Origin of the sequence: Streptomyces chrestomyceticus JCM 4735, assembly GCF_003865135.1 — a bacterium.
Lineage (GTDB): Bacteria > Actinomycetota > Actinomycetes > Streptomycetales > Streptomycetaceae > Streptomyces > Streptomyces chrestomyceticus.
The window spans coordinates 5,495,366-5,610,708 of the sequence record NZ_BHZC01000001.1 but is presented as its reverse complement, the minus strand read 5'-3'; the positions used below and the strand labels follow the sequence as shown (position 1 = coordinate 5,610,708).

Below are 115,343 nucleotides of genomic sequence, written 5' to 3'. Positions count from 1 at the left end.
TGCCAGTACGGGGTCCGCTTCCTCGCCCCGCTCCGCGGCGGCCCGCTGGCGGTGCAGCAGGGTGACCTGGAGGTAGGAGATCGGGTCCAGGTAGGCGTCGCGGATGTGGAACGTCTGCTTGAGCACCGGGTTGGATTCGAGCAGTTCGCTCTCGCCCGTGACGCGCAGGACTTCCTGCACGGTCAGTTCGTGCTCGGCCTTGATCGTGTCGAAGACGTGCTTGAGCTCGTCGGGGACGAGGGTGTCGACGTAGTGCCGGGCGATCCGCAGGTCGGTCTTGGCCAGGGTCATTTCGACGTTGGACAGGAAGTTGCGGAAGAAGTGCCAGTGCTCGTGCATCTCGTCGAGGACGACGTCGAGTCCGGCTTCGCGGGCGGCCTTGAGGCCCGTACCCACGCCGAACCAGCCGGGGACGATCTGCCGGGACTGGGTCCAGCCGAAGACCCACGGGATGGCGCGCAGGCCGTCCAGTCCGGCGCCCGAGTCGGGGCGGCGGGAGGGCCGGGAGCCGAGGTGGAGTTCGGCGAGCTGGTCGACGGGGGTGGACGCGAAGAAGTACGCGGGCAGGTCGGGGTCCTCGACCAGCTTGCGGTACGCGCCGTGGGCGGCGTCGGAGACGGTCTCCATGGCGGCGTCCCAGCGGGCCAGTGCCTCGTCGGACTGGCGGGGCGCGGTGTGCAGCGCGGACGCCTGGAGGGTGGCGGCGACGGTCAGTTCCAGGTTCTCCCGGGCGAGGGAGGGGACCAGGTACTTGTCGGAGATGACCTCGCCCTGTTCGGTGACCTTGATCTCGCCTTCGAGGGTGCCGTAGGGCTGGGCGAGGATCGCGTCGTGGGAGGGGCCGCCGCCGCGGCCGACGGTGCCGCCGCGGCCGTGGAAGAGGCGCAGCCGTACGCCGTGCCGGTGGGCGACGTCGCGCAGCAGGCGCTGGGCGCGGTGGATCTCCCACTGGCTGGTGGTGATGCCGCCGAACTTGGAGGAGTCGGAGTAGCCGAGCATGACCTCCTGGACGTCGCCGCGCAGGGCGACCAGGCGCCGGTAGGAGGGGTCGGCGAGCATCTCGTCCAGGAGCTGGTCGGCGATCTTCAGCTCGTCGGTGGTCTCCAGGAGCGGCACGATGCCGATCTTGGCCCAGCCGGCGTGCAGGTCGATCAGGCCGGCCTCGCGGGCCAGGACGGTGGCGGCGAAGACGTCGTCGGAGCCCTGGCACATGGAGATGATGTAGGACTCCACGACCTCGGGGCCGAAGGTCTCCTTGGCCTTGAGGATGGTGCGGAAGACGCCGAGGGTCTTGGCGCCGGCCTCGTCCAGGGGGGCGGGGCTGGGGGCGAGGGGGCGGCGCGAGCGCAGTTCCTTGGCGAGGAGCTTGCGGCGGTAGTCGCGCGGCATGTCGGTGTAGCGCCAGGATTCCTCGCCGAGGCGGTCGAAGAGCTGGCCGAGGGCGTGGTGGTGGGCGTCGGCGTGTTCGCGGACGTCCATGGTGGCGAGCTGGAGGCCGAAGGCGGAGATGGTGCGGATCGTGCGCTCCAGGCGGCCGTCGGCGACGAGGCCGCCGCGGTGCTCGCGCAGCGAGGTCTGGATGAGGGTGAGGTCCTCGATGAGCCCTTCGGTGCCGAGGTAGTCGCGGCCCGGGACGTGGGGGGTGTCGTTGGCCAGGCGTTCGCGGGTGTTGACGAGCTTCTGGCGGATGCAGGTGGCCTTGAGGCGGTAGGGCTCCTCGGCGTTCAGCCGCTTGTAGCGGGGGCTGATCTCGGGGAGGGCGTCGAGGTCCTGCTGGAGGGAGGCGAGCAGTTCGTCGGTGGCGCCGCAGTTGCGGATGGAGTTGGAGAGGGCGCCGCGCAGCTCGTCGATGTGTTCGAGGGCGTCGGTGATGCCGTGTTCGTGCTGGAGGATCAGGACGTCCCAGGTGACCTGGGGGGTGACGTTGGGGTTGCCGTCGCGGTCGCCGCCGATCCAGGTGCCGAAGGTGAGGGGGCGGGTGCCGGGCGGGAGCTGGGCGCCCGCCCGTTCCAGTTCGGCGGCGAGGTCTTCGAGGATGTCGCCGACGGCGCCGCGGCCCAGCTCGTCGAGGTAGTAGATGGCGTTGCGGGCCTCGTCGGTGGGCTCCGGGCGGGCGACGCGCAGTTCGTCGGTCTGCCAGATGAGGTCGATGTTCTCGGCGAGGCGCAGGTCGGCGCGGCGGCGTTCGCCGGTGTCCGTACGGTCCAGCAGCTCGGCGACCTTGCGGAGCTTGGTGAGGACGGAGCGGCGGGCGGCTTCGGTGGGGTGGGCGGTGAAGACGGGCCGGACGCCGAGGTTGGCGGCGGTGGCGCGCAGGTGCTCGGGGTCGGCGTCCTTGAGCATGTCGGCGGTGCGGGCGAGGATGCCGCCTTCGGCGGCGCGCCGGGCGCGCAGTTCGCGGCCGCGGTGCACCTGCTCGGTGACGTTGGCGAGGTGGAAGTAGGTGGAGAAGGCGCGGACCAGCTTGGCGGCGGTGGCGAGGTCGGTGTCGCCGAGGAGCCGGGCGGCGGCCTCGCCGTCGGTGCGGGTCAGGGCGCGCACCTGTTCGACGAGGTCCAGCAGCTCCTGGCCTTCCTGGCGGACGAGGGTCTCGCCGAGGAGGTCGCCGAGGCGGCGGATGTCGGCGCGCAGGGGCCCGTTGTCGCGTGCGGCGCCGGCGGGGGCCGGGGTGTCGGTGGCGCCGGTGCGCTCGTCGTTCGCGGCGGGGGTGGGGTCGGCACTGCTCACAGGTGCGGCTCCTTGCAGTGATCTTCGTGATCTGAGCACGTCCGGGCGCTGGCAGGGGTGCTCCGCAGCGGGTGCCGGGGGTGTGCCCGGCGGTGCTGGAAGCGGGTCGCGGACCGCGCTGTCCGACGTTCCCCAGGATAGGTCTCCGCGGCGTCGGCGGATCACCCTGTCCGTTTGCTGGGCACCTACCTGTCCGGGGCGGCGCTCACACCTCTCCGCTGTCCGGATGTGACGGAACTTGCACGCTTCACCCATCTTGTTTTGCCGCAATTCGGCCACCCGTTACCGACCTGTCGGACCCTTGCCCGTCCTGGCGGCGCTGCCATACTTACGTGACCGTAGGTTACGGTCCCGTAGCCGTAACCGTGCCCCGAGCCCCCGACGAGGGACACCACATGACCGCTAGCCCCGAAGTCATCGAAGAAACGCCGAAAACCGCCGAAACCCCCCTGCCGTCCGCGACACTCGGCACCGACAGCAAACGCTCGGTCGAACAGATCACCCTGCTGCTGTTCATCACCCTGCCCTTCGTGGCGCTGGTGGCCGCGGTGCCGCTGGCCTGGGGCTGGGGCGTGAGCTGGCTCGATCTGGCACTGATGGCGGCGATGTACTTCATCGGCTGCCACGGCATCACCATCGGCTTCCACCGCTACTTCACGCACGGCGCCTTCAAGGCCAGGCGCCCGCTGCGGATCGCCCTGGCGGTCATGGGGTCGCTCGCGGTCGAGGGGCCGCTGGTGCGCTGGGTGGCCGACCACCGCAAGCACCACAAGTTCTCCGACGCCGAGGGCGACCCGCACTCCCCCTGGCGGTTCGGCGAGACGGTGCCGGCGCTCATGAAGGGCCTGTGGTGGGCCCACATCGGCTGGATGTTCGACGAGGAGCAGACGCCGCAGCACAAGTACGCGCCGGACCTGATCAAGGACCCCGCGATCCGCCGGATCTCCCGCCAGTTCGTCCTGTGGACCGTCGTCTCCCTCCTCGTCCCGCCCCTGGTCGGCGGCCTGGTCACGCTGTCCTGGCAGGGCGCGGCCACCGCCTTCTTCTGGGGCTCCCTGGTCCGCGTCGGCCTGCTCCACCACGTCACGTGGTCGATCAACTCCATCTGCCACGCGGTCGGCAAGCGCCCGTTCAAGTCCCGCGACCGCTCCGGCAACGTCTGGTGGCTCGCGGTGCTCTCCTGCGGCGAGTCCTGGCACAACCTGCACCACGCCGACCCGACGTGCGCCCGGCACGGCGTCATGAAGGGACAGCTCGACTCCAGCGCCCGCCTGATCCGCTGGTTCGAGAAGGCCGGCTGGGCGTACGACGTGCGCTGGCCGAACGCCTCCCGCCTCGACGCGAAGCGTCAGGACGCGGCCGCGCCCGGGGGTACCGGCCGGTGACAGCCGGGGAAGGCATCATTGACGGGTGGCGATCGACGGCAGCAGCGTGAACGACAACCAGGGCAAGGCCCCCTCCGGCGCGGGGACCCGGCGCACCCGCAGGGTGCGGATGACGGGCGCCCAGCGCCGTGAGCAGCTGCTCGACATCGGCCGCGCCCTCTTCGCGGAACGCGGCTTCGAGGGCACCTCGGTCGAGGAGATCGCCGCGAAGGCCGGCGTCTCCAAACCGGTCGTCTACGAGCACTTCGGCGGCAAGGAGGGCCTGTACGCGGTCGTGGTGGACCGCGAGATGCGCCAGTTGCTGGACATGGTCACCGGCGCCCTGACCGCCGGCCACCCCCGCGAACTCCTCGAACAGGCCGCGTTCGCCCTCCTCGACTACATCGAGACCTACACCGACGGCTTCCGCATCCTGGTCCGCGACTCCCCCGTGGCCCAGTCCACCGGCACCTTCGCCTCCCTGATCAGCGACATCGCCACCCAGGTCGAAGACATCCTCGGCCTGGAATTCAAGGCCCGCGGCTTCGACCCCAAACTGGCCCCCCTGTACGCCCAGGCCCTGGTCGGCATGGTCGCCCTGACCGGCCAGTGGTGGCTCGACGTCCGCAAACCGAAGAAGTCCGAGGTGGCCGCCCACCTGGTGAACCTCGCCTGGCACGGCCTGGACGGCCTGGAACCGAAGCCCCGGCTGATAGGCCATCGGCGGGCCTGACCACAGCAGCCCCGCCCCAACCCCCGGTCGCTTCCAGCCACCCCTGGAACTCCCTTCGCCGCGCGAACACATCCCGATAGCATCGGCTTCCGTTCCCGGCTGAAGTGGAGTTCCGCAACCGTGCGCCCCGAACTGGAACAGCGGTTCGCCGCTGCACTCCCCGAGGGGGAGAGATATGTCGGCATTCTCCCCGTCGGCCGATCGATGAACAGTCCGTCCGGCAAGGAAGGGTGCGACGCGCCGCAGGCGAAACGGCCCGTGGTGCTGTCGGACGCGGCACCCGTCCGAGGAGACCGGCGGGGCAGACTCGGGACACTCCTGCTGCGCCTCGGCCTCAACGACCTGCCGTCGTCGTCCACCGCCCGCACCGAGAACGACCCCGCCCTGCGCCGGAAGCGGCAGCAGCGGAAGAAGCCGTTCTTCGGCGGCTGGGACAGCCTGGCGGGCCAGTGGCTGGCGGCGGCGCAGCCCCGTTCCGAGGTCGGCGTGCTGACGTACGCGGTCCTCACGGAGCGGACGTTCCAGTTCGTGTACGCGCAGGTCCCCCGCTCGGGCGGAGAGATCACCGGCGTGATGGAGCTGGGCGCGTCCTTCGACCGCTCCGCCATCGCCTGGACCCGTCTGCACGACAAGCAGTTCTTCGACTACATGTACGGATTCACGGACGGGTCGTGGGGCGTGGCATCGGGGCCGGACGAAGAATACTTCCGCCGTTTCTTTCCCGGCGCGCTCACCGAGAAGGATCCCATTCCTTGATGGTCGCCCCATCGCCCCATCGGCGGGGCTTTGCCCACCACTGTGGTCCGCACCGACAAGCAACTGCGCTTCGTGTGTGTGCCCAGCTGGCGTCTGACCGGCCGCCTCGGTGACACCGTCGAGCTGGGGGCCTCCTTCGCCCGTGTCTCCCGACGGGTCCTGGGGCACGGTCGTGGTCGCGCCGGAAGAGGACTTCCTCAAGGCTTTTCCCGGAACGTTGAGCCATACAGTGCCCGTTCCGTGACCAGTCGATGGTCGACCGCATCGTGAAGGAGTCGAGACACCCGTCATGACACCCGAGCTGGAACAGAAGGTCCTTTCCGCGCTGCCGCCGGACGAGAAGCTCGTAGCGGCCTTCGAGGTCTCGCGCTCGCTGGCGTCCAGCCGCAGTCGGGACGGGAGCAGCAGTGCGCCGGATTCGCGACGGCCCAAGGTGCTGGTGGGGCAGGAGAAGGAGGGGGACCGCTGGGCGCGTTTCGTCGCTCGGGTCTTCCGGGTGTTCACCAACGATGTGCCTTCCCAGCAGCGGGGTAACTCCGTCGAGGATCCTTCGCTGCGGGGCAGGCGTCAGAAGGACAAGGAACCGTTCTTCGGCGGGTGGGACAGTCTGGCCGGGCAGTTCCTGATTGCCGGGCAGCCTAAGTCGAAGACCGGGGCGGCCGCTGTCGTGGCCGTCACCGATGTCTGTATGCGTTTCGTCTATGTGCAGTACCGACGGGTCCTCGGCGGGCTGGGGGAAGCCGTCGAGCTGGGTGCTTCCTTTCCGCACGACGCTGTGGTGTGGACCCGCCGCCACGCGCCGAAGAACGAGATGCAGTTCGGGTTCTCCGACGGGTCGTGGGGAACGCTGTTCGTCTCCGGTGAGGACGATTTCGTCAGGCATTTTCCGGGGACGCTCGGCCACAAGGAGCCCATTCCGTAAGGGCTTGGCTCATTCCAGGGGTTCCTGGAGTTCCAGGAATTCCAGTCGATTGCCTACCGGGTCGTGTGCGTAGAAGCGGTGATGGCCCGGGAGGTTGTCGTCCCAGGTGACGGGAGCGCCGTGGTCAGTGAGACGGGTCGCGTACGTGTGGATGCCGGTGACGCGGAAGGCCGGGTGGGACTTGGGGGACGGGTGGAAGTCGGGGTCGATGCCCAGGTGGAGTTGGGTGGCCGGGCCGGCCTCGTACCACAGGCCGCCCCGGGTGGCGAGCGACGGCGGCTTCGGGATTTCCCGTAGGCCGAGGACGTCGCCGTAGAACGCGCGCAGGATGGTTTCGCTGCCGGGGGGCGCGGCGAGCTGGACGTGGTCGAGGCCGGTGATCATGGCGTCACCTCATCGGGGGTCAGTGTTCCTTGTGGGCCACGACGAAGATGCGGCGGAACGGGAAGACCGTGCCGTGCGGGCCGGGTGGGTAGGACTTGCGGAGCAGGTCGCGGTACTGGGACAGGAATTCGTCGCGGGCGGCCGGGTCGTCCTCCAGGGCGGTCAGTACGGGGCGCAGGGCCGTGCCCTTGACCCAGTCGAGGACCGGGTCCTCGCCCTGGAGGAGCTGGACGTAGGTCGTCTCCCAGGCGTCCACGGCGCAGCCGAGCGCGGTGAGGCGTTCCAGGTAGGCGGTGGGGTCGAGGATGTGGACGAAGCGGCGGCCGTGGAGGGCGAGGCGGTCGCGCCACTGGGGTTCGTCACAGAGTTCGCCGAGCAGGGCGTGGCTGGGCGAGGTGAAGTTGCCGGGGACCTGGAAGGCGAGGGTGCCGCCGGGGGTGAGGCCGTCGATCCAGGCCGGGAGGGATTCGGGGTGGTTGGGGACCCATTGCAGCGCCGCGTTGGAGACGATCAGGTCGAACGGTTCGGCGGGGCGCCAGTCGGCGGCGTCGGCGTGGGCGAAGTCGAGGTGGCCGCCGCCGGGGGTGGGGCCGGCGTACACGTCGGCCTCCTTGAGCATGTCGGCGGAGTTGTCCAGGCCGGTGATGTGCGCGTCGGGCCAGCGGTCGGCGAGCTGGACGGTGACGTTGCCGGGGCCGCAGCCCAGGTCGGCGATGCGGGCGGGGCGGCTGCGGTGGGGCAGCTCGGGTATGCGGGCGAGCAGGTCGTGGAACGGGCGTGTGCGGTGTCCGGCGTGGCGCAGGTACTGCTGCGGATCCCAGGTTGGTGCGACGTGCATGTTCGAACCCCTTCGGCTGACGCAGGGTTGGTCCAGGCCACGCGAGCACAGCGTGAGCCCACCGCCGACGATGCCCAATAGTCCACGGAAATATATCTCGATGTCAAGGGATATGAGATCGAGAGGCTTGACGCCAAGAGACTTCATGTCGACAGACCAACTACACTGATCAGCATGGAGGACGAGGTCGACCGACTGGTCGCAGCATGGCGCCGGGAGCGCCCGGACCTCGACGTGGAACCGCTTGAGGTCCTCAGCCGCATCAGCAGGCTGGCCAGACACCTCGACCGCGCGCGCCGCCTCGCCTTCTCCGAGGTCGGCCTGGAGCCCTGGGAGTTCGACGTGCTCACCGCGCTGCGCCGCGCAGGGGCCCCGTACCAACTCTCCCCGGGCGCGCTGCTGACGCAGACCCTGGTCACCTCCGGCACGATGACCAACCGCATCGACCGCCTGGCGAAGAAGGGCCTGGTCGAACGGCTGCCCGACCCCAGCGACCGGCGCGGTGTCCTGGTCCGGCTCACCCCGGAGGGACGCGAGGCGGCCGACGAGTCGCTGGCCGGGCTGCTCACCCAGGAGCGTGCGATCCTGGCCGAGCTGTCCCCTCAGCAGCGCGGCGAACTGGCCGGGCTGCTGCGGCAGTTGACGGCGCCGTTCGACAACACGCCGGGCTGACGGCCGGGCCGGGCCCGTCGCGTCCCCTTGCCGCGCCCCCGCCCGTTGGGCTTGGATCGCGACCATGAGCCAGCACGGCCCGCGGGGCCAGCAGGGGCATGACGGCGGGCCAGGGCACGAGGACCGGCGCGGGCAGCACGAGATCACATACGGGCAGCAGGACCCGTACGGACACCAGGACCCGTACGGACACCAGGGCCGCTCCCGGCGGCAAGGGCACCGGCGGCCCGCGGGAGCGCCGGACGGTTCCCGCTTCACCGGGCGTACGGTCCTGGTGACCGGTGCCGCCGCCGGGATCGGCGCGGCCACCGCCGACCGGCTGGCGGCCGAGGGCGCGCGGGTGCTGCTCCTGGACATCGACGACGAGCGCGGCGAGCGCACCGCCCGCCGGATCCGCGCCCTCGGCGGCCGGGCCTCCTACGAGCACTGCGACGTGGCCCGCGAGGACCACTGGCAACGTGCCGCGCACGCCGCCCGGCAGCGGTACGGGCCGGTGGACGGGCTGGTCAGCAACGCGGCGCTGCAAGGGCCGCACGCGCCCGCCGACGTGACCGCGCCGGCGGACTGGGACCGGCAGCTTGCGGTGAACCTGACCGGGGCCTTCCTGGGCGTGCGGGCCGTCCTGACGGACCTGCGGGAGCGGCGCGGCGCGGTCGTGCTCACCTCGTCGGTGCAGGCGCACTTCGGGCTGCCGGGCCGTCCCGCGTACGCGGCGACGAAGGCGGGGCTGACCGGTCTGGCGCGCCAGCTCGCGGTCGAGTACGGGCCGCAGGTGCGGGTGAACAGTGTGCTGCCGGGCCCGGTGCTGACGGCGGCCTGGGAGGCGGTCGGCGAGGCGGACCGGCGGGCCAGCGCCGAGGCGACCGCGGCCGGGCGGCTCGGGCGTCCGGAGGAGGTGGCGACCGCCATCGCGTTCCTGCTCTCCGACGACGCGTCGTTCGTGACCGGCGCCGATCTGGTGGTGGACGGGGGCTGGAGCGTGCGGAAGGAGTCGTCCTGAGGGACGGCCGCCGAGGCGCTGGCGTCCCCGTAATGCCGGAGGTGCGCACTGTGCCGCCCCGCCGCGGGAATCATGACGGTACGGGCGGCCCGCAACCGCGTCGCCCGCAGCTCGTGCCGCCACACCTCGCGACCAAGGGAACCCGATGGGCATCCATTTCGGTGCGGACTACAACCCCGAGCAGTGGCCCGAGGAGGTCTGGGAAGAGGACATCGGCCTGATGAAGCAGGCCCACGTCACCATGGTCACGGCCGGGATCTTCTCCTGGGCGAAGGCCGAGCCCCGGCCCGGGGCGTACGACTTCGACTGGTTCGACCGGGTCTTGGACGGCCTCGGCGGCGCGGGCATCCGCGTGTGCCTGGCCACCATGACCGCCTCCCCGCCGCCCTGGCTCACCCGCGCGCACCCGGAGGTGCTGCCGCAGGGCCCGGACGGGCAGCGCCGCTGGCCGGGCGGGCGGCAGCACTACTGTCCGTCCAGCCCGGTCTACCGCAAGCACGCGGTCCGGCTCGTCGAGCGGCTCGCCGCCCGTTACGCCGGGCATCCGGCGCTGGCCCTGTGGCACGTCGGCAACGAGTACGGCTGCCACACCCGCCAGTGCTTCTGCGACGTGTCCGCCGCGGACTTCCGGCGGTGGCTGCGCGGGCGGTACGGGAGTGTGGCGCGCCTCAACGACGCCTGGTCCACGGCCTTCTGGTCACAGGCGTACACGGACTTCGAGGAGGTGCTGCCGCCGCGTACCGCGCCCACCTTCCCCAACCCGGCGCATCAGCTCGACTATCTGCGCTTCAGCGACGACGCGCTGCGCGACTGCTACCTGGCGGAGCGGGAGGTGCTGGCGCGCCTGAGTCCCGGGATGCCGGTGACCACGAACCTGATGCCGTTCCACAAGCCGGTGGACGCCTTCGCGTGGTCGCGTGACATGGACGCGATGGCGCTGGACTTCTACCAGGACCCGTTCGACGCGGAGACGCACCTCAAGGCCGCGTACACCTTCGACCTGATGCGTTCGGCGCGCGGCGGGCAGCCCTGGCTGCTGCTGGAGCAGGCGCCCGGCGCGGTCAACTGGCGGTCCCGCAACGGCCCGAAGCCGCCGGGCGCGATGCGTCTGTGGAGCTGGCAGGCCGTCGCGCAGGGCGCGGACGCGGTCCTGTTCTTCCAGTGGCGGCAGTCGCGCGGCGGCGCGGAGAAGTTCCACTCGGCGATGGTGCCGCACGCCGGTACGGACACCCGGATCTTCCGCGAGGTGTGCGACCTGGGGCGGGAGCTGGCGTCCGTACCGGAGCTCGCGGGGACGCGGGTGGTGCGGCCGACGGTGGCGCTGGTGACGGACTGGGACAACTGGCGGGCCCTGGAGCTGGACTCGCACCCGTCGACGGCGCTGCGCCTGCCGGAGCTGGCGCTGGGGCACTACCGGCCGCTGTTCGAGGCGGGGGTGGCGTGCGACGTCGTGCCGCCGGACCGTGACCTGTCCGGCTACCGGCTGGTCGTCGTGCCGAACCTGTACCTGGTGACGGAGGCCGTCGCGCAGCGTCTGGCGTCGTACGTGCGGGGTGGCGGCCATCTGCTGGTGTCGTTCTTCTCGGGGGTCGTGGACGACTGCGACCGGGTGCATCCCGGCGGCTGTCCGGGGCCGCTGCGGTCGTTGCTGGGCCTGCGGGTGGAGGAGTTCTGGCCGCTGGACGAGGGCGCGACGGTGGGGGTGCGGGGCCTGGCGGCGGTACGGGGCCGGGGCGGCGGCCGGGCGCGTACGGGGGCGGCGGGCGGCTGGGAACTGCCCGCCGGGACGGCGGACCTGTGGTCGGAGGCCGTCCGTCTGGAAGGCGCCGAGCCCGTCGCGGAGTTCGCCGACGGTGACCTGGCGGGCGGCCCGGCCGTCACCCGGCACGGCTACGGCGCGGGCACGGTGACGTACGTCGGCACCCGCCTCGCACCGCCGCTGATGCGCGCCCTGACGGACCGCGTACGGGAGGCGGCGGGCGTGCGGCCGGTGCTGGCCGGGCTGCCCGAGGGCGTGCAGGCCACCGTCCGGGAAGGCCCCGGCGGCCGCTTCCTCTTCCTGCTCAACCACGGCACGCGGGCAGCCGACATCGCCCTGCCGTGCCCGATGGCCGACGCGCTCGCCGGGACGCGCGGGGAGCGGGCGGAGCACACGTACCGGATAGGGCTGCCGGCCCGTGGTGCGGTCGTGCTGAAGGACCTGCGCGGGGCGGTGCCCGCAGGCGGCTGACCGGGGACCCTGGGGCGCGGCGCGGGCGGGCCCGCGCCGCGTCTCAGGTCAGCGCGGACGCCGCGGCGGTGGCCGGTTCGAGCTCCACCGGGCCCACGCCGGCCCGCCGCGCCAGCGCCACGGCGGCGAGCGTCGAGTGGACACCGAGCTTGCCGAGCACGTTCTGCATGTGCGTACGGACCGTGTGCGGGGACAGGAACAGCCGCTCGGCGACCGCCTTGCGGCCCAGGCCCGCCACCATGCAGCGCAGCACCTCGCGCTCGCGCGGTGTCAGCGACTCCACCAGCCGCTCGCTCTCCGTACGGTGCTTGCGTGCGGCCGTCAGCTCGCGCAGGACGCCGGTCAGCAGCGCGGGCGGCAGGTGCGTCTCGTCGCGCAGCACGCCGCGGATGACGGCGAGCAGGCGGGAGAGCGAGCAGTCCTTGGCGACCCAGCCGCCGGCGCCCGCCTGCAGCGCGAAGGCGGCCCGGCGCGGGTCGTCCTTCTCGGCGAGCACGACGGTACGGACGTACGGGTAGGCCGTACGGACGCCGGCGACCAGCGAGATGCCGTCCAGCGGGCCGCCGTCGGCGGTGCTGTCGCGGCCCGGCGCGGGCCGGTCCGGTACGGACGCCAGCGGCGCCGCGACGGTGCCGAGGTCGGCGTCGATGAGCATCACGTCGAAGCGCCGGCCGTCCGTGGCCGCCCGCTCCAGGCTGCGCAGAGCCGCCGGTCCGCTGCCGGCCGCGGCCACGTCCACGTCCTGCTCGGCCGCGAGCGCGGCCGCCAGGGACTCGGCGAAGATGCGGTGGTCGTCGACCACCAGAACCCGGATGCGTTGCACTGAGACCCCCTGTCTCGGGGAACGGACCAAGTGGGCACGGCGCCCGGGACCAAGGCCGACGCAGCCGCACGGCCGCCGCCGTGCCGCCTGGCTACCCCACCCCGGGCGTCGTACCCGACTGTCTCGCCCCCTGATCAGCACCGGCCCCCACCGGTGCTGGGACTCAGAGTACGGACGGGGTGCGGCAACGGAAGGCTATTGGCAAAACTGCCCGGCCCAAGTGTTCACAGTGGGGCCCAGCGGCCGTCGAGGGGCACAAGTCGACAAGGTTCGTCCGAATCCGATCGGCCGGAGCGGCCGGCCGGAGGCGCCCGGAGCGGGGTGAGCACCGGGCGCCGGACCTCAGCGCAGCCGCCGCGCCCCCGCGCCCGGAACGGCCGGAAAGATCCGTGGCGCCGGGTGCCCGGCCGCCGCGAACGCCCCGGTGACCCGCGCGGTGACGGTGTCCGTGTCCGCCTCCTCGACCAGGACGACGGCCGAGCCGCCGAATCCGCCGCCGGTCATCCGGGCGCCCAGCGCGCCCGCCGCGACCGCCGCGTCGACGGCGAGGTCCAGTTCGGCGCAGGAGACCCGGAAGTCGTCGCGCAGCGAGGCGTGTCCGGCGGTCAGCAGCGGGCCGATGGCGCGGGGGTCGCCGGCGTCCAGACGGGCGATGACGTCCTCGACGCGCCGGTTCTCGGTGACGACGTGCCGTACGACGGCGCGGACACCGGGTCCGCCGTCGCCCGTCCCGTCGCCCGGTTCGTCATGCTCCGCCGGGAGTCCGTCCAGTACGGCGGGCAGGTGTGCGTACGGCACATCGCGCAGCGCGTGTACGCCGAGCGCCCGCGCACCGCGCTCGCACATGGCGCGGCGCTGGGCGTACGCGCCGTCCCCCAGCTCGTGTTTCACCCGGGTGTCCACGACCAGAAGACGCAGCCCCTCCCCCGCCAAATCGAACGGAACCTGCCGCTGGGAGAGGTCGCGGGTGTCCAGGAACAGCGCGTGGCCGTCCGTGCAGCAGGCCGCGGCGGTCTGGTCCATGATGCCGCAGGGCACGCCCACGAAGGCGTTCTCGGCGCGCTGCGCGAGCTGCGCCAGGCGCTGCCGGGCGAGGCCGAGTCCGTACAGGTCGTCCAGGGCGAGGGCGGTGACGACCTCCAGGGCGGCCGACGAGGACAGTCCGGCGCCGACCGGGACGGTGCTGTCGTAGTGGAGGTCGGCGCCGCCGACGGGCAGTCCGGCCTCGCGCATCGCCCAGACGACGCCCGCGGGGTAGGCCGCCCAGCCGCCGTCGGGGGCCGGGCGCAGGGCGTCCAGCCGCAGTTCGACGGTCTGGCCGTCACCGCTGCCGCCGCCGTCGCCGGAGTGCACCCGCAGGACGCCGTCGGCGCGGGGCGCGGCGGCGGCGAGGGTGGTGTGCGGCAGGCCGAGCGGCATCACGAAGCCGTCGTTGTAGTCGGTGTGTTCGCCGATCAGGTTGACGCGGCCGGGCGCCGCCCACACTCCGGTGGGGGCGGCGCCGTACACCGCGCGGAAGCGCTCGGCGGTGTCCCGGGCGCGCTGCTCCTGGTCCGTGGTCCGGCCGGTGGTGTCGGTCATGGGGTGCCGGTCTCCCTCTGCCGGGCGAACCGCCAGGCGTCGGCGACGATGCCGGCCAGGTCGGTGCGGCTGGGGCGCCAGCCGAGCCGGTCGATCGCGGTCCGTGCGGAGGCGACCAGGACGGCGGGGTCGCCGCCGCGGCGGTCCGCGGTGATCTCGGGGACGGGGTGGCCGGTGACCTTGCGGACGGTCTCGACGACCTCGCGTACGGAGAAGCCGTTGCCGTTGCCGAGGTTGCAGATCAGGTGCTCGCCGGGGGCCGCCGCGGTCAGGGCGAGGAGGTGGGCCTCCGCCAGGTCGGCGACGTGGATGTAGTCGCGTACGCAGGTGCCGTCGGGCGTCGGGTAGTCGTCGCCGTAGACGGAGACGGCCGCGCGCTTGCCCTGGGCGACCTGGAGGACGAGCGGGATGAGGTGCGACTCGGGGTCGTGGCGTTCGCCGTACGCGCCGTACGCGCCCGCGACGTTGAAGTAGCGCAGCGAGACGGCGGCCAGGCCGTGCGCCGCGCACTCGCCCGCGATCATGTGGTCGACGGCGAGCTTGGAGGCGCCGTACGGGCTGGTGGGCGCGGTGGGCGCGGACTCGGTGATCGGGGTCGACTCCGGTTCGCCGTAGGTGGCGGCGGTGGAGGAGAAGACCAGGGTGCGCACGCCCGCGACGCGCATCGCGGCAAGCAGGTCCATGGTGCCGCCGACGTTGTTGCGCCAGTACTTCTCGGGGTCCGTGACGGACTCGCCGACCTGGGAGAACGCGGCGAAGTGCAGTACCGCGTCGTAGGAGGCGTCCAGGTGGCGGGCGGCGTCCTGGACGCGGCCCTCGATGAACTCGGCACCCGCCGGGACGCCCTCGCGGTGGCCGGTGGACAGGTCGTCGAGGACCGTGACGGTGTGCCCGGCCTCGACCAGGTGGGCCGCGACGACGCTGCCCACGTATCCCGCGCCGCCGGTGACCAGGTACTTGTTGCTCACTCGCTCGCTACCTCTCGCAGTCGCTCGGCCGCAGCCTCCGGCGGCACGTCGTTGATGAACACGTTCATGCCGGATTCGGAACCCGCGAGGAACTTCAGCTTGCCGGAAGTACGGCGGACGGTGAAAAGCTCGAGGTGGAGCGCGAACTCGCCGCGGTCGGCGGCGTACAGCGGCGCCTGGTGCCAGGCGGAGATGTACGGGGTCGGCGGCTCACCGGGGCCGAAGATCCGGTCGAAGCGCCGCAAGACTTCCAGATAGACCTGTGGGAACTCTGTGCGCGCGTCCTCGCCGAGGGCCAGCAGGTCGGGGACGCGGCGCTTGGGGTAGAGGTGGACCTCGTACGGCCAGTGCGCGGCGTACGGGACGAAGGCGGTCCAGTGCCCGGTGTCCAGGACGACGCGGCGGCCGTCGGCGCGTTCGTCGGCGAGGACGTCGTCGAAGAGGTTGCGGCCGCCGGTCGCCGTGCGGTGGGCGGCGAGCTGGGCGAGCATCCGTTCGGTGCGCGGGGTGGTGAAGGGGTAGGCGTAGATCTGGCCGTGCGGGTGGCCGAGGGTGACGCCGATCTCCGCGCCGCGGTTCTCGAAGCAGAAGACCTGCTGGACGCCGGGGAGTTGGGAGAGTTCGGCGGTGCGGTCGGTCCACGCCTCCAGGACGAGCGCGGCCTGTTCCTCGGTGAGGGCGGCGAAGGAGGCGTCGTGGTCGGGGGTGAAGCAGACGACCTCGCAGCGGCCGGTGTCGCCGGCCAGGGAGGGGAAACGGTTCTCGAAGACGGCGACGTCGTAGTCGGCGGCGGGGATCTCGGTGCCGTGGCCGTCCCGGGAGGGGCACAGCGGGCAGGCGTCGGCCGGCGGGTGGTACGTACGGCCCTGGCGGTGCGAGGCGACCGCGACCGCGTCCCCGAGCAGGCGGTCGTGGCGGATCTCGGAGGCGGTGGAGACCGGGTCGAGCGGGCGGCGGTCGGTGTCGTCGCGCACCACGTCGTCACGCAGGTCGTAGTAGATGAGCTCCCGGCCGTCGGCGAGCCGGGTCATCGTCTTCTTCACTGGAGCACTCCTCGGGCACACCGTCACACCCATCAAACACAAACACACACAATGAAGCACAACTAAACAACCCAGTCAACGCCTGACCTCGGCCGGATCGGCACCGGGACAATCCGCTACAAAGCACCCGCCCCGATCACGATGGGGCCACGAGAACGAACAAAAGTCTTCAGTTTCTGAAGGACCGCGCGTAGTTTCCTGTGCGTTCATCACGCACAGAGAAGTGAGTGCCCCCATGATCACCTTGGCCGCAGGGCTACGGCTGCCCACCAACGGACTCGACTACGCGATTCTGGCCGTCTACTTCGCCGTCGTCCTCGGCATCGGCTTCGCCGCCCGGCGCAGCGTGAAGACCAGCCTGGACTTCTTCCTGTCCGGGCGGTCGCTGCCCGCCTGGGTCACCGGCCTGGCCTTCGTCGCCGCCAACCTCGGCGCCACCGAGATCCTCGGCATGGCCGCCACCGGCGCGCAGTACGGCGTCGCCGTCGTGCACTGGTACTGGATCGGCGCCATCCCCGCCATGGTGTTCCTGGGCCTGGTGATGATGCCCTTCTACTACGGCTCGCGGGTGCGCTCCGTACCGGAGTTCCTGCTCCAGCGCTTCGACAAGTCGGCACACCTGCTCAGCTCGGTGCTGTTCGCCTTCGCCGCCATCCTGATCGCGGGCGTGAACCTCTACGCCCTGTCGATCGTCGTGGAGGCGCTGCTGGGCTGGCCGCAGTGGGTGGCCATCGTGGTGGCCGGGGTGTTCGTCCTCGCGTACATCACCGTCGGCGGCCTGTCCTCGGCGATCTACAACGAGGTGCTCCAGTTCTTCGTCATCCTGGCCGCGCTGATCCCGATCTGCGTCATCGGTCTGAAGCGGGTCGGCGGCTGGGACGGGCTGACCTCGTCGCTGGACAAGAGCCACGGGCACAGCTTTTTGACGGCGTGGGACGGCACCGGTATCGGCGAGCCCAACGCGCTCGGCGCCAACTGGCTGACGATCATCCTGGGCCTGGGCTTCGTGCTCTCCTTCGGCTACTGGACCACCAACTTCGCCGAGGTGCAGCGCGCGCTGTCCGCCAAGAACCTCTCCGCCGCGCAGCGCACCCCGCTGATCGCCGCCTACCCGAAGATGTTCATCGCCTTCCTGGTGATGATTCCCGGCCTGGTCGCCGCGGTGGTCGTGCCGCAGATCGGCCACGAGGGTGCGGAGTTCACGTACAACGACGCCATTCCGCTGCTGATGCGGGACCTGCTGCCCAACGGTGTCCTGGGCATCGCGGTGACCGGTCTGCTGGCCGCGTTCATGGCGGGCATGGCCGCCAACGTCTCGTCGTTCAACACCGTCTTCACCTCCGACATCTGGGCGAAGTACGTACGGCCCGGCCGCGAGGACCGCTACTACCTGCGGTTCGGCCGCCTGGTGACCGCCGTCGGCGTGCTGTGCAGCATCGGTACGGCCTTCCTGGCCGCCAGCTTCAACAACATCATGGGCTACCTCCAGACGCTGTTCTCCTTCTTCAACGTGCCGATGTTCGTGGTCTTCATCATCGGCATGTTCTGGAAGCGGGCCTCCATGAAGTCCGGTGTGTGGGGCCTGGTCGCGGGCACCACCGCGGCGATGGTCAACTACTTCTGGATCTACAAGCAGGGCATCATCGCCATCCCCACCGACCAGGGCGCCAACTTCGTCTCCGCGATCGTCGCCTTCGTCGTCGGCGCCGTGGTGATGGTCGGTGTCACCCTGTTCACGCGGCCCAAGCCCGAGGCGGAGCTGGCCGGCCTGGTCTACGGCACCCGGTCCCCCGGCCTGGACGAGCCGCCCGCCGAGGGCGACGACGCGTGGTACCGCAAGCCGGCCCTGCTCGGCTGGGGCGCGATCGTCCTCGCCGCCCTCTGCTACGTCCCGTACTCCTTCTGACGCCCGCACCCCAGCCGAAGGAACGCACGCACCATGAGTGACTACCAGCACGAGGTCGAACTGGAGCGCAGGTCGGCCACGGCCGCCCGGCTCTTCGACATCCGGCTCATCATCGGCGGCCTGTTCACGGTCTACGGCGTCATCGTCACGATCGCCGGGTTCGCCGTCTCCGACGCGGACCTGAAGAAGGCCGAGGACATCAACATCAACCTCTGGACCGGCCTGGGCATGCTGCTGCTCGGCCTGTTCTTCCTGGCCTGGATCAAGCTGCGCCCGGTGGTCCCGCCGACCGCCGAGGAACTGGCGGCCCTCCAGGAGGACACCGACTGACCGCACGCGTCACGGCGGCGGGACGGCCTCGGCCCCCGCCGCCTCGCGCGCGGCCGCGCCCCGGGTCGCCGCCCGGTCCAGCAGCCCCGTACGGGCCGCCAGCGCCGCCGCCTCCAGCCGCGAGCCCACGCCCAGCTTCATCAGGACCCGCTGCACATGCGTACGGGCGGTGCTCGGCGCGATGCCCATCCCTGCCGCGATCAGCCGGGTGTCCTCACCCTCGGCGACCCGTACCAGCACCTCGACCTCGCGCGGCGTGAGCATCTGGAGCAGCCGGGCGCCCTCGTCGTCGGGCTGCGCCGCCGGATGCAGCAGTTCCTCGAAGGCTTGCTGGAGCAACTGCGGCGCGATCGCCGCCTCCCCGGCCCGCGCCTTCATCATGGCGCGTTCCACGCCCTCGATGCGCTCGTCGTGCCGTACGTAGCCGGAGGCGCCCGCGGCGAAGGCGGCCGCGATACCGCGCGGGTTGGGCACCGGGCCGAGCACCACGACGGCGACCTGCGGCCGCTCCTTCTTGATCCGTACGACCGGGTCGAAGGCGCCCGGCTCGGCCGGGGACGCGGTGCCCAGCAGGCACACTTCGGGCGCCCGGCTCACCACCAGATCCGCCGCCCCGGCACTCGGGGCGGCCGCCGCGAGCACGCGGTGGCCGCGCAGTTTCAAGGCCGAGGCGAGTGCCTCGGCGAGCAGTCGGTGATCGTCGACCACCATCAGCCGCACGCCCATTGCAGCAACCCCCCAAATTCCCCGGCGAGCCCAGCCCCCCGGCCCTCGCCAGGCCCCTTGCCCCCGGAAGCTACACGCTTGTTCGACGTTGCGCGCCCCTAAGGGGAAGAAGCCTGCCGTAATGCTGAAATCCCGGCCAGTCATGGTTGGTTACGCACAGTTTCTTGGCCGAATGTGACAGGAGAGGCGCCGGAGCCGATCGATCGCGGCCGGCTCCGGCGGTAGCGGCTCTTCCGCTACGCGTCCTCCGCCAGTTCCAGCCACCGCATCTCCAGCTCCTCCCGCTCGCCCACCAGCTCCCGCAACTGCGCGTCCAGCCCCGCGACCTTCTCGAAGTCCGTCGCGTGCTCGGCGATCTGCGCGTGCAGCTTCGCCTCCTTCTCGCCGATGCGGTCGAGCTGCCGCTCGATCTTCTGCAGCTCCTTCTGCGCCGCCCGCGTCACGGCCGCCGGCTTCTGCTTCGGCGCCTCCTGCGCCGGAGCGGGCGCGGGCGCCGCCGCGTCGATCACCTTCTGGCGCCGCTCCAGGTACTCGTCCAGACCGCGCGGCAGCATCCGCAGCGTCGCGTCGCCCAGCAGCGCGAACACCCGGTCGGTGGTCCGCTCGACGAAGTACCGGTCGTGGCTGATGACCACCAGCGAACCCGCCCAGCCGTCGAGCAGGTCCTCAAGCTGCGTCAGCGTCTCGATGTCCAGGTCGTTGGTCGGCTCGTCCAGGAACAGCACGTTCGGCTCGTCCATCAGCAGCCGCAGGATCTGCAGCCGCCGCCGCTCACCGCCCGACAGGTCGCCGACCGGCGTCCACTGCTTCTCCTTGGTGAAGCCGAACTTCTCGCAGAGCTGGCCCGCGGTCATCTCCCGGCCCTTGCCGAGGTCCACCCGCTCCCGCACCCGCTGCACGGCCTCCAGCACCCGCAGCGCCGGGTCCAGCTCCGCGACCTCCTGCGACAGGTAGGCCAGCTTCACGGTCCGGCCGACCACGATCTTCCCGGCCGCCGGCTGCGCCTCGCCCTCCGTACGCGCCGCCTCGGCCAGCGCCCGCAGCAGCGAGGTCTTGCCCGCGCCGTTCACCCCGACCAGGCCGATCCGGTCGCCCGGCCCGAGCTGCCAGGTCAGATGCTTGAGCAGCACCTTGGGCCCGGCCTGCACGGTCACGTCCTCCAGCTCGAAGACGGTCTTGCCCAGCCGGGAGTTGGCGAACTTCATCAGCTCGGCGGTGTCCCGCGGCGGCGGCACGTCCGCGATCAGCTCGTTGGCCGCCTCGATACGGAACCGCGGCTTGCTGGTGCGCGCCGGAGCGCCCCGGCGCAGCCAGGCCAGCTCCTTGCGCATCAGGTTCTGCCGCTTGGCCTCTTCGCTGGCGGCGATCCGCTCGCGCTCGGCACGGGCGAAGACGTAGTCGCTGTAGCCGCCCTCGTACTCGTGGACGTCGCCGCGCTGGACGTCCCACATCCGGGTGCACACCTGGTCCAGGAACCAGCGGTCGTGGGTGACGCACACCAGCGCCGACCGGCGTTCGCGCAGATGGCGGGCGAGCCAGGAGATGCCCTCGACGTCCAGGTGGTTGGTCGGCTCGTCCAGCACGATCAGGTCCTGCTCGGCGATCAGCAGCTTCGCCAGCGCGATCCGGCGGCGCTCACCACCGGACAGCGGACCGATCACGGTGTCCAGGCCCTGCCCCAGCCCCGGCAGGTCCAGCCCGCCGAACAGCCCGGTCAGCACGTCCCGGATCTTGGCGTTGCCCCGCCATTCGTGGTCCGCGAGGTCGCCGATGACCTCGTGCCGCACGGTCGCGGCCGGGTCCAGCGAGTCGTGCTGGGTCAGCACGCCGAGCCGCAGTCCGCTGTTGTGCGTCACCCGGCCGTCGTCGGCGTCCTCCAGCTTCGCGAGGATCCGGATCAAGGTCGTCTTGCCGTCGCCGTTACGCCCCACGACGCCGATCCGGTCCCCCTCATTGACACCCAGGGAAACACCGTCGAGCAGTGCACGGGTCCCGTACACCTTGCCCACGGCTTCCAGATTGACGAGGTTGACGGCCACACTTCACTCCATCGGTCGGGGTCCTCCCGACAGCCTAGTCCGGCCCCGGAGGCTTTTCCCCGCGTGCTTCCCGCGCGGGGAGTGCGGACCGGGGCGCCGCGCGCCGCGGGGGTGGCCGGGGCGCCGCACACGCCCCCTCCCCTCGGACGGCCGTCTCAGACGACCGTCGCGCCCGGCACCGGTCCCGCCGCCACCCGGGCGGCCCGGCAGGTGCCGGAGGTCAGCAGGGCGTCGGCCACCGAGGCGGCCGTGTCGGCGTCCTTGGTGAGGAAGGCCGTGGTGGGGCCCGAGCCGGAGACCAGGGCCGCCAGGGCTCCGGCGGTGGTGCCCGCCGTGAGGGTGGCGGCCAGCGACGGGCGCAGGGAGAGCGCGGCGGGCTGGAGGTCGTTGGCGAGGGCGGGGGCCAGGGCGGTCGGGTCGCCGGTGCGCAGCGCGTCGAGCAGGGCCGGGGACGCTTCCGGGGCGGGGACGCTCACGTTTTCGGTGAGGCGGTCGAACTCGGCGTAGACGGCCGGGGTGGACAGTCCGCCGTCGGCCACCGCGAAGACCCAGTGGAACGTGCCGCCCACCTCCAGCGGCGTCAGCAGCTCGCCGCGCCCACGGCCCAGCGCCGCCCCGCCCACCAGCGAGAACGGCACGTCGCTGCCCAGCTCGGCACAGATCGCGAGCAGCTCTTCGCGGGTGGCGCCGGTGCCCCACAGCGCGTCGCACGCCACCAGGGCGCCCGCCGCGTCCGCGCTGCCGCCGGCCATGCCGCCCGCGACGGGGATGTCCTTGGCGAGGTGCAGGTGCACGTCGGGCGCGATGCCGTGCCGGGCGGCGAGGAGTTCCGCGGCGCGGGCGGCCAGGTTCGTACGGTCGAGGGGGACGCGGTCGGTGTCCGGGCCGGTCGCGGTGACGCGCAGGGCGTCGGCCGGGGTGGCGGTGACCTCGTCGTACAGGCCGACGGCCAGGAAGACGTTGGCCAGGTCGTGGAAGCCGTCCGGGCGGGCGCCGCCGACGGCGAGCTGGACGTTGACCTTGGCGGGTACGCGGACGGTGACGGCGGGCCGGTCGGTCACGCGGCGCTCTCCTCGTGGACGGGCTTGTGCTCGGCGATGCGGGCGAACTCCTCGACGGTCAGCGCCTCACCGCGGGCCTGCGGCGAGACACCGGCGGCGACCAGCGCGGTCTCTGCGGCGGCAGCCGACCCGGCCCACCCGGCCAGGGCGGCGCGCAGCGTCTTGCGGCGCTGGGCGAACGCCGCGTCGACCACCGCGAAGACCTGGGCACGGCTGGCGGTCGTCTCGACCGGCTTCTCCCGGCGGACGAGCGAGACCAGTCCGGAGTCGACGTTGGGCGCGGGCCAGAACACGTTGCGCCCGATCGCGCCGGCCCGCTTGACCTCGGCGTACCAGTTGGCCTTGACCGACGGCACGCCGTACACCTTGTTGCCGGGCCGGGCCGCGAGCCGGTCGGCGACCTCGGACTGGACCATGACCAGGGTGCGGTCGATGGTGGGGAACGTCGCGAGCATGTGCAGCAGGACAGGAACGGCGATGTTGTACGGGAGGTTGGCGACCAGCGCGGTGGGCGCGGGTCCCGGCAGGTCCCGCACGAGCATGGCGTCACTGTGCACGAGCGCGAAGCGGTCGGCGCGGCCGGGCAGCCGGGTCTCGACGGTGGCGGGCAGCGCGGCGGCCAGCACGTCGTCGATCTCGACGGCGGTGACCCGGTCGGCGGCCTCCAGCAGGGCCAGGGTCAGCGAGCCGAGCCCGGGTCCGACCTCGACGACGACGTCGTCCGGCCGCACCTCGGCGGTACGCACGATGCGCCGGACGGTGTTGGCGTCGATGACGAAGTTCTGGCCGCGCTGCTTGGTGGGGCGGACGCCCAGGGCGGTGGCCAGTTCGCGGATGTCGGCGGCGCCCAGGAGGGGGCCGGGCTCGTCGGTGGGGCTGCTGTTGCTCACCCGTGCAGCTTACGGCGCCCCGGGCGGGGCGCGGCGACAGCGGCCGCCACGCCCCCGGGCCGGAGGGCCGCTCAGTCGTGCAGCTTGCGCCCGCACACCGGCCACGGGCTCGCGCCCCGGCTGATGTAGAGCTTCTTGGCGCGGTAGGTCTGCTCCCTGGCCGGGGCGTCCTGGGGGCGTCCGTTGCCGCCGAGTCCGCGCCAGGTGCCGGTGTCGAACTGGTAGAGGCCGCCGTAGGTGCCGGACGCGTCGACCGCGTCGGGGCGGCCGCCCGCCTCGCACTCGGCGAGCGCGCCCCAGTTCAGGTGGTCGGCCCCGTCCACGCTCATCGGCATCGGCTTGGTGCCGACGTGCACGATCCGGTCGCGCGGCTCGCGGACGACCTCCGAGCCGACCTTCTTGGGCTTCTGCTGGACGCCGTTGACCGTACGGATCTCGTAGGTCAGGCGGCGTACGCCGGGCTGTCCCTGGCGGACCACCGTCTCGGTGCCCTTGAAGAGCGTCGGGTCGGCCTGCTTGACGGTCTCGAACGGGATGGTGACCTCGCGGACCTTCTCGGCGCCGGTGATGCGCAGGACGGAGACGGTCTGTCCGTCGCGCGGGAAGGACTCGGGCGCCACCGAGGTGATGTCCTCGCCGCGCAGCACGATGCCCGCCTGGTCGAGTGCCTCGCTGACGGTGGCCGCGTTGGTGCGGACGGTGTGCTCGCGGCCGTCGGCGACGAAGGTGACGCTGCGTTCGGTGCGGACGTCGAGGTCGAGGCCATTGCGGCCGATGCGCTGGGCGGGGTCGGCGGACAGGTGGGCGCCCTCGGCGCGGACGCCGAGTTCGCGGAGCGCGCCGCCGACGGTCTCGGCGGTCGTCCAGACCTGGCGGCGTTCGCCGTCCAGGGTGAGGCGGACCGGCCGTCCGTAGCGGACGGTGATCTCGTCGCCGCTGGTCAGGGCGGCGTCGGCGGCGGGCTGGACGAGGTCGTGCGCGCCGACCGGGACGTCCTCGTCGGCGAGCAGGTCGCCGACGTCGGCGGCGAAGGTGTGCAGGGTGCGGGGTTCGCCGTCGACGTCGATGCGGACGGCCTTGTCGTGGGCGATGAAGGCGGAGGTGCCACCGGCCAGGAAGGCCACGACGAGGGCCTGCGGGAGCAGGCGGCGGCGGGTTTCGGTGCCGTCGGTGCCGCGGCGGTCGGTGGCGTTGAGCCGGCCGGTCATGCCGCGGCGGTGGGCGGTGCCTCGGGAGGCGCGGCGGGCGGCGGCCCGTCCTCCGGCGCGGGGGGCGGGGACGCCGGCCAGGTCGTCGCGCAGCGGGACCAGCGGCCCCTGGTGGGGTACACGCGCAGGCGCGGCGGCTGCGGGCGTCTCCCAGGTCTCGTCCGGGCCGGGCGGGTTCGCGGGGCCGCCCGGAGCTTCCTCCGGCTGCCAGGGGGTCTCGGTGTCACGCGCCGGGGCGGCCGGGGCGGGAGCGGTACGGCTGTCCCGCGCGGGGTCGTGCCGGTCGCCCGTTCCGTACGGGCTGTACGTCTCGTACACGTCGTACGGCCCGTACTCGCCGTACGCGCTGTAGCTCCCGTACTCGCCCTGCGTCCCGTATCCCCCGCGCGTCCCGTACGCCCCGTCGCCGTACGCGGCATACCTCCCGTACGGGTCGGGGTTCTCGACGGCTGCGTCACGCGGCGGCTCGGTGCTGGGTCCGTGTCCGCCGTGCGCGAGGTGGTGGCTGCCCTGCGAATGAGTCACGACGCTCCACGTGCCACGGGTCCGGGTGTGGCCCGGAATGTAGCGGAGCGCGGGTGACTCTCCAAAGCGGACCCGCTACACAGTGTCGTCGCGCTATTGTGCCGCGCCCGTCCTCGCGGGCCCGTCAGTAGGCGAAGGCGCGGGCCGTGTTCGCCGCGACGGCGCTGGCCAGGGCGTCCTCCGTCATTCCCTTGACCTCGGCCATGGCCCGCAGCGTGACCGGAATGAGATACGGGGCGTTAGGCCGTCCGCGGTACGGCGCGGGGGTGAGGAAGGGCGCGTCGGTCTCGACGAGCACCAGTTCGGGCGGGGCGACGGCGAGGGCGTCGCGCAGCGGCTGGGCGTTCTTGAAGGTGACGTTGCCCGCGAAGGACATGAAGTATCCGGCCTCGGCGCAGACCTTGGCCATCTCGGCGTCGCCCGAGTAGCAGTGGAAGACGACGGTGTCCGGCGCGCCCTCTTCGCGCAGGATCCGCAACACGTCGTCGTGGGCCTCGCGGTCGTGGATGACCAGGGCCTTGCCGTGCCGCTTGGCGATCTCGATGTGGGCGCGGAAGGAGCGCTGCTGGGCGGCCATGCCGTCGGGGCCGGTGCGGAAGTGGTCCAGGCCGGTCTCGCCGACGCCGCGGACGTGCGGGAGGGCGGCGAGGGCGTCGATCTCGGCGAGCGCGGCGTCGAGGGCGGCGTCCCCGCCGGCCTCGCGGGCGCCCTGCCGCGACCATCCGTCCGGGTCTCCGAGCACGATCCGCGGCGCCTCGTTCGGGTGCAGCGCGACGGTCGCGTGCACGGCCTCGTGCGCGGCGGCGGTCTCGGCGGCCCAGCGCGAGCCGTTCACGTCGCAGCCGACCTGGACGACGGTGGTCACGCCCACGGAGGCGGCCTTGGCCAGGGCCTCGGTGACCGTGCTCCCCTGCATGTCCAGGTGGGTGTGCGAGTCCGCCACCGGCACCCGAAGCGGTTCGGGCAGCGGCGGCGGCGCATCCTTGGTGCTCTTGCTCATGGCCGCGATCCTACGAGGGGCCGGTGACGGCCACCGGCCGGGACCGCGGCCGCCGGCTCACCTGCGGTGGTGCTGGAAGGGGTGCAGCAGGTCGGCGAGGTGCCAGTGGTGGCGCTCGCGGTGGCCGTCCGCGGAGGCACCGCCCTCAGTGGTGCTCTCGCTGTTCTCGCTCTGCTGCGGGACGGTTCCCGCGCCCGCGCCCGCGTTGCCCTCGGCGGCGCCCGCCGACGGCTGCTCGTACAGACTCGCGATCGCCTTGGAGACCATGGAGACCTGTCCGGCCCGCATGATGCGGACGACGTGCGCGCCGCAGTTCAGGCAGGTGGGCCGGGTCAGGGGGGAAGGCACGCGCTCGCCGTCCGCGTAGTACACACAGTGCGCGCGCCCGTCCGCGTCGACGTGGTGCGTTATCTCGTACGACTGCTCCCAGCCGTGGCCGCACCTCATGCACGCGAAGGCGTACGCCTCGTGTGCCGGGGGGTCGGCCGGGGGGATGGGGTGGGCGCCGGCGGTGATGCTGCCCGGCGTACGCGCGATGTCACTCATAGCCGCTCCTCTTGCCCGCTGGACAAGGTCTCCGGGGACGGACGTCCCACCTCCCAGTGGACGCCTTCCCCGGCGGTGGCGCAGCAAGGGCGGTTAGCTGTTGGCCCAGTTTTGGCGGGGGGCAGAGAATCGGCCCCGCTGCGCGGCCCGCGTTTTACCTTCCAGGCTAGTCATTTACCTTCCACCGGTCCCGTTCGCGCCGCATTCTTTGCCGCCACGACGGCATCGAACACCTCGCGTTTGGGAAGGCCGGTCTCGGCGGCGACGGCGGCGATGGCCTCCTTGCGGCGCTCCCCCGCCTCCTCCCTGACGTGTACGCGACGCACGAGCTCCTCGGGGCCGAGGTCCTGCGGGCCGGTCTCGGGGGCGCCCTCGACGACGATGGTGATCTCGCCGCGTACGCCGTCCGCCGCCCACGCGGCCAGCTCCTCCAGCGGCCCGCGCCGGACCTCCTCGTACGTCTTGGTCAGCTCGCGGCAGACCGCGGCGCGGCGGTCGGCGCCGAAGACCTCGGTCATCGCGGCGAGGGTGTCGTCGAGGCGGTGCGGGGCCTCGAAGTAGACGAGGGTGCGGCGCTCGTCGGCGACCTCGCGCAGCCGGGAGCGGCGCTCGCCGCCCTTGCGCGGCAGGAAGCCCTCGAAGCAGAACCGGTCCACGGGCAGGCCGGAGACGGCGAGCGCGGTGAGCACCGCGCTGGGGCCCGGCACGGCGGTGACCTTGACGCCGCGTTCGACGGCGGCGGCGACCAGCCGGTAGCCGGGGTCGGAGACCGAGGGCATCCCGGCGTCGGTGACGAGCAGGACGCGGGCGCCCGCTGCGAGGGCGTCGGCCAGCTCGGGGTGCGGGCCGCCTCGTTGCCTTCGAAGTACGACACGACGCGGCCGGTCGTGTGCACGCCGAGCGCCTGGGTCAGGCGGCGCAGCCGCCGGGTGTCCTCGGCGGCGATCACCTCGGCCGCCGCCAGTTCGGCGGCGAGCCGCGGCGGGGCGTCCGCGACGTCGCCGATGGGCGTCCCTGCAAGTACCAGCGTTCCAGTCACGCCCCCATCCTCCCAGCCGTACGGCGCGGCGCGTCCCGGTGGCGGCTGCCGCACGCGGCTCACCGGTCCCGTACGCCCCGCCCGTACCGGTCCTGCGGGCCCGGCCGCGCGGCCCCCGCGTTCCGCACAGACCGCTTCCCTACGATGGGCCGGTGACGAGTGACACCGCGACAGACGCAGACCGCGCCGAGGAGGAGGCCGCCGGGCAGCCCCGGCGGTGGCAGCGCAGGCTGCGCCGGTTCGGCTACGCCGGGCAGCCGCAGGCCGACGCCCGTGAGCGGCTGGTGCCGGCGTTCCCCGAGCCGGGGACGCGGGTGTGGACGGTCCTGGGCCTGGGCCCGGCCGCCGCCGGCCGGCTCGCGCGCTGGTCGGGCTGGGGCGGTCCGCTGCTGGTCGCGCTCTTCGCGGGCCTGCTGCGGTTCTGGAACCTGGGCAGTCCGGCGAAGGTGATATTCGACGAGACGTACTACCCCAAGGACGCCTGGTCGCTGCTCCGGTACGGCTACGAGGGCACCTGGGCGAAGAACGCCAACGACGCGCTGGTGGCGCACCCGCCGGAGATCCTGCTCTCGCCCGAGCACTCCTACGTCGTCCATCCGCCGCTGGGCAAGTGGATGATCGCGCTGGGCGAGTGGGCGTTCGGGATGAACCCCTTCGGCTGGCGGTTCACGGTGGCGCTGCTCGGCACCCTGTCGGTGCTGATGATCTGCCGCATCGGGCGCCGGCTGATGCGCTCCACGGCGCTGGGCTGCCTGGCGGGCGTGCTGCTGGCGGTGGACGGGCTGCACTTCGTGATGAGCCGTACCGCGCTGCTGGACCTCATCGTCATGTTCTGGGTGGTGGCGGCGTTCGGCTGCCTGCTGGTGGACCGCGACCGCACCCGGGCGCGGCTGGCGGCGGCACTGCCGGTCGGCACGGACGGGCTGGCCCGGCCGGACGAGACGGTGGGCGACCGGCTGCGGCTGGGGTGGCGGCCGTGGCGGCTGGCGGCGGGGCTGTGCCTGGGCCTGTCCGCCGCGAGCAAGTGGAACGGCCTGTACTACCTGGCGGCGTTCGCCCTGCTGTCGGTGCTGTGGGACATGGCCGCGCGGCGCACGGCCGGCGCCCGGCACCCCGTACGCGCGGTGCTGCGCCGGGACGTGGTGCCCGCGTTCGTCTCGACCGTCGTGGTGGGCATGGCCGCGTACCTGGTGACGTGGACCGGATGGATCGTCACCAAGGGCGGCTACTACCGTGACTGGGCCACCGCCACACCGGAGGGCCGGGCGGGCGGCTGGCAGTGGCTCCCGGACTGGCTGCGCAGCCTGTGGCACTACGAGACGGAGGTCTACGACTTCCACAAGGGCCTGTCCACGCCGCACACGTACCAGTCCAACCCCTGGAGCTGGCTGGTCCAGGGCCGTCCCGTCTCGTACTTCTACGAGGACCCCAAGATGGGGCACGACGGCTGCAAGGCGGCCGAGGGCTGCGCACGGGAAGTGCTCGCGCTGGGCACTCCCCTGCTGTGGTGGGCGGGCTGCTTCGCGCTCCTGTACGTGCTCTACCGCTGGCTGTTCAAGCGCGACTGGCGGGCGGGCGCCATCGCCTGCGGCATCGCGGCGGGCTACCTGCCGTGGTTCCTGTACCAGGACCGGACGATCTTCCTGTTCTACGCGGTGGTGTTCGTGCCGTTCGTGTGCCTGGCCCTGGCCATGATGATCGGCGCCGTCCTCGGCCCGCCGGGATCCAGCGAACGGCGGCGCGCGGTCGGCGCGGTGGGCGCCGGAGTCCTCGTCCTGCTCATCATCTGGAACTTCATCTACTTCTACCCGCTGTACACCGGACAGCCGATCCCCAAGAGCGCCTGGCACAACCGGATGTGGTTCGACACGTGGGTCTAGGGCACTGCTGACGGTCTCCGGGGGCACGTGGGCGGCGGGCGGTCCTCGTGCGGGTAGCCGGCGCATCGAGGGCCGATGGCGGGCCGTTTGGCGTCCGGCGCGCCGGACGGGGCACTCCTCCTCATGGGGCGGGGCGTCGTCGTCCCCCGTCACCCGGGCCCCGGGTACGACACGGCCGGGACCTGTACGCCGAAAGCGCCGTCCGCGCAGGGGCGGCGGTCATACTTGGCCGTCATCGAACGATGCCGGTCAATGCCGATCGCTGCCCTGGAGCCCGGACGGGCAGGGAGGGACCGTAGTTGAGCACACCGAAGATCGTCTACGTCATCGAGCACAACAAGCCGGAACAGGTCGAGGACCACGGCTCGCTGCGCACCGTCGCGCCCGCCTGCAAGGAGCTGGCCCTCGCCGCGTTCCTCGACATCGAGCAGGCCAGGGAGGAGGCCGAGATCTGGGGCGAACGGCAGCACTACCCGGGGCTGACCTGGCAGGAGAGCAGCAACGCGCTGCTCGGCGACGCTCCCGGCCTCCAGGCCACGACCGAGGTGGACGGGCAGAAGACCACGGTCTTCCGCATCAACCCGGTGGAGGTCGTCGCCACCCAGCGCTGGCAGCGCCGGCCGCCCCGGCAGCAGCCGCACACCTGAGACGCCGCGCCGCCCCACCGGGGCCGCCCGCGTCACCGGGCCGGAACTCCCTCCCGCACCCCGTGTCCCATAGAGTGCGCTGCACGTTCTTGTGTGCGTGCTGAAGAACGAGGATTCGGGAGGGGATCGGCGACATGCGCCGTGAGGTGAGGTACGGGCTGATCGGCGGGGCGGTGGCCCTGGTCGTGGGCGGCGTCGGCGGCTACACGCTGCTCGGCGGGTCCGGCGACGGCGATCAGGCCCAGGAGGTCCGCGCGGCCCGGGACGGCAAGCCCGGTGACGCGGCGCCCGAGGTGAAGTCCGGCCCGCTGTCCGCCGAGGAAGTCACCGGCACCGCGGGGAAGTTCCTGGACGCCTGGCGGGCGGGCGCCGCCGACAAGGCCGCCGCTCTCACGGACGACGCCAAGGCGGCCGCCGCCGGCCTGGCCGCGTACCCGAAGCAGACCCACTTCACGGACCTGAAGCTCACCCCGGGCAAGGCCGCCGGCGACAAGGTCGCCTACACGGTCGCCGCGCAGATCTCGTACAAGAACCTGAAGGCTCCCGTCTCGTACGGCACCTCACTGACCGTCAAGCGCGACAAGGAGACCGGCGAGCCGCGGATCGCCTGGGCCCCGAGCATCCTGCACCCCAAGCTGGGCAAGGGCGACGTGCTGCGGACCGGCGAGGCCGAGGCGCCGCCCATCAAGGCCGTGGACCGCAACGGCGCCGAGCTGACCAAGGAGGCGCACCCGGCGCTGGCCGGGGTGCTGGACAGCCTGCGCGACAAGTACGGCAAGAAGACGGACGGCAAGCCCGGCGTGGAGCTGTCCGTCCACCGGGCCCGCGGTGACAAGGCGACGCAGCAGCCCGACGAGACGCTGAAGGTGCTCTCCAAGGGCACGCCGGGCACCCTGAAGACCACGCTGGACGCCAAGGTGCAGGCGGCGGCGGAGAAGGCGGTCAAGGGCAAGCCGAAGGCGTCCGCGGTGGCCCTCAAGCCGAGCACCGGCGAGATCCTGGCCATCGCCAACTCCCCGGAGAAGGGCTTCAACACGGCTACCCAGGGCTCACTGGCGCCCGGCTCGACGATGAAGATCGTGACGGCTTCGATGCTCATCGACAAGGGCCTGACGGCGCCGGACAAGCCGCACCCGTGCGAGAAGTTCGTGACGGTCGGCGGCTGGAAGTTCCAGAACCTGAACAAGACCGAGATCAAGGACGGCACCTTCGCGCAGAGCTTCGCCGCGTCCTGCAACAACGCCTTCATCTCCATGGCGCCCAAGCTCGCCGACGACGACCTGACGAAGCAGGCCAGGGACGTCTTCGGCATCGGCCTGAACTGGCAGACCGGCATCCCGACCTTCGACGGCGCGGTGCCGGTGCAGAGCGACGCGCAGATGGCCGCCTCGCTGATCGGGCAGGGCGGGGTGCGGATGAACCCGCTGACCGTCGCCTCCGTCGCCGCGACCGTGCAGAACGGCGGCTTCCACCAGCCGTACATCGTCGCGCCGTCGCTGGACGGCCGGGCGCTGGCCAAGGCCCCGCGCGCGATGAAGCCGGACACCGCGTCCGCGGTGAAGTCGCTGATGAAGCTGACCGCCACGTCCGGCACGGCGGCGGAGGCGATGTCCGGGCTCAGCGGCGACATCGGCGCGAAGACCGGCTCGGCCGAGGTCGACGGGCAGGAGAAGCCGAACGCCTGGTTCACCGCCTACCGCGGCGACGTCGCGGCGGCCGCCGTGGTCCCGGCCAGCGGCCACGGCGGCTCGAACGCCGGGCCGGTGGTCCGCTCGATCCTGTCGGCGGGCTGAGGCCCGCCGCCCCGGGGCGCCCTCCCGCGGTGCCCCGGGCCGTCCCGGGGTGATCTCCCCCACCCCGCCCGCGCACCATCGCATGGCCCGTACAGCTACAGCTAGCGTGCGGGTCATGCGCCATTTCCCGTACGGTCATGAAGCTCCCCGCCCACCGGCCCCCGGCGCCGCCCCCGGACTCCCGGCCCCGTACGCGCGGAACCGGGCGGCCGACGTGCGCGAGCGCGCCGCATGAGCCCGCTGGTCGTCGCGGCGGTCCTGACCGCCGCCGTCACCCACGCGAGCTGGAACGCGATCGCGCACCACATCGAGGACCAGCTCATCGCCTTCACGCTGGTCGGCGGCGGCGGTGCGGTCTGCGGCGCGGTGCTGGCCGGCTTCGCGCCGCTGCCCGCGCCCGCCGCCTGGCTCCCGCTCGCCGGCTCCACCGTGCTGCACATCGTCTACCAGGTGCTGCTGATGCAGTCCTTCCGCATGGGCGAGTTCGGGCAGATGTACCCCATCGCGCGGGGCACCGCGCCGCTCGCCGTCACGGTCCTGGCCGCCGTCTTCGTCGGGGAGGTGCCCGACGCCTGGGCGCTGGCCGGCGTGGTGCTGGCCTCGGCGGGCCTGGTCGGCCTGGCGCTGTGGGGCATCCGGGGTTCCGGCACGAAGCCGCACTGGCCGGCCATCGTCGCCGCCCTCGCCACCGGGCTGGCCATCGCCTCGTACACGACGGTGGACGGCGTCGGTGTCCGCGCCTCCGGCACCTCGCTCGGCTACATCGGCTGGCTGATGGTCCTCGAAGGTCTGGCGATCCCCGTGTACGCGCTGGTCACCCGGCGCCGGCTGCTGGCGGCCCAGTTGCGCCCGGTGGCGCTGCGCGGCGCGCTCGGGGGTGTGCTGTCCGTGTTCGCGTACGGCCTGGTCCTGTGGGCCCAGACGCGGGCCGACCTGGCGCCGATCGCCGCGCTCCGGGAGTCCTCGATCATCGTGGGGGCCGCCATCGGCACCCTGTTCTTCAAGGAACGTTTCGGCGCCCCGCGTCTCGCGGCGGCGGGGCTGATGGTCGCGGGCATCGCACTGATGCTGCGCTAGCGGGGCGCTTCCGGGCCGCCGCGCAGCGCCCGGCTCAGGGACGTGTTGGCGATCAGGATGCCGCCGTCCACCGGGAGCGTGACGCCGGTGATCCAGGCTGCGTCGGAGGAGGCCAGGAAGGCGACGGCGGCGGCGATGTCGGCGGGGCGGCCGACGCGGCCCAGGGGGTACTCGGCTGCTGCGCGCTCCAGCGCTTCGGGGCGGTCGCCCCAGTTGGGGGTGTCGACCGTGCCGGGCGCGATCAGGTTGACCCGTACGCCCCGCCCGGCCGCCTCGCCCGCGAGGGTACGGGTGAGGGAGGCCAGGCCCGCCTTGGCGGCGCTGTAGGCGTGGTTGCCGAAGTCCTGCTCGCCGTTGACCGAGCCGACGCTGACGATCGCGCCGCGGCCGTCCGCGGCGGCCAGGTGGGGCAGGGCGGCGCGGGCGCAGCGGTACGCGCCGTTGAGGGTGACGTCCAGGTCGCCGGCCCAGTCCTCGTCCCGTTGGCCGTCGAAGAGCGGGGCGTCGGGGGTGCAGCGGCAGGCGTTGTTGACCAGCACGTCGAGGCCGCCGAAGCGCCGTACGGCGTGTCCGACGGCCGCCTCGACGGCGGTGCGGTCCGCGACGTCGCAGGCGAGCGCCTCGGCGGTGCCGCCGCTGTCGCGTACCTCGGCGCTGTCCCGGATGGCGGCCGCCGCCCGCTCGGCCCGTTCCCCGTCCAGGTCGGTGACCAGGACCCGCGCGCCCTCGGTGGCGAGCCGCCGGGCGGTGGCCTCGCCGATGCCCTGGCCGGCGCCGGTGATCAGTACGCGGTAGCCGTCGAATCGCCTCATGCGCCCACCTTGGCGCATGCGACCCACGGGCAACAGAGGGCGTCGGCCCGGCCGGTACCGCGTGCCTGGTTCAGGGCCGGTACCGGGCTCTGGCCTCCGGGTCAGTACCGCTTCGGGGCCGGCTTCGGCTTCTCGCCGCGTACGGACGGCTGGTCCGCGTTGACCTCCTCGGCACTGCGGTCCCGCTCGCTGTTCAGCGGCTTGGGCTTGTCCTGGGCCGGTCCGGCTTCCCGGGGGTCCTTGATCTTGCGCTGCTCGGCCATGCCGGCTCCTTGGGGTGGGCGGACGTGTCAGGCGTACGGGTGCCCCTCCCGCCCCTTACGACACGTCCGTACCGCGCGCTCAGCCCTCCAGCGCTGCCCGCAGCCCCCGTACCAGCGCCTGGGCCCGCGGGTCGGCCGTCACGTTCTGCTGCATGCCGTTGGTGACGTAGCCGAAGGCGGTGCCGGACTCGGGGTCGGCGAAGGCCAGGCAGCCGCCGCGGCCGGGGTGCCCGAAGGAGCCGGGGCCCAGGAGGGGCGCGGCGGGCCCGTGCAGCATGTGGCCGAGGCCGAAGCGGGTGCTGACCACGAGGGTGCGGTCGGGGCCCGCGGACTCCTCCGTACGGGCCAGGGTGAGGGTGGCGGGCGCGAAGAGGCGGGGGTGGCCGTCGACGGGGCCGATGAGCGCCGCGTAGCAGCGGGCCAGGGCGCGGGCGGTGGCGATGCCGTTGGAGGCGGGGAGTTCGGCGGCGCGGTAGGCGTCGGCGTTCTCGTCGGGGGCCGGGGTGATGGCGCCGAAGGCGCGCCGGGTGAGGGAGGCGGGGTCGCGGTAGGCGTCGGTGACGCTGCGCTTGGGGCGGACGCGCAGTCCGGCCGCGGCGGGCGGGGCCGGTGCCTCGACGTCGGCCAGGCGGCCGGTGCGGGCGAGCGCGTCGGCGGGTGCGCCGACCCACAGTTCCAGGCCGAGGGGGCCGGATATCTCGTCGGCGATCCAGGTGCCGATGGTGCGGCCGGTGACCCGCCGTACCAGTTCGGCCAGCAGCCAGCTATAGGTCTGGGCGTGGTAGCCGTGCTCGGTGCCGGGGGTCCAGGCGGGGGCCTGGGCGGCGAGGGCGGCGGGGCCGCTGACGCCGTCGACGGCCTGTTCCGGGGTGAGCGGGGTGTCCAGGACAGGCAGCCCGGCGCGGTGCGAGAGGAGGTGGCGGACCAGGACGCGGTCCTTGCCGGCGGCCTTGAACTCGGGCCAGTACGTGCCGACGGGCGCGTCCAGGTCGAGCAGGCCGCGCTGGTGCAGCAGGAGCGGGACGATCGCGGCGACGCCCTTGGTGGCGGAGCGGACGACCTGGGCGGTGTCCGCCTCCCAGGGGGCGCCGCCGTCCGCGGGGGCGTCGGCGTCCCGGCTGCCGCCCCACAGGTCGACGATCTTGCGCCCGTGCCGGTAGACGGCGACAGCCGCGCCGCGCTCGCCGCGCCGCGCGAAGTTGGCCGCAAAGGCGTCCCGGACCGGCTCGAAGCCGTCCGCGACCGTGCCCTGGACGTCCACCACTGTTTCCCGCTTCCCACTCATCCGTCGCGTTTGTGACCTATCAATGGTGCAACGCGCGGATCAGTGCTGGTGACCAGGGGCGGCGGCGGACGCGGTGTGCGGGGGTGCCGTCAGGGCGTGGGGATCGTCACAGAGCGCGGATCGAATCCGAAGGGCAGTTCGAGTCGGTGCGCGGTCATCAGTTCCGTGTCGCTGAGCAGGTGCTGGGTGGGCCCGTCGGCGGTGATGACGCCGTCGGACAGCACGACGGCGCGCGGGCACAGTTCGAGCGCGTACGGCAGGTCGTGCGTGACCATCAGCACCGTGACGTCCAACGCCCGCAGGATGTCGGCGAGTTCGCGGCGGGAGGCGGGGTCGAGGTTGGAGGACGGCTCGTCCAGGACGAGGATTTCGGGGCGCATCGCGAGGACGGTGGCGACGGCGACCCGGCGGCGCTGCCCGAAGGAGAGGTGGTGCGGCGGGCGGTCGGCGAAGTCGGCCATGCCGACGCGGCCGAGCGCCTCGGTGACCCGCGCCGCCAGTTCGGCGCCGCGCAGCCCGGCCGCGGCGGGCCCGAAGGCGACGTCCTCGCGGACGGTGGGCATGAAAAGCTGGTCGTCCGGGTCCTGGAAGACGATGCCGACCCGGCGGCGGACCTCGGCGAGGTGGCGGCGGGTGACGGGCAGCCCGGCGACCGTGACCGTGCCGGCGCCGGGCGTGAGGATGCCGTTCAGGTGCAGGACGAGGGTGGTCTTGCCGGCGCCGTTGGGGCCGAGCAGGGCGACCCGCTCGCCGCGGGCGACGGTCAGGTCGACGCCGTATAGGGCCTGGTGTCCGTCGGGGTAGGCGTAGGCGAGCCCGGCGACCTCCAGGGAGGGCGCGGAGGGCTCCGGGGGCGGTACGGGTGCGGTGGACACGGGTGCGGTCGCTCGGTCGTTCAAAGGGTCCATCCCAGCAGGCATACGGCGAGGGCGGCGGCGGGCAGGGCGGCGGCACGGGTCCACTGGGCGCCGGTCGCGGCGGCGGCGTCCGGTACGGGCAGGGTGCCCGTATAACCGCGGCTGACCATGGCGAGGTGGACGCGTTCGCCGCGTTCGTAGGAGCGGATGAACAGGGCGCCCGCGGACTTGGCGAGGACGCCCCAGTGGCGGACGCCGCGTGCCTCGAAGCCCCGGGAGAGGCGGGCGACGCGCATCCGCCGCAGCTCGTCGGCGATCACGTCGCCGTACCGGATCATGAAGGAGGCGATCTGGACGAGCAGTGGCGGCATCCGCAGCCGTTGCAGCCCGAGCAGCAGGCCGCGCAGGTCGGTGGTGGCGGCGAGCAGGACGGAGGCGGCGACGCCCAGCGTGCCCTTGGCGAGGATGTTCCAGGCGCCCCAGAGTCCGGGCTCGCTCAGCGCCGTCCCCAGGATGTGGACGCGCGGCCCGGTGGCGACGAACGGCATCAGGACGGCGAAGGCCACGAACGGCACCTCGATGAGCAGCCGCTTGAGCAGGAACCCGGCGGGCACCCGGGCCGCCGCCGCGACCGCGGCGAGCAGCAGCGCGTACAGGGCGAAGGTCCAGACGGCGGTGCGCGGGGTGGCGACGACGGTCAGCACGAAGCAGAGCACGGCCGCGATCTTGCAGTGCGGCGGCAGGGCGTGCACCGGCGAGTGCCCGCGCCGGTAGAGCTTGTGGGCGTGCCCGGCGCTCATGTCAGGCCGATTCCGCGCTGTGCCGCGGGGACGCCTGGGCGTCCCCGGCGACGGCAGCGGCATCCGCCCCGGCGGCGTCCCGGGCCGCGCCGCGACGCCGCCGTACGACGACGAAGACACCGGTGCCGACGGCGAGCGTCGCCCCCACCCCGATCACTCCGGCGAGCCCGCCGGAGATCCTGGGGTTCGCGATGTCCTTGACGCTGTAGTCGGCCAGCGGCGAGTCCTTCGCGGCGTGTTCCTCGGCCTTGGCGTCGATGCCCTGGTCCTCGGCGACCTTCTCCAGGCCGTCCGGGCTGGCGGAGGCGTAGTAGCTGACGCCGCCCGCGCAGACGAGCGCGACAACGACGCCCGCGAGCCAGACGCGGCGGGCCGAGCGCCGGGCGGCGGGCCGGGCCGCCCCCGCCGGTTCCGGCTCCCGCTCCCCCGCTCTCGCCGCGGGTCCGGCCAAGGGGGAAGTCCGCAGTTGGAGCGGCTTGGCCAGCCCGCGCGCCCCGTACACGAGGTCGGGGCGCACGGCGAGGACCGCACCGACGGTGAGTGCGGTGATGGCGGCCTCGCCGATGCCGATGAGGACGTGTACGCCGGTCATCGCCGCGAAGACGGTGCCGATCGGTACGTCGGTGGTGCCGCCCAGCGCGTACAGCCCGGTGAAGGCGGCGGCCGCGGCCGGTACGGAGACCACGGCGGCCACGAAGGCGGCGGCCGTCACCGCGCGGCGGCCGCGCGGCAGCGCCTTCACCAGGCCGCGGAAGATCCCGTACGCGACGACGGTGGTCACCACCGCCATGTCGGTGATGTTGACGCCGAGCGCGGTCAGCCCGCCGTCCGCGAAGAGCACGGCCTGCATGAGCAGCACGACGGAGACGCAGAGCACGCCCGTGTACGGGCCGACGAGGATGGCGGCCAGCGCGCCGCCGAGCAGGTGGCCGCTGGTCCCGGCGGCGACGGGGAAGTTGAGCATCTGGACGGCGAAGATGAAGGCGGCGACCAGTCCCGCGAGGGGCGCGGTGCGTTCGGCGCCGGGTCCGGCGTGCGGTCCGGGGCCGCCCAGTTCGCGGCGGGCGCCGCGCAGGCTGACGGCCACGGCGGCAGCGGCGAAGACGCCGGTGGCGGCCGAGACGGGGGCGTCGATGAATCCGTCGGGTACGTGCATGAGAGTCTCCGCTCAGCCGCGCAATCCCTTCATCGTGGCCGTACTGCAAACGGGTCGCAAGAGCGCTCGGGGCGCGAAACGGCAACGGCCGCGTCACCCCCACAGCAGCAAAAGGTGGCGAAGCGGGGCATTGGCGCAAAGGCTTGGTCCATGACCACGGCCGCCGCGCACGCCTCCGCCCCCGAAGCGCGCAGCACCCCGCCCGCGCTCAGCCGCCGCCGTACCAATCTCGTCTTCACCACGATCGTGCTCGGCATGCTGCTGGCCGCCCTGGACCAGACGATCGTGTCCACCGCGCTGCCCACGATCGTCGCGGACCTGGGCGGCGGCGGGCACATGGCGTGGGTGGTGACGGCGTACCTGCTGGCGGAGACCGTGGCGACGGTGCTGGTCGGCAAGTTCGGCGACCTCTTCGGCCGGAAAATCATCTTCCAGGTCAGCGCGGTGGTCTTCGTCGGCGGCTCGATCCTGGCCGGCGCCTCGACCTCGATGCTGATGCTGGTCGTGGCCCGCGCCGTGCAGGGCGTCGGCGGTGGTGGCCTGATGGTGACGGCGATGGCGCTGATCGCGGACGTCATCCCGCTGCGCGAACGCGGCAAGTACCAGGGCGCGCTGGGCGCCGTCTTCGGGGTGACGACGGTCGTCGGGCCCACGCTGGGCGGCCTGTTCACCGACCACGCGTCCTGGCGGTGGTGCTTCTACGTCAACATCCCCATCGCGATCGTGATGGTCGTCATGGCGGCGCGTACGGTGCCCGTCGTACGGGCCGCGGTCCGCCCGGTGATCGACTACATCGGCATCGTGCTGGTCGCGCTGGGCTCCTCCGGCCTGGTGCTGGGCCTGGAGTGGGGCGGCAACGAGTACGCGTGGGGCTCGCCCGTCATCATCGGCCTGTTCGTGGGCTCGGTGGTGCTGCTGGCGGCCTTCGTCTTCGTGGAGCTGCGGGCGAAGGAGCCGATGCTCCCGATGCATCTGTTCCGCAACCCGGTCTTCACCGTCTGCTCGGTGCTCAGCTTCATCGTCGGCTTCGCGATGCTCGGCGCGATGACGTACCTGCCGACGTACCTCCAGTTCGTCGACGGGGTCTCGGCGACCATGTCGGGCGTGCGGACGCTGCCCATGGTCGCCGGGCTGCTGGGCACCTCGATGCTCTCCGGCGTCGTCGTCAGCCGCACCGGCCGCTACCGGGTCTTCCCGATCGCCGGTACGGGCGTGATGGCACTCGGCCTGTACCTGATGTCGACCATGGGCGCGGACACCGGCGCCTGGCTCGAATCGCTGTACATGTTCGTCCTCGGTCTCGGCATCGGACTGGCGATGCAGGTGCTGACGATCGCCGTGCAGAACACGGTCGACTACCACGAGCTGGGCTCCGCGACCTCCGGCGTGACCTTCTTCCGTACCCTCGGCTCGTCCTTCGGCACGGCCGTCTTCGGCACCCTCTACAGCAACCGCCTCGACCCCGACCTGAAGGCCGCGCTGGCCAGGTCGCCGGGTGTGCCGCCGGAGGCCGCGGCGAGCCCGCAGGCATTGCACCGGCTGCCCGAAGCGCAGGCCAGGCCGGTGATCGACGCGTACGCCGACACCGTCAACCACGTCTTCCAGTGGGTGGTGCCGGTCGCGCTGGCCGGGTTCGTGGTGGCGTGGTTCCTCAAGGAGGTGCCGCTGCGCGACAGCGCGCGGGCGGCCGCCGGTGACCTGGGCGAGGGCTTCGCCGCGCCCGATTCCACCGACTCCGACCAGCAGTTGGAGCGTGCGGTCGCGCGGGCGATGCGCAAGGCGGAGGGGCCGGTGAGCCTGGAGGTACTGGCCGTGTCCGGCAGCCCGCTCACGCCCGGCCAGGCGTGGGCGCTGGGCCAGGTCCACTGGCGTACCCGCATCCACGGCGAGACGTCGCCGGCGGCCGTCGCGCAGGCGCACCGGATGCCGGAGGAGGTACTGGAGCCGGTCTTCGACCGCGTGGTCTCCGCGGGGTACGCGCGGTACGGGGACGACGGCCGGCTGGAGCTGACCGAGGCGGGCCGTACCGAGATCGACCGGCTGATCGTCGCCTGGCGCGAGTGGCTGGACGAGCGGCTGGAGGGCTGGACCGCGGAGGACCCCGAGGACCGCGCCCGGCTGGCGCGTGCGCTGGACAGCATGGCGGCGCGGCTGCTGGACGAGGACACGTCACACCGGGAGCGGACGGCGGTCTGAGGGCGCTGTGAAGGCGCTCTGAGGGCACAACGGGAGACTCCGGGGGCGGGATCGCGCCAAGGGCCGTCCAAGTGTCCAGCGGCGTCCTGGACGGGGCCGCGGCCCGGAGTTAGGTTGCCGAGGCAACCATGCAGCCCGCGTGAGGAGCCGCCGACCGTGACGACAGCCGTTCAGGGCACCTGTGCCCCGCAGTTCGAGACCGTACGGGCCGAGTTCGCGCGCAACTTCGCCGAACGCGACGAGGTGGGCGCCGCGGTCGCGGTGTGGCTGGACGGGGAGCCCGTCGTCGACCTGTGGGGCGGGCACGCGGACGCCGACGGCACCCGCCCCTGGGAGCGCGACACGCTGGTCACCGTGTACTCGACGAGCAAGGGCATGACCGCCCTGTGCGCCCATCTGCTCGCCGACCGCGGCGAGCTGGACCTGGACGCGCCCGTCGCCCGCTACTGGCCGGAGTTCGCGCAGGCCGGCAAGGGCGAGGTGCCGGTGCGCTGGCTGCTCTCGCACCGCGTGGGCCTGATCGGCCCCCGCGAGCCGCTGACGGCCGAGGACGTGTACGACTGGGAGAAGACCTGCGCCGTACTGGCCGCCACCGAGCCGTGGTGGGAGCCGGGCACCGCGCAGGGCTACCACGCCGTCAGCTTCGGCTTCCTGGTCGGCGAGGTCGTCCGCCGTATCACCGGGGTCTCGCTCGGCACCTTCCTGCGTACGGAGATCACCGAGCCGCTCGGCGCCGACCTGTACATCGGCACGCCCGCCTCGGAGCACGGCCGCTGCGCCCAGTTCATCGGCCCGGAGGGCGACGGCGTCCTCAGCAGCGCGTTCCCGGGCATTCCGGACGGGACCGTACGGTCCCTGGACTCCCACCCGTTCGCCCCGCTGGCGCTCGCCATGCGCCACATGCCCATGGGGGACGTGAACAGCGCCGCGTGCCGCTCGGCCGAGATCCCCGCCGGCAACGGCAACGCCACCGCGCGCGGCCTGGCGGCGGTCTACCGCGCGCTGGGCGACGGCGAGCTGGTCGGCCCGGGCACCCTCGCGGCCCTGCGGGAACGGCAGAGCCGGCCCGGCGAACGCGACCTGGTGCTCGGCGCGTTCGCGCCGGAGGACCTGCCGTTCGCCTGGGCCTCCGGCTACATGCTCAACGAGTCCCACTACTTCGGCCCGAACCGGACGGCCTTCGGCCATGGCGGCGCGGGCGGCTCGCTCGCCTTCGCCGACCCGGAGAACCGCCTGGCATACGCGTATGTGATGAACAGCTTCGGGGGCGGCACGACGGGTGACGACACCCGCAACCTGAAGCTGGTCGAGGCGGTGTACGCGGCGCTGGGGCAGGCCGGGGACGCCGCCTGAGGAGACCCGCCGACCGGCACGCGGACACGGCGACGCGGACACGGCACGCGGACACGGCACGGCCCGGCGACCGGCCCCGTTCCGTACGGGACCCGTCGCCGGGCCGTGTCGTCCGCACCGCGCCCCGTCCCCACGGGGCGGCGCGGTCCGGGGCGGACGCGCCGCTCACGCGGCCGCCCCGGGGCTCGTCACGCCTCGGCCGTCACACCTTGGCGAGTTCCGGCTTCCCGTCCGCTTCGGGTGCGAGGTGCTTCTGGAGCTGTTCGCCCTCGACGTCCACGTTGGGCAGGGCCCGCTGGAGCCACGTGGGCAGCCACCACGCCGCGCGTCCGAGGAGCGCGAGGACGGCGGGGACGAGGGCCATGCGGACCACGAACGCGTCGAAGAAGACGGCGACGGCGAGCCCGAAGCCAATCATCTTGATCATGGATTCGGAGGAGCCGATGAAGCCCGCGAAGACCGAGATCATGATGACCGCGGCGGCCGTGACCACCCGTGCGCCGTGCCGGAAGCCGGTGACGACGGCCTGTCCGGGGCGCTCCCCGTGGACGAACGCCTCCCGCATCCGGGTCACGAGGAAGACCTCGTAGTCCATGGCGAGTCCGAAGACCACGCCCACCATGAAGATCGGCATCATGCTCATGACCGGGCCGGTCTGCTCGACGCCGAACAGGTCGGCCAGCCAGCCCCACTGGAAGACCGCGACCACCGCGCCGAGCGCCGCGACGACCGACAGCAGGAAGCCGAGGGCGGCCTTCAGGGGCACCAGGACCGAGCGGAAGACCACCATCAGCAGCAGGAAGGCCAGGCCGACCACGAGCGCCAGGTAGGGCAGCAGCGCGTCGTTGAGCTTCTCGGAGACGTCGATGTTCATCGCGGTGGTGCCGGTGACCAGCGCCTGCGCGTCGGCGTCCCGCGCCGCGTCGCCCGCCTTGCCGCGGATCTCGTGGACCAGGTCCTCGGTCTCGGTGCTGCTCGGCTTGGACTTCGGTACGACGTTCAGCAGCGCCGTGTCGCCCGCCTGGTTGAAGGTCGGCGGGGTGACGGCCGCGACGCCGTCCAGCTTGGCGACGGTCCCGGCGACCCGCGCCGCCGCGGCCTTCGGGTCCTTGCTGCCCTGCCCGTCCACGACCAGCATCAGCGGGCCGTTGAAGCCCGGCCCGAAGCCGTCGGAGAGCAGGTCGTACGCCTTGCGCTGGGTGGTGCTGGTGGGCTGCGCGCCGTCGTCCGGCAGGCCCATCTCCAGCGAGCCGGCGGGTACGGCGATGACGCCCAGGCCGACGACCCCGGCCAGCAGCACGGCGACCGGCCGCCGCAGTACGAAGCGCGCCCAGCGGGTGCCCATGTTCGGCTTGCCGCCCTCGGCTTCGCTCGCGGCGACAGCGCCCTTACGGGCCTTGCGGCTCAGCACCCGCTTGCCCGCGAAGCCCAGCAGCGCGGGGATCAGGGTCAGGGCGACGAGGACGGCGATGACGACCGTGCCGGCCGCCGCGATGCCCATCTTGGTGAGCATCGGGATGTTGACCACGGACAGGCCCACGAGGGCGATGACGACGGTCAGTCCGGCGAAGACCACGGCGGACCCGGCGGTGCCGGTCGCGCGTCCGGCCGCTTCCTCCCGCTCGCGGCCCTCGGCCAGTTCGGAGCGGTAGCGGGAGACGATGAACAGCGCGTAGTCGATGCCGACGGCGAGGCCGATCATCATGGCGAGGGTGGAGGTCGTACTCGACAGGTCCAGCACGCTGCCCAGCGCGGTGATGGACGAGACGCCGATGCCCACGCCGATCAGCGCGGTCAGCAACGGCAGGCCGGCGGCTATGAGCGCGCCGAAGGTGATGACGAGGACGACGGCGGAGATGACGATGCCGATGATCTCGGTGGCGCCGGTCTCCGGCATGGCCTGGAGCGCGTTGCCGCCGATCTCGACGGTCAGTCCGGCGTCCCGGCCGTGCTGTGCCGCGTCCTTGAGCGCGTCGCGCGCGTCGTCCTTCAGCTCGAAGCCGGAGACCTTGTAGGTGACCTGCGCGTAGGCGATCTTGCCGTCCCGGGCCACGCCCTTGGCCAGGTACGGGTCGGAGACCGAGGCGACCTGCGGCGAGGAGGACTTCAGCTCGCCGACGACCTTCTCGACGGCCTTCTTCTGCGCCGGCGCGGTCACCTGCTGCCCGTCGGGCGCCTTGAAGACCACCCGCGCGGTCGCGCCGTCCGCCTTGGTGCCGGGGAAGCGTTCGCCCAGCAGGTCGAAGGTCTTCTGCGACTCCGTACCCGGTACGGAGAAGGAGTCGGCGGCGGGCGAGGACGCGGTGGCGGCGCCGACTCCGGCGACGGCCAGCAGCGCCACCCATATGAGGGCGACGAAGCGGCGTCGCCGGAAGGCGAACCGTCCGAGTTTGTAGAGGAATGTAGCCACGAGAAGGGGCGCTCCCGTCGGGATGAGGGACGTACAAGGGCGTACGGAGCCGGCCCGACGACGAGAGCGGCGCGTCGAGTGCTGCCGTTATGGGGGGAGTTGGGGACGGACGGCCCGGCCCAGCGGGGGCCGGGGCCGGTCAGACGCCTAGGGCGGGGAGGACCACGGCGTCGACGTAATCGGCGAGGAAGGCGCGGTTCGGGGGCCGGTCCTCGATGAGCTGCTGGGCGACGAAGGCGCCGAGCAGCATGTGGGGTACGTAGGCGAGCGCGGGGCGTCCGGCGGGGATCTCGCCGCGTTCGACGGCGCGGGCGAGCATCGCGTCCATCCCGGAGATGTCCGGGTTGACGATCAGGTCGCGCAGCGCCTGGTGGAGGTCGGGGTTGTCGTGCGCGGCCCGGGCGAGGCCCCGCAGCAGCGCGCAGTCGCGTTCCATCTCGCAGTCGTCCGCGCGGGAGATCATGGCGTGCAGGTCGCCACGGAGGCTGCCGGTGTCGATGTCGGCGACCTGGACGGGCTTGTGGTGGTGGAGCGCCCGGGCGACCAGTTCGGGCTTGCCCTGCCACTGGCGGTAGAGGGTGGCCTTGCTGGCGTGGGTGCGGGTGGCGACGGCGTCCATGGTCAGGGCGTCGTAGCCGACCTCGCGGAGCAGGTCGAGCACGGCCGCGTAGAGCTCCGCCTCGCGCTCGGGGGTCAGCCGGCTGCGGCCCATGGCGGCACACCTCCTCGTGGTGAACGAAACCGTTTCGTACAGCTCGGTACGGCTCGACCGTACCTCCGGCCCCAGCGAAACGGAAACGTTTCGATGGTGGTGTGCGTCACGGGAACACCGCACCGGCCGAGTTGCCACCGTCCGCACTCGCCGAAAGCATGGGGGCGTGAGTGACGGCGCGTATCTCCGGTTCCCGCATCTCCACGGCGAGATGCTGTGTTTCGCCGCCGAGGACGACCTCTGGGTGGCACCGCTGACGACCGAGGGCGGCAGTACGCCCCGGGCCTGGCGGCTGACGGTGGACCGCACCCGGATCAGCCACCCCCGGATCTCCCCGGACGGCAGACAGATCGCCTTCACCACCTGGCGCAGCCTCGACCCGGAGATCCACCTCGCCCCGGTGGAGGGCGGCCCGGCCCGCCGCCTCACCTATTGGGGGAGCACCGACGCCCGGGTCTGCGGCTGGACCCCGGACGGCCAGATCCTGGCCGTCTCCTCGCACGGCCAGCCCTTCTCGTACTACTCCTGGGCCTACAGCGTCCCCACCGACGGCAGCCCCGGCGGCCGGCTGCCCTGGGGCCCGGTCTCGGACATCGCGGTCGCCGACTTCGCCGCGGACGGGCACCGGCTGGAGGGCGACGGCCATCCGTACGGGCACGTAGGCGACGGGGACGGCGCCGGCGGCGGCCACGACGACTCGGTGGACCGCAAGACGCTGCTGCTCACCGGCAAGCCGCCGCACGAGCCCGCCTCCTGGAAGCGCTACCGGGGCGGCGCGATGGGCCGGATGTGGCTGCACGGCACCCGGCTCGTGCCGGACCTGCGCGGTCACCTGGACGCGGTGATGTTCGTCGGCGACCGTATCGCGTTCCTCTCCGACCACGAAGGCATCGCCAACCTCTACTCCTGCAAGCCGGACAGCACCGACCTGCGGCGGCACACCGACCACGCCGACTTCTACGCCCGGCACGCCGCCACCGACGGGCAGCGCGTCGTCTACCAGTGCGGCGGCGACCTGTGGCTGGTGGACGACCTGAGCCCGGGCGGCACACCGCGCCGCCTGCGGGTGCGGCTCGGCGGGCCGCGCGCCGGACGCCGTACGTACCAGATCCCGGCCGGCTCGCACATCACCTCCCTCGCCGTGGACACCACCGGGCGGGCCAGCGCCGTCGGCGTGCGCGGCAGCCTGTACTGGCTCACCCACCGCGACGGCCCGGCCCGCACCATCCACGACGAGCCGGGGGTCCGCGTCCGGCTGCCCGAGATGCTGGGCTCCACCGGCCGGATCGCCTACATCACCTCCGCCGAGGGCGACGACGCCATCGAGATCGCCGACCTGCCCAAGGCCGGCATCCCGCGCGACCCGCACCGCCTGGCCGCCGGCCGGCTCGGCCGGGTGCACGAGCTGGTCGCCGCGCCGGACGGCGAACGGCTGGCGGTGGCCGCGCACGACGGGCGGCTGCTGCTCGTCGACGTCTCGGCCGACGGCGACGGCGAAGGCCGGGTCACCGAGCTGATCAGGTCGGAGAACGGGCCGGTGCGCGACCTGGCCTTCTCCCCCGACTCGGGCTGGCTGACCTGGTCCCACCCCGGCATCGGCCGCACGCTGCGCAGCATCAAGATGGCCCGGCTGACCGGCAACGGCTCCGGGGACGGCACGGAGGCCGCCAGCACCGTCGTGGACGTCACCAACGGCCGCTTCGAGGACGAGCAGCCGGTCTTCACCCGCGACGGCCGCTACCTCGCGTTCCTGTCCTGGCGCGGCTTCGACCCGGTCTACGACGTGCACACCGGCGACCTGTCCTTCCCGCTCGGCTGCCGCCCCTACCTCGTACCGCTGTCCTCCGCCACGCCCTCCCCCTTCCAGTTGTCCGCCGACGGGCGGCCCGCGGCGGGCGGTCTGGACCCGGCGGAGGCCCCGGTGACGGCCGAGGGCACGGCGCTGGTGGAGGTGGAGGGGCTGGCCAGCCGGGTGACGCCGTTCCCGGTGTCGGCGTCGAAGTACTCGGCGCTGCGCCCGGTCGCGGGCGGCGGGCTGGTCTGGCTGCGCTGGCCGATCTCCGGCGCGCTCGGCGAGACCTTCGCCAATCCCGACAACACCTCGGGCCAGCCCACGCTGGAACACTTCGACCTGTTCAAGGCCAAGCGCACCGAACTGACCTCCGTCATCGACTCCTACGCGCTCAGCGGCGACGGCACCCGGCTGGTCGTCAACGACGAGGGCGACCTGCGGGCGGTGCCCGCGACCGAGCCGCCGGACGCCGACTCGACCGTCCATCTGGACCCTCGGCGCATCCTGCACGAGGTGGACCCGCCCGCCGAGTGGCGCCAGGCGTACGACGAGGCGGGCCGGATCATCCGCGCCTATTTCTGGGACCCGGGGCTCAGCAACGTCGACTGGGACGGGGTGCTGGAGCAGTACCGGCCGCTGGTCGAACGGGTCGCCTCGCCCGACGAGTTCGCCGACCTGATGCGCGAGGTGCTGGGCGAGCTGGGCACCTCGCACGCGTACGTCACGGCGGGCAAGCGCAACGAGGGCCCGCCGCACTACCAGCGCGCGATCGGCCTGCTCGGCGCCAACTTCGTCTTCAAGGACGGCTACTGGGTGGTGCGGCGCATCCTGCCCGGCGACTCCTCCGACTCCCGGGCCCGCTCGCCGCTGGCCGGTACGGGCATCCGCGAGGGCGCCGCGCTCACCCACGTGGACGGCCGCCGGGTCGATCCGGTGGCGGGGCCCGCCCCGTTGCTGTCCGCGGCCGGCGGCACCACCGTCGAGCTGACCTTTGCGCCCGAGGGCGGCGGCCCGTCGCGGCGGGTCGCGGTGGTCCCGCTGGTCGACGAGCGGCCGCTGCGCTACCAGGACTGGGTGGCCAAGCGCCGCGAGGTGGTGCGCGAGCTGAGCGACGGCCGGTGCGGCTATCTGCACATCCCCGACATGGGCGGCTCCGGCTGGGCGCAGTTCAACCGCGACCTGCGGATGGAGGTCTCGCGGCCCGCGCTGATCGTGGACGTCCGGGGCAACGCCGGCGGCAACATCTCCGAGCTGGTCGTGGAGAAGCTGACCCGCACCATCGTCGGCTGGGACCTGACGCGCGACGCCCAGCCGGTCAGTTACGCGAGCAACGCGCCGCGCGGCCCGGTCGTCGCCGTCGCCGACGAGATGACCTCCTCCGACGGCGACATGATCACCGCCGCGTTCAAACTGCAGGGCATCGGCCCGGTCGTGGGTCTGCGCACCTGGGGCGGTGTGGTCGGGATGACCGGGCGGCACCGGCTGGGCGACGGTACGTACATCACCGTGCCGATGAACGCGGCCTGGTTCGAGGCGTACGGCTGGGGTGTGGAGAACCACGGCGTGGAGCCGGACATCGAGGCGCCGCGCTCCCCGCTGGACTGGGCCGAGGGCCGCCACCCGCAGCTCGGCGTCGCCGTCCGTACCGCGCTGGACCTCCTGGAACGCCACCCCGCCGCGAAGCCGCCCGACCTGTCCGACGTACCGGACCGGCGTCGGCCCCCGCTGCCGCCCCGCAGCGGCTGAGCACCGTCCCCGCACGACAGGAGCACCTGCATGGCATCCCACATACGCACCGCGTCACTGGCCGTCACCGCAGCGTTGACGGCGGGACTCGCCTCGGCCACGCCACCCGCCCATGCCGCCCCGCCACCCGGCCGCGCGGGCCCGACCCACCTCGTCTTCGAGAAGAACCGGCGCGACCCGGCCACGTCCCGGGTGCGCCTGGTGCAGACCGGCACCGGCAGGGTGCTGGCCGACTACCGCGCCGGGTCCGGCCAGGGCGGTACGGCGGGCCGCGACGAATGCGTACGGAACAAGGGCTGGCTGCCGGACGGCACGTACCGGGTGCTCTCGCACACCACGCGCAAGAAGGGCGGGCGGGACGGCATCAACGGCTACGCGATCCACGTCGGCGACAAGGTCTGCCGGGACGGCCGCACCCAGCGCACCGCGCTGTTCGTGCACAGCGAGATGCGGTCGGACGGCGCCCAGGGCATCGCGGTCCCGGGCCGCGACAGCCCGTACCGCTGGGACGGCGACGGGGACTACCGCTCGCTGGGCTGCGTGAAGCTGGCCCCGGCGGACATCAAGAACCTCTTCGCGGCGGCGCAGCGGTACGGCTGGCCGGCGTCGCTGAAGGTCACCAAGTAGGCCCAGGGGCTCATGCGTTGAGGGGTGCACCCGCCGGAACGGGTGCACCCCTCGGGCGCGCGCAGTGTGCGGTACGCGCGCCGGATCCCGCGACCGCTCAGCTCTGGAAGCGGTCGCGGGCGTCCTGGGCGGCGTCCTGCGCCTTCTCACGGCCCTGCTGGGCGCGGTCGCCGGCCTCGCCCTTGCCTTGCTGCCCGCGCTCCTTGGCCTTGTCCGCCTTGTCCTGGAGCTGGCGCTTCTTGTCCTCGAACTGGTCCTTGATACCCATGCGGTGCACTCCTGTCGGGGTGGTCGGGGGTGGGCCCGACCAGCCTCGCACGCCAGGACATACAACGCATTTCGATCAACCAGCCGTGCCGGGAACGCTTCTCAGTGGTTCGCGCGCACCTTCTCGTCCGCCTCCCCGCCCGCGCCGACCAGCCCCACGCGCATCCCCTCCAGCCGGTCGCCGAAGCGCCGCATCTCGCGCTGCCCCACCGTCCCGATGACGGACGGCAGATATCCGCGGACCGACTGCATGCCGCGCAACCACCACTGCCCGTACACATGCGAGGAGCGGCGCTCGATGCCCGCCACGATCCGGTCCACGGCCGGGCTCAGCGGGTACGTCTTGTTCGTCGGCCAGGGCAGCCGCTGCCGCAGCTCGCGCATGATGTCGTCCTGGTCGGCGCCGCGCACCATGTCGGTGTCGGTCCAGCTCAGGTAACCGACGCCGACCCGTACGCCCTTGTAGCCGACCTCGGCGCGCAGGCTGTGCGCGAACGCCTCCACGCCGGACTTGGAGGCGCAGTACGCGGTCATCATCGGCGCCGGGGTGAGCGCGGCGAGCGAGGCTATCTGGAGGAAGTAGCCGCGCGACTCCATCAGGACCGGCAGGAACGCCCGTCCCGTGACCGCGCCGCCGATGAGGTTGACCTCGATGACCCGCCGCCAGGACACCGGGTCGGAGTCCACGAACGGTCCGCCGGTGGCCACCCCGGCGTTGGCGACCACGATGTCCACCTTGCCGAAGCGCGCCTTGACCTCGCGCGCCACCTGGGCCATCGCCTCGTGGTCGGTCACGTCGGCGTGCCAGTGCGCCGCCTCGCCGTGCATCGAGGCGGCGACGCGCGCCAGTTCCTCCGGCTCCAGGCCGACGAGCGCGAGCGTGGCGCCGCGTGCGGACAGTTTGCGGGCGAGGAGTTCGCCGACCCCGCGGGCCGCGCCGGTGACGACGGCGACCTGCCCCTCCAGGCTCCTGCGTGCGCTCATACGGTCCTCTCCTTCGCGTCGGTGGCCGCCTCGGCGCGGTCGCCACGGGCCGGCAGGTGATCGCGTACCAGCTCCCGGATGCGGCCGATGACCGCGTCCGGCTCCTCGATGGGCGTCATGTGCCCGGCTCCGGGCAGCTCGGTCAGTCCCAGGAACCGGGGCAGTACGGAGGCCAGCCGCCGGGAGAGGACGATCGGGGTGAGCCGGTCGGCGGTGCCCGCGATGACGGCGGTCGGCACCTCCAACCGGGCCGCGCCGCCGGTCAGTTCGAGGCCCGCGAGGACCTTGCCCCACTTCGCCCGGGGACGTACCTGGCAGGCGTGCACGATGCGGGCGCACGCCTCGACCTGCTCGGGCGTGGCGGCCGGCCCCATCGTGGCGTACTTCAGAAGCCGCTTGGCGACCGCGCTGACCGGTCCGAGCGGTGCCCGCGACCCGAGGACGACCTGGTGCGCGACGCGCCGTCCGGCCGGCGAGCGCAGCGGGATCACCAGGCACTCCGCCGTCAGGTTCGCGCTGCCGGTGCTGCACAGCAGGACGGCGGCGGCCCGCTCCCGGAACTCGGGGCGTTCGGCGGACGCCATCATCGTCATGCCGCCCATGGAGTGCCCGGCGAGCACCGCCCGCTCCCCCGGCTCCAGCGCGGCGCCGAGGACGGCGGTCAGGTCGTCGGCGAGGGCGGTGGTGCTGTAGCCGCGCGGGCCCACCGCCGGGGTGCGGCCGTGGCCCCGCTGGTCGTAGAGCACGACCTTGTGGTCGGCGGCCAGGTCCCGTACGACAGGGGCCCAGAAGGCGGTCGAGCAGGTCCAGCCGTGCGACAGGACGACGGCGGGGGTGCCGGGCGCCTCCGGCCCGTGGATCTCCACATGCAGCCGGGAGCCGTCGGCGGAGGTGGCGGTCAGTTCGCGGCGCGGTGCGGGCGGCGCGTACCGCCCACGCGTCATGGGGGTCGGCGCCATCACGCCACCGCCTTCGCGGTCCGCCCGGCCCGTTCGCCCGTACGGGACGCCGGGGCGCGCAGCACCTCGTACTCCGCGAGGTCCACCTCCCGCGTCAGCCGCCGGAACTCGGCGGTCGTACCGGGCCAGACCGTCGTGTTGCGGCCGTTGGCGTCCAGGTACCAACTGTCGCAGCCGCCGGTGTTCCACACCGTGCGCTCCATCCGCCGCTGCACGCCGCGCGTCCAGGCGTGCACCGCGGACGGCCGCGCGTTCAGGGCTATCTTCCCGCCCAGCACGTCGAGCTGGCGCAGGTAGTCGACCAGGTAGTTGAGCTGCGACTCGATCATCAGGATCATCGAGCTGTTCCCGAGGCCCGTGTTGGGGCCGATGATGGTGAGGAAGTTGGGGAAGCCGGCCGCGCTGGCGCCGCGCAGCGACTCCATGCCGTCCTTCCACTCCTCGGCGAGGGTGGTGCCGTTGGCGCCGGTGACCCGGTGGGCGATCGGCATGTCGGTGACGTGGAAGCCGGTGCCGAAGACGATCGCGTCCGCCTCCGTCTCCGTACCGTCCGAGGCGACCAGCACATTGCCCCGGACCTCCTTCAGGCCGCCCGCCACCACGTCCACATTCGGCTGCGTCAGCGCCGGGTAGTACGTGTTCGACAGCAGGATCCGCTTGCACCCGATGCGGTAGTCCGGCGTCAGCTTGGCCCGCAGCGCCGGGTCCTTCACGGCCCGCTTCATGTGCCCCTTGGCCAGGCCCTCTATCAGCCCCAGCTCGTTCGGCCGCTTGGTGAACGCGCTGACCTGCATCTCCCGTATGCCCCACAGCAGTCCGCGGCGCGCCACCCGGGTCGCCGGGATCTTGGTGTGCAGCCAGCGCTCCAGGCCGCTGATCCGCCGGTCGGCGCGCGGCAGCACCCAGGCCGGGGTGCGCTGGAAGAGGGTGAGGCGGTCGACCGTCGGCTGGATCGACGGCACGATCTGGATCGCCGAGGCGCCCGTACCGATCATCGCGATCCGCTTGCCGCGCAGGTCGTAGGCGTGGTCCCAGCGCGCCGAGTGGAACACCTTCCCCGGGAACGAGTCCAGCCCCGGGACGTCCGGCACCTTCGGGTCCGACAGCGGCCCGGTGGCGGACACGACCACGTCCGCCGTCAGGGCCCCCTGCGCCGTCTCCACCTCCCAGTGCAGCTCCTCCCCGTTCCACCGCAGGCTGCGCACCTCCGAGTCGAAGCGGAGGTGCGGCCGCAGCCCGAAGGTGTCGGTGACCCGCTCCAGGTACGCGCGGATGTGCGGCTGTCCGGAGAAGTTGCGCGGCCACTCGGGGTTGGGCGCGAAGGAGAACGAGTACAGGTGCGACGGCACGTCGCACGCGCATCCCGGATAGCTGTTGTCACGCCAGGTGCCGCCCACCGAGCCGGCCCGCTCCAGGACCACGAAGTCGGTGATGCCCTGGCGTCGCAGCCGGACGGCCGCCCCCAGACCACCGAACCCCGATCCGATCACCGCCACCCGTACGTGCTCGTGTTCGCGCTCGGCCATGCCGCCGCCTCCCGAGTTGACCGTCAGAACGTCAAGCCTTCGTCTCAATCGCGCCAGCAATCACTGGCACGATTGGAGGGTAGGACACGGACGTACTGAGCGGTAGGGGGTGTGCGGCGGGAAGTTACCGCTGGTTGCACCTCGGCCGGGGCCCGGGGCGGCGACATAGGGTGAAGGCGTGGCAGAGAACAGCAACGGGGCGCCCGTCCCGGACGAAGCGGCCCCGGACTCCCCGGCCGGCACCCCCGGACCCGGCACCCGCGAGTTCCGCATGGCCGACCTCGCCCGGGAGGCCGGCATCACCGTCCGCACCCTGCGCTTCTACCGCGAGCGCAAACTCATCCCGCCACCACGCCGCGAAGGCCGCATCGCCTGGTACAACGAGCACCACCTCGCCCGCCTCCGCACCATCGCCGGCCTGCTCGAACGCGGCCACACCCTCGGCGGCATCGCCGAACTCCTCTCCGCCTTCGACACCGGCCGCGACGTAGGGGAACTCCTCGGTCTGGAGGACACCCTCGTAGCCCCCTGGTCCGAGGAGACCCCCGTACGCCTGACCCCCGAGGAACTCGCCGACCACTTCAAGGACGACGTCACCCCGGAAAACCTCTCGGCCTCCCTCGACATCGGCTATCTGGCCGTCGACGGCGACGAGTTCGTGCACATCAGCCGCCGCCTCCTCGACGCCTCCACCGAACTCGTCGCGGGCGGCGTACCGCTCTCCGCCGTCCTCCAGGCGGGCCGCGAGGTCCGCGCCCACGCCGACGCCCTCGCCGACCTGTTCATCTCCGTCATCCGCACCCACGTCCTGTCCGACGTCCTCGACCGCGCCGCCACCGGCGCCACCGTCGATCCGGCCGAACTCGCCCACATCACCCGGACCGTCGAGAAACTCCGCCCGATCTCCAAGGGCATCGTCGACGCGGAACTCTCGATGGCGATGGACCGGAGGGTGCGGGCGGAGCTGGAGTCGTGGCGGCGGGAGACGGAAGACGGGGGCGGAAGCGGGGACTGACCGGTCCCCGCTCCCTGGAAGTCGGCCGGTACAGGGTGGACGGCAAGTGCCCTGATTCCTCCGGCGTGCGGCCCGCGCCCAACACCGGCCGCAACCGCGCGCGATCACTGGCGAAGCCGAGAACGGTACTCGCCCGGAGGCATGCCCCGGGCCCGCCGGAAGGCCCGGCTGAAAGCGTGCGGCGAGGCGTAGCCGACCGCGCCGGAGATCGACTCGACCGGCTCGTCGGTGTCGCGGAGCCGGACGGACGCCAGGTCCAGGCGCCACTGCGTCACGTACGCGCCCGGCGTCTGTCCGAGCGCCGACCGGAAGTGCCTGGACAGCGTCGTCCGGGAGACCGCCGTCGCGGCCGCCAGGGACTCGGTGGTCCAGGGGTGTTCCGGTCGGGCGTGGACACAGGCCAGGGCGTCGCGTACGACCGGATCACGCATCGCGCCGAGCCAGGAGCCGGACGGCTCCTCCGGATGGCGGGCCAGCCAGACCCGTACGAACTGGATGAGCAGCAGATCGACGATGCTGTTGACGGCGGCGGTGGTGCCGATCTGCGGCTGTGCGAGCTCCGCCGTGAGAAGTTCGACGGTCCTTCTGAACTGTGCGTTCTCCCGGCTCGTGACGTGCATCGGCCGGGCGAGGGAGGTGAGCACCGGCGTGCTCACCTCCGGGTCCTGCTCGTAGCGCAGGACGAGCACTTCGGTCTGCGCCGGCGCCGAGCCCAGGTGCAGGGCGGTGCCGTCGGTGAGGGCCTGGTCCGTCGCCTTCCGGTCACAGGGGCCCAGCACCGTACCGGCCCCGCCGGCGATCCCGTGGGCGGTGCCCGGCGACAGCAGCACGGCGTCTCCCGCCCGCATCTCCAGGGGGCTCCCGCCCGGGACGTGGAGCCACATCGAGCCGCGGGACACCACGTGCAGTGCCGCCGCCGGAGAGGAGTCCAGCCACAGGCCCCAGGTGCCTCCGGCCTTCAGTACGACCCCGAGCGCCCCTCGCGCGCCCGATACCCGCAGGGCCTCCGCGAGTACGTCCATCGTCACCATCCTCCTCGACGGGCGTCAGACCACGTCAAGAACGATCTTTCCGTGCACCGTCCGCGCGAACAGCGCCCGGACGGCGTCGCCCACGTCCTGCCAGCCGCCGCGCAGTCCGACCGGCGCCGCCAGCTTCCCGGCGGCCATGAGGCCCAGCAGGTCCGTCAACTCCCCGCTGGTCGGCGTCATGTCGCCATAGGTGGCGATGCTGCGGGGTGCGCCGAAACCGAACAGGGCCCCGGACGGGAACGTGGTGTCCTGCCCCGAGGAGTACCCGACCACGTGAATGGTGCCGCCCTCGGCGAGGAGGCTCCACGCCTGGGGCACCAGCGGCCCGCCGACCGTGTCCAGGACGAGGTCGAACCGGCGCTCGGCCCCGGCCAGGTCGGTCAGGACCGTGCCGGCCCCGAGTTCGCGGAGCCCGGCGGCCCGGTCCGGCGAACCCACCAGTGCCGTCACCCGGGCGCCCGCCAGCGCCGCCAACTGGACGGCGAAGTGCCCCACGCCCCCACTGGCTCCGGTGATCAGCACGTCGCGCGCCAGCAGGGACCGCTTGCGCAGCACCCGCAGCGCGGTGACTCCGGCGATCCCCAGCGCGGCGGCGTCGGCCAGCTCCACGCCCTCGGGGACGGTGCCGAGCGAGGCGGGGCTGACGGCCACCCGCTCCGCCCACGCGTGGGCGGACATCCCCAGCGCGACGCGCGCCCCTTCGGGCGGCCCCGAGCCGTCGGCCGCGGCGCGCACCACGACACCGGACGCGTCGTGACCGTGCACGGCGCCGGCCGGCCACTGGTGTACGTAGTTCAGCTCGCCGAAGTTGAGACCGATGTGCCGTATCTCGACCAGCGCCTCGTCGTCGGCCGGTACGGGCTCATCGACGTCGGCGAACCGGACGGGCCCGGCCTCGCCGTGATCGACCACAAGGGCGCGCATAAGGGTGCTTCCTTCGCTCGGGAATGCGCCGGAACACTCGGCGCGGCAGGGGGGACGGAGTGCGCGAATGCCGCACTGCCGTCTCCTGAAAACCCTTACGCAGGGCCGGCGCGGCGACCAGTCCCGTGAGAACCGTTCAGTTGACGATCTGTAGCAGTGCGACGGGCGTGCGGAGGAATGCGCGACACCGCAGAACGCGAACGAGCCGCTGCCCGGCGACTTCTTCGCCGGGCAGCGGCTCGCTCAACTCTGAGTCCGTCTGGCTCAAAGGCCGTCCGCCTCCGGGGCCCGCCCCGAAGCCGTCCGGCGATCAGACCTCAGCCGCCGAACGGACCGGGGTTGTTCTTGTCCGCGTCCTGGCACTGCTTGATCCGCTTCTCGATCGCCCGTGCCTTGGCGCGCTCCTTGTCGGCGGCCTTGTGCTGGCCGCGGGCGTCCAGCTTCGCGGCCTTGGACCGGTGCGCCTTGGCCTCCTGGCTCATCTGGCCGATGTGGCAGGTGACCTTCCCACGGGCCGCCACGGCGCCCTGGGCCGCCTGCGCGGGAACGGCCGCGAACAGGACGCCGCCCGCGAGTGCGGCGGACACGGCAAGTGTGGTGATACGTCGACGCATAAAGCTCCCCGTTCACATAACGAGTCGTACCGACCGACCCGTTGAGGTGTGGCTGATAACAGTCGATCACTGTAGCCGAAGCAATCAGCATTCCCCGCCGTCACCCAATTCACCGCTTATCCCGCGAAAGCCCGCACTTTTCCCCCGGATCGTCCAGCCACACCTCTTCTCCTTCCGCGGTGACGGTCAGGCCGAACCGTTCATGCCCGGGCCGGCCATTCCCTTCCCACCACCGGTACGCGGCCTCCGCCTCGTCCCAGAGCCGGCGGGGCCGCCCTGCCAGACGCGGGCTCCCCCGCCGTCCCGGAAGTACGCACACGCCCAGGACCGGTCCCGCAGGCCGTAGAGCCACACCGGGCGCGCGCCGTCCCGCCTCTCCGCCTCGACCTGCACACAGTCGGGCACCCGCAGCCCGATCACAAACCGTTGCGGCCCGAACGCCCCACCCGTGAATTCCTCCTCCGTGAGTTCCGTGGCCGTCTCGTCCCCGCCTCTCACGCTCCCCGGTACGAACTCCGCGTGCTCAACCGGCCGCAGCCGATGCGCCCGCAGCTTCATGAATTCCACCGGCCCGGTGAATTTCCCCGAAGCGCTCCGACCGTCCTCCGCCACCACCAGACGAACCAGGCCGTCGGCATTGCTGTAATACGTCCCCCAAGGCGCCACGAGCATTCCCCCGGGCCGGCACTGCTCGACCCACGCCCAGGGAAGGCGGCGGACCCCGCAGGTCCCGACGATCCGGTCGTACGGCGCCCCCTCCGGACACCCCAGCCCGCCATCCCCGTGAACAACCCGTACGGCGCTGCCGAACCGCTCCAACACCCCACGCGCCCGCTCCGCGACCCCCGCGTCCACCTCCACGCTGACCACCCGCCCCGCCCCGGCCCGGTGCGCCAGCAGCGCCGCGTTCCACCCCGTGGCCGTCCCGATCTCCAGCACCTTGTGACCGGGCCGCAGGTCCAGTTCCCGCAGCATCCGGAACACCACCGACGGCATGGACGCGGAACTGGTGGCCGCCACCCCCGGTTCCGTACCGGCGTGCGCACCGTCGTCCCACTGCGTGACCACCGGACAGTCCGCGTCGGCATAGGCCCGCCACCGCTCCGGCTCGTCCGCCCGGGAAACGAACACACTGCACCCGGCCTCCATGTCCCACGGCCACATGAGCGCCGGTAGAAAGGCCGAGCGGGGGACTTCCGCGAACGACGGCGCCCACTCGGCGGACAACACGCCGGTGCGGACGAGGGCGAGGCCCAACTCGGTACTCACAGGCAGCCGCTGACGTCCGTACGCCATGCCTAGACTCCCCTGAGCAGGCTCGGAACGCCGGATCCGCCGTGGTCGGGGTGCCGACGGATCAGGACCTGGCAGTCCGTCGCCCTGGACCGGTCCCCGGCTTTCAGCGCGACGACCAGGGCGCGCGCCAACTCCGCACACCCCGGGCACTCCCCGGCGCCTCCTCGGTCCGAACGCGAGTCCGTCATGCCCGGCCTCCTCGTCCGTGGGGGTGACCGGCGATGACGCCGTTGCAGCTCAGCACGGTGAGCAAGTGACCGTCGGCCCGGGCGGGCTCCCGGTCCCGGCACGCGGACGCGCACACGTCGCAGCCGGGGACGGGCGCCGGCTCCTCATCGCGCTCTCCCGGGCGGCCTTCAACGGTCGCGCCGGGCCTTCCTGTGACACCCATGGGCAGTACCTCATCTGTTCCAGAACCGCACATTCACTCAGTGCGGCCAACTGGTTACAGAGTGGCGCAGCAATCAGTAGCCTGGGGAGCGTTCGGGCGATCGACCTGAGCGTTGCACGGTTCGGCATATGCACATGCCGCTGACCACAGAAAACGGCCCGAGCGGGAACCATGACCAGACCCTGAGTCGGGGGAATCGTGGACGAAGAAACTGACAACACGGCAGATCCACGCCGAGAGTTCGCAGAAGAGTGCCGAAGCGCCAGGGAATTGCACGACCCGGCAGCTCTGACACAAGAAGACCTGGCGAAACTGGTACGCACCTCCCGAAGCACCATCTCTCGTGTGGAGACGTGCCAGGGATCGATCCCGCCGGACCTCCCACCTCTGCTGGACGAAGTCTTCGCAACCGACGGTCTGTTCAAACGGTTGTACGCAGACCTTTCCGCCTTGGATTTCCCGGCGCACTCGCGCCGACGCATCGAACTGGAACCCTCCGCGATCGCCATCGCGGAGTGGTCTCCCACCGTCGTGCCCGGCCTGCTCCAGACGCATGGATACGCACGCTCGCTCTTCCGCGAGGGCGACCGCCGAGCGAGCGAGGCAGAGCTGACCAGCAAGGTGAACAAGCGGATCGCGCGACAGCACGTACTGAAGGGCAGTTCGCCACCGGACTTCTCGGTCATCATTTGCGAGTCGGTTATTCGCCGGAAGGTTGGCGACGCCGATGTGATGCGCGGACAACTCGCAGCGCTCCTCAAACACGTCGATCGACCGACGACCGTCCTGCAAGTGCTCCCGCTGTCTGCCGGTACACACGGGCTCATGGACGGGCCCATCTCGATCCTGACAACGTCCGATGGGCAGACAGTGGTCTACACGGAAGGCGTCCGCTCAGGAGCGATCATCGACGAACCGACGGAGGTGCGGAACCTGTCACGGTCCTACGATGTCCTTACAGCTTCGGCCCTATCGCGTGACGCGTCCGCCGAAATGATCAGAAAGCTAATGGAGGCATCGTGACCCCGCCCCTGGACCTCCCCTGGGTCAAGTCCAGCTACAGCAGCCAAGACGGCGGCAACTGCCTGGAATGGTGCCCCGCTTCAGTCATACCCAGCGGGTCCGTCCCGGTGCGCGACAGCAAGACCCCGGACGGTCCCACCCTCACCATCCCCTCCACCGCATTCGCGGAATTCATCGCGGGCGTCAAGGCCGGAACCTTCTCCGCCTGAGCGATTCGCCCGGTGTCCCTCACCCCTCCAAGAACCGCCGCAGGGACGCCGTCAGGCCGGCCGCGAACGTGTCCCGGGTCTGCTCGGGGAGCAGGTCCAGGGAAAGGTACGGATTGAGGTCCTCCAGCTCGACCAGGAGCAGACCGCCCTCGGGGTGCGGCAGGCGTCCACGCGCTGGATGCCGTGATCGAGGGTGTTCCAGGCGATGAACTTCCGGGCGAAGGCGAGGTCCGCCTCGGTGGGCTCGTACGGTTCGAGTTCCCATCGGCGGGCGGGGTCGGGGGCGTGGAGGGCGTACTGGAAGGTGTCGTCCACGTAGTAGAAGGACACCTCGTAGCGGAAGTCGATGCGCGGCTGGACGAGGATGTCGCCGTAGGCGAGACCGGCGAGTCGGTCCGCGGGGGCGAAGGTCAGGCCGATGGAGTCCGCGCCCGCCTTCGGCTTGATCACGTACTGTGCGGCCCGGGGCAGCAGGTGAAGGTCTTCGGGCCGGTCGACGGTGGGGATGACCGGATAGCCGGCGGCGGTGAGGTCCAGCAGGTACTGCTTGCCGGCCATGTCGCCGCGCCCGTTCAACGGGTTGTAGACCCGGGTGCCGCGCGCCAGGGCCTGCTCCCGGAAGGCGTCGTACTCCTCCTGGTAGTGCAGCACGGGACCGCTGTTACGGACGATCACCACGTCGAAGGCGTCCATCAGCCCGGCGGCGTCCAGGGGGTGGCACAGGGCGACGGTGAAGGCGTCGCGCAGCCGGGACGACAGGAAGATGTCCTCGTCGCAGTAGCGCCGCCCCTTGGCCTGATAGGCGAGGTCGGTCACGAACAGAACGCGGGGGCGGGCAGGCACGGGACATCTCCTTGGACGGTGATCACCAGCCTAACCGCGCAGGCAGGAGATGCCTTGGCCGGGCCGCACCGCCCCCGGCCACCGGGGCACGAACCGGGCCTCACCCCTCCACCGGCGCGCCCACCAGCCGCACGACCGAAGGCCGCGGATCGGGGGCACCCGGCCAAGTCGTCATCAGCAGTGGTGGGCGGCGCCCACAGGTCACCGGCCGGGCTCCGCGCGGGCTGCCATGTGGCGGATGTTGGACGCTTCTTCCAGGAGCGCCTTGGCTTCGGCCGGGTCGGTGCACTCATAGGCGGCGCGGTGTTCGAGGGCGGTGACGTGGGCATCGAGCCGCGGGTCGCGGGCGATCGCGTACTCGGCCCACCACCGGGCCATGAACGCGGGCACCGTGCTGGTGTCGTACGCGTCGGCGACGTACCGCTTCCAGTGCGCGTCGAAATCGGTCAGGAGCTGGGGAGCGTGCCGGGAGATGGCCTCGCGGAGGGCCTTCGGGGTTCTTGCCGGCATAGGGGGGATGTCCGGCTCGCCCGCGGCGGCTGTGGTCATCGCGCCCTCCTCCGTCCTCTCCGTCCGGCTGTGTTTCCTGATGCGGAGTACCGCCTGTGCAGCCTAACGCCGCGCAGACGGTGAGCGAGGGCATACCGGGTGAATCCGAGCTGAGCCCCGTCCGTGCGCTGCGCCGCGGGGCGTACAGGCGAGGCTCCCGTCGGACCGGCCCTAGAGCTCGTAGACCACCGTGACCGGCGCGTGGTCCGACCAGCGGGCGTCGTGGGACACGGCGCGCTCCACGAAGCCCTTGACCGCGCGGGCGGCGAGGCCGGGCGACGACACGTGGTAGTCGATGCGCCACCCTGCGTCATTGTCAAAGGCGCGGCCCCGGTAGGACCACCAGGAGTACGGCCCCTCGGTGTCCGGATGCAGGGCGCGGACCACGTCCACGTAACCGGCGTCGTGCTCGTCGAGGACGCGGGTGAGCCAGGCGCGCTCCTCGGGCAGGAAGCCGGCCTTCTTGCGGTTGGCCTTCCAGTTCTTCAGGTCGGCCTCCTGGTGGGCGATGTTCCAGTCGCCGCACACCAGGACCTCACGACCGGACGCGGCGGCCCGCTCGCGCAGCGCGGCGAGGTACGGGAGGAACTCGGCCATGAACCGTTCCTTCTCGTCCTGCCGGTCGGTGCCCACCTCGCCGGAGGGGAGGTAGAGGCTGGCCACCGTCACACCGGGCAGGTCGATCTCCACGTACCGGCCGCTGGTGTCGAACTCGGCCGACCCGAACCCGATCTGTACGCGCTCGGGCTCGCGGCGCGAGTAGAGGGAGACACCGGCCCGGCCCTTCGCCGCCGCGGGGGCGTGCACCGTGTGCCAGCCCTCGGGGTCGCGGGCCTCGGCGGGCAACTGGTCCGGCTCGGCGCGTACCTCCTGGAGGCAGATCACGTCGGCGTCCGTCTCCGCCAGCCAGGGAAGGAAGCCCTTCTTGGCCGCGGCGCGCAGGCCGTTGACGTTGACGGTTGTCACAGTTAGCACTACTTGCTCCCTCATCGCGCTGGCGGCAGCGCAGCAGCCTACGCGACGGGAGGGGGCGGAAACGACTCGGCGCTATCCGCGCGGGTGCCCGGCGCGATGAGCGCCGGGCACCACGGTGAGCCGTCCCGGTCAGTGGCAGATCGAGGAGGCCGGGGTCGCGTACAGGTCGCGGTAGCAGGTCGGCAGCCGGTCGGTGTCGGTCTTGTTCACCGCCGTGATGACATACCTGCCGTTCCGGTCCCCGAGGAGCTGGTACGGCTTGTGCCCCCATCCGATGGTGCCGGGGTAATCCCGCTCGCCGCGGCTCTCGCCGTTGGCGCTGTCGTCGTTCGACTGGCCGCCGAAGCTGACCGGCGGTGCGGGGTCCGCCGGGGCCGCCGCCACGGCGGCCCCGGTCAGACCGGATGCGGACAGGGAGAGTACGGCGGCGGCGGTGGCCAGCACGGGACGCAGACGCATGGGTTTCTCCTTCGGTTCAGCGTCAGTGGCGCAGCAGCCGTTCCCCGCCGCGGGCCCGTACTGTCCGTTCCGGTACCGACACACCCCCATCGGGTGCTTTGGCTCCGCCGAACCGCCGTATGCGAGGGGAGGGCGGGGGCGGGGTCCGGTAGAGGGGGTGCGGGGCGGTGGAGGGAGGGCGGGGTGCCCGGTATGGGAACGGGCGTTCGGCTGGAGGCGCGGATGAAGGCCGAGGCGGAGGCGCGGATGAAGGCACAGGCGCAGGCACGGACGAAGATCCCTGACATGTCCCGCGGCGCTCGCCTGGCCGCTTACGGCACCGTCTCCGCCTCGCTGGCGTCGTACAGCGATCACCGACTCCGCGAGCTCGTGGACGCCGCCGCACCGGCCGGTTCCGGAATCGGCGGCCAGACCATGGCGCTGGAGATCGCCGGAACCCCGGTCTTCGTCAAACAGGTACCGCTGACCGACCTGGAGCGACGGCCGGAGAACGTGCGCTCCACGGCGAACCTGTTCGGGCTGCCGCCCTTCTGCCACTACGGCATCGGCCGCATCGGCAGCCCGGGGTCCGGCGCCTGGCGGGAGCTGGCCGTGCACACCATGACGACGGACTGGGTGCTCGCGGGAGACCACGAGGGCTTCCCCCTCATGTATCACTGGCGGGTCCTCCCGGGCCCTCACCGGCCGGTGCCCGAAGACCTGGCCGACGTGGAACGCGCTGTCGCCCACTGGGGAGGCGGGACGGGGATACGCCGCCGGATCGAGGGCCTCCAGCAGTCCACGGCGAGCCTGCTGCTGTTCCTGGAGCACATCCCGTACAACCTGCACGACTGGCTGAGCGCGCGGATCGAGGCAGGTGGCGAGGCGGCCGGACGGGCCTGCGCCATGGTGGACAGCGAGCTGCGCTCCGGCACGTCCTTCATGAACGCCCGCGGGATGCTGCACTTCGACGCCCACTTCAAGAACATCCTCACCGACGGCCGCCGCCTCTTCTTCGCCGACTACGGCCTCGCCCTCGCCACCCGCTTCGCGCTCACCCAGGACGAGGCCGCCTTCTTCCGCCGGCACCGCGGCTACGACCGGCACTACACCGCCGCACACCTGGTGAACTGGCTGGCCTTCGCCCTGTACGGGTACGGCCCGGAAGAACGCGAGGCGTTCGCGCGTACCTGCGCCCAGGGGACGCCGCCGGAAGGAGTACCGCCGACCATCGCGGAGATCTTCGTCCGCTACGCGCCGATTGCCGTAGCGATGGGGGATTTCCAGCGCCGCTTCCAGCAGGAGAGCAGGTCAGCCCCCTACCCGTCCGACACTCTCGCCACAACGGCCGGACATCCGTACGATTCCTCGGATGGAGATCCGTCCCGTCCCCTATGACCACCCCGACGCCGTCGACCTCGACCGGCTGGTCCAGCGCGAGTACGCGCAGCGGTACGACGACGAGGGCGACATCACGCCGCTCGACCCGGGCATGTTCGAGCCGCCGAACGGCCTGTACCTGCTCGCCTACGAGGACGGACGCCCGCTGGCCACCGGCGGCTGGCGGACCCAGGACTCCAACCCCGAGGGCTACGCGGACGGGGACGCCGAGATCAAGCGGATGTTCGTGGTCACGGAGGCCCGCGGACGCGGCCTGGCCCGGCGCATCCTCGCGGCCCTGGAGGCGGACGCGCGCGCCGCGGGCCGCACCCGGATGGTGCTGGAGACGGGCATCAAGCAGCCCGAGGCACTGGCGCTGTACGCGTCGTGCGGCTACCGGCCGGTGACGAAGTTCGGGCTGTACCGGATGTACGAGGAGAGTCGGTGCATGGCGAAGTCGCTGGTGACAGCGGGGGACGATGCCGGGGCGCCGAGCGGTGCGGGGAGTTGGGTGCACAGCTCGTAGGGACTGTAGGGCTCGTTGGGGCGGCCGGGCGCCGCCGCCCACTCCGGATATACGCCCCTCAGCCGCTCTCCGCGATCAGCTCCTCCACGTGCCTGCGCACCTCGGCCGCCGGGTAGCGGATGACGCCTTCGCCGATGCCCGCCAACGCCGCGTCGACCGGGCCCCTGGCCGGTTCGGAGACCTCGGCGACCAGGACGGTGCTGCCCGGCGGCACCTCTGCCGCCAGCATGTCCACGGCCGCGTTGTCCGCGCTGGCCCGCCGTGCGTCACGGGCGCCGCCGAGGAGGCCGCCGGCGCCGAAGCCGACCATGGCGCCCAGCGGGCCGCCCAGCAGTCCGACGAGGCCGCCGAGCAGCCCGCCGACGGCGAAGCCGCGCACGGTGCCGGTGTGGTCGACGTTCTCGGGGAAGGTGACGTTGCCGTCGGCGTCCCGGGCGATCACGGTGGCCTCGCGCAGCGTGATCCGGTGTTCGGCGTCCTCGTGGCGCAGCGCGTCCAGGGCGCGCCGCGCCGCGCCCTCACCGGCGGCGGTGAGGTCCATGAAGAGCACGTTCTCGTCCATCGCGGTGGCTCCAGTGGTCTGCGGTCGGTGGGGGGATACCGGTACGCCTGCTCCGGACGCGGGCGTCTCACACCACTCTTGGCGCGAACGGGCCCGTACGCATGTCAGGAGCGGTCGGAGGGAGTGCCGTCGGAGGAGGTGGTGGAGGGAGTGCCTTCGGGGGACGCGCCCCCGGAGGCGGGGCGGTCGGCGAGGGAGTGGCTGAGGTCCAGGGTCGCCTCGGCCCCGCCGCCCTCCGGATTGGCGAACGTCAGCCGCCCGCCCAGCACCCGCGCCTGCCCGGACGCGATGGTCAGCCCCAGGCCGAGCCCCTGGCCGTCCGAGCCGCCGCCCGTACGGAAGCGCTGCGGCCCGTGGGCCGGCAGGGCCTCCGGGAAGCCCGGCCCGCTGTCGCGGACGCGCAGGATGCCGCGTTCGATCTCGACGGTCACCGGGGCCGCGCCGTGCCGCAGCGCGTTGCCGATCAGGTTGACGAGGATGCGTTCGACCCGCCGCGGGGGGCGGTCTCCACCAGCCCGTCCGAGAGGACCCGTACCTCCACGCCCGCCCCGGCGGCCCCGCCCAGCGCGGCCACCGTCCGCCGCGCCAGCTCGGCCAGCGGCCGCAGTTCCGTGTCGGCCTCCTCGGTACGCGCGTCGAGCCGCGCCACCTCCAGGACGTCCTCCATCAGCCTCCGTACGCGCTGGGCCCGGTCCTGGACCAGCTCGGTGGGACGTGAGGGCGGCAGCAGGCCGGCGGCCGCGACCAGGCCGGCGACGGGGGTACGCAGTTCATGGGCGATGTTCGCGGTGACGTCGCGTTCGGCCTGGAGGCGGGCGGCCAGCGCGTCGGCCATGGTGTTGACCGCGGTGGTGAGCTGGGCTATCTCGTCCTTGCCGCCGCGCGGCAGCCGCGCGGTCAGGTCGCCCTCGGCGATCCGCTGCGCGGTGACCGCCGAGGAGGTCAGCCGCCGCCCCAGCCGGCGGGCGACCAGCAGGCCGACGACGCAGCCCAGCGCGGTGCCCGCGATGCCGGACAGCCACAGCACGCGGTCCAGGCTGCGCAGGGTCTCCCGCTCCCGTACGTACGGGCGCTTGAGCGCGATGACCTCGCCGCCCAGCTCGGTCGCGGCCCAGAGATGCGGCTTGGGGCCGTCCGGTTCCAGGTAGACGCCGCGTTCGCCGTGCGCGACGGCGTCCTTCAGCGGGCCGGGGAGGTCGGGCGGGTCGATGATCGCCCGGCCGGTGTCGATACCGGCCGCCCGGTCCTGCACCAGGCTCTGCAGCCGCCCGTCGATCGACTCGGCCGCCAGGTCGAACTGCGCGTCCACCGTCCGGTTGTGCACGAGCACCCCGATGAGGACCGCGACCACGGCGGCCGTGGCGGCGATCGCCATGCCGATCTTCGCGCGCAACCCCATGACGGCCTAGAACTCCGGGGTGTGCAGGCTGACCCTGCCCAGTTCGGCGGCCTTCTCCGGCGGCAGGCGGTCGGAGACGAGCGTGGCACTCGAATAGAACGCCGGCCGGTCCTCCCGCCGCTTCGGCCCGTCCTGCCTGAGCAGTCCGCTGAGCGTGACCGCGACCGGGTACGGCTGTCTCCCGCACTCGGGACGGCACCAGGCGCCGCTGAGCCCTCCGGTGGCCTTGGCGGTCGCGTCACCCCAGGACGACCAGTGCAGACCGGTCAGGCTCACCGCGCCGGTCAGCTCGAAGGAGGCGGGGCGCTGCAACGGGCGGCGGGCCGCGTCGGAGACGTAGACGGGTTCGGTGACCTCGGCCGGGCCGGCGGGCGGCGAGGGAGACACGGCGGGGCCCGCCACCCGCAGGCCGCGCGGGTCGGAGCAGCCGGACAGCAGCAGCGCGGCCGCGGACATCGCGGCGACGCAGGCGGTCGCGGTGAGTGAGCGCACGGGTCCCTCGGTCGGCTGGGCGGGATGCGGGCGGCACCGGGGCGCCGTCCGGTGCCCCGGGTGGCGCCCTGGGTGGGCTTTTACGACAAAGGTAACCGTGTCCGCCCAGATTGCCCCCACGCTAAGCAGCCTGCTTCACGGCGGCCCCACGGGCGTGTAACAGCGGGTCATCGGTGGGGTGCGGGAGCTGTCACGGCCGGTTCCGCTTGCCCCTCCCCCCACGTCAGGCCGCAGCCTGTGCCCGTACGGCGCGGGCCGTACGGCGGCCCGGCGGGCCGTGGCACGAGAGGCGGTTCCATGGCCACCGGGCGCGGGCACGACGGCCGCCGCACTACGGGCCGGAGCCCCGGCCGTACCGGTACCGGTCACCGCCGACCAGCCGTTCTGGGCCGCCCGGCCGGCGGCGGAGGACGGCGCGGGTGAGGTGGTGGAGGGCGAGGGGTGACGCCCGTGGGGAGGGCGGGGCGGCCGGGTCCGCAGGTCTTCGGCCGCCCCGCCCGCGCGTCAGCCCGCCGCGCGCGCCAGCCGTACCGTCACGATCTGGAACGGGCGCAGCGTGAGCGCGACCTGGCCGTCCCGCACCTCGCCGACGGCAGTACCGGCAGCACCGGCCGAATCGACCGAACCTGCCGAACCTGCCGAACCTGCCGAACCAACCATCTCCCGCTCCAACAGATCCGTCTCCACGGCCCCCGCCACCGGGAACCCGGCCGTGAGCCTCGCCGACGCCCGGCCCCCGTGCGACTCGTACAGCCGGACCACGACATCGCCGCTGCGGTCCTCGGCCAGCTTCACGGCCTCGACCACGACCGCGTCGTTGTCCACGCCGACCAGCGGCTCGACCGGCCCGCCGCCCCGCACCGTGCGCTCGGGCAGGTTGATCCAGTGGCCCTCCCGTACGGCGTCGCCGACCGCCGCGCCGGGCGCGAGCGCGTACCGCAGGTGGTGGTGGCCCTGGTCGGTCTCCGGGTCCGGGTAGCGGGGCGCGCGCAGCAGGGACAGCCGTACGGTCGTGGTCTGGCCGCCGTCCGGGCGGATGTCGCGGGTGACGTCGTGGCCGTACGTGGAGTCGTTGACCAGGGCCGCGCCCCAGCCCGGTTCCTCGACCTGGATCCAGCGGTGCGCGCAGATCTCGAACTTGGCGGCCTCCCACGACGTGTTGGTGTGGGTGGCGCGGAAGACGTGCCCGAACTGGGTCTCGGAGGCGGACCGGTCGGCCTTCACGTCCAGCGGGAAGGCGGCCTTGAGGAACGTCTCGGTCTCCCGCCAGTCCACCTCGGTGTCGATCTCCAGCACCTTGGCGCCGGACCGCAGCGTCAGGGTCTGCTCGACGGTGGAGCCGTGCCCGAAGGACCGGGTGACCTTGACCCGTACCTCGTGCGGTCCGGCCGCGTCGACCGTCAGTTCGTCCACGGACACCAGGTCGGTGACGTTGTGCCGGTAGAACTCGTCCACGTCCCAGGCGTCCCACATGTTGGGGAAGTCCGGGTGGATCTGGAGGAGGTTGGCCGCCGCGCCCGGTGCCACGGCCTCCCGTTCGGCCTCGATGTCATATGCGGACACGACCAGACCGCGGGCGTCGACGTCGATCCGCAGCCGGCCGTTGGCGAGACGGTGGCCGCCGGTGGCCCGGCCGTCCACGGTCAGCGGCTCGACCATCACCGGGCTTACGGACACGGGCGTGCCGCCCTGGCCAGTAGCCTTTCCGGGTGACTGCCCGGCGGTCTGCCCCGGTGCGGGCCGCGCGCCGCCCGCCGGGACACCGCCGCGCGCGTGCGGAGCGGCGTTGAAGACGATCTCCTGGTCCCCCGGGCCCGCCAGCGCGGTCTGCGCCGCGCCGACGATCGCGGTCAGCTCCTCACGTACCCGCGCGTACGTGTCGCGGGCCTCCCGGTGCACCCAGGCGATCGACGAGCCGGGCAGGATGTCGTGGAACTGGTGCAGCAGCACCGTCTTCCAGATCCGCTCCAGGTCCTCGTACGGGTAGGTGTACGCGTCGCCCGGCACCCGTACGGCGGCGGTGGCGGCCCACAGCTCGGCCTCGCGCAGCAGGGACTCGCTGTGCCGGTTGCCCTGCTTGGTCTTGGCCTGCGAGGTGTACGTGCCGCGGTGCAGCTCCAGGTACAGCTCACCCGCCCACACCGGCGCGTCCGGGTACTCCGCGTGCGCCTTCTCGAAGAACGTTTCGGGCTTCTCGATCTCGACCCGCGGCGAGCCCTCCAGGTCCCGCAGCCGGGCGGCGCGGGCCAGCATCTCGCGGGTGGCGCCGCCACCGCCGTCGCCCCACCCGAAGGGCGCGAGCGACCGGGAACCCCGGCCCTTCTCCCGGTAGTTGCGGGCGGCGTGCGCCATCTCCTTGCCGCCGAGGTCGGAGTTGTACGTGTCGACGGGCGGGAAGTGGGTGAAGACGCGGGTGCCGTCGATGCCCTCCCACCAGAAGGTGTGGTGCGGGAAGCGGTTGACCTGGCTCCAGGAGATCTTCTGCGTCAGGAACCACGTCGAGCCGGACAGCTTCACGAGCTGCGGCATGGCCGCCGTGTAGCCGAAGGAGTCCGGCAGCCACACCTCCTTCGTCTCGATGCCGAACTCGTCCAGGAAGAACTTCTTCCCGTACAGGAACTGCCGGGCCATCGCCTCGCCGCCGACCATGTTGGTGTCCGACTCCACCCACATGCCGCCGACCGGCACGAACTGCCCGGCCTCGATCTTCGCCTGCACCTTGGCGAACACCTCGGGCCGGTGCTCCTTGATCCACGCGAGCTGCTGCGCCTGCGACATGGCGAAGACGAACTCGGGGTGCGCGTCCATCAGGTTGACCATGTTCGAGGACGTACGGGCCACCTTGCGGACCGTCTCGCGCAGCGGCCACAGCCAGGCCGAGTCGATGTGCGCGTGGCCGACCGCGCTGACGCGGTGCGCCGAGGCGTGCGCCGGGGACGCGAGGACGTCCGCGAGCTGCTCGCGCGCCCGCGCGGCGGTGCCGGGGATGTCCTTCAGGTCGACGGCGTCCAGGGCCCGCTCGACGGCGCGCAGGATGCCGTGGCGGCGCGCGTCGGCCACGTCCAGCTCCTGCATCAGGCTGCCCAGCACCTCCAGATCCTGGACCAGCTCCCAGACCTCGGTCTCGAAGACGACGAGGTCCATCCGCCGCAGCCGGTACAGCGGCGCGTGGCTCGCGGTGAGCCGGTCGCCCTCGTAGGTGGGCCGGTGGTCCGCCAGTACGGGGTTGGAGGCCGCCTCCACGTACAGCTCGACGGCCTCGTCGCCGGTGGCGGCCTCGGCGACGCGCACCCAGTCGTTGCGCGGGTTCAGGCCCTTCACCGCCTCGCCGTCCGCCCGGTAGACCAGACCCTCGCACTGGAAACCGGGCATGTTCGCGTCGAAGCCGAGGTCCAGTACGGCTTCGACGGTGCGCCCGGCCCACTCCGCCGGGACCTGCCCGGTGACCCGGAACCAGGTGGTGCCCCAGGCGGGCCCCCACCCCTCCCCGGTCTTCGTCGGTTCAAAGACGGCGGCCAGTCCCTCGGCGGGCGGCACCGGCTCGCCCGGCGCCTCCCAGCGTTCGACCGTCAGCGGCACGGAGCGGCTGCGGACGGCGGGCGCGATGCGGTCGTTCAGGACACGGCGTAGACGGTGTTCCACGATGCTGCGGTCGTCGTGCATGAGGGGGCTCCGGTGGGTGTGGGGCGGGTGGGGTGGGTGCGAGGTACCTGCGAGCGGGCGGAACGGTGGCGCGGGTGCTGCGGGTGCTGGGGGTTTTCTGCCCCTTGGGCGGGTGACCTACCAGGTGAATACGGCCGCCGCGGCTGCCGACGCGGTGTACAGCTCGCCGACCGCCCGCACTTCCGGCCGGGTTCGCGGCTCGCCTGACGTACGCCGCAGCGCGGGCAGGTAGAAGGCCGTGCCGCAGGTCCCGCCCAGGAAGCGCCGCTGCCCGTCCGGGAGGATCTGGTGCACCTCGTAGTGCCGTACGGGTACGGGCCCGGCCTTGGCCTTGGCCGACGGCTTCCAGGTGAGCCGCAGTTCGGCCGTGCCGTCGCCCGTGACGCGCGACGCGGCGACCTGCACGGCGCTCGGCGCTGCGGGCTTGTGCGCTACGGGCTCACCGTCGTGCACGGCGAGGGCGCCGAGCCGCCAGCGCACGGGGCTGCCGCCGGGGGCGCTCAGCCGGACGCCGAGCGCGTACGCGGTACGGCCGGGCGCGTCCCCGATCCGTACGATCGAGGTGACCCAGCCGCCCGGACCGTCCACGGCTCGGCGGGCCCGTACGATCCGGGCCGGCAGCCGGCGGAACTCCGGCCGCCCGCCCGCCTCCGCGGGTTCCGCGTACGCCACGGCCGCCTCCACGGTGACCGCTGCCGAGCCCTCGTCGGCGCGGTGCGTGATCTCCAGGACGGTGCCGGCGCGCAGGGGGAGCCGCGTCCGGTACAGCTCCAGCGTCACGGGACGGTCGAGCGTGCCGTCCACGAGCAGGCTGCTGCCGCCGCGCCACGCCGCCCCGAAGTCGAAGCCGACGGCGGGCCGCCGGAACGTTCCGCCGCCGTCGTCCGTCCACAGCGCCCACCGCCGCCCCGGCAGCCGGTCCTGAAGGCCGAGGTGGTTCCACTCGGTGTCGCCGGTCCGTACTCCGCCCTCGTACCAGGCCGTCCCGTGGCCCGTGTTGAAGGAAGTGGCGAACGGTACGGACGTGACGGTCGAGCGGTCCGCGACCGTACGGGCGGCCGGGCGCCAGGAGCCCGGCCCGGCGAGCGCCGACGGGTCGGTGTTCCGCCCGCCCCAGAACTGGTCGTCGCGCGCGTGGAACGGTCCGGGCGCCTCACCGGAGCGCCGCGTCCACTCCGGCCGGTAGAGCCCGTACGACACCACGTGGTCGCGGCCCTCCGGCACGAAGGCGTCCCAGTTCACGCGCGCGTCCCAGCCGCTCGCCTCGACGTCGACCCCGGCCCACAGCTCGTACGGCGAACGCCCCAGCCGCCGGGCGTACGCGGCCGACGACGCCAGCCGGGACGCGCTCCACCGGAAGTCCACGAACACCGTGTCGGACAGCTTCTCGGCGCCGCGCTGGAAGAACATCGCGTTCTTGTCGTTCAGCGCGCCCTGCCAGCCGACCCGGCCGTCCGCGTTGAACGCGTCGTACCAGGTGATGCGCAGTTCGGGCGCACCCTTGCGCAGCGCCTGCACGAAGTCGGCGAACTGCCGGGCCAGCGCGGGGTCGCCGCCGTCGGTCTCGCCGTTGAGGAACCAGCCGTCGAATCCGTACGTACGGGCCACCTGGATCAGCTTGTCCGCCAGCGGGAAACGGCCGAGCGCGTCCTTCTGGACCAGCTCGCGCGTCCAGGTCAGCTCGCCGCCGTACGCGGTGGGCGGGAGGAAGACGTTGCCCAGCACGGGCACGCCATTGCGGTGCGCGGCGTCGGTGACGGGGGCGTTGGGGGCGAGGATGACACCCTCGCCCGAGGAGCCGCCCCAGAAGACGAGTTCGTCCAGGTAGGCCCAGTGACTGAGGGCGTAGTAGTCCGCTTTGGGGCTGCCCTGGGAGGGGTTTCCGGCCGTACCCGCGAAGGAGACGAGCGCCGAGATGCGGGCCTGGCCGGTTCGGGCGGTGGGGTTGGCGGGCACGGGGGCGAAACGTTTGGCCAGAGGGACGGTCGCGACGTTGTACGGGAGGTCAGCGTCGTCCTGCGGACGCCAGCTCTTCAGGCTGCGCCAGACCGCGCCCGGGTCGGGCTCGCGGCCCTCGGGGAAGCTGTCGGGGAACCAGTAGGAGGCGTAGGGCTGGAGGGAGCCTGCTGCCTTCGATGTCTTCGGAGTCTTCAGTGCGTTCGGGTCCTTCGGGGCCGTCCCGCCACTCCGGGGGCGTGCGTCCGTACGACCGCGCCCGCGCTCCCGGATGTCAGCGGCAGCGCCAGGCCCGCTCCGGCCGCCGCGGCCCCGGCGATCAGTTTCCGCCGGGAGGGCCGGCGCTCCGCGTTCCGGTCCTCGTCCCGTTCCGAGCCCGGTTCTGCGCCTCGGCCCAGACCCCGCCCCGCGCCATGTCGTGCGCCCATTGCTTGAGCCCTCCTCCACGTCTCGTCCTGCCGATCGCGACCACGCCCGTACCGCCCGTACCGCTCGTACCGGCCGTACCGCTCCGCTCCGCGTCCCCGCTCACTTGACGTCCGAGGGCCACACCACCTCCGTGATCCCCCGCCCCTCCAGATACGCGGCGTCCCGCGCCCGGTCCGCCAGGACGGCTCCCGCCCGTACGCCCTGGTCGGCCAGCCGGACCCACGCCTCGAAGAAGGCCCCGCCCGGCGCGCACACCGAGCGGTGCGGCGCCGTGCCGACGTCCCCCGCGTCCAGGACGAGCGCGGTCGTCCGGCGTACCGGCCGGGGCGGCCCGGCCCGCAGCCGCGCCGCGGTCTCGGCCACCGCCCGCCCCGCCGGCTTGACCGCGCCGTCCGAGGTGAGCAGCCCGAGCCCGTACTCCAGCTCCGGGAAGTCCGCCAGCTCGCGGGACACGTCGTGCGAGCACCACCAGGTGATGCCGGAAAGCTCCGCGCAGGTCAGGGCGTTGTCGAGGGTGGCGGTGGCGAACGCGGCGGCGTGTTCGGGCGGTACGAGCGGGGCGGGCGCGCCGACCTCCTGGAGCCAGACCGAGCGCGCCGGACCGTCTGCCCAGGCCGTGGCCACCTGGATCAGGTACTCGGCCAGCCGTACCGTCGCGGTCCCGTCGTGGCCGTGCCGCTGGGCCGTGCCGTTGAAGACCCAGGAGTGGAGGGTGGTGGCCCGGCCGAGGCGCGCGGCCTGGGCGGGGGTGAAGGGGTGGCCGTCCTGGAACCACACCGCGTCGTACTCGGCGTGGGTGTGCAGCCGCCCCGGCGCGGCCCGCTCGCACACGTCCAGCAGCCGGGTCAGCCACTGTCCGGCTTCCTCGTACGTGCACGGGTCGGGGTCCGGGTGCGGCGGCCCCGCGAACTGGTTGACCTCGTTTCCCAGCGTCATACCCAGGAAGTTGGGACGCCCGGCAAGGGACGCCGCGAGGGTCTCCAGGTACCGGGCCGCGCCGTCGACCGCTTCCGGGTCGGTGAACATGTTGCGCCGGTGCCAGGTGCGCAGCCAGGACGGTACGAAGTCGAAGCTGGACAGGTGGCCTTGGAGTGCGTCCACGGCGACGTCGAGGCCGCACTCCGCGGCGGCGTCCACCAGGTGCCCCAGTTGCTCGACGGCGCGCGGGCGGATGAGGGAACGGTTCGGCTGGAAGACCGGCCACAGGGCGAAGACTCGGACGTGGTCCAGGCCGAGCGCCGCGAGGGCGTCCAGGTCGCGGCGTACGGCGTCGAGGTCGAAATCCAGCCAGTGGTGGAACCAGCCGTGGCTGGGGTGTAGTTGGCGCCCATACGGGGCGCGCGGCCGACGGACGACGTCACATCGCTTCCCTTCACGTCTTCAGCGCTCCCTCGCCCACGCCCTTGAAGAAGAACCGCTGCAGGGCGAAGAAGAGCGCCATCATCGGGATCAGCGCGGCCATCGCGCCTGCCGCGATCAGCCGCTGGTCGTTGACCGTGGTGGCCCCGGCCAGCGATTTCAGTCCGAGTTGCAGGGTGTAGTGATCGCTGTTGGTCAGCACGATCAGCGGCCACAGGAAGTCGTCCCAGGCGCCCATGAAGCTGGTCAGACAGACCACCGCCAGCGCGCCCTTCGCCGCCGGTACGAACACCTTCGTGAAGCGCTGCCACTCGTTGGCTCCGTCCAGGACCGCGGCCTCTTCCACCTCCTTCGGTACGGCGAGGAAGGCGGCCCGCATGATCATCAGGTTGAGCACCGAGACCGCGCCGGGCAGCCAGACGCCGACGAGCGTGTCCACCAGCCCCATCGAACGCACCGTGAGGAACATCGAGATCATCACGGACTCGAAGGGGAACATCAGCGTCGCGACCAGCACCGTGAAGACGACACGCCGTCCGGGCCACCCGGCCCGCGACAGCGCGTAGCCGCCCATCGCGGCGAACACGCAGTTGGAGGTGACGGCCAGCGCCGCGACGATCAGCGTGTTGCCGACGTAGTGCAGCAGCGGGAAGGACTCGGCGACCCGTACGTAGTTGTCCAGGGTCGGCTGACTGGGCAGCACGCCCCCGTACACGTCTTCCCCGCGTCCCTTCAGCGACGTCAGGAACTGCCAGACGATGGGCCCCAGCATCACCACCAGCATCAGGCAGAGCGTGAGGTAACGGCCGGAGAGGCCGAGAACCGCCTTGCGTCCACGGCCCGCGGCCGAGGCGCGCCGTACACCTGACGAGGGCAGCACGGTCACTGCTCGTCTCCCTTCGACAGCCGGTGTCCCAGCAGGCTGAACGCCAGCGTCAGCAGGAACAGCAGGATCGATACGGCCGCCGCGTAACCGGTCTCGCCCGCGAAGCCCAGCCCGACCTGCCGGATCAGGAACGGCAGCGTCCGGGCCCCGCCGCCGGGGCCGCCGCTCTCCCCGCCGAGGATGTAGATCTCGGTGAACACGCGCAGCGCGGAGATCGCCGACAACGTCCCGACCAGCAGCATCATCGGCTTCACGCTGGGGATGGTGATGCTGAGGAAGCGGCGTACGGCACCGGCGCCGTCGAGCGCGGCGGCCTCGTACAGCGACGCCGGCACGTTCCCCAGCGCCGCCAGGTAGAAGACCATGTAGTAGCCCAGGCCCTTCCAGATCGTGACGATCATGGCGGAGACCAGCAGCATCGAGGAATCGGTCAGAAACGGGACCGGCCCGGAGATCAGGTGCAGCTTTTCGAACACGGTGTTGACCAGTCCGTCACTGCGCAGCACCCACTGCCAGATCAGCCCGACGACGACGGCCGACGCGATGACCGGCGTGTAGAAGGCGGAACGGAAGAACCCGATCCCGGGCACCTTGCGCTGCACGAGCACGGCGAGCGCCAGCGGCAGCAGCACCAGACACGGGACGACGACGGCGAGGTAGACGACGCTGTTGACGGTCGCCGTCCAGAAGTCGGGGTCGTCCAGCGCCCGCCCGTAGTTCTCCAGGCCCACGAACCGGCCGCCGCGCAGGATCTGCGCGTCGGTGAGCGACAGGATGACGGTGTTGACGAACGGCCAGAGGCTGAAGAGCACCACCATGACCAGCCCCGGCAGCAGAAAGAGGTACGGCGTCCACCAGCGGCGGTGCGGGAGGCCGGTGTCGGTGCCGGTGCCGGTGCCGGTGCGGCGGGGGTTGATGCGGCGGGTGGTGCGTGGGGCGGGAGTGGGGAGGGGGAGGGGGCGGACGAGGGCTGGGCCGGGTCCGGATCCGAGGGTGAGCCCGAGCAGGAGGCTGATCCGGAGGCTGATCCGAAGCCCGATCCCGGCCCCGGGCCCGAGCCCGAGGGAGCCGTCGTGCGCTTCGTACGCTTGCTGCGCGTCGTACCGGATGTCATCACCGGTCACGACCGCTTCTGCGTCTGCTGCTGGTGCTTCTGTTGCTGTTCGAGGATCTTGTTGGCCGCTTCCTGCGCGTTCTTGACCGCCGTCGCGGGCTCCTCCTCCCCCTTGATCCCCTTCTGCATCTCCCGCACCACCGCGTCACCGACCTGGGTGGTCCACTCCACGGGGGTGTTCGCGTCCAGTTGGGCCGCCTTCAGCTCCTCGGCCCCGACGGCGCGCGCCATCGTCTCGGGGTCCTTGCCGTCGCCCCGGTCGGCGAAGTACGGGTCGGCGAGGCCCCTGGCGTTCGACGGGTAGATGGTCACCTGCTTCGAGAACGCCACCTGGTTCGGCCCGTTGGTCACCCACTTCGCGAACTCCGCCGCCGCGTCCGGGTGCTCGGTGTCCTTCCGTACGCCCAGCGACTGCGTGTAGATGCCGATGTGCTTCAGCGTCCCGGTGACGGCCGGCGCCACCCGCGTGTTCGCGTACGCCGACGGGGAGTTGCGCTTGACGTCCTTGAGGATCCCCGGCGACCCGGGCCCGAACACCAGCTTCCCCGCCCCGTAGAGCTGCGCGAGGTCGTCGGCCTTGGTCAGCGACTCCTTCGGCATCGCCCCCATCGCGTACAGCTTCTTCATCCGCCGCACCCACTCGACGGCCTTGGGCGTGTCGAAGACGAACGCGCTCTTCTCCTTGTTCAGGATCGGCACGCCCATCTTCTGCCAGTCGCCGGGCAACCGCCCCTTCGGGTCCGCCATGAACGCGCTGTACCGGCCGTCCGCCGCCTTCGCGATCCGCTCCGCCTGGTCGAAGAACTGCTCCACCGTGGCGGGCGGCTTGTTCACGTCGAGCCCGGCCTTGGCGAAGAGTTCCTTGTTGTACGTGAGGATCTCGGGCGTCACGTACCAGGGATACGCGAAGACGCCGTCCCCCTTACCTGGCAGCTTGTACTGCTCCCAGGCGCCCGGTACGTACTCCTGCGCGATCTTCGGGTCCAGCCGGGCCACGTCCGCGAGCATCCCCCGGTCGCCGAGCAGTTGGAACGAGTCGGTGTTCAGGTTGACCACATCCGGCAGCCCGCCGGCCTGCGCGTCGGCGACGAGCTTCTCGTTGTAGCCGTCACCCGGCACGTCTTCCCAGGTCACCTTCACATCGGGGTACTTCTTCTCGAACGCGTCGATGACGCCTTGCACGTACGCCGTGAAGTTCGGCTTCAACTGAAGCGTACGAAAGGTGATCTCACCGGCCACCTTGCCCGTCCGCTTCGGCTGCCCCTCGGCGGCCGAAGACCCCTCGGCCCCGCCGACACCACAGGCGGCCGTGGCCGACATCAGCGCGACCGCGAGGGCGGTGGCGAACACCAGCCGCGAACGGCTAGGACGAAGGCCGCTCGCGTTGTGCACATTCCTCTTGTTGAGCTCGTTGCTTGCGCTGTGTACGGGAGCCAGGTGCCTGCGCGTCATGGTCACTCCTGCGTCGGGGAAACGCTTCTGCCCGGGAGGCACGTCCCCGTGAGGGAGCGCTCCCGCGTCGGGGAACCGCGAGGAAACAGCGAAGAGCCACGCACGGCCCGGCACACGCCCGGCCGCGCCGCCGGATGGCGATGCCAACGTTGTCGCCCGTTCCCCCTCCCGTCAACGCACGCCCCCAACTCCCGCCTCAACCACTCCCCCTCCCCACACCCCAACCCCTCCTCCGCCCCCATCTCCTATCTGCACTAATGCGCTAAAGCTGCCACTCACGGAACCCGCCATCTCATTTCCGTAACAACGCGCATCAGTTCACGACCCCACCCCCCTTCCGCCACCTTCAACCGCATCTCCCCTACAACGATTGACTTCCTTCTCCCACACCGTGATCCTGAACCACCTAATGCGCTTTAGCCCGACGACCTGATGCGGTTTGGCGACAAGGCCCGCCCAGGCCGCCGCACCACGGAGACCGGGCCGACCGGAGGAGCTGACGGACGACATGACCACCGGCCCCCCGGCCGCGGACGACGCCCCCCGCATCCCCACGGCGTCCCCGCGCCGCCGCCCGACCATGAAGGACATCGCCGAACGCGCCGGCGTCTCCCCCTCGGCCGTCTCCTTCGCCCTCAACGACCGCGACGGTGTCTCCCCCGCCACCCGAGCCCGCATCCGCGAGGTCGCCGAGGAACTGGGCTGGCAGCCCAACAGCGCCGCCCGCGCCCTGTCCGGCGAACGCTCCGGCTGCGTCGGCCTCGTCCTCGCCCGCCCCGCCCGCACCCTCGGCGTCGAGTCCTTCTTCCTCCAACTGGTCTCCGGCATCCAGGAGGCCCTCGCCGCCCGACGCGTCGCCCTCCTCTTCCAGGTCGTCGAGGACCTGGACGCCGAGTGCGCGACCTACCGGCGCTGGTGGGCCGAACGCCGCGTGGACGGCGTCCTGGTCGTCGACCCCCGCACCGAGGACCCCCGCCCGGCACTCCTCGCCTCCCTGACCCTCCCGACCGTAGTAATCGGCGACACCCAACCGGCCCCGACAGCCAGCAAAGCCCCAGGCTCCATCCCTGACTCCGTCTCTGAAACCAGCCCAGGCCCAGCACCCGGCCCTGGCACCAGCCCAGGCGTCAGCCAAGCCCCCGCGCCCGTCCCTGGTACCAGCCCAGGCCCTGCACTCATCCCTGGCGCCAACCCAGGCCCTGCGCTCATCCCCGGCGCCAGCCCGGACCCCACGCCCATCCCCGGCTCCAGCCCAAGCCCTGTACCCGCCTTTGGCGCCAGCCCGGACCTCGCGCCCATTCCCGGCGCCAGCTCAGGCCCCGCGCCCATCCCCGACGCCAACCCAGGCCCCGCACCTATCCCTGGCACCAGCCCAAGCCCTGCACGCATCCCCGGCGCCGGCCCGGACCCCACGCCCGTTCCCGACGCCAACCCGAGCCCCGCACCCGTCCCTGGCACCAGCCCGGACCCCACGCCCATCCCCGGCACCAGCCCAGGCCCCGCCCCCTCCCCCTCTTCCCCCCTCTCCACCATCTGGGCCGACGACGCCGCCGCGATGCGCTCGATCATCGACCACCTCCACGCACTCGGCCACCGCCGCATCGTGCACATCGCCGGCCTGCCCGGCCTCGCCCACACCGACCGCCGGGTCGCCGCCCTACGAGCCGAGGCCGCCCGCCTCGGCATGGACGCCGCCGACGTCCGCTCCGTCTGCACGGACTACTCCGACGAGCAGGGCGCCGAAGCCACCCGCCGCCTGCTGGCGGCCCCCCACCCGCCCACCGCGATCGTCTACGACAACGACGTGATGGCCGTGGCCGGAGCCGCCGTGGCCGCCGGACTCGGCGTCCCCGTGCCCGGCGCCTTGTCGATCGTCGCCTGGGACGACTCGCCCCTGTGCCGCGTGACCCACCCGCGCCTGACCTCCCTCGTACGTGACACCGCGGGCTTCGGCCGCCTGGCCGCCCAAGAACTGCTGTCCCTCCTCGACGGCGCCCCCACCCGCCGCCTCCAGGCCGAACTCCCACACCTCGAACTCCGCGAAAGCACCACCCGCGCGCCCTGATTCCCCGTCCGCCCGGACTCACCCCTGTTACCACCCGGTACGGGGAACCTCTGCGCCGTTCGGGCGCCCCCCGCGTGTTTCCGGATGCGTACGCCCGTCCCAGGGCGTGTCCTCGCAACTATGAACTGGCTCCGCAGACGACTCCTGCTGCACGGCGTGGTCCCCGCGGCCCTCGGCACCGTCCTCAGCCTGACCGTGACCGAGGCGGTCCCGGCCGTACCGGCGGGCTCGTGGACCCGTCCGATCGCCGTCAACGCCCGCGTCAGCTCGCCCTACGGCGTCAAGGGAAACTGGGCCGCCGGCCACCACACCGGCGTGGACTTCGCCGTCCGCACCGGCACCCCCGTCTCCTCGGTCGGTCCCGGCACCGTCGTCCTGGCCAAACGCTCGGGCGACTACGGCCTGGCCGTCACCATCCACATGACCGACGGCTACTACACCCTCTTCGGTCACCTCTCCCGCATCACCGCCCGCGTCGGCCAGCGCGTACGGGCCGGCACCCGCATCGGCTACAGCGGAGCCACCGGCCGCACCACGGGCCCCCACCTCCACTTCGAAGTCCGCAAGACACGCCACTACGGTTCCGACATCAACCCCCTCACCTACCTGGCCCGCCGCGGCATCCGCATCACCCACCGCGCCCTCCCCTACTGACCCCCACACCACACGCCCCAGCCCCCACTCCCCTCCCCACTCCAACTGCCCCGCCTCTCTCCCCTCCCCCCCCGGGGGCCCCGCCCCGCCCCCTCCCTCCCCCACCGCCCCCGCCTCCCACTCCCCCACAGCACCACCGCAACCACCACCCACCCCACGCCCCAACCCCACGCCCAGCCCGCCACCCAGTCTGACGCCCAACCCAACACCCACCCGACGGCGGCCTCCGCACCGAACAGCACGCCGAACGGCACACCGAGCAGTGCACCGAACGCGACCCGCACGGCTCGCCGCATGTCACAGCCCCCAAAGCGGTCATCGGCGCCATGACAGCCATGAGCGCGCCGGCCTCGCAACGCCGTGACGCCGGACCACCGGACCACCGGACCACCGGACGCCCAGCCAGCAGCCCCCGCACCCACCGACCGTGAACAGCCCCAGGAGCCATCCGTTCGCCGACCAGGAGGAGGCGACGGTGGGCGGCGTCGCGCCCCCTCACAGCCAGCACAAACCCAGAGACGATCCCCGGGCCAGTGGCGCAGAGGGCGCTAACCGACACCACCGACACCATCCGCGTACGAGGCCGTCACCCCATACAGATGGCCGCCACCAGCACGAACACCCCGCTCAACGCCCCCCCCCCCCGCAGCCCCAGCCGACCTCCTCCCCACCCTTCTCCCGACCTTCCCCGACCTTCTCTCCCCCGCCTCCCCCTACTCCTGCCGACTCCTCCCCCTCCCCTCCCGATCCCTCTCCGGCAACCCCTCGACCTCCGCCCGGTCGTACCGGCCGAGCCGTCCCGGGGTCAGACCGTTCCGTTCCGCCGCCACCTCGAAGCGGCCGGCCGGCCACCCCAGCAGTGCCGCCGCCTCCCTGGCCGTCACACTCCGTTCCATCCACCGCTGCCGCTCACCCACCACCTCCGCGACCAGCTCCCTGTCCAGCCCGTCGAGGCTCTCCAGGCTGAACATGGGGTACCCCCGGAACTCCCCCACCGGCCGCAGATACCCCTCCCCCGCCAGCGCCCGCACGTCCTCCCGCTCGACCTCCAGCTCCGTACGCTCGGCAAGGCGCTTCGCGGCATCGATCGACCCCAGCCCGGGATGGTCGCCGAGCTCTTCCCTTATCTCCGCCGCCCGCCCCCGCAGGCCCTCCACGACCTCGCGCGACCATCGCTTGCCGTCCACGTCCGGCGGCGGGAGCAACCCCCGCTGCTCGGCCCGGCCGACCTGCCACCGCTGGAGCTCCAGCTCACTCGCCAACTGGTGCGGTCCGAACGCGTCCCCCTTCACCGGCTGACGACGCCCGGCCTTCCCGGCTCCCTGCGCCTCCCCGTAGTTCTCGTCCCCCACCACGGACAGGATCTCCTCGACCCGGTCCGGCAGCGTCTTGGCCAACCCCACCGACCATCGCTCGTCCCCCACGTCCGGGGCGGAATCAGCCCCCGGGTCTCGGCACGCCGTACATGCCGCGGCTCGATCCCCAGCCACTCGGCCAGCTGATGCGGCCCGAACGCCCGTTCCTTGGCCATGTGTCCTCCCGTCGCCACCGCCATCGGATACCCGATCACGTACCCATGACGAAGCCCACCGGCCCCGCAGAAACCAACTTTAGGGCTCAGGACCGACAAGCAACTGGGCCTGTGGATAACTATGGTTGGGCCGCGTCCGCCCACTCCGGCCACGACGCAAACGTGCCGAGATGCTGCCTCCGGCGGCGAAAGGGGGCGACGAAAGAACCCCGCCCGATCGCTCGGAACGGACGGGGCCCACCCAACCACTACCCGGCCCGACCTTGAGGAGGCCCTCCCACAACCGCCGAGCGCTACCTGGCGGGCCCCCTCCCGCCAGGCACGGAGCGGTCAGTCAAAGTCAGAGGTCGGCTGGAACAGGTGTTCTTGCTCAGGGAGTTCGTCGAAGATCTCCGACTCCACATTCCCCTCCACCAGCACAGATGCCAGGAACGCCGTGCAGCTCATGGGGTGATGCTCCCATTCGGAGCCGCGCCCTTCCTTGATCATCACGGTCCAGTCGGCGGGGTCCTGTCCCGGTCGCACGAGCCAGTACAGGTAATCACCATCCTCCGTGAGGGCCCACGCGATCAATCGGTTCTCGTCCGACTCCAGTTGGGCCGGCCTGGCTTCCCCCAACTCCCACAACCGGGCGACAGCTTCCATCCTGCCTTCGTTCTCGTTCAGCAGGTCGTAGTACTTGTTGGAGCTGTCCGGCTCCAGGACCCAGATGGCTTCGTCGAAGTACCCACCGCCGTATGCATCGATCAACTCCTTGTAATCGGCAGGCAACTGGGCCCCGAGGCGGCTCTCCACCAGCCCCCAGTCGCGATCCTGCACACCTCCGGGCGGAGGGAAGACTTCAGCCAGCCGCTGAACCGAAGAGTTCATAGCGTTCCTTTCATTTCTTGAACACTCGGGCACCCGAGGTCCGCCTACACCTAACGCTTAGGCTCGTTGAGGAGGGAAATATGGTTGCTACGCCCGCCACCCTCGTAGGGCCGGAATGTGAACCCGCGGTCTCCGCGCGCTTCTATGGTGAGGCCCACGGGGATGACATCACTCGGATCATTCGTCCGATAAATCGGGGTCACGCTGTATTCGATTTTTTCTCCGGCTGCGGCCGCGTCGCGTATCTGCGTCTCAATGGCAAGCATGACAGGGGAATTCATGTTCCGGTGCGCCGTGACGAAATTTCGCGAGTCCTTGTTACTTCCTCCGATCAGAGCACCCAAAAGATGGGTTCTATTGTAGTTCTTACCGGGCACGTAACCTGCGCACCCGTCCTTGGGCCTGGCCTTGGTCCTGCCACCCAGCATGGTGTCGTCGATGGTGGCACGCATCCAGGTGGCCCGATTCCCCGGGCCCAGCGGCCCGTACTGCACCCGCCCGCCCCAAGTGACATCCTGCTCGTCGCAGGGCGTGAGGCCAAGCGGGTCGCTAAGGAGATGCGGGTTGTCGACGTACGTACTGGGATTGGGAGCCGGGTCCAACCCCAGCGGGTCCAGACTCAGATAGCGAGCGGTTTCCGGGTCGTAGTGACGGAAATGGTTGTAGTGAAGCTGGGTTTCCGCGTCGAAGTACTGACCGGGAAAGCGCAGAGGAGTGTAGGCGGTTGCGTCCTTGTTCCAGCTGGTGACCCCCCAGACGGTCGCGCGGCTACGCCAAGCAATGCCCCCGTTCTCGTCGATCAGTTCGGTCGGTGTTCCCACCTGATCTGTGACGATGGCAAAGAAGCGCTGGTCTATGACGTCTTGAGGGGCACTGGACAGACACTTTGTCTCCGTCTGCGCCAGCGGCGTGAGTCCGTCGTGGTCCCAGGTGATGGTGATGGCGACGGGCGTGCGAGCATGCGTCGTAGTCTGTTCGGCCAGCGTGAGGCCGTCCCAGGTGAAACGCGTTTCCTCGACGACGTCCTCGCTGCCGGGCGCTGAACGAAGTTTGGCTATACGCCGGCCCAGCGGATCGTAGAGGTATCGCCAGCAGGACCCGTCGGGGGTGCGGACGGAGGTCAGCCGGTCCTCGGCATCCCATGTGTAGCGCCAGGTGTCCGGGCGCCGCGAAAGGCGTACCTTCTGTCGCAGAACCACGCGGCCTTGTGCGTCATGTTCGTAGCGGATATTGCCGGCTCGGGTGACACGGGTTCCGGAATATGCACGCTCCCCTCGGGATTCAGCTTGGGGGTGCCTGTCCGGCCAGGAGGCATAGGTCTGGTTCCCGGTTTCATCGAAGGCATAGCTTTCGCTCCACCCGGCCGCGCTGACCCCATGGACGCGGCCGTCTGCACTTAGCGCGAAGGACCGTAGCCCGGTCTGCTGATCGTCCACCGAGGTCATGCATCCATCGCCACGGTAAGAATAGGCGCGGCGCTGCAAAGTAGCGCTTGAGTGCGCGAGTTCGAGTGTCTGACTGACCAACTGCCCGGCAGGATCCCAGGCGTGGGCAAGGGTAACGTTTCCCCCCACTTCCCGGCGGGTTTCTTTGCCGACAGCGTCGTGCTGGAAGGAGAGGAAGCGTCCGGAAACCGTCAGGCCGCCGACGTGCCCGGCGGCATCGTACGTCAGTGTGGTCACCGCTCCCGTGGGCGTGGTGCGGCCGATGCGGCGACCGACGGAATCCCGGGAGACGAAGAGTGTCCGGCCGTTCACGGTTTCGGCTGTGCACTGCCCCAGGACGTCATGGCGCTGTTCAAGCGTGGCGTCGGGGCCGACGGCGCGCAGGAGGCGGCCGCACGGGTCGCGTTCGTATGTGATCTCCAGGCCGTCGACATCCTTGGCCGAGAGTCCACCCACGCTGTCGTAGCGATATGCGGTCGTCTGACCGATGGCATTGGTTCGGCTCGCCAATCGTCCGGTGGCGTCGTACGCGTAGGTGAGGGTGCGTCCTTCGAAGTCGGTCTCCGAGATCAGTCGGCCGACGGCATCGTACGTGTACTTCCAGGTCAGGCCCTGGGGGTTGGTGACTTGAGTGAGACGCAACTCGGTATCGTGCGCGAATTCGTAACGAACCCCCTCGGGCGTGGTACAGGCCGTCGCCAGGTCGAAGTAGGTGTACTCGAAACGCGTCCTGCGGCCGAGCTGGTCGGTGTAGCAGGTGCAGTTTCCCTCGCCGTCGTAATCCCACCTCTCCGTTTCGCCGTTGGCGTCGGTGCGGCTCGCGAGATGGCCCTCCGTGGTCCACACCATCCGCATGACGTGGTTGAGGGGATTGGTGACAGTCGTCAAACGGCCAAAACTGTCGTATGCATAGTGTGTGACCGCGCCGACCGGGTCGGTGACGGTCAGCGGCAGACCCGCCGCATTGGTCACCAGCTTCATGGTCTGACCTGCCGGGTCGGTCACCGAGCTGATGTGACCACGTTGGTCGTAGGAGTAGCGAGTGACCCCGCCGGACGGATCGATCAACGCGATCCGGTTTCCCTGCTCGTCGTAGACGTGTTGCCACATGGCCCCGTCAGGCTCGGTGAGCGTGCGGAGCCGGCCGCGGTCGTCGTAGGTGGCTGAGGTCCGATGCCCATCGGCCCGGATGAGCGCCGTGGGCCGGTCGTCTCCGTCGTACTCGGTCCGTGTCACTCGGCCCAGGGCGTCGGTCGTTGCCAGGAGCCTGTCGCGATCGTCGTACTCGCTCTGTGTCGTTGCCCCGGAGGGATCGGTTCGTGCGACCACCTGGAGACGGTCATTGATCGAATATCGGCTCACCCGGCCGACTGAATCGGTGACCGTGGTGACGCGCCGGCCACTTCGGGAATCGCGCTCGCTGTAGTCATAGCGGTAACGCAGGTGTCCTTCTGCTCCGCCCTGCGCGACACAGCGGCTGAGAAAGTCGTAGGTGTACTCGTACCGGCTGTCGTTGGAATCCACCCATGCGGTTATTCGGTGGTCTTCGTCATACTCGAAACGAGTGCTTCTGCCCGCACCGTCGGTGACCGTATCGAGATTTCCCGAGAGGTCGTAGCCGTACGACTTCACGAGCACATCGGAATCCGGGGAGCCCGAGCCGACGAGGTGCAGGGCAGCGATCTTCCCATGCTCGTCGTGAGTGAACCTCACGTGGTAGCCGGCGGAATGCCGGATGGCGAGGGGTGCTCCCGTCCGGTCGTCGTAGTCGAAGTGGTAGTGATTCCCCCGACCGTCCGTGACCTCGTCCAGAAGTGCCAGGCCCGGGTCATGGAGTGCCGTCGAGAAGTACCGCGTGAGACCGGTCTCAGGCTCGTGCACGGACCAGTCTCCTTGCGGAGTACGTGCCAGTGGCCAGCGGGGACCGTACACAGGAAGAACGGACGCTCCCTCATCGGGGATGCTGTAAGACAGCAGAAGGCCGTGTTCCGTGACGAAGATGATGCCCGCACTGTCGAATTCGAGGCGCTGATCAACCGTCGATGCCCATGATGCGCCCAGGCGACGGCCTGATCGGTAGGAGGATTCGAACTTCCGGATGAAGCGCATCGGAGGCAGGCATGGGAGTTCGATATCCGTCTGCCGGAGGAAAACTCGCCCGGTCGCCACGTCCACCGGGTCACCACAGCCCTCGACTGCTCCGTCGGTGCGCGTACTGTTGTTGGGATGGTTCCGGCCGAGCTGGTCTCTCGCCTTGTTGCCGCCCTTGCCGGCCGAATTCAAAGATGTCCCGGGCGTACCGTTCGGCGATTTGGCGTCCGACTTGCCGCCCTTGCCGAGACCGCTGAAATGGTCAGATAGCTTCTGATCATTCTCTCGGTGGTTCTTGGCCATCTGCTTGATTCCACGACTCATGTCGTCGTCCAAGTGCTTGGCCGTCTTCTTTACCGCGTCCTCGATGCCGTCGATGACCCTTTCCAGCATTCCGTTCGCGGCATCCGCGATGGCGTCTTTACCCCGGGTGCGACTGTGATGTCCCTTGGCGCGGCCGATCTTGCCGCCTGCCTTGTTACGGAAGATGCCACCGGCGTTCTGCAGACCTGTGACGACACTGTCGTGTTCGGCTTCGTCGAAACTGAAGCCGCTACCACCACCGGAGCCACCGCCCCTGCTGCCCCCGCCGGCACTGAGGAGTTCCATCGGACTGTCCGCAGCGGACCTGGCGGTGTCCTTGGCGCCCTGGACGCCCTGCTGGAACCCTTCTTTGCCCGCCTGGGCAGCATGCTTGAGATCGACACCGTCCTGAACTCCCAAGGCATTGGCGCCGAGCTGGACGACAAGGTCACCGACCATCGCAGCCAGTGCTTCCTCGACGGGCGTCAGGGCGACGCTGACGACCTGTTCGGCGACCTGCTGACAGGCCTCCTTGAACAACCGCTTGAGGGCGATCCGGGTGACCTGTGTCGCGCCGAGCGCGCCCAGTTCCGAAAGGCCGAAGGTGAAGGGTGCTGCGGCCTGGGCAGCGATGACTTCCGCCGCGAGGATGCCGAGCTGCACGAGCGCACCGAGCTTGGCGCCCTCGATGAGCGTGGCCACTCCGTCCATGGCTGTCCCCGCCATGCGACCACACCCGGCCAGGTTCTTGAGGTGCTTGCCGTTGACCTTTCCCCAGTGGGCGTTCAGCGCCTCCACAGCCACCGAACCACCCGCAGAACTCACCAGGTTCTGGATGGCACCGTGCGCTTCGTTGGAGCCCTCGTCGATGTCGTCGGCAAACTCCCGCATGGCATTCGCCATCTCACGGTAGTCGTCCTCATCCACGTTCGGCCACGAAACCCCGATCAGGTCCAGCAGCTCATCCGCCCAACCCGGCAGCACAACACCCATACGAAACAAGCCCCCCGTGATTACCAGCCAAGTGACCTGACACTGACACCACAGGGACAGTTCCTCAAGTTCGAAACGCGCCCCGGAACATCCCCCACAAGGCAAGCGGGGCTGCCTCTAGTTCGCACCCCCGGGCACCCTCACGCCACGGACGACGGCTGCCGCACGCTGCCTGGTCCTGGGCGTCGATGGAAGGTCCCGCGCATTCCGTGACCGTTCACACAAGAGGCCCTCGCAGGACTGGGGCCCCCGGGGAGAAGCCGACACCGCCCGGGAGAAGCCCGGTGATCCGACGTGCTCGCAGCGCTTACCCGCCGCACGACACGCAAGAGCCCCTGCCGGATCTCTCCGGCAGGGGCTCTGACGTCGGTGGACCTGAGGGGATTCGAACCCCTGACCCCCTCGTTGCGAACGAGGTGCGCTACCAGCTGCGCCACAGGCCCTTGCGACGAGTGAAACTCTAGCATCCTTGTCGGGGTGCTCAAAAATCGCTTCCCCTGCTGGTCAGCCGCAGGGGGTCACTCGTTCGCCGCGCGGGGGCGGTCGTCGTCGGCGTACTGGTCGAACAGGGGGGTGCGGCCCCGGGTGCGGCGGCCGGGGGTGGTGCGGCGCTGCGGGGTGGTGGACGGGGCCGGCTGGGGGGTTTCGGTGGCCGGGCCGGAGCGGGCGGAGCTCCAGGCGTCGTCGGCGTCGAGGTCGACGTGGCTGGTGGCGCGCGGGGCGACCGGGGCCGTGACGTACGTCGGGAGCGGGACCGGGACGGGGTCCCAGCCGCCGGGCTCGGTGCGCTCGCGTTCGCGCTGCTGGTCCACCCACTCCGCGTGGTCGGTCTCCTCCACCAGGGCGCGGCGGCCGGCCGTCGACGCCGGCTCGGGGCGGGAGGCGGGCGCGGTGGTGCGCGACGGGGCGGGGGGCGTGGCGGCGGCGTCCTCAGCGGGGGCTTCGTCGGCGGGGGGCTGCTGGGACGCCTGGGGAGGGCGTGGCCTGCCCTCCCGTAGGCGTTGGGCGGCCGCCTCCGCCTGGCGCTGGTCCATCGTGAAGGTGAAGCGGCGCCGCTCCTGGGCGCGGAGGTAGACGATGTACGCGCTGAGGAGTATCGCGGGGATGGCCGGCGCCCAGAGGAAGGCCAGGCCGCCGACGGCCGCGATGATCGTGCCGACGGTGAAGGCGAGGAAGAGGACGGTGGTGGTGCGCCGACGGCGGGCCAGCACCTTGGCGCGCTTCATGCGGTCTGCGGTGGAGGCCCGGTTGAAGCCGGGCTTCTTGCCCGGGTGGGGGGCGGGCCCGGAGGCGGCAGCACCTGCGGACGCCGACCGGCCGCCAGGGGACCCGCCACCGGCCGCGGGCGCCGCGTGGCGCTGAGCGGCGGGCGGGGCTTCGTCCGAGGGCGCGTCGAACTCCCGGACGTCGGCCTCCTCGGCCGCGGCGTCCGGCTCACGCGCTTCGCCCGCATCGTCGGTGGACCGGCCGCCCTGCCCCTCCAGCCCCTTGGCGTAACGGCGCTCCATGGCCGCCCGTCCGGACAGGAGCCGGATGGCGGTACTGAAGCGCTCCGTCGGCCGGGCTTCATTGAGCTCGTCCTGCCTGCGGAGCCACATCGGCACCAAGTAGGCGGCCCAGGCCCCGACGATGACTGCGTAGATGAGGCCGCTGCTGCTCACGTCTCACACGGTAGAGGGGTTTGCAGGGGGCCATCCGCCAATTGAGCCGGTGTGTCGCACGATCTGGCTGATATCTCGAACTTTTTTTGTGATTGTTGAGATCAGCCGTACGCGGTTGTGGTCAATCGGTGAAATTATTCGAACATATATTTTATTTGTGGGGTGTGCTGGGCTTCTCCCGGTGCCAGCGGCTCAACAGCCCCTCCGGCACCTCCTCCGCCGTCAGCGCGAATACGAGGTGGTCGCGCCAGGCCCCGTCGATGTGCAGATAACGCGGCCGCAGCCCCTCCTCGCGAAAGCCGAGTTTCTCCACGACCCGGCGGCTGGGCAGGTTCTCCGGCCGGATACAGACCTCGATGCGGTGCAGGCCCACCGAGCGGAAGCAGTGGTCGACGGCGAGCGCCACCGCCGTCGGTATGACGCCGCGGCCCGCCACCGCCTCGTCGACCCAGTAGCCGACATGGCCCGAACACATCGAGCCCCAGGTGATCCCGGCCACCGTCAGTTGCCCGGCCAGCCGCCCCCGGTGCTCGACGACGAACGGCAGCATCCGGCCCGCGTGCGCCTCGGCGCGCAGGTGGCGGACCATCTGGCGGTACGTGGGCCGGTGCGGCGCGGGGACGCCCGGCGGGGGCGGCGGGATGGTCGCCTCCCACGGGCGCAGCCAGTCGCGGTTACGGCGGTTGACATCGCGCCAGGCCCGTTGGTCGCGCAGCTTTATCGGGCGGAGGGCGGTCTCGCCGTCCGCCAGTACGACGGGCCAGGGGGCGTTCAGTGTGCGCTCCCGGTGGAGGTGGGATCAGGGGGCGCCGGTGCAGGCGTCGGAGTCGGTGCCGGTGTCGGCCCGTGGTCGCCGCCCCGTAGCTGGTCCGCCGCGTGCGGGAGGAGGTCGGCGAGGACCGCCAGACCGTCGCGGACGCCGCCGGTCGAGCCGGGCAGGTTGACGATCAGCGTACGGCCCGCGACCCCGGCCAGGCCCCGGGAGAGCGCGGCGGTGGGCACCTTCGCGCGGCCCGCGGCGCGGATCGCCTCCGGGATGCCGGGGACCTCGTAGTCGATGACGCGGCGGGTGACGTCGGGGGTGCGGTCGGTGGGCGAGATGCCCGTACCGCCGGTGGTCAGGACGACGTCGTAGCCGGCGGTGACGGCGGCGCGCAGGGCGGCCTCGACGGGCTCGCCGTCCGGGACGACCTGCGGCCCGTCGACCGCGAAGCCCAGTGCGGCCAGGCCCTCGGCGAGCAGCGGCCCGCCCTTGTCCGGGTACACCCCGGCCGCCGCGCGGTTGGACGCGGTGACGACGAGGGCCCGGAGAGGAGCCCCGGGCGGCGGTGCGACGGGGGTGGCCTGCTGGGGCGAGGGGTGCGGGTCCGCGGTCATGACCGGCTCCAGTGGCCCGACTTGCCGCCCGTCTTCTCCTCGACCCGTACGTCGGTGACGACCGCTCCCTTGTCGACGGCCTTGACCATGTCCACGACGGTGAGGGCGGCGACCGAGACGGCCGTCAGGGCCTCCATCTCCACGCCGGTGCGGTCGGTGGTGCGGACCGTGGCCAGGATCTCCACGGCGTCGTCGGCCACCCGGAGGTCGATCTCCACCCCGGAGATCGCGAGCGGGTGGCAGAGCGGGATCAGGTCGGGGGTGCGCTTGGCGCCCATGATGCCCGCGATACGGGCGGTGGCGAGCGCGTCGCCCTTCGGTACGCCCTCGCCGCGCAGCAGCTCGACGACGCGCGGCGCGACCAGGACGCGGCCGCTGGCGCGGGCGGTGCGCGCGGTGACGTCCTTCTGGGACACGTCGACCATACGGGCCGCGCCCGACGCGTCGAGGTGGGTGAGGTCTTGCTGGCCGCTGCTCATCGTTCTCCCGGTCCGGACCGTGCCGCCTGTGCGACGACACCGTACCCGCAGGCGTCGGCCGTCACCCGGCTGCCCGGTGCGGACGACGGCACGCACGTTCGGCGCGGACGGGCCCGACAGCTCTGTATGGGTGGGCCCGACGCTTCCGTACCGACGGCTCCCACGGCGCCGTACGGACACCGCCCGCCTCATCCCCTGCCCCTGACACCTCACCCCAGCAGCACGACCTCCACCTCCGCCCCCTCCGCGACCTCGGTCGTCTCCTCCGGGATCACGATCAGCGCGTTGGCCTGGGCCAGCGCCATGATCAGGTGGGAGCCGGCGCCGCCCACGGGCGTGACGGTGGCGGTGTCGGCGTCGTACCAGCCGCGCAGGAACTGGCGCCGGCCCTGCGGGGACGAGTCCACGGGTGCGCCGCAGGTGGCCCGGGAGGTGTGGCGGTGCACGTCGGGCAGGCCCATGAGCGTACGGATGGCGGGGCGGACGAACAGTTCGAAGGAGACGTACGAGCTGACCGGGTTGCCGGGCAGGGCCAGCAGCGGGGTACGGTCCGGGCCGATGAGGCCGAAGCCCTGCGGCTTGCCGGGCTGCATGGCCAGCTTGCGGAACTCGACGGTGCCCTCCTCGGCGGAGAGGTCGGCGAGGGTCTCCTTGACCACGTCGTACGCGCCGACGCTGACGCCGCCGCTGGTCACCAGGATGTCGGCCCGGATGAGCTGGTCCTCCAGGGTGGCGCGCAGCGTCTCGGCGTCGTCGGCGACGGCACCGACCCGGTAGGCGATGGCGCCGGCCGCGCGGGCGGCGGCGGTGAGCTGGAAGCTGTTGGAGTCGTGGATCTGGCCGGGGGCCAACTCTTCACCGGGCTGCACAAGTTCGCTGCCGGTGGACAGGACCACGACCCGGGGGCGCGGCCGGACCCGGACAGAGGCGCGTCCGATGGCGGCGAGCAGGCCGGTCTGGGCGGGGCCGATGACGGTGCCGGCCTTCAGGGCCAGTTCGCCGGCCGGGACGTCGCTGCCCCGGGCGCGTACGTGCTGGCGTTCGTCGACCGGGCGGTAGACCCGGACCTCGCCGCCGGCGGCCTCGGGTGCCGCGCTGTGCGCGCGCATCGCCTCGGCGGGCCCGCCGCCCGTTCCGCCGTCGGTCCACTCCACGGGCACGACAGCTTCCGCGCCTGGCGGGAGGGGTGCGCCGGTCATGATGCGGGCGGCTTCGCCGGGGCCGACGGCAGGCAGTTCGGCACTGCCCGCCGCGACATCGCCGACCACCGTCAGGGCGGCGGGGAACGCGTCGGTCGCGCCGGCCACATCGGCGACACGGACCGCGTACCCGTCCATGGAGCTGTTGTCGAAGGGCGGCAGGGCGGCGGGGACGGTGACGTCCTCCACCAGCACGCAGCCCTGCGCGTCCAGGAGGTGGAGGTCGATCGGCTCCAGCGGGTGGATCTTGGACAGTACGTCGTCGAGGTGGTCGGCCACCGACCAGACGCGTTCCTGGTGGGTGGGCCGGCCGGTGGTGGCGCTCACGGTCTCACATCTCCTCGCTGACGAAGCTGCGCAGCCAGGTCCGGAACTCCGGGCCCAGGTCCTCACGTTCGCACGCCAGTCTGACAATGGCGCGGAGGTAGTCGCCGCGGTCGCCGGTGTCGTAGCGGCGCCCCTTGAAGACCACACCGTGTACGGGGCCGCCGAGCTCCGGGTCGGCGGCGAGCGCCTGGAGGGCGTCGGTGAGCTGGATCTCGCCGCCGCGGCCCGGCGGGGTCCGGCGCAGCACCTCGAAGACGGCCGGGTCGAGGACGTACCGGCCGATGATGGCGAGATTGCTGGGGGCGTCGGCCGGATCCGGCTTCTCGACCAGGTCGGAGACGAGCACCACGTCGTCGTCGCCGTCCGGGGCGGCGGCCGCGCACCCGTAGAGGCCGATCTGTGCCGGGTCGACCTCCATGAGGGCGATGACGGAGCCGCCGTGCTGCTCCCGTACCTGGATCATGCGCTGGAGCAGCGGGTCGCGCGGGTCGATCAGGTCGTCGCCGAGCATGACCGCGAAGGGCTGGTCGCCGACGTGCGGGGCGGCGCACAGGACGGCGTGGCCGAGGCCCTTGGGGTCGCCCTGGCGGACGTAGTGCATGGTGGCCAGGTCGCTGGACTCCTGGACACGGGCGAGGCGCGATTCGTCCCCTTTGCGGTCCAGCGCCTCTTCGAGCTCGTAATTGCGGTCGAAATGGTCTTCGAGAGGGCGCTTGTTGCGGCCGGTGACCATCAGGACGTCGCTGAGTCCGGCGGTGGCGGCCTCTTCCACGACGTACTGGATGGCGGGTTTGTCGACGACCGGCAGCATCTCCTTGGGCGTGGCCTTGGTCGCCGGGAGGAAGCGGGTCCCGAGACCGGCTGCCGGAATGACAGCCTTGGTGATCCGAGTACGCGATGGAGTCATGCGGATCACGATAACCGGCACTTTGCGCCGGAAGGCCGGGTCCGGTGAACGGGTCACAGGAGCGGGAGCGACGGCGCATCATGAGCGGTTACGACGGTGGGAAAAGCGGGTTGCGGCGCGATCTCCTGGACATGAGGGCCCAGTTGCCGGCCGGTGAAATCCGGGCGGCGGGGGCGGTGCTGGCGCGCCGTGCGCTGGCCCTGCCGGAGCTGGCCGGGGCGGGCACGGTCGCCGCGTACGTGTCGGTGGGGCGCGAGCCGTCCACCCACGCGCTGTTGGACCAGTTGCACGCCGCCGGGGTGCGGGTGCTGCTGCCCGTACTGCTGCCGGACAACGACCTGGACTGGGCCCCGTACGACGGCGCCGAGAGCCTCGTACGGGCCGCGCGGGGTCTTCGGGAGCCCGCCGGTCCCCGGCTGGGTCCGCGGTCCGTCACCGAGGCGGACGCGGTGCTGCTGCCGGGGCTGGCGGTGGACCGGCGCGGCATGCGGCTCGGGCGCGGGGGCGGGTCGTACGACCGGGTGCTGGAGCGGCTGGAGCAGGCGGGTGTCCGGCCGGCGAAGGTGGTGCTGCTGTACGACGCGGAGGTGCTGGCGGAGGTGCCGGCCGAGGAGCACGACCGGCCGGTGGACGTGGCGGTGACGCCGGGGGGTGTGCACCGGTTCGCGGTGCCGTCGTCCCCGACTTCGCCGACCGTGTAAGCGCCCCCTACAGGACACCGCACATAAGGGCGCGCAAAAGGCCGCCATAAAAAAACCGGGCGGACTCGAAGAAATTCGAGCCCGCCCGGTCCACGAGGTCAGCGCCCCGTCACGGCGACAACGTCAGCGTGTCCTTGGCCGCGGCCTTGACGGCCTTCTGGGAGTAGGCCCACGGGAGCAGTTCGCCCTTGGCCCACTTGTCCGTCTGGTCGTAGTAGTGCGCGCTGTACGCGTGCCCGGAGGCGCCCGTCAGGTTGATCCACCGCGACTTGTCCAAGTCGGCCAGGTTGACGACCATCCGCATGGACGGGACCCAGGTGACCCCGTAGCCGCCGGCCGCGTTCCAGCCGGTGGCGTTGACGGCCGCCTCGCCGCCGCCCACGTTCCAGGGGCCGCGGTTGAACAGGCCCTGGAGGAGGCCCGGGCCACTGGTGCCCAGGGTCTGGTTCTTGAGGAACATCTGGTGCAGGCGGCCCCAGCTCCAGTTGTCGACGTTCTTGCCCAGCTTGCTGGTGAGCTCGTAGCGGGCGTCCCGCATGGCGTGCTTGAGGAGCTGGTCGCGGTTGGCGTCCAGGACGCGGCCGGGCCGGGACTCCGTCTTCCACCAGTCGTTCTTGGGGTCGTCGATGATGTTCCGGACGACCTCGTACCAGCGGTCGCCGCCGTCGGGCTGCGCCTGGTCGGGGGCGCGCTGGCCGCACTCGCGCACCAGCTTGTCCTGGTCGTCGGCCGGACCGGTGTCGTCGGCCGGGCGGACGTTGAGGCACTGCCCCTCGACCCGCAGCTCCTTGGGCATCTTGTTGCCGAAGGCCAGCTTGAGGGTGTTGCGCCAGACCGCGTTGAAGTAGGCGGCGGCGGCCGAGTCGGGCTCCTGGGTGTAGTCCCAGCCCTCCAGCAGCTTCTGCGCCTCGCGGACGTACGCGTCGTTCACGTCGATCTTCAGCAGGTAGGGCGTCAGCAGCTTGGCGATCTCGCTGCTGTTGTCCATCTGCATGGTCTGCATGTCGTCCGTGGAGACCTTGCCGCCGTCCTTGATCTTGGACTGGATCAGGTCGTTGATCCGCTGGCTGCGGGCGCCGTAGCCCCAGTCCTTGGTCAGCAGGTACGGGTACTTGTCCGGGTCGACGACGGCCTGGTTGGCGGTGACGATGTAGCCGCGCGCCGGGTTGTACTCGTTGGGCAGCGCCTTCTGGGGCACGTAGCCGTCCCAGCGGGCCTTGGGGTCCCAGCCCGGGGAGGGCAGCGTGCCGTCGTAGCCCTTGCCGCGGACCGGGATCCGGCCGGGCGCCTGGTAGCCGATGTTGCCCTTGGTGTCGGCGTAGATCAGGTTCTGCGAGGGCACCTCGAAGTGCGCGGCGGCCTTGCGGAAGTCCGTCCAGTTCTTGGCGCGGTTCAGTTCGAAGACCGCGTCCATCGACTTGCCGGGGTCCAGGGCGGTCCAGCGCAGCGAGACGCCGTAGCCGTCGCCGCGGTCGGGTGCCGCGTTGCCGACCGGGGCGTGCTTGCCGACCTTGCTCATCTCGTCGTCGCGGTCGGAGATCAGCGGGCCGTTGTCGGTCGTGCGGACGGTGATCTCGCGGTCCGCGCCGCCGGCGACCTTGATGGTCTCCTTGCGGGTCTTGTACGGCTTGACCGTGTTGTTCGACAGGTAGCCGTTGGCGCTGATCTTCTCCAGGTACAGGTCGGTGACGTCGGCGCCCAGGTTGGTCATGCCCCAGGAAATGTCCTGGTTGTGGCCGATGACCACGCCGGGCATCCCGGAGAAGGTGTAGCCCGAGACGTCGTAGTTGCACTTGGCGCTGGTGGTGCGGCAGTGCAGGCCCATCTGGTACCAGAGGGACGGCATCTGGGGGGCCAGGTGCGGGTCGTTGGCGAGCAGCGGCTTGCCGGTGGTGGTGTGGGAGCCGGAGACGACCCAGGAGTTCGAGCCGATGCCGTTGCCGTTGGGGCCGAGCAGGGCCGGGATCTTCTCCAGGGACTTGGAGACCGAGGAGAGCTGGGTCTGCACGCCCTGAGTGGCGGCGGAGGCGGAGTTGGTTCCCGTACCGGTGCCGGTTCCGGTACCGCTGCCGGTTCCGGTGCCCGTACCCGTCCCGGTGCCCGTGCCGTTGCCGGCTCCCTGGCCCGTACGCGAACCGGCGCCGTTCCCCGGGCCCGTGCCCGTACCGGTGCCGGAACCCGTACCCGTGCCGGAGCCCGACCCCGAGTTGTTCTGCAGGCCGCCGCTCGGCTTCGCCTTGGCGTCGAAGTCCTTGGTGACCGGGTCGACCGCGCCGCCGTCGACGATCGGGCGGTTCCGCTTGGCCGGGTACTTCGGGTAGAGCTGGTCGATCTGCGTCGGGCTGAAGCGGCTGGTCAGCAGGGCGCGGTCGATCTCGTCCTGCATGTTGCCGCGCAGGTCCCAGGCCATCGCCTTGAGCCAGGCCACCGAGTCGACCGGGGTCCACTTCTGCGGCTTGTAGTCGTTCTGGAAGCCGAGCGCCGCGTACTCCAGGGACAGCGCCGAGCCCTCGTGGTCCTTGAGGTAGGCGTTGACGCCGTCCGCGTACGCCTGGAGGTACTTCTTCGTCTCCGGGGAGAGCTTGGTGTCGTACTCCCGCTGCGCGACGTCGTGCCAGCCGAGCGTGCGCAGGAAGGCGTCGGTGTCGACCTGGCTCTGGCCGAACATCTCCGAGAGGCGGCCGGCCGTCATGTGACGGCGTACGTCCATCTCCCAGAAGCGGTCCTGGGCCTGCACGAAGCCCTGGGCGCGGAAGAGGTCCTCGTCGGTGTCGGCGTAGATCTGCGGAATGCCGTTGCCGTCGCGGGAGACGTCGACGGGCGCGGTCAGGCCGGCCAGTTTCAGGGAGCCGGTGGTCTGCGGGTACGAGGCGCGGACGGTACTGACGCCCCAGTACGCGCCGGAGCCGATGCCCGCCACGAGCAGAAGCACGACCGTGGTCGCGACGAGGCGGCCGCGCCGCCCCTTCTTCTTCGGCTTCTTCGCAGCCTTGTCAGGGGCGGGGGCGGACTTGTTGGCGGGCATCTCTGTCCTTCGAGGGGCAGGGTGGGAGTGCTGGAGCAACCATAGGCGCACGGGTCCGCCGAGCCCTACGCGGTGTAGCCGGCGGCACCTCCAAGATTCAAGCAATGGTAAATTGTTAGTCTCAGTAACTAGATACGGTAAGGAAAGCCCGCCCGTTCCACAGCCCTGTGCCCGTACCCGTGCCTGACCGGCCCGCCACGAGGAAGGACCAGTCCTGACTGTCGACCGCCTCAACGAACTCCTGCTGATCTGCGCCCTCGTCCTGCTCGTCGCGGTGGCAGCGGTACGCGTCTCCTCCCGCAGCGGGCTGCCCAGCCTGCTCATCTACCTGGGGATAGGCATCGCCATAGGGCAGGACGGATTCGGCGGGGTCGTCTTCGACAACGCCGAGCTGACCCAGATACTGGGCTACACCGCCCTGGTCGTGATCCTGGCCGAGGGCGGCCTCGGCACGAAGTGGAAAGAGATCAAACCCGCACTGCCCAGAGCCGCGGTGCTGTCCACGTTCGGCGTCGCGGTGAGCGTGGGGGTCACCGCGGCCGGCGCCCACTACCTCGTCGGCCTGGACTGGCGCCAGGCGCTGCTCATCGGCGCGGTGGTCTCCTCGACGGACGCGGCGGCGGTCTTCTCCGTCCTGCGCAACGTGCCGCTGCCCGCCCGGCTGACCGGCGTCCTGGAGGCCGAGTCCGGCTTCAACGACGCCCCCGTGGTCATCCTCGTCGTCGCGTTCTCCACCGCCGGACCGGTGGAGCACTGGTACACGCTGATCGGCGAGATCGCGCTGGAACTGGCCATCGGCGCGGCCATCGGCCTGGCCGTCGGCTGGCTGGGCGCGTACGGGATGCGCCATGTCGCGCTGCCCGCGTCCGGCCTGTACCCGATCGCCGTGATGGCCATCGCCGTCTCCGCCTACGCGGCCGGCGCGCTGGCGCACGGCTCCGGCTTCCTCGCGGTCTACCTCGCCGCGCTGGTCCTCGGCAACGCGAAACTGCCGCACTCGGCCGCCACCCGCGGCTTCGCCGAAGGTCTCGGCTGGATCGGCCAGATCGGCATGTTCGTGCTGCTCGGCCTGCTGGTCACCCCGCACACGCTGTTCGACGACGCGGTACCGGCGCTGATCATCGGCCTGATCCTGACGATCGTGGCCCGGCCGATGTCGGTGTTCCTGGGACTGCTGCCCTTCAAGGTGCCCTGGCGCGAGAAGGCGCTGCTGTCCTGGGCCGGGCTGCGCGGCGCCGTACCGATCGTGCTGGCCACCATCCCGATGGTGGGCGGTGTGCCCGGCAGCGACCGGGCCTTCAACATCGTCTTCATCCTGGTCGTCGTCTACACGCTGATCCAGGGGCCCACGCTGCCCTGGCTGGCCAGGAAGCTGCGCCTGGGGGACGACGAGGAGGCCGCCGACCTGGGGATCGAGTCGGCGCCGCTGGAGCGGCTGCGCGGCCATCTGCTGTCCACCACGGTCAGCCCGAAGTCGCGGATGCACGGTGTGGAGATCAGCGAGCTGCGGCTGCCTCCGGGGGCCGCGGTCACCCTCGTCGTACGGGACGGCACCAGCTTCGTCCCGTCGCCCACGACCGTGCTGCGCCGCGGGGACGACCTGCTGGTCGTGGCCACGGACCCGGTACGGGACGCGGTCGAGAACCGGCTCCAGGCGGTCTCCCACCACGGCAAGCTGGCCGGCTGGCTGGCGCCGGGCGGGCCGGCCGGGCGGCGGGCCATCAAGAAGGCGGGGCTGCGGCCGGGCGACCGGGCGGGCGGCCGGGGCGGTGAACGGTCCGGGGAGCGGCCTGGGGAGCATCCCGGTGGCCGGGCCGGGGAGCGGGCCGGTGGCCGGTCGCGTGGCCGGGCCGGTGAAGGCTCCGGGGAGCGGCCCGGCGGCCGGTCCGCCGCGCGGCCGGACGGGGAGGCCGGAGGGCGGCCGGACGGAGCCGCCGGGGGCCGGCCTGACGGAGCGCCCGGAGGGCGGCCGCCGCACACGCCGGCCCGCTGAGCGACGGCGTCCGGACGCCGGGCGGTCGGCGTCCGGACGCCGGGCGGTCGGCGGCCGGCGGCAGGCACCTCCGGCGGTCGGCGGTCGGGCGGCAGGCGCCTCCAGCGGTCGGCGACAGGCCGCAGGCGCCCAGCGGTCCGCCACCGCCGCCCATCCGGGACCAACCGCCAAACATGCCGAAAATCGCCGCGGGAAGCCCTGGCCGACGCCAGGGCCTCCCCCGTATCGGCCTGTACTATGACATGGCAATCAAAGGAACCAACTCTGCCTGACGCAGAGCTGGCGCGACCGCTCGGCGGCCGCGGTCCCCTGCCACACGCAGCCACCTCCCCGGTGCGGACCACGCGGTATCACTCGGTCCTGCGCGAGAGGACAGCTCTCGGCGCGCACACCCCGTGACAACCTCGCGGGCGGCGCGCTACCAGGCGGTAGAAAGGCTCGGCCGTGGCATCCGCGGTCAAGGACAACGCGGGCAAGGGCGCCCAGGACGAGGCCGTCCAGGACACGACCGCCCCCGCACAGCAGACACCGGCCAAGAACGCCCGTCCCGGTTACGGGCAACTGCTGCGCACCCCCGGGGCGTGGGCGTTCCTGCTGCCGGGCTTCCTGGCCCGGCAGCCCTTCGCGATGCTGACGTTCAGCATCCTGCTGCTCGTCCAGCACACCACCGGCTCGTACGGCACCGCCGGTGTCGTCTCGGCGGTCACCGGCGTCTCGATGGCGCTGTTCGCGCCGCAGAGCGGCAAGCTGGCGGACCGGTTCGGGCAGCGCGCGGTGCTCGTACCCGGCGTACTGGTGCACGCGGCGGCGGTCGCCGCGATGATCACGCTGGCGCTGTCGCACGCCCCGCTGTGGGCGCTGCTGGTCATCGCCGTACCGACCGGCGCCTCGACGCCGCAGATCGGCCCCATGGTGCGCTCCCGGTGGGCCGCCAAGCTGACCGGTACGCCCCTGATGCCGACGTCCACCGCCTTCGAGTCGGTGACCGACGAGTTCACCTTCGTCATCGGCTCGGTGCTGGCGACCGCGCTGTGCACCGGCGTCCACCCGGCGGCCGGCCTGATCGCCGAGGGCGTCCTGACGCTGGGCGGCGGTCTGCTCTTCGCGGCGCAGCGGCGCAGCCAGCCGCCGGTGCACCGGTCCGCGGACAGCTCCGCCAAGCGCGCGTCCGCGCTGTCGGTGCCGGGCCTGCGGGTCCTGATCGCGGGTCTCTTCGGCATCGGCACGGTCTTCGGCGGCATGCAGGTCTCCCTCACGGCCTTCGCCGAGGACATCGGGCAGCCCGGCATCAACGGCCTGCTGTACGGGGTCTTCGCGACGGGCAACATGCTGGCCGGCATCGTGTGCGGCGCGATCTCCTGGAAGGTCGGCCCCCGGCGCCGCCTGCTGGTCGGGTACGCGCTGCTGACGCTGCTGACCACCCCGCTGTGGGCGGTCACCGTGGCGCCGCTGATGGGCGCGGTGGGCCTGCTGGTGGGCCTGTGCATCGCCCCGGCGCTGATCACCGGCTACACGCTGGTGGACTCGCTGGTGCCGGCCGCCGCCCGTACCGAGGCGTTCACCTGGCTGACCGGCGCGGTCGGTCTCGGCCAGGCCGCAGCGTCGACGGTCGCCGGTCTGCTGGCGGACCACTTCGGTCCGCATGCCGGATTCCTGGTGCCGCTGTGCGGTACGGGCCTGGCACTGGTGGTGCTGGCGGTGTTCCGGAGGCACCTGGTGCCGCGCGCCGAAACCCTGGTCGTCGGACGTGGGGTGGGTCACCGCTCACCGGCAACAGTGGACTGACGGGCCGGAATACTGCACTATGGAGCGTCGTTAGCACTCATTGAGTGAGAGTGCCAGGAGGAAGTCACAGTGCCGACCTACCAGTATCAGTGCACCGCGTGCGGCGAGGGCCTTGAGGCGGTGCAGAAGTTCACCGACGATGCGCTCACCGAGTGCCCCGCCTGCAACGGACGTCTCAAGAAGGTGTTCTCCGCGGTCGGCATCGTGTTCAAGGGCTCCGGGTTCTACCGGAACGACAGCCGCGGCTCGTCGTCCAGCAGCACGCCCGCGTCGAGCTCGTCCTCGTCGTCCAGCTCCTCGTCGTCCTCGGACTCGGGCTCTTCGTCGTCGTCCTCGTCGTCCTCGGGCAGCGAGTCGAAGTCGTCGGCCGGTTCGTCGGGCTCGGGCTCCAGCTCGGCGCCCAAGACGTCGGCTGCCTGATCTCGACTGCCTGAGGCTTCGGGTACCTGAGCCTCGGCCGCCTGGGCGCGGCTCCGGCCTCACCCGGCAGCACTCCTGCAGCACCCCGGTACGGACACGACGCGCGCGCCCGTGCCGGACACCTCTTCGCGGAAGCCCCGCCGTCACCGACGGCGGGGCTTCGCGCGTTCCGGAACGCGCCCCGCCCCCCACAGGTCCCCTCCTCGAGCCCCCTCCCCGCGGCTAATGTGACCGCATGGCTGACGCGGAGATCGGGGTCATCGGCGGATCCGGCTTCTACTCATTCCTGGACGACGTGACGGAGATCACCGTCGACACCCCCTACGGCGCCCCCAGCGACTCCCTCTTCCTCGGCGAGGTGGCCGGCCGCGCCGTCGCCTTCCTGCCCCGGCACGGCCGCCGGCACCATCTGCCGCCGCACCGCATCAACTACCGCGCCAACCTGTGGGCGCTGCGGTCGGTCGGTGTGCGGCAGGTGCTCGGCCCGTGCGCGGTGGGCGGGCTGCGCCCGGAGTACGGGCCCGGGACGCTGCTCGTACCGGACCAGCTCGTGGACCGTACGAAGGCCAGGGCGCAGACGTACTTGGACGGCGTGCCGCTGCCGGACGGCAGCGTGCCGAACGTGGTGCACCTGTCGTTCGCCGATCCGTACTGCCCGGTCGGCCGCGCGACGGTGGCCGCGGCGGCCCGGGGCCGCGCGTGGGAGCCGGTGGAAGGCGGCACGCTCGTGGTCATCGAGGGGCCGCGCTTCTCGACCCGCGCGGAGTCGCGGTGGCACGCGGCGCAGGGCTGGTCGGTGGTCGGCATGACCGGCCATCCGGAAGCGGTGCTGGCTCGTGAGCTGGCCCTCTGCTACACGTCGTTGTCCCTGGTCACGGACCTGGACGCGGGTACGGAGACGGGTGAGGGCGTCTCGCACGAGGAGGTGCTGGAGGTCTTCGGGCGGAACGTCGGCCGGTTGCGTGAAGTGCTGTTCGACGCGGTGGGCGCGCTGCCGACGACGGCGGAGCGGGCCTGCGCGTGCGCGGTCGCGCACGCGGGCTGGGACCTGGGAATCCCGTTGCCGTGAGGTGAGGGGCGGAAGGGGTTAGTGAGGTACGGAGGAGGTTCGTGAGGAGGCCGTGAGGGACTGAGGGGGCTCGTGAGGGGTGGAGAGGCCCGTGAGGGTGACCGTGTTCTCCACAACCCACGGGTAGTGATCCTCGGCCCGCGCGTGTCGAGGTTCCGTTGTCCACAGGGTCGAGCGGGCTCCGGCGAAGTCCGGCACGGTGGAGCTCGTCCGCACCGATTCCGGCACCGCAGGCGGTGGTTACCGTGCCCCACGACCTCGACCCAGACCTCGACCTCACCCCTCCCCTCCCCCTCCCTCCGCCGTGTGAGGTTGCGCACTTCACTCCCGTACGGGCCCAGGGCGGGCGGCACCGCTTGCGCAGGGCCGTGCGGCGCCGTCGGCGCACCATGACGGCCGGGCTGGCGATGACCGCCGCGGCCCTGACCGCCACGGCCCACCAGAGCGGCGAAGGCCGCGCCTCGGGCCCGTCAGGCGCCTGTGCCGCCCCGGCACCCGGGGGTCACCCGGGCTGGGGGCAGTCATGACGGCCCGGACCGCGCCCGGCGAAGATCGAGTGGCCTTTGCCCGATATGCGCGCGACACTGGCCGGAGTGGCGGGGTGCGTCCGCCGTGCCGTGGGGAAGGCTCTTCTCCGGCCGGCCGGGACGCGTCGCCGATCCGTACGGACGCTCTGTCCGCTCACCGGTTCAGGTCATGGGATTGGACAGCCTCGCCCTGCCCTGCCGTAGGTTGCGGTGCTGTTCGTTGCACGGTTCGTAGTGAGTGTGGAAAGAGGCTTTCAGTTGAGCGGGAAGACGGGCGTACTCTCGGGATTCAAAGAATTCCTGATGCGCGGCAACGTGATCGAGCTCGCGGTGGCCGTGGTCGTCGGAGCCGCGTTCACGAACATCGTGAATGCCGTGGTCAAGGGCGTGATCAACCCGATCGTCGGTGCCCTGGGCTCGCAGAACCTCGACCACTACAAGACCTGCCTCAGCACCTGCCACACGGACGCCAAGACCGGCGACTACACGGACGGGATCTACATCCTGTGGGGCTCGGTGCTCAGCGCCGTCCTGACGTTCCTGATCACCGCCGCGGTCGTGTACTTCCTCATGATCCTGCCGATGAACAAGTGGAAGGCGCGCCAGGACGCCAAGAAGCCGGTGGACGACGGCCCGGCGGACCCGACCGAGGTCGAGCTGCTGATGGAGATCCGCGACGCGCTCGTGGCGCAGCGCAACGGTTCGCTGTCCGGTTCGTCCACGGGCTCGCAAGGCAGTGGCGGCACCGGCTCGGTCGTCACGCAGAAGACGCAGTAGCAGTAACAGCCGCCGTAACGGACCCCGGTCCCGCGAAGCCGTCCCGGCGCCTCGGTCAGAGGTGGTGGGGCGGCTTTTCGTCGAGGAAGCGCGCCAGGTCGGCAGCGCTGTCCGCACTGCCCGGACGCTCGCCCCAGCCACGGTCGGTGTCGTCCGACGACCGCCGGCTCAGCGGGTCGTCAAAGATCAGCGCCGCGTGCGCCGCGGACTGCGGGGTCCGCTCGGAGTTCGCGGCGGATGCCGTGGTCTCCGCGGTCTCCGGCCGCGCCGGACTCTCCTGCGGCTCCGCGTCGGCCTCGGACCGGGATTCGGGGGTCGTACTCACTCCTCCAGGGTACGGCCGCCGGACTCATGGGTGTCCTCCATGCCCGGCACGCTGTCGCTCCGTGCCCCCTACTCTGAGCCGTGCCGGACTCTTCAGAGAGGGGCCAGACCGTGTCTCAAGAAGGTGCCACCCCCGACTCCGCCCCCGCTCCCCTGGTCTTCGGCCAGCGGATGCAGATCCTGCGGCAGCGCCGCGGCATGACCCGTACGGTGCTCGCCGGACTCATCGGCATGTCCGAGTCGTGGGTGAAGCGGGTGGAGAACGGGCAGTTGAAGACACCCGGGTTGGACATGGTCCTACGAGTGGCCGAGGCACTGCGTGTCCGGGACCTTGCGGAACTCACCGGGTCCGGGTCGGTACGGGTCGGCCTGTTCGCCGGGCCTGGGCACCGGCTGCTGCCTGCGGTCGCCGCGGCGGTGAACCAGTTCCCCTTCCAGGCGGACCGGGCCGCTCCTTCGACGGCGCACCTGCGGTCGCGGTTGGCCCATGCCTGGTCGGCCCGGCACTCCGCGCCGCACCACAGGGATGTCATCGGCGGACTGATCCCGGACCTCATCCGCGATGCCCAGCTCGCCGTACGGCAGGCCGACTCGGCGGCCGAACGACGTACCGCCCAGGGCCTCCTTTCGGAGGTCTACAGCCTCAGCCAGTTCTTCGTCGCCTACCAGCCGGACGCCGCGCTCCTGTGGCGCGTCGCGGAACGCGCTGTGATCGCGGCCCAGGAGTCCGAGGACCCCCACACGATCGGCATCGCGGCCTGGCTCACCGGGCAGGCGTACCGGGACGCCGGCCCACGCCACTACGACGCTGCCGACGAGGTGAACCTGGCGACGCTCCGCTACCTGGACCCCCTGCTGCCGGACGCGACCGATGACGTACGGGCCATCGCCGGGGCCCTGCAGTTCGAGGTCGGGTACACAGCGGCCCGGCGTGGGGACACGGGCACGGCATGGCGCTACTGGGACATCGCCCGTGAGGTGGCCGAGCGGCTGCCTGCGGACTACTTCCACCCGGTGACCTCGTTCTCCCGCGGCATCATGGGGGCCCATGCCGTGACCGTCGCGGTCGAACTGCACGCCGGCCCCGAGGCCGTCCGGCAGGCGGAACGGGCCGAGGCCGGATACATCCCCTCCCGGCCGCGTCGAGCCCGGCACCGCATCGAGCAGGCTCGCGGCTATCAGCTCGACAAGCAGGGGACGTAGCGCTGGCGACGCTCGGCCAGGCGTACGAAGCCGCCCCGGAAACAGTCCGCTACAACGGCTACGCGAAGAGGATCGTGCTGGAGGAAACCGAGTCGAAGATTCCGTCCCGCCGTCGCCGGGCATCCGAACTGGCCCAGAAGATCGGCCTGCTGGCCGCCTGAGGATGCACAGGCGGGGCGAGGGACACGATCTGTGCCCCTGCTGCCCGGCGGGCGCTCCTACGGTCGTGCCGTACCACCGAGAGGCACGACGCACGTAAGGGGAACCGCCATGCCCACCACACCCCCACTCGCCTTCGTCTACGACCGTTGTGCCACGCGGTCGCATGCGATGTTGGAACTGCGGTTGGCCGGGTGTCGTGCCTATGCGGAGCGGCAGGGGTGGGAGGTGGCCGGGTGGTGGGTGGATTTCGGGGATGCGGCGTTGGGGGGTGAGCGGCCCGAATTGGGGGCGCTGATCGGTATGTTGGGGCGCCAGGTGGTGGTGCGGCGCGCGTTCTGTCTCGTGCACCACTGGAACCGGTTCGCGCACGACGCCGAGGGGCGGCTCACGCTTCAGCGGCGCGTGGCGGAGGCCGGTGGGTATTCGGTCACGACGTTCGGCGAGAGTGACGGGAGTGACGAGCGGGCTGGGTACGCGCGGGTGCCGACCGCGCAGGCGGGACGGCAGCCCTTGGGGTAGCGGGACCGGCCGGGGCGGGCGTCAGCGGGTTGCGAGGGCCTCGTGCCACCAGTGGTCGCGGCCTGCCGTCCAGGAGACCGGGCGGCTGGTGCGGTTCACGACCAGGACGGAACGTACCCCTGTGCAATCGCGGCGCAGGGCGCGGTCCAGTACGGGCTTGACCGGGCGCACCGCGCCGTCCCAGAACGCGGCGTCCGCGGTGATGATCACCTTGGCGCCGGAGTCGCGGGCCGCCTCGGCGAGTTCCGGGACGGTCAGATAGACCGGCAGCGTCGTACGGACGGCTCCGAGCCGGCCGCAGGCGAGGGTGGCGATGACCGACTCCGGTACCAGCGGCAGGTGGACCGCCACCGGGTCGCCGGCCCGTACGCCGAGCCGGGCCAGCGCAGCGGCCGCCCGCTTGGCCTGGCCCATGAGCATGGTGTGGGTCAGCTCCTCGTGACGTCCCGGCTCACCGTGCCAGGTGAGGGCCATCGGGGACGGGGACGCCGGGCGCTCTTGCGTTTCCCGGGTCGTTTCCTCATGCTCGGAGATCACACGGCGCAACATGTGGACCAGCTTGAAGATCAGCGATCAACAACTGCTGAACGTCCGCTGTACGGCACGTCCCGTGCCCCCGCAGCCGCCGCGTTCGCGACGCCCGGAAGGCGTCGCTTCTCGTGCCCCTCGGGCGACGTACCAGTGCGAAACCGTAGGTGCCCGTACGGCACCCCCACGTCTCTGCCCCGTCTCCGGCACACCCAATCCCCCGCCTTTCACCTTCCTCGTCCGTACGTAGCGCGCCGTGCCGACCCGCGTGGCGCGAGAGGTGGAGTGGTGTGTCCGATGGCTGAACGGAATAGCGAGCCGTGTGGTGTGGGTGGTGCCCGGGTGGTGGTGCGGGGTGGAGTGTGGGCTGTGGTGGTGGCTGTGGCGATCGGCGGGTTCTGTGTGCAGTTGGATGCCTTCGCATTGAATATGACGTTGCCGGTGGTCCGCCGGGACCTGGGCATTTCCGCGGCGGGTGGGCCGTGGGTGATCAGCGGTTATCTGTTGGCGGCCGGGGCGCTGATGCCGGCTGCCGGGCGGTTGGGTGATCTGTACGGGAGGCGGCGGCTGCTGCTGTTCGGGCTCGCGTTGTTCGGGGGATCGTCGGCGGGGTGCGCGGTGGCGCCTTCGTTGCCGTTGCTGGTGGTGTTCCGGGTGCTGCAAGGGGCGGGCGGTGCGCTGGTCATGCCGGTGGGGCTGGCCCTGCTGACACGTTCCTTCCCGCCCGGACGGGCGCGCGTCGCGACGGGATACGCGCTGGGGCTGGCCGGTCTGGCCACGGCGTGCGGGCCGTTCGTGGGCGGGGTGTTGGCCGAGGAGCTGTCCTGGCGGGCTGTGTTCTGGGTGAATGTGCCGCTGTGTGCGGGGGCGATGTTGTGCGCTCGGAGGGTGGTGGAGCACCGGGATGCGGTGGTGGTTCAGCGGGCCGGGGGCGGGGATGTTCGGGTCCGTTGGTGGGGTCGGGTGGTTCGGTCGGGCTCGGTGGTGGTGGGGGTCGGGGTGCCGGTGTGTTTGGTGATGGCTGTCGAGAGTGTGGGGGTGTGGTGGCAGGCAGGTGGGTGGGCGGTGGGCGCTTTGGGGCTCGGTGCGTTGTTCGTACGGGCCGAGCGCCGGTCGCGCGCGCCGCTGATCGACCTCGCTCTGTTCCGTAACGCGCCCTATGTCACGCTCACTTCCGCCGGTGCCGTGGCGAACGCGGCGACCGTGGTGCTGCTCTTCGTGGTCCCGTTCGTGCTCCAGGAGGTGCAGGGGCTGTCCGTACTGGGTGCGGGGACGGCCTTCCTCGTACCGGCGGCCGCGATGGCGGCGGCCGGGCCGGTGGCCGGACGGGTGCCGACGCGCGCCGCCGAACCCGTGACGGCCGCCTGCCTCGGCCTCGCCGCTGCCGCCTTGGCCGCGACGGCGGCTGCGGCAACGACAGCGTCAGCGGCGGTGGCAGCGGCGGCGCAGGCCGGTGCGGCATCGGGTCCGGCCCTGCTGCTGGTGGCGGCCACCGTGGCCGCGGCGTCGCTGGGTGTGGCCGGGGCCCTGACGCTGACGGGCACCCAGGCCGTGGTCCCGCCGGACCGGGTGGGCGAGGCGTCCGGGCTGACCAAGTGCGCGATCACGGTGACGGCCGGGCTGGGCCTCGCGCCCGCCGGTACGGACCCGGGTGGCGCGCTGCGCCTTGCCTCAGCCGGGTGCGCGGCCGCCTGCCTCGCCCTCCTGATGCGGAGCGGGCGCTCCCTGCGGCGTGTCAGCCGCAGGTGGTCGCGGCCGCCTCGTAGCCCCCGATGACGTCCCGTACGTCCCGGAAGCCGCGGGCCTCCAGCAGCGCGGCGGCGATCACGGAGCGGCCGCCGCTGCGGCAGTAGAGGACGACCGGCCGCTCGGGATCAAGCGTCGCGCAACTGGTGGGGAGGCTCGCGAGGGGCAGGTTGCGGGCGTCCGGCAGGGCGCCCGTCTCGTACTCGGCGGGGTTGCGGACGTCGATGAGCTGGACGCCCTCGGACGGCACGTCGCCGGGCGAGAGGCGGCGGCTGCGGGACACCAGCTCGGGGTGGCGGGCGAGTTCGGCGGCCGGGTCGGGTACGTGCCCGAGGACGTGGTCGTAGCCGATGCGGGCCAGGCGGAGGCGGGCTTCGGCCTCCGTGCCGGGGTCGCTGACGAGGACGATCGGCGTGCCGGGCGCCACCACGCTGCCCGCGTACTCGGCGAACCGGGTGTCCAGGCTGATGTGCAGCGAGCCGGTGAAGTGCGCCGCGGTGTAGGCGGTGAGCGGGCGGCTGTCCAGGAGGACCGCGCCCGCGTCCCGGCAGGCGGCGAGCGCCTCGTCGAGGGTGAGCGCGGCGGGCGGCGTGGCGTCCAGGAGCGGGTGGCCGTCGCGGTTGAGGGCGGCGTCGTGGGCGAAGTAGCCGGGTGTGGCGGGCTGTCCGGCCGTGACCAGGCGGATGAACTCGGCCTCCGGCATGGGCTGCAGGGCGTAGTTGAGACGGCGCTGGTCGCCGATGGTGGAGGTGGTCTCGGTGGAGAGGTTGCGGCCGCAGGCCGAGCCGGCGCCGTGGGCGGGGAAGACGCGGGTGGCGTCCGGGAGGGTGAGCAGTTTGCCGTGCAGGGAGCGGTAGAGACGGCCCGCCATGTCCTGGGGCGTCAGCCCGGCCGTGGCGAGCAGGTCGGGGCGCCCGACGTCGCCGACGAAGAGCGTGTCGCCGGTCAGGACGCCGTACGGCTCCGGCGCCTCCGGGTGTTCGTGGACGACGAGACAGATGGATTCCGGGGTGTGGCCGGGGGTGGCGAGGACGGTGAGGGTGACGCCGGAGGGTGCCGGTCCGTCGCCAAGTTCGCTGCCCAGTTCGCCGCCCGGTCCGTTGCCCGGTTCGCCGCTCGGTCCGCTGCCCGTCCCCCCGTCCGGTTCGCCGCCCAGGTGGATCCGTTCGCCGTCGCGCAGCCGCCGTATCGGATAGCCGGTCTCGGCGGCCTCGCCGAAGGCGATGGTGGCGCCGGTGGCGCGGGCCAGTTCGAGGTGTCCGGAGAGGAAGTCGGCGTGGAAGTGCGTCTCGATGATCAGTTCGATGCGCAGTCCGGCCGCCTCCGCGTCGCGCAGGTAGTCGTCGATGTCGCGGCGTGGGTCGACGAGGACGGCACGTCCGGTGGTCTCGTCGCCGATCAGGTACGACGCCTGGGAGAGGCAGTCGAGGTAGTACTGCGCGAAGTGCACGGTCGACCTCCGTGGTCCTGCGGACCCGCCGTCGCGGGCCCCGCGGGGAGTGTGTTGTGCGGATGCACGGATGTACGTACATTAGGCATGCGGCGTCGGCGGCGACAAGTTCGGGCGGGTGCGGCGGCGGGTGCCGAGGAGGACGGCCGGCCGTCCGGATACGCCGGAGGCGCCGCGCCGGAGACAACGATCCAGCACCACACGGAGGCGCCCTCATGACCGACCACTCGCCGGGCCCGCGTCCCCTGGACCGGCGCTCCCCGCTGCCCCTGTGGGCCCAGCTCTCCGAGGACCTGCGGCGCCGGATGGAGGCGGACGAGTTCGCCGAGGAGTTCCCGGCCGAGCACCGGCTCACCGGGGAGTACGAGGTCAGCCGGCACACCGTGCGTGAGGCGCTGCGCAAGCTGCGCGCGGACGGCCTGGTGATCGCCGAACGCGGGCGCGCCAGCCGCCTGAACACCCGGCGCATACAGCAGCCGCTCGGCTCGCTCTACAGCCTCTTCCGCGAGCTGGAGGGCCAGGGCGTGGAGCAGCGCAGCGAGGTGCTGCGGCTGGAGCGGACGGCGGACGGGCCGATCGCCGACCAGCTCGGGCTCGTCCCGGACGCACCGCTGGTCGTCCTGGAGCGGCTCCGGCTGGCGGACGGCGAGCCGCTCGCCCACGACACCACGTATCTGCCCGCCGAGGTGGCCGAGCCGCTGCTCGACGCCGACTTCCGGCACACCTCGCTCTACGGCGAGCTGCAGCAGCGCTGCGGGATCAAGGTCACCGGCGGCCGGGAACGCATCCACCCCTTCCTGCCCGACATCCGGCAGGCGTGGCTGCTGGGGCTGGCCGACCGTGAGCCCGCGTTCGCCATCGAGCGGCTGGGGCGTTCCGGGGAGCGGCCGGTGGAGTGGCGCGAGACCGTCGTACGCGGCGACCGGTTCGCCTTCGTCGCCGAGTGGTCGAGCGACAGCCACGCGGTCGAACTGGCACCCCGCGCCTCGTGTCCGTCATGACGGCCGGGCTCGCGCCGCACACCGCGACACGTCTCGGACCGCACGCCGCGACGCGCCTCGCACCAAACACCGCGTCCCGGCCCGCGTCACGCGCCGCTTCGCGACCGGTGCCGCCGACGAACCGCCGCCGGCGATGCCGCTCCTAGCCTGGGCGGCACTGCCCTGCGGGCTGGTCATCGGACTGCTGCTGGGCGCGCTCGGCGGCGGCGGTTCGATCCTCGCCGTACCGGCGCTGGTCTACCTACTGCATCAGACCCCGCACGAGGCCACGGCGGGTGCGCTCGTAGTCGTCGGGATCGGCGCGGCGTCCGGTCTGGCCTGTCATGCCCGTGCGGGCCGGGTCCGTTGGGCGGCGGGGGCGGCGTTCGGCGGGCTGGGCACCGCGGGAACGTTTCTGGGCTCCCGCTGGAGCGCGTCACTGAACCCGACCGTCCTGATGACGGCGTTCGCCGGGCTGATGCTGGCGGTCGCGGCGGTGATGCTCGTACGGACGTGGCGCGAACGGTCACGAGAACGGGACCGGGAGCGGGAACGAGAGCGGGAGCGGGAACGAGAGCGGGACCAGGAGCGGAACCAGGAGAAGGCGAGCGCCGGTCATGCCGCGCAGAGCACCGCTTCCGAGGCGCCGCCCACCGCCCCGAAGCCCCCCTCCCCCGCCTCTCCGCCGCCCGCCTCGCCTCCGCCCTGCGCATCGGTGTCACCGCGACCGCCGTCGGCCTGCTGACCGGCTTCTTCGGCGTCGGCGGCGGCTTCGTCGTGGTGCCGGCGCTGACCCTCGTCCTCGGCCTGGAGATGCCGGTCGCCGTCGGTACGTCGCTCCTGGTCATCCTCGTCAACTCCGGTACGGCGTTCGCCACCCGGGCGGGGGCGGGCGGCCTGGACTGGCCACTGCTGGCCTCCTTCGCCGCCTGCGCCGCGCTCGGCAGTTGGCTCGGCAACCGGCTCGCCGCCCGGCTGCGGCCGCAGGCCCTGTCCACGGCGTTCGCGTCACTGGTCACGGTGCTCGCCGTGTCGATGGCGGTGACCAGCATCCCCCGCCTGTGACCCGGGCACCCGGGCCCTACCCCGAACCAATCCGTTCCTCGATCCCCGCTCGATCTCAGGAGGAAAGAACCATGACTTCCGCCCCGACGCACCACCAGGTCGTCATCATCGGCGGCGGCACCGCGGGCATCACCGTGGCCGCCCGGCTGCGCCGCGCCGGTCTGCGTGACATCGCGGTGCTGGAGCCTTCCGAGACGCACTGGTACCAGCCGCTCTGGACGCTGGTCGGCGGCGGTCAGGCACCGCTGCGGGCCGCGCTGCGTACGGAGGCGGAGGTCATGCCGCCCGGTGTGCGGTGGCTGCGCGAGTCCGCCGTCTCGGTCGACCCGGCCGCCCGTACGGTCGGCACCGCCTCCGGGCGGACGGTCTCGTACGACCGGCTGGTGCTCGCCCCCGGGCTGAGCCTGGACTGGGACGGCATACCGGGGCTGGCGCAGGCCCTCGGCCACGGTGGCGTCTCCAGCAACTACCGCCCCGATCTCGCCCCGCTGACCTGGGACTACATCCGGCGCACCAAGCGCGGTACGGCACTGTTCACCATGCCGTCCGGCCCGGTGAAGTGCGGCGGCGCCCCGCAGAAGATCGCGTACCTGGCCGCCGACTACTGGCGTAAGCGGGGGCTGCTGGGCCGTATCCGTACGATCCTGGTGCTGCCCGAACCCGCCATGTTCAAGGTGCCCGTCTTCGACCGGGCGCTGCAGGAGACGGCACGGCGGTACGGCATCGAGGTGCGGCTCCAGTCGGAGCTGACGCAGGTGGACGGCGGCGCGCGCGAGGCGGAGATCGTCGACCACGCGACCGGCGCGAAGGAGACGATCCCCTACGACCTGCTGCACGCCGTACCGCCGCAGCGCGCGCCGCAGTGGGTGGCCGACAGCCCGCTTGCGGACCCGGCCTCGCCCTTCGGCTATGCCAAGGCCGACCGGGAGACGCTCCAGCACCCCGACTTCCCCGAGGTGTTCGCGATCGGTGACGTGGCGAACCTCCCGACATCCAAGACGGGCGCGGCAATCCGCAAGCAGGCCCCCGCTGTCGTCGCCAACCTGCGGGCCAGTCTGCGCGGGCGGCCCGCCACCGCCCGCTACGACGGCTACACCTCGTGCCCCCTGGTCACCGCGCGCCACAAGATGCTGCTCGCCGAATTCGACTACGACCTGGAACCGGCGCCGTCCATCCCGTTCATCGACACGACGAAGGAGCGGACCGACATGTGGTTCCTGAAGCGGTACGGGCTGCCGCAGTTGTACTTCAAGGGGATGCTCAAGGGCCTGGCCTGAGCGGGCCCCTACCCTTCGTCCGGCAGCAGCTCCCAGAGCATCGCCTCGAACTCCTCAGCAGCAGGCGGCTCGTCGGCCAGCAGGGCCTGGAGGCGCAGCCCTTCGTAGGCGCGGATGAAGAGCGCGACGCGCATCGGGTCCTGTGTGTGGAGGCGGGCGAAGTCGGCGAGCGCTTCGGACCAGCGGCGGGTGTGGCTGCGCAGTTCGGGGCGGCGGGCGGCCAAGAGGCACAGCTCGAACTCGGCGAGCTGCGGCCCCCGGTCCGCCAGTGCCCCGGCCGTCAGGCGCGCCAGCATCCGCCGCTTGTCGCCGTGCCCGCCCGCCGCGCCCGACCCGTCGGCGGGCGCGGCGGTGAGCTGCCGCAGCCGTTCGGTCTCCAGTTCCATGGCGTTGGTCAGCGCGGCAGTGAGCAGCGCGGCGGGGCTCTCGAAGGCGGACGTGGCGGCCGTGGTGGGCAGCCGCGCCTCTTGGGCGACGGTGCGGTGGGTGATCCCGGCCGCACCGTCCCGTTCGATGATCCGTAGGGCGGCTTCGAGGAGAGCCTGCCGCTGGAGCTGCCCGCCGGACCGGTGTTGCCCGTCGGACCGTGATCCGTCGGACTGTTGCCCGTCGGCGGCCGGTTCGTACGCATCCGGCGCGTACACGTCCGGGTGGCCCGGGTCCGGGGCGCAGGCGTCCGGGTCGTACGCTTCCGGGTCGTTCACGGGCCCTCCAGCAGCAGGTACGGAATCGGCGATGTCGCCGGACGATACTCGCGCGCCTCGGCGCTACATGGGCGCCGACACGTCCGTGGCCCCGTCCACCGGCACGGCCGGCGGCACCTCCGCGATCACATCCGCCACCACACAGCTCACGTTGTCCGGCGCCCCGGCATCGTGCGCCAGCGCCACCAGGTCCCGTACCGCCCGCCCGGGATCGGGGGCCGCGCCGAGCACCTCCCGTACGGCGTCGAAGGACACCACCGCCGACAGGCCGTCCGAGCAGAGCAGATAGCGGTCGCCGGGGCGCGCCTCCCGCAGCCCCACCTCCGGTTCGACGCCGTCACTGCCGTCCAGCGCGCGGAACAGCAGGGCGCGCTGCGGATGCGACTCGGCTTCCTCGGGCGTCAGCCGTCCCTCCTCGACCAGGGACTGCACGTGGGTGTGGTCGTGCGTGATCTGGAACAGCTCGCCGCCGCGCAGCAGGTACGCCCGTGAATCACCCACGTGCACGAGGGCCAGGTGGGAGCCGGTCCAGAGCATGGCGGTCAGCGTGGTGCCGGTGTGGTCCGGGGCCCCGTCCGGCACGACGCCCCGTACGGAACGGTTCGCCTGCCCGGCCGCGTCCGCCAGTACGTTGAGCAGGTCGCCGGGGCGCAGCACCCCGCCGTCGAAGCTCTCCAGGCCGCGCAGCGCCTCGACGGCCGCGGCCCCGGCGGACGCCCCGGCCCCGCCGAAGCCGTCGGCCACGGCCAGCAGCCGGTCACCCGCGTAGGCGGTGTCCTGGTTGCTCTCCCGGACCAGCCCGGTGTCCGAGAGGGCCGCGTAACGGATGCCGAGCGGTGGCGGCAGCGGTCGTCCGGGCCTCGCGGTGCCCGGGGAAATGTCCTTCATGGCTTCGTCCTCGTCCTTCCTCTTCAGGTGGTCGACGAGGAAGGCCGCCAGTTCGCGGCGGGCGGCGGTGTCCGCCTCGGTCTGTGCCCAGTACGCCGACACCGCCTCGGCGGCGGGGCCCGCGGCCAGCTCGCACACGTCCCGGATGCGGGCCAGTGGCATACCGAGCCGGCGCAGCCAGGCGACCAGCCGCGCGTGCTCCAACTGGGCAGGGGCGTAGCGCCGGTAGCCGTTGGCGGGATCGACGTGGGCGGGCGGCAGCAGCCCCAGTTCGTCGTAGAGCCGCAGCGCCTTCGGCGAAAGCCGCGCCAGCCGGGCGAACGCCCCGATGCTCAGCAGCCGCCCGGTTCCCCCGCCGTCCGCCCGTTCCCTCACCCGTCCACCCTCCTCGTACGGGGACGACCCCCGCGGACCTGAGGCTGCGTCTTCCCCCAAGGGCAAGGTCAAGGGCGGGGGCGGGTCCGTTCACCGCCGTCTGGTGAAGTGGGTGACCGTGACGCCGTTGACGAACGAGTCTCGGTTGGTCACGTCGAAGACGCTCGGGTCGAGTTCCCCGTCGAACACGGGAATCCCGGCCCCGGCGACCACCGGACAGCTCTTGATGATCAGCTCGTCGATCTCGGGCAGCAGCGCGCCCGCGAGCCGCGGGGCGGTAGCTGCCGAGCCCCATCCGTACGGTGTCGAAGCGCCGGTTGGGCGTGTCGGCGAGGCCGAGGGCGGCGCGCATGGCGGTGGGTACGCATTCCGGGTGGCGGGCGTTGCACCGTGCGCTGTAGGCGGCGGCCTGCTGCTCGTCGCCCGCAGGATAGAAGTCGAACTCTCCGCCAGGGCCCGCGATACGGCCGTCGAGGCTGACGGCCACGTAGTAGACCAGCTTGCGCATACCGGTGACGCCACCCATAGTACTCTAAGCGAAGTGGTGAGGACGTAGTACTACGAACGGAGTGGTGTCAATGGTCCGCAGGAACGACGAGCGGAGGGCCGCTCTGGTCGACGCCGCGATCGAGGTGCTGGCCGCGGAGGGCGCCCGCGGCCTGACCTTCCGCGCGGTGGACACCGAGGCCGCCGTGCCCCCCGGCACCGCCTCCAACTACTTCGCCAACCGCGACGACCTGCTCACCCAGGCGGGCGCCCGGGTCTACGAACGCCTCCAGCCGGACGAGGCGACGATCACGCGGCAGCGGTCGGCCACGCCCGACCGGGAGACGTACGCGATGCTGATGCGGGAGCTGGTCGGCCGGGTCAGCTCGTTCCGTACCGGGTACCTGGCGCTGCTCGAACTGCGCCTCGAAGCCACCCGCCGCCCCGCACTGCGCGCG

93 protein-coding genes, 1 tRNA gene and 8 pseudogenes (2 of these 102 running past the window's edge) are annotated in these 115,343 nt (G+C 71.9%); 40 read left to right on the top strand and 62 right to left on the bottom strand.

All coding sequences use genetic code 11. The annotated features are described in order from the left end of the window. Positions 1–2,727, bottom strand: partial view of a phosphoenolpyruvate carboxylase gene (gene ppc / locus EJG53_RS24365; protein ID WP_371858721.1) — the 5' portion only. It extends 57 nt beyond the left edge of the window; 2,727 of the gene's 2,784 nt are visible here — the first part of the coding sequence; the start codon lies at positions 2,725–2,727; its stop codon lies beyond the left edge, outside the window. A gap of 395 nt (positions 2,728–3,122) precedes the next feature. Here ppc and EJG53_RS24360 point away from each other — a divergent pair, with 395 nt between their 5' ends. The 4 genes from EJG53_RS24360 (at position 3,123) to EJG53_RS24345 (ending at position 6,502) form a co-directional block, all read left to right on the top strand. Next, positions 3,123–4,112 carry an acyl-CoA desaturase gene (locus EJG53_RS24360; protein WP_125046544.1) on the top strand — a complete coding sequence of 330 codons (990 nt, stop codon included), beginning with the start codon at positions 3,123–3,125 and terminating at the stop codon, positions 4,110–4,112. Positions 4,113–4,137: 25 nt separating this feature from the next. Continuing rightward, entirely contained in the window at positions 4,138–4,824 is a 687-nt protein-coding gene (locus EJG53_RS24355) for a TetR/AcrR family transcriptional regulator (protein WP_031006966.1), read from the top strand. A 120-nt stretch (positions 4,825–4,944) separates the two neighbouring features. Further along, the gene (locus EJG53_RS24350) at positions 4,945–5,580 is read left to right on the top strand and encodes a hypothetical protein (protein ID WP_125046543.1); all 636 of its coding nucleotides are present in this window, start codon (positions 4,945–4,947) and stop codon (positions 5,578–5,580) included. A 289-nt stretch (positions 5,581–5,869) separates the two neighbouring features. Then, positions 5,870–6,502, top strand: a complete 633-nt coding sequence (locus EJG53_RS24345) for a hypothetical protein (RefSeq protein ID WP_125046542.1) — start codon at positions 5,870–5,872, stop codon at positions 6,500–6,502. A gap of 9 nt (positions 6,503–6,511) precedes the next feature. On the opposite strand, the gene EJG53_RS24340 is transcribed toward EJG53_RS24345, so the two are convergent. After that, positions 6,512–6,886, bottom strand: coding sequence for a VOC family protein (locus tag EJG53_RS24340; protein WP_125046541.1), 375 nt, complete (start codon positions 6,884–6,886; stop codon positions 6,512–6,514). Between the two features lie 19 nt (positions 6,887–6,905). After that, positions 6,906–7,724 (bottom strand): trans-aconitate 2-methyltransferase, encoded by an 819-nt coding sequence (locus EJG53_RS24335; RefSeq protein WP_125046540.1) that lies wholly within the window; start codon positions 7,722–7,724, stop codon positions 6,906–6,908. Between the two features lie 174 nt (positions 7,725–7,898). On the opposite strand from EJG53_RS24335, the gene EJG53_RS24330 reads away from it, so the two are divergent. The 3 genes from EJG53_RS24330 (at position 7,899) to EJG53_RS24320 (ending at position 11,626) form a co-directional block, all read left to right on the top strand. After that, positions 7,899–8,396, top strand: a complete 498-nt coding sequence (locus EJG53_RS24330) for a MarR family winged helix-turn-helix transcriptional regulator (protein ID WP_031006950.1) — start codon at positions 7,899–7,901, stop codon at positions 8,394–8,396. A gap of 64 nt (positions 8,397–8,460) precedes the next feature. After that, positions 8,461–9,396: an SDR family NAD(P)-dependent oxidoreductase gene (locus tag EJG53_RS24325; protein WP_244955308.1), complete on the top strand. Its 936-nt coding sequence runs from the start codon at positions 8,461–8,463 to the stop codon at positions 9,394–9,396. Between the two features lie 145 nt (positions 9,397–9,541). Next, the gene (locus tag EJG53_RS24320) at positions 9,542–11,626 is read left to right on the top strand and encodes a beta-galactosidase (RefSeq protein ID WP_125046539.1); all 2,085 of its coding nucleotides are present in this window, start codon (positions 9,542–9,544) and stop codon (positions 11,624–11,626) included. Positions 11,627–11,669: 43 nt separating this feature from the next. On the opposite strand, the gene EJG53_RS24315 is transcribed toward EJG53_RS24320, so the two are convergent. The 4 genes from EJG53_RS24315 to galT form a co-directional block, all read right to left on the bottom strand. Beyond that, positions 11,670–12,449 (bottom strand): response regulator transcription factor, encoded by a 780-nt coding sequence (locus tag EJG53_RS24315; protein WP_032927488.1) that lies wholly within the window; start codon positions 12,447–12,449, stop codon positions 11,670–11,672. Positions 12,450–12,791: 342 nt separating this feature from the next. Continuing rightward, positions 12,792–14,030, bottom strand: coding sequence for a galactokinase (galK, locus tag EJG53_RS24310; protein WP_125046538.1), 1,239 nt, complete (start codon positions 14,028–14,030; stop codon positions 12,792–12,794). After that, on the bottom strand, positions 14,027–14,998 hold the full coding sequence (gene galE, locus EJG53_RS24305; protein WP_125046537.1) for a UDP-glucose 4-epimerase GalE: 972 nt from the start codon (positions 14,996–14,998) through the stop codon (positions 14,027–14,029). Before galE ends, galK begins: the two co-directional genes overlap by 4 nt. Beyond that, positions 14,995–16,041, bottom strand: coding sequence for a galactose-1-phosphate uridylyltransferase (galT, locus tag EJG53_RS24300; protein ID WP_125046536.1), 1,047 nt, complete (start codon positions 16,039–16,041; stop codon positions 14,995–14,997). The genes galE and galT overlap by 4 nt, the downstream gene beginning before the upstream one ends. Positions 16,042–16,276: 235 nt before the next feature. On the opposite strand from galT, the gene EJG53_RS24295 reads away from it, so the two are divergent. After that, on the top strand, positions 16,277–17,947 hold the full coding sequence (locus tag EJG53_RS24295) for a sodium:solute symporter family protein (protein ID WP_125046535.1): 1,671 nt from the start codon (positions 16,277–16,279) through the stop codon (positions 17,945–17,947). 33 nt (positions 17,948–17,980) lie between these two features. Next, entirely contained in the window at positions 17,981–18,277 is a 297-nt protein-coding gene (locus tag EJG53_RS24290; RefSeq protein WP_125046534.1) for a hypothetical protein, read from the top strand. 9 nt (positions 18,278–18,286) lie between these two features. Here the strand turns inward: EJG53_RS24290 and EJG53_RS24285 are convergent, their stop codons facing one another. The 8 genes and pseudogenes from EJG53_RS24285 to rsmI all read right to left on the bottom strand — a co-directional run bounded on the left by EJG53_RS24285 (position 18,287) and on the right by rsmI (position 27,311). Beyond that, positions 18,287–19,003, bottom strand: coding sequence for a helix-turn-helix transcriptional regulator (locus tag EJG53_RS24285; RefSeq protein ID WP_125046533.1), 717 nt, complete (start codon positions 19,001–19,003; stop codon positions 18,287–18,289). 236 nt (positions 19,004–19,239) lie between these two features. Further along, positions 19,240–21,042 (bottom strand): ABC-F family ATP-binding cassette domain-containing protein, encoded by a 1,803-nt coding sequence (locus EJG53_RS24280; RefSeq protein ID WP_125046532.1) that lies wholly within the window; start codon positions 21,040–21,042, stop codon positions 19,240–19,242. Between the two features lie 155 nt (positions 21,043–21,197). After that, positions 21,198–22,103, bottom strand: a complete 906-nt coding sequence (locus tag EJG53_RS24275) for a 4-(cytidine 5'-diphospho)-2-C-methyl-D-erythritol kinase (RefSeq protein WP_125046531.1) — start codon at positions 22,101–22,103, stop codon at positions 21,198–21,200. Then, positions 22,100–22,993: a 16S rRNA (adenine(1518)-N(6)/adenine(1519)-N(6))-dimethyltransferase RsmA gene (rsmA, locus tag EJG53_RS24270; RefSeq protein ID WP_125046530.1), complete on the bottom strand. Its 894-nt coding sequence runs from the start codon at positions 22,991–22,993 to the stop codon at positions 22,100–22,102. The genes EJG53_RS24275 and rsmA overlap by 4 nt, the downstream gene beginning before the upstream one ends. A gap of 71 nt (positions 22,994–23,064) precedes the next feature. Continuing rightward, positions 23,065–24,726 (bottom strand): resuscitation-promoting factor, encoded by a 1,662-nt coding sequence (locus EJG53_RS24265; RefSeq protein ID WP_174856449.1) that lies wholly within the window; start codon positions 24,724–24,726, stop codon positions 23,065–23,067. Positions 24,727–24,850: 124 nt separating this feature from the next. Then, positions 24,851–25,726, bottom strand: a complete 876-nt coding sequence (locus EJG53_RS24260; RefSeq protein WP_125046529.1) for a TatD family hydrolase — start codon at positions 25,724–25,726, stop codon at positions 24,851–24,853. A 57-nt stretch (positions 25,727–25,783) separates the two neighbouring features. Further along, entirely contained in the window at positions 25,784–26,272 is a 489-nt protein-coding gene (locus tag EJG53_RS24255) for a hypothetical protein (protein WP_125046528.1), read from the bottom strand. Positions 26,273–26,442: 170 nt separating this feature from the next. After that, positions 26,443–27,311 (bottom strand): annotated as a pseudogene (gene rsmI, locus EJG53_RS24250) (16S rRNA (cytidine(1402)-2'-O)-methyltransferase). Positions 27,312–27,463: 152 nt separating this feature from the next. Here rsmI and EJG53_RS24245 point away from each other — a divergent pair. From EJG53_RS24245 to EJG53_RS24230, 4 genes are all read left to right on the top strand, one after another. Then, positions 27,464–29,191 (top strand): dolichyl-phosphate-mannose--protein mannosyltransferase, encoded by a 1,728-nt coding sequence (locus EJG53_RS24245; RefSeq protein WP_125046527.1) that lies wholly within the window; start codon positions 27,464–27,466, stop codon positions 29,189–29,191. Between the two features lie 299 nt (positions 29,192–29,490). Further along, positions 29,491–29,838, top strand: a complete 348-nt coding sequence (locus tag EJG53_RS24240; protein ID WP_125046526.1) for a hypothetical protein — start codon at positions 29,491–29,493, stop codon at positions 29,836–29,838. 134 nt (positions 29,839–29,972) lie between these two features. Next, complete coding sequence (locus tag EJG53_RS24235) at positions 29,973–31,631, top strand: penicillin-binding transpeptidase domain-containing protein (protein ID WP_125046525.1); 1,659 nt, start codon at positions 29,973–29,975, stop codon at positions 31,629–31,631. Positions 31,632–31,862: 231 nt separating this feature from the next. After that, entirely contained in the window at positions 31,863–32,708 is an 846-nt protein-coding gene (locus tag EJG53_RS24230) for a DMT family transporter (RefSeq protein WP_125046524.1), read from the top strand. Here EJG53_RS24230 and EJG53_RS24225 read toward each other — a convergent pair. From EJG53_RS24225 to EJG53_RS24205, 6 genes are all read right to left on the bottom strand, one after another. Continuing rightward, positions 32,705–33,520, bottom strand: coding sequence for an SDR family NAD(P)-dependent oxidoreductase (locus tag EJG53_RS24225; protein WP_125046523.1), 816 nt, complete (start codon positions 33,518–33,520; stop codon positions 32,705–32,707). The genes EJG53_RS24230 and EJG53_RS24225 overlap by 4 nt on opposite strands. 101 nt (positions 33,521–33,621) lie before the next feature. Continuing rightward, complete coding sequence (locus EJG53_RS40700; protein ID WP_154806397.1) at positions 33,622–33,783, bottom strand: hypothetical protein; 162 nt, start codon at positions 33,781–33,783, stop codon at positions 33,622–33,624. A 79-nt stretch (positions 33,784–33,862) separates the two neighbouring features. Beyond that, on the bottom strand, positions 33,863–35,068 hold the full coding sequence (locus tag EJG53_RS24220) for a serine hydrolase domain-containing protein (protein ID WP_125046522.1): 1,206 nt from the start codon (positions 35,066–35,068) through the stop codon (positions 33,863–33,865). Between the two features lie 89 nt (positions 35,069–35,157). Beyond that, positions 35,158–35,976: an energy-coupling factor ABC transporter ATP-binding protein gene (locus tag EJG53_RS24215; protein WP_244955307.1), complete on the bottom strand. Its 819-nt coding sequence runs from the start codon at positions 35,974–35,976 to the stop codon at positions 35,158–35,160. Continuing rightward, positions 35,964–36,725: a cobalt ECF transporter T component CbiQ gene (cbiQ, locus tag EJG53_RS24210; RefSeq protein WP_125046521.1), complete on the bottom strand. Its 762-nt coding sequence runs from the start codon at positions 36,723–36,725 to the stop codon at positions 35,964–35,966. The genes EJG53_RS24215 and cbiQ overlap by 13 nt, the downstream gene beginning before the upstream one ends. 1 nt (position 36,726) lies before the next feature. Continuing rightward, positions 36,727–37,881 (bottom strand): energy-coupling factor ABC transporter permease, encoded by a 1,155-nt coding sequence (locus EJG53_RS24205; RefSeq protein ID WP_125046520.1) that lies wholly within the window; start codon positions 37,879–37,881, stop codon positions 36,727–36,729. A gap of 150 nt (positions 37,882–38,031) precedes the next feature. On the opposite strand from EJG53_RS24205, the gene EJG53_RS24200 reads away from it, so the two are divergent. After that, complete coding sequence (locus tag EJG53_RS24200) at positions 38,032–40,077, top strand: MFS transporter (RefSeq protein ID WP_125046519.1); 2,046 nt, start codon at positions 38,032–38,034, stop codon at positions 40,075–40,077. 156 nt (positions 40,078–40,233) lie between these two features. Further along, a complete protein-coding gene (locus EJG53_RS24195) occupies positions 40,234–41,430 on the top strand; it encodes a serine hydrolase domain-containing protein (protein ID WP_125046518.1) in 1,197 nt (398 codons plus the stop codon). 202 nt (positions 41,431–41,632) lie between these two features. On the opposite strand, the gene EJG53_RS24190 is transcribed toward EJG53_RS24195, so the two are convergent. Beyond that, a complete protein-coding gene (locus EJG53_RS24190) occupies positions 41,633–43,840 on the bottom strand; it encodes an MMPL family transporter (RefSeq protein ID WP_125046517.1) in 2,208 nt (735 codons plus the stop codon). A 139-nt stretch (positions 43,841–43,979) separates the two neighbouring features. Further along, positions 43,980–44,552 (bottom strand): TetR/AcrR family transcriptional regulator, encoded by a 573-nt coding sequence (locus tag EJG53_RS24185; protein WP_125046516.1) that lies wholly within the window; start codon positions 44,550–44,552, stop codon positions 43,980–43,982. 166 nt (positions 44,553–44,718) lie between these two features. Between EJG53_RS24185 and EJG53_RS24180 the strand changes: the two genes are divergently transcribed. Continuing rightward, a complete protein-coding gene (locus tag EJG53_RS24180; protein WP_125046515.1) occupies positions 44,719–48,090 on the top strand; it encodes a S41 family peptidase in 3,372 nt (1,123 codons plus the stop codon). Positions 48,091–48,120: 30 nt separating this feature from the next. Beyond that, positions 48,121–48,717 carry a L,D-transpeptidase family protein gene (locus EJG53_RS24175; RefSeq protein WP_125046514.1) on the top strand — a complete coding sequence of 199 codons (597 nt, stop codon included), beginning with the start codon at positions 48,121–48,123 and terminating at the stop codon, positions 48,715–48,717. A 97-nt stretch (positions 48,718–48,814) separates the two neighbouring features. Here the strand turns inward: EJG53_RS24175 and EJG53_RS41200 are convergent, their stop codons facing one another. From EJG53_RS41200 to EJG53_RS24160, 4 genes are all read right to left on the bottom strand, one after another. Beyond that, entirely contained in the window at positions 48,815–48,985 is a 171-nt protein-coding gene (locus tag EJG53_RS41200) for a hypothetical protein (RefSeq protein WP_167515161.1), read from the bottom strand. Positions 48,986–49,086: 101 nt separating this feature from the next. Beyond that, on the bottom strand, positions 49,087–49,968 hold the full coding sequence (locus EJG53_RS24170; RefSeq protein ID WP_125046513.1) for an SDR family oxidoreductase: 882 nt from the start codon (positions 49,966–49,968) through the stop codon (positions 49,087–49,089). After that, positions 49,965–50,927, bottom strand: a complete 963-nt coding sequence (locus EJG53_RS24165) for an alpha/beta fold hydrolase (RefSeq protein WP_125046512.1) — start codon at positions 50,925–50,927, stop codon at positions 49,965–49,967. Before EJG53_RS24165 ends, EJG53_RS24170 begins: the two co-directional genes overlap by 4 nt. Continuing rightward, complete coding sequence (locus EJG53_RS24160; protein ID WP_125046511.1) at positions 50,927–52,453, bottom strand: flavin-containing monooxygenase; 1,527 nt, start codon at positions 52,451–52,453, stop codon at positions 50,927–50,929. Before EJG53_RS24160 ends, EJG53_RS24165 begins: the two co-directional genes overlap by 1 nt. A 178-nt stretch (positions 52,454–52,631) precedes the next feature. On the opposite strand from EJG53_RS24160, the gene EJG53_RS24155 reads away from it, so the two are divergent. Beyond that, positions 52,632–53,468: a MerR family transcriptional regulator gene (locus EJG53_RS24155; protein ID WP_371858720.1), complete on the top strand. Its 837-nt coding sequence runs from the start codon at positions 52,632–52,634 to the stop codon at positions 53,466–53,468. Between the two features lie 104 nt (positions 53,469–53,572). Here EJG53_RS24155 and EJG53_RS24150 read toward each other — a convergent pair whose 3' ends face one another. From EJG53_RS24150 to EJG53_RS24135, 4 genes and pseudogenes are all read right to left on the bottom strand, one after another. Then, positions 53,573–54,490 carry an AraC family transcriptional regulator gene (locus EJG53_RS24150; protein WP_125046510.1) on the bottom strand — a complete coding sequence of 306 codons (918 nt, stop codon included), beginning with the start codon at positions 54,488–54,490 and terminating at the stop codon, positions 53,573–53,575. Between the two features lie 24 nt (positions 54,491–54,514). Continuing rightward, positions 54,515–55,423: a zinc-binding dehydrogenase gene (locus EJG53_RS24145; RefSeq protein WP_125046509.1), complete on the bottom strand. Its 909-nt coding sequence runs from the start codon at positions 55,421–55,423 to the stop codon at positions 54,515–54,517. A gap of 317 nt (positions 55,424–55,740) precedes the next feature. Then, the gene (locus EJG53_RS24140; RefSeq protein WP_050510648.1) at positions 55,741–56,010 is read right to left on the bottom strand and encodes a hypothetical protein; all 270 of its coding nucleotides are present in this window, start codon (positions 56,008–56,010) and stop codon (positions 55,741–55,743) included. A gap of 136 nt (positions 56,011–56,146) precedes the next feature. Continuing rightward, positions 56,147–57,333 (bottom strand): annotated as a pseudogene (locus EJG53_RS24135) (methyltransferase domain-containing protein). A gap of 736 nt (positions 57,334–58,069) precedes the next feature. Between EJG53_RS24135 and EJG53_RS24120 the strand changes: the two are divergent. Both EJG53_RS24120 and EJG53_RS24115 read left to right on the top strand, forming a co-directional pair. After that, the gene (locus EJG53_RS24120; RefSeq protein WP_244955306.1) at positions 58,070–58,747 is read left to right on the top strand and encodes a DUF5753 domain-containing protein; all 678 of its coding nucleotides are present in this window, start codon (positions 58,070–58,072) and stop codon (positions 58,745–58,747) included. Next, a complete protein-coding gene (locus tag EJG53_RS24115; RefSeq protein ID WP_174856448.1) occupies positions 58,744–58,956 on the top strand; it encodes a DUF397 domain-containing protein in 213 nt (70 codons plus the stop codon). The genes EJG53_RS24120 and EJG53_RS24115 overlap by 4 nt, the downstream gene beginning before the upstream one ends. 19 nt (positions 58,957–58,975) lie before the next feature. On the opposite strand, the pseudogene EJG53_RS24110 reads toward EJG53_RS24115, so the two are convergent. The 4 genes and pseudogenes from EJG53_RS24110 to EJG53_RS24090 form a co-directional block, all read right to left on the bottom strand. Continuing rightward, a pseudogene (locus EJG53_RS24110) lies at positions 58,976–59,799 on the bottom strand (ATP-grasp domain-containing protein). 201 nt (positions 59,800–60,000) lie between these two features. Then, a complete protein-coding gene (locus EJG53_RS24100; RefSeq protein WP_167515160.1) occupies positions 60,001–60,348 on the bottom strand; it encodes a hypothetical protein in 348 nt (115 codons plus the stop codon). Positions 60,349–60,519: 171 nt separating this feature from the next. Continuing rightward, the gene (locus tag EJG53_RS24095; protein ID WP_125046504.1) at positions 60,520–61,323 is read right to left on the bottom strand and encodes an exodeoxyribonuclease III; all 804 of its coding nucleotides are present in this window, start codon (positions 61,321–61,323) and stop codon (positions 60,520–60,522) included. Positions 61,324–61,452: 129 nt separating this feature from the next. Next, complete coding sequence (locus EJG53_RS24090; RefSeq protein WP_125046503.1) at positions 61,453–61,782, bottom strand: hypothetical protein; 330 nt, start codon at positions 61,780–61,782, stop codon at positions 61,453–61,455. A gap of 285 nt (positions 61,783–62,067) precedes the next feature. Here EJG53_RS24090 and EJG53_RS24085 point away from each other — a divergent pair, with 285 nt between their 5' ends. Both EJG53_RS24085 and EJG53_RS24080 read left to right on the top strand, forming a co-directional pair. Then, a complete protein-coding gene (locus tag EJG53_RS24085) occupies positions 62,068–63,159 on the top strand; it encodes a protein kinase family protein (protein WP_125049558.1) in 1,092 nt (363 codons plus the stop codon). After that, complete coding sequence (locus tag EJG53_RS24080; RefSeq protein WP_125046502.1) at positions 63,134–63,667, top strand: GNAT family N-acetyltransferase; 534 nt, start codon at positions 63,134–63,136, stop codon at positions 63,665–63,667. Before EJG53_RS24085 ends, EJG53_RS24080 begins: the two co-directional genes overlap by 26 nt. A 58-nt stretch (positions 63,668–63,725) precedes the next feature. On the opposite strand, the gene EJG53_RS24075 is transcribed toward EJG53_RS24080, so the two are convergent. From EJG53_RS24075 to EJG53_RS24065, 4 genes are all read right to left on the bottom strand, one after another. Then, positions 63,726–64,229, bottom strand: coding sequence for a DUF1269 domain-containing protein (locus tag EJG53_RS24075; protein ID WP_125046501.1), 504 nt, complete (start codon positions 64,227–64,229; stop codon positions 63,726–63,728). Between the two features lie 104 nt (positions 64,230–64,333). Then, on the bottom strand, positions 64,334–64,681 hold the full coding sequence (locus EJG53_RS42715) for an ATP-binding protein (RefSeq protein WP_244955662.1): 348 nt from the start codon (positions 64,679–64,681) through the stop codon (positions 64,334–64,336). 11 nt (positions 64,682–64,692) lie between these two features. Next, positions 64,693–65,628: a HAMP domain-containing protein gene (locus EJG53_RS24070; RefSeq protein WP_244955305.1), complete on the bottom strand. Its 936-nt coding sequence runs from the start codon at positions 65,626–65,628 to the stop codon at positions 64,693–64,695. 6 nt (positions 65,629–65,634) lie between these two features. After that, on the bottom strand, positions 65,635–66,120 hold the full coding sequence (locus EJG53_RS24065) for a hypothetical protein (RefSeq protein WP_125046500.1): 486 nt from the start codon (positions 66,118–66,120) through the stop codon (positions 65,635–65,637). A 307-nt stretch (positions 66,121–66,427) separates the two neighbouring features. On the opposite strand from EJG53_RS24065, the pseudogene EJG53_RS40695 reads away from it, so the two are divergent. Continuing rightward, positions 66,428–66,550: pseudogene (locus tag EJG53_RS40695) on the top strand (glycosyltransferase); the annotation flags it as partial. 74 nt (positions 66,551–66,624) lie between these two features. Here the strand turns inward: EJG53_RS40695 and EJG53_RS24060 are convergent. From EJG53_RS24060 to EJG53_RS24035, 6 genes and pseudogenes are all read right to left on the bottom strand, one after another. Continuing rightward, entirely contained in the window at positions 66,625–69,783 is a 3,159-nt protein-coding gene (locus EJG53_RS24060) for an alpha-mannosidase (RefSeq protein WP_125046499.1), read from the bottom strand. Positions 69,784–69,900: 117 nt separating this feature from the next. Then, a complete protein-coding gene (locus EJG53_RS24055; protein ID WP_371858719.1) occupies positions 69,901–71,739 on the bottom strand; it encodes an endo-beta-N-acetylglucosaminidase in 1,839 nt (612 codons plus the stop codon). A gap of 528 nt (positions 71,740–72,267) precedes the next feature. Further along, positions 72,268–73,499, bottom strand: a pseudogene (locus tag EJG53_RS24050) (glycoside hydrolase 5 family protein). Positions 73,500–73,540: 41 nt separating this feature from the next. Beyond that, a complete protein-coding gene (locus tag EJG53_RS24045; RefSeq protein ID WP_167515316.1) occupies positions 73,541–74,407 on the bottom strand; it encodes a carbohydrate ABC transporter permease in 867 nt (288 codons plus the stop codon). Between the two features lie 2 nt (positions 74,408–74,409). Further along, on the bottom strand, positions 74,410–75,231 hold the full coding sequence (locus EJG53_RS24040) for a carbohydrate ABC transporter permease (RefSeq protein ID WP_125049555.1): 822 nt from the start codon (positions 75,229–75,231) through the stop codon (positions 74,410–74,412). 302 nt (positions 75,232–75,533) lie between these two features. Further along, positions 75,534–76,877: an ABC transporter substrate-binding protein gene (locus tag EJG53_RS24035; protein ID WP_244955302.1), complete on the bottom strand. Its 1,344-nt coding sequence runs from the start codon at positions 76,875–76,877 to the stop codon at positions 75,534–75,536. 682 nt (positions 76,878–77,559) lie between these two features. Here EJG53_RS24035 and EJG53_RS24030 point away from each other — a divergent pair. The 3 genes and pseudogenes from EJG53_RS24030 to EJG53_RS24020 form a co-directional block, all read left to right on the top strand. Beyond that, positions 77,560–78,000, top strand: a pseudogene (locus tag EJG53_RS24030) (LacI family DNA-binding transcriptional regulator); the annotation flags it as partial. Beyond that, entirely contained in the window at positions 77,974–79,044 is a 1,071-nt protein-coding gene (locus EJG53_RS44290) for a substrate-binding domain-containing protein (RefSeq protein ID WP_371858809.1), read from the top strand. The pseudogene EJG53_RS24030 and the gene EJG53_RS44290, both read left to right, overlap by 27 nt. Positions 79,045–79,164: 120 nt before the next feature. Next, complete coding sequence (locus tag EJG53_RS24020) at positions 79,165–79,698, top strand: M23 family metallopeptidase (RefSeq protein WP_031013529.1); 534 nt, start codon at positions 79,165–79,167, stop codon at positions 79,696–79,698. Positions 79,699–80,411: 713 nt separating this feature from the next. Here EJG53_RS24020 and EJG53_RS24015 read toward each other — a convergent pair. The 10 genes from EJG53_RS24015 to galU all read right to left on the bottom strand — a co-directional run bounded on the left by EJG53_RS24015 (position 80,412) and on the right by galU (position 92,881). Then, positions 80,412–81,122, bottom strand: a complete 711-nt coding sequence (locus EJG53_RS24015; RefSeq protein WP_218041929.1) for a hypothetical protein — start codon at positions 81,120–81,122, stop codon at positions 80,412–80,414. Between the two features lie 437 nt (positions 81,123–81,559). Continuing rightward, entirely contained in the window at positions 81,560–82,099 is a 540-nt protein-coding gene (locus EJG53_RS24010; RefSeq protein WP_125046498.1) for an SMI1/KNR4 family protein, read from the bottom strand. 50 nt (positions 82,100–82,149) lie between these two features. Further along, complete coding sequence (locus tag EJG53_RS24005) at positions 82,150–86,931, bottom strand: RHS repeat-associated core domain-containing protein (protein ID WP_125046497.1); 4,782 nt, start codon at positions 86,929–86,931, stop codon at positions 82,150–82,152. A gap of 370 nt (positions 86,932–87,301) precedes the next feature. Beyond that, positions 87,302–87,374: transfer RNA gene (locus EJG53_RS24000), tRNA-Ala, on the bottom strand. 75 nt (positions 87,375–87,449) lie between these two features. Beyond that, complete coding sequence (gene sepX / locus EJG53_RS23995) at positions 87,450–88,592, bottom strand: divisome protein SepX/GlpR (protein WP_125046496.1); 1,143 nt, start codon at positions 88,590–88,592, stop codon at positions 87,450–87,452. 151 nt (positions 88,593–88,743) lie between these two features. Continuing rightward, entirely contained in the window at positions 88,744–89,367 is a 624-nt protein-coding gene (locus EJG53_RS23990; protein ID WP_125046495.1) for a GNAT family N-acetyltransferase, read from the bottom strand. Continuing rightward, positions 89,364–89,969 carry a MogA/MoaB family molybdenum cofactor biosynthesis protein gene (locus EJG53_RS23985; protein WP_125046494.1) on the bottom strand — a complete coding sequence of 202 codons (606 nt, stop codon included), beginning with the start codon at positions 89,967–89,969 and terminating at the stop codon, positions 89,364–89,366. Before EJG53_RS23985 ends, EJG53_RS23990 begins: the two co-directional genes overlap by 4 nt. Beyond that, entirely contained in the window at positions 89,966–90,448 is a 483-nt protein-coding gene (gene moaC, locus EJG53_RS23980; protein WP_125046493.1) for a cyclic pyranopterin monophosphate synthase MoaC, read from the bottom strand. The genes EJG53_RS23985 and moaC overlap by 4 nt, the downstream gene beginning before the upstream one ends. Before the next feature lie 209 nt (positions 90,449–90,657). Then, positions 90,658–91,974, bottom strand: coding sequence for a molybdotransferase-like divisome protein Glp (glp, locus tag EJG53_RS23975; protein ID WP_125046492.1), 1,317 nt, complete (start codon positions 91,972–91,974; stop codon positions 90,658–90,660). A 4-nt stretch (positions 91,975–91,978) separates the two neighbouring features. Next, entirely contained in the window at positions 91,979–92,881 is a 903-nt protein-coding gene (galU, locus tag EJG53_RS23970; protein WP_125046491.1) for a UTP--glucose-1-phosphate uridylyltransferase GalU, read from the bottom strand. Positions 92,882–92,961: 80 nt separating this feature from the next. Here galU and EJG53_RS23965 point away from each other — a divergent pair, with 80 nt between their 5' ends. Continuing rightward, a complete protein-coding gene (locus tag EJG53_RS23965) occupies positions 92,962–93,582 on the top strand; it encodes a 5-formyltetrahydrofolate cyclo-ligase (RefSeq protein ID WP_125046490.1) in 621 nt (206 codons plus the stop codon). 109 nt (positions 93,583–93,691) lie between these two features. On the opposite strand, the gene EJG53_RS23960 is transcribed toward EJG53_RS23965, so the two are convergent. Further along, on the bottom strand, positions 93,692–96,607 hold the full coding sequence (locus EJG53_RS23960) for a penicillin acylase family protein (protein ID WP_174856447.1): 2,916 nt from the start codon (positions 96,605–96,607) through the stop codon (positions 93,692–93,694). A gap of 274 nt (positions 96,608–96,881) precedes the next feature. Between EJG53_RS23960 and EJG53_RS23955 the strand changes: the two genes are divergently transcribed. The 5 genes from EJG53_RS23955 to mscL all read left to right on the top strand — a co-directional run bounded on the left by EJG53_RS23955 (position 96,882) and on the right by mscL (position 103,178). After that, positions 96,882–98,600, top strand: a complete 1,719-nt coding sequence (locus EJG53_RS23955) for a potassium/proton antiporter (protein WP_244955301.1) — start codon at positions 96,882–96,884, stop codon at positions 98,598–98,600. A 561-nt stretch (positions 98,601–99,161) separates the two neighbouring features. Continuing rightward, positions 99,162–100,385, top strand: a complete 1,224-nt coding sequence (locus tag EJG53_RS23950) for an MFS transporter (protein ID WP_244955660.1) — start codon at positions 99,162–99,164, stop codon at positions 100,383–100,385. 69 nt (positions 100,386–100,454) lie between these two features. Continuing rightward, positions 100,455–100,805 carry an FmdB family zinc ribbon protein gene (locus EJG53_RS23945; protein ID WP_125046488.1) on the top strand — a complete coding sequence of 117 codons (351 nt, stop codon included), beginning with the start codon at positions 100,455–100,457 and terminating at the stop codon, positions 100,803–100,805. Between the two features lie 235 nt (positions 100,806–101,040). After that, positions 101,041–101,874, top strand: a complete 834-nt coding sequence (locus EJG53_RS23940) for an S-methyl-5'-thioadenosine phosphorylase (RefSeq protein WP_125046487.1) — start codon at positions 101,041–101,043, stop codon at positions 101,872–101,874. A gap of 785 nt (positions 101,875–102,659) precedes the next feature. Beyond that, complete coding sequence (mscL, locus tag EJG53_RS23935) at positions 102,660–103,178, top strand: large conductance mechanosensitive channel protein MscL (protein ID WP_275126534.1); 519 nt, start codon at positions 102,660–102,662, stop codon at positions 103,176–103,178. A gap of 55 nt (positions 103,179–103,233) precedes the next feature. On the opposite strand, the gene EJG53_RS23930 is transcribed toward mscL, so the two are convergent. Continuing rightward, a complete protein-coding gene (locus EJG53_RS23930) occupies positions 103,234–103,503 on the bottom strand; it encodes a hypothetical protein (RefSeq protein ID WP_125046485.1) in 270 nt (89 codons plus the stop codon). A 170-nt stretch (positions 103,504–103,673) separates the two neighbouring features. Here EJG53_RS23930 and EJG53_RS23925 point away from each other — a divergent pair. Further along, a pseudogene (locus EJG53_RS23925) lies at positions 103,674–104,866 on the top strand (helix-turn-helix domain-containing protein). 109 nt (positions 104,867–104,975) lie between these two features. Next, positions 104,976–105,386, top strand: a complete 411-nt coding sequence (locus EJG53_RS23920; protein ID WP_125046484.1) for a recombinase family protein — start codon at positions 104,976–104,978, stop codon at positions 105,384–105,386. 21 nt (positions 105,387–105,407) lie between these two features. On the opposite strand, the gene EJG53_RS23915 is transcribed toward EJG53_RS23920, so the two are convergent. Beyond that, on the bottom strand, positions 105,408–105,923 hold the full coding sequence (locus tag EJG53_RS23915; protein ID WP_244955300.1) for an AMP-binding protein: 516 nt from the start codon (positions 105,921–105,923) through the stop codon (positions 105,408–105,410). Positions 105,924–106,283: 360 nt separating this feature from the next. On the opposite strand from EJG53_RS23915, the gene EJG53_RS23910 reads away from it, so the two are divergent. Continuing rightward, the gene (locus tag EJG53_RS23910) at positions 106,284–107,690 is read left to right on the top strand and encodes an MFS transporter (protein WP_244955299.1); all 1,407 of its coding nucleotides are present in this window, start codon (positions 106,284–106,286) and stop codon (positions 107,688–107,690) included. Here the strand turns inward: EJG53_RS23910 and EJG53_RS23905 are convergent. Then, positions 107,650–109,110, bottom strand: coding sequence for an MBL fold metallo-hydrolase (locus EJG53_RS23905; RefSeq protein ID WP_125046483.1), 1,461 nt, complete (start codon positions 109,108–109,110; stop codon positions 107,650–107,652). The two genes, EJG53_RS23910 and EJG53_RS23905, sit on opposite strands and share 41 nt — an antisense overlap. A gap of 215 nt (positions 109,111–109,325) precedes the next feature. Between EJG53_RS23905 and EJG53_RS23900 the strand changes: the two genes are divergently transcribed. The 4 genes from EJG53_RS23900 (at position 109,326) to EJG53_RS23890 (ending at position 112,432) form a co-directional block, all read left to right on the top strand. Next, positions 109,326–110,111, top strand: a complete 786-nt coding sequence (locus tag EJG53_RS23900) for a GntR family transcriptional regulator (protein WP_125046482.1) — start codon at positions 109,326–109,328, stop codon at positions 110,109–110,111. 133 nt (positions 110,112–110,244) lie between these two features. Further along, positions 110,245–110,835, top strand: a complete 591-nt coding sequence (locus EJG53_RS43395) for a sulfite exporter TauE/SafE family protein (RefSeq protein WP_280526778.1) — start codon at positions 110,245–110,247, stop codon at positions 110,833–110,835. Further along, positions 110,796–111,155, top strand: coding sequence for a sulfite exporter TauE/SafE family protein (locus EJG53_RS43390; protein ID WP_280526817.1), 360 nt, complete (start codon positions 110,796–110,798; stop codon positions 111,153–111,155). Before EJG53_RS43395 ends, EJG53_RS43390 begins: the two co-directional genes overlap by 40 nt. 71 nt (positions 111,156–111,226) lie before the next feature. Further along, positions 111,227–112,432: an NAD(P)/FAD-dependent oxidoreductase gene (locus tag EJG53_RS23890; RefSeq protein ID WP_125046481.1), complete on the top strand. Its 1,206-nt coding sequence runs from the start codon at positions 111,227–111,229 to the stop codon at positions 112,430–112,432. Positions 112,433–112,440: 8 nt separating this feature from the next. Here EJG53_RS23890 and EJG53_RS23885 read toward each other — a convergent pair whose 3' ends face one another. The 3 genes and pseudogenes from EJG53_RS23885 to EJG53_RS23875 form a co-directional block, all read right to left on the bottom strand. Further along, the gene (locus tag EJG53_RS23885) at positions 112,441–113,136 is read right to left on the bottom strand and encodes a TetR/AcrR family transcriptional regulator (RefSeq protein WP_218041928.1); all 696 of its coding nucleotides are present in this window, start codon (positions 113,134–113,136) and stop codon (positions 112,441–112,443) included. A 63-nt stretch (positions 113,137–113,199) separates the two neighbouring features. Then, positions 113,200–114,399, bottom strand: a complete 1,200-nt coding sequence (locus EJG53_RS23880) for a MerR family transcriptional regulator (protein WP_244955298.1) — start codon at positions 114,397–114,399, stop codon at positions 113,200–113,202. Positions 114,400–114,489: 90 nt separating this feature from the next. Next, positions 114,490–114,907: pseudogene (locus tag EJG53_RS23875) on the bottom strand (dihydrofolate reductase family protein). Positions 114,908–114,977: 70 nt separating this feature from the next. On the opposite strand from EJG53_RS23875, the gene EJG53_RS23870 reads away from it, so the two are divergent. Beyond that, on the top strand, positions 114,978–115,343 hold the 5' portion of the coding sequence (locus EJG53_RS23870; protein WP_125046479.1) for a TetR/AcrR family transcriptional regulator. It continues 210 nt past the right edge of the window; the window shows 366 of its 576 coding nt (coding positions 1–366); the start codon lies at positions 114,978–114,980; its stop codon lies beyond the right edge, outside the window.

Coding starts and splice junctions, on each gene's coding strand:
- EJG53_RS24165 (WP_125046512.1), bottom strand. CDS start 50,927: ATGGCGCCGACCCCCATGACGCGTGGGCGGTACGCGCCGCCCGCACCG.
- EJG53_RS23920 (WP_125046484.1), top strand. CDS start 104,976: ATGCCCACCACACCCCCACTCGCCTTCGTCTACGACCGTTGTGCCACG.
- EJG53_RS24345 (WP_125046542.1), top strand. CDS start 5,870: ATGACACCCGAGCTGGAACAGAAGGTCCTTTCCGCGCTGCCGCCGGAC.
- EJG53_RS24230 (WP_125046524.1), top strand. CDS start 31,863: ATGAGCCCGCTGGTCGTCGCGGCGGTCCTGACCGCCGCCGTCACCCAC.
- galK (WP_125046538.1), bottom strand. CDS start 14,030: ATGACCGACACCACCGGCCGGACCACGGACCAGGAGCAGCGCGCCCGG.
- EJG53_RS23940 (WP_125046487.1), top strand. CDS start 101,041: ATGGCTGACGCGGAGATCGGGGTCATCGGCGGATCCGGCTTCTACTCA.
- EJG53_RS23890 (WP_125046481.1), top strand. CDS start 111,227: ATGACTTCCGCCCCGACGCACCACCAGGTCGTCATCATCGGCGGCGGC.
- cbiQ (WP_125046521.1), bottom strand. CDS start 36,725: ATGAGCGCCGGGCACGCCCACAAGCTCTACCGGCGCGGGCACTCGCCG.
- EJG53_RS43395 (WP_280526778.1), top strand. CDS start 110,245: ATGCCGCTCCTAGCCTGGGCGGCACTGCCCTGCGGGCTGGTCATCGGA.
- galU (WP_125046491.1), bottom strand. CDS start 92,881: ATGACTCCATCGCGTACTCGGATCACCAAGGCTGTCATTCCGGCAGCC.
- EJG53_RS24260 (WP_125046529.1), bottom strand. CDS start 25,726: ATGAGCAAGAGCACCAAGGATGCGCCGCCGCCGCTGCCCGAACCGCTT.
- EJG53_RS23900 (WP_125046482.1), top strand. CDS start 109,326: ATGACCGACCACTCGCCGGGCCCGCGTCCCCTGGACCGGCGCTCCCCG.
- EJG53_RS24290 (WP_125046534.1), top strand. CDS start 17,981: ATGAGTGACTACCAGCACGAGGTCGAACTGGAGCGCAGGTCGGCCACG.
- EJG53_RS24255 (WP_125046528.1), bottom strand. CDS start 26,272: ATGAGTGACATCGCGCGTACGCCGGGCAGCATCACCGCCGGCGCCCAC.
- EJG53_RS24020 (WP_031013529.1), top strand. CDS start 79,165: ATGAACTGGCTCCGCAGACGACTCCTGCTGCACGGCGTGGTCCCCGCG.
- EJG53_RS24295 (WP_125046535.1), top strand. CDS start 16,277: ATGATCACCTTGGCCGCAGGGCTACGGCTGCCCACCAACGGACTCGAC.
- EJG53_RS23985 (WP_125046494.1), bottom strand. CDS start 89,969: ATGACCGCGGACCCGCACCCCTCGCCCCAGCAGGCCACCCCCGTCGCA.
- EJG53_RS24200 (WP_125046519.1), top strand. CDS start 38,032: ATGACCACGGCCGCCGCGCACGCCTCCGCCCCCGAAGCGCGCAGCACC.
- EJG53_RS24070 (WP_244955305.1), bottom strand. CDS start 65,628: ATGGGGTTGCGCGCGAAGATCGGCATGGCGATCGCCGCCACGGCCGCC.
- EJG53_RS24160 (WP_125046511.1), bottom strand. CDS start 52,453: ATGGCCGAGCGCGAACACGAGCACGTACGGGTGGCGGTGATCGGATCG.
- EJG53_RS24100 (WP_167515160.1), bottom strand. CDS start 60,348: ATGACCACAGCCGCCGCGGGCGAGCCGGACATCCCCCCTATGCCGGCA.
- EJG53_RS24225 (WP_125046523.1), bottom strand. CDS start 33,520: ATGAGGCGATTCGACGGCTACCGCGTACTGATCACCGGCGCCGGCCAG.
- EJG53_RS40700 (WP_154806397.1), bottom strand. CDS start 33,783: ATGGCCGAGCAGCGCAAGATCAAGGACCCCCGGGAAGCCGGACCGGCC.
- EJG53_RS24330 (WP_031006950.1), top strand. CDS start 7,899: ATGGAGGACGAGGTCGACCGACTGGTCGCAGCATGGCGCCGGGAGCGC.
- EJG53_RS23960 (WP_174856447.1), bottom strand. CDS start 96,607: ATGCCCGCCAACAAGTCCGCCCCCGCCCCTGACAAGGCTGCGAAGAAG.
- EJG53_RS24005 (WP_125046497.1), bottom strand. CDS start 86,931: ATGGGTGTTGTGCTGCCGGGTTGGGCGGATGAGCTGCTGGACCTGATC.
- EJG53_RS24335 (WP_125046540.1), bottom strand. CDS start 7,724: ATGCACGTCGCACCAACCTGGGATCCGCAGCAGTACCTGCGCCACGCC.
- moaC (WP_125046493.1), bottom strand. CDS start 90,448: ATGAGCAGCGGCCAGCAAGACCTCACCCACCTCGACGCGTCGGGCGCG.
- EJG53_RS24085 (WP_125049558.1), top strand. CDS start 62,068: ATGTCCCGCGGCGCTCGCCTGGCCGCTTACGGCACCGTCTCCGCCTCG.
- EJG53_RS24220 (WP_125046522.1), bottom strand. CDS start 35,068: ATGAGTGGGAAGCGGGAAACAGTGGTGGACGTCCAGGGCACGGTCGCG.
- EJG53_RS24175 (WP_125046514.1), top strand. CDS start 48,121: ATGGCATCCCACATACGCACCGCGTCACTGGCCGTCACCGCAGCGTTG.
- EJG53_RS24145 (WP_125046509.1), bottom strand. CDS start 55,423: ATGCGCGCCCTTGTGGTCGATCACGGCGAGGCCGGGCCCGTCCGGTTC.
- EJG53_RS24075 (WP_125046501.1), bottom strand. CDS start 64,229: ATGGACGAGAACGTGCTCTTCATGGACCTCACCGCCGCCGGTGAGGGC.
- EJG53_RS23965 (WP_125046490.1), top strand. CDS start 92,962: ATGAGCGGTTACGACGGTGGGAAAAGCGGGTTGCGGCGCGATCTCCTG.
- EJG53_RS24320 (WP_125046539.1), top strand. CDS start 9,542: ATGGGCATCCATTTCGGTGCGGACTACAACCCCGAGCAGTGGCCCGAG.
- EJG53_RS24340 (WP_125046541.1), bottom strand. CDS start 6,886: ATGATCACCGGCCTCGACCACGTCCAGCTCGCCGCGCCCCCCGGCAGC.
- EJG53_RS24150 (WP_125046510.1), bottom strand. CDS start 54,490: ATGGACGTACTCGCGGAGGCCCTGCGGGTATCGGGCGCGCGAGGGGCG.
- EJG53_RS24040 (WP_125049555.1), bottom strand. CDS start 75,231: ATGGTGGTGCTCTTCAGCCTCTGGCCGTTCGTCAACACCGTCATCCTG.
- EJG53_RS24285 (WP_125046533.1), bottom strand. CDS start 19,003: ATGGGCGTGCGGCTGATGGTGGTCGACGATCACCGACTGCTCGCCGAG.
- EJG53_RS24010 (WP_125046498.1), bottom strand. CDS start 82,099: ATGAACTCTTCGGTTCAGCGGCTGGCTGAAGTCTTCCCTCCGCCCGGA.
- EJG53_RS41200 (WP_167515161.1), bottom strand. CDS start 48,985: ATGGGTATCAAGGACCAGTTCGAGGACAAGAAGCGCCAGCTCCAGGAC.
- EJG53_RS24360 (WP_125046544.1), top strand. CDS start 3,123: ATGACCGCTAGCCCCGAAGTCATCGAAGAAACGCCGAAAACCGCCGAA.
- EJG53_RS24170 (WP_125046513.1), bottom strand. CDS start 49,968: ATGAGCGCACGCAGGAGCCTGGAGGGGCAGGTCGCCGTCGTCACCGGC.
- EJG53_RS24090 (WP_125046503.1), bottom strand. CDS start 61,782: ATGCGTCTGCGTCCCGTGCTGGCCACCGCCGCCGCCGTACTCTCCCTG.
- EJG53_RS24215 (WP_244955307.1), bottom strand. CDS start 35,976: ATGGACCCTTTGAACGACCGAGCGACCGCACCCGTGTCCACCGCACCC.
- EJG53_RS24060 (WP_125046499.1), bottom strand. CDS start 69,783: ATGCACGACGACCGCAGCATCGTGGAACACCGTCTACGCCGTGTCCTG.
- EJG53_RS24325 (WP_244955308.1), top strand. CDS start 8,461: ATGAGCCAGCACGGCCCGCGGGGCCAGCAGGGGCATGACGGCGGGCCA.
- EJG53_RS24205 (WP_125046520.1), bottom strand. CDS start 37,881: ATGCACGTACCCGACGGATTCATCGACGCCCCCGTCTCGGCCGCCACC.
- EJG53_RS24235 (WP_125046525.1), top strand. CDS start 29,973: ATGCGCCGTGAGGTGAGGTACGGGCTGATCGGCGGGGCGGTGGCCCTG.
- EJG53_RS24080 (WP_125046502.1), top strand. CDS start 63,134: ATGGAGATCCGTCCCGTCCCCTATGACCACCCCGACGCCGTCGACCTC.
- EJG53_RS24185 (WP_125046516.1), bottom strand. CDS start 44,552: ATGGGCCGCAGCCGGCTGACCCCCGAGCGCGAGGCGGAGCTCTACGCG.